Here is a 115343-nt window from a genome sequence, read left to right on the forward strand (position 1 = left end):
TTGAGCAGGCTTTTTTGGTTTTACGAAAAACAGATTCAAATTGAAGCGACAGTTATAGAGGAAGTTAATCTTCTTCAACACTTGGATTAGTGAGCTGTTCGAACTTTTCTTTTAATACGATATAACGTGACTGAGAATAACTTGAAGATGGTAGCTTATCCATTTCATCGATAATGTCCTGAGCTCGCTCTATATAGTTATCACTAATTGGACTTTTTTCATAAGCAACAAGTAATACTTGAAGTAGGTTTAACTTTAATCCCGTATGATGCGGAATAATGCGAAGCGCATTTGATAGTTCGTTAATTGCTTCTGAAAACTGGTTCTGCTTGTAATAGCTCATCCCGATTTCTATCGCCTGTTGCGCTCGAATAATGTTGTCACTAATTGGTCTTGTTAAACAAGCATCAATTTCTTTTAGTAGCTCCTCATCACTTGGATTGTCCTGAGCGAGTTGTTGAAGAATATTACTGGCTCTGTCTTCTCTATTTAGTTTAACGAGGGAGCGTGAAGATTCTAGTTTACCTTGAGTAGACATATCGTGTTGATGTACTTCTAAAAGCTTTTCAGCGGCTTCTAGGCTCACTCTAGATGGATGATGTTCTTTTATCGTTAGCCTTAGCAATGCTGTTAGTAGCTGTGAGCGAATTTTTAATTCGACATCATCAAAATCTTTTGTCATTAAACTCAATGCATTGAATACTTTGTTTGTTATCTTTCTTGCTTGGTCTATTGGCATCTCAGAAATATGCTCTAAAACAGCCTTAGCAAATAATAAAGCGTTTTCTGGATGATTGTGAATAGAATGAATAGCCAACTCATTTGTTGTCTTTAATGCACTAGCAGCTTTGGAGTACTGTTCGTTTTCAAGACATACGTTAGCGTAGAATTTTAAACGACCGACAGAGCGTGGTGAGATGATTAGACATTTTTCTAAGGTTCGCTCAGCTTTTGCATGCTCACCTTGTGCCTGGTAGGTTTTTGCTAACCAATCATACGCAGATAAATATCTGTCGTTTTCATCAATGATACGTTGGAAATACTCTTCTGCTTTCTGATACTGCTTATTTTCAATCGCTATCTTACCCAAGCCTATAATTGCCCAGGCGCAGTTAGCCTCATTTTGGTATTGTAAATAGATATCTTGAGCTTGGGCATATTGCTTTAAGTTAAAGTACTGACGGGCAAGGATACCCATACACTCGGATTCATATTGGGTATTTTTTGCTATCGCTTCTTTGACTAACTCAACAACCTTGGTTTCGTCTTCATCGTCAAGTGCACGGTATATTTTCGCCATGCTTCGCTTTTTTGCATAAGAGCGTATTAAACGTTTTTTTAGATCTTGCAGTGTATAAGGCTTTGCAATGTATTCATCAGGCTTATGCTCTAGTGCTGCTAATACCATTGCTTCAGAGACTTCTGCGGTAATTATGATGATAATGGTTTGGCGCTGGGCGATATTTTTAGTTTTTAGCTCTTCAAGAATTTGTTGGCCATTTTTTTGATTTTCGCCAAGATCATAACCGAGTAAAACGACATCGTAGTTAATATTTTCGCAAGCTGATATTGCATCCTTTGCAAATGCAGAGGTATCAACTTTTACATCACCCAGAGTATAAGCAAATTGTTTTAGCGTATCGCGAGACTGTTTAATGTTATCAACAATTAAAAAGCGCTTATTAGAAAAGTTTGGGTTTGTCATTCAGTAACATCCTGTGATGGTGCTCGTCCACACCCATACCCTTTATTTAACGGAAGAGAAGTTTAAACCTATGTATCGAAATATATAAGTTGATGATTCCAATATCAATATAGGGTCAAAATTTGTCTCGCTTGATACTCATTATTACATTTGACGAACACTTTGTTAACAGTAGATAGGTATACAAGTGCGTTACAATAGCCATTGGCATTTTATTCAAGTAATACAAGTGGTTTGATGAAAAAAATCTTACTGGTTGAAGATGATAGCATCGTATCAACAACACTAAAAAGGCGATTAGAGAGCGCTGGCTTTGAGGTCTTTCAAGCATTTAATGGGGCAATTGCCATGAGAAAGATTCTCTCTATAGCCCCAGACTGTATATTACTTGATATTGGTCTACCGGAAAAAAGTGGCTATGACGTTTGCAAAGAGATTCGTACTTTTTATGAGGGCGGGATTATTTTTCTGACTGCCCATGATGATACTAAAGTTGAGTGGATTTGCTTTGAATTAGGGGCTGATGATTTTGTCTCAAAAAAAGCACCGTTTGAAATACTACTTCAACGTATCAAGCGGTTAAATAGAGTGTTTGAAAAACCACTTGTTGAACAAGTTCTCAATGCTAATGGCATGGTATTCAGTGCAGAGTGTTTAGAGTGTCGATACAAGGGTACTACTATTCAATTAACGCAAGAAGAGTTCGAGCTGTTTTATTACCTAGCATTAAATGAAGGTAAGCCACTGTCCCGAGAAAACTTACTTCATGTACTTAAAGGGCTAAAGTATAACGGGATAGATCGTTCCATCGATATTAAAGTCGCTAGAATTAGGAAAAAAATAAAACAAGCTGGTCTATCGTCAAATATTATCAAGTCAGTGCGGACAAAAGGCTACCAATACAACTGCCCATCTACCGTTGATTAGTTCTCGAGTAATTCATATCCGTCTTGGTCAAATGTTTCAACAAACTGCTCCTTTACTGATGTTATTTCGTCAATAGACTCAATAAAATAATCTGCAAGCTCCGGATCAAAATGCTTACCTCGCTCTTCGACAATTAAGGCAATAGCATCTTCAATACTCCAGGCTTTCTTGTATGGACGTTCACTTGTTAGCGCATCGAACACATCCGCAATTGCTACAATACGCCCAATAAGCGGGATATCTTTGCCTTTTAAACCTGCAGGGTACCCTGAGCCGTCATATTTTTCGTGATGCGTCAGCGCTACGGTTTCAGCCATTTTTAATAATACAGAACCTCCGCTCGATAAAATTTCTGCGCCGATAGATGCATGGGTTTTCATAACTTGCCATTCCTGAGCATCTAATTTCCCAGGTTTTCTTAAAATACTATCAGGGATACCTATTTTACCGATGTCGTGCATGGGAGCGGCTAGTAGTAACATATCCGCATCTTTTGTCGACATACCGGCTTTTAGTGCCAAAATTCGAGAATAATGACTCATACGCTTTACATGCATGCCGGTTTCATTGTCTTTATATTCTGCAGCGCGGCCTAGACGGTAAACAATTTCGAGTTGTGAGTTTTCAAGCTTTTTAGTTCTTTCTTTGACCGTTGACTCCAATAGTCTTGTTTGGTCGTAAAGTGCAAGGTGGGTTCTGACTCTTTGCTTAACTATCGTGGTAGAGATTGGTTTTGTAATGTAATCAACAGCGCCTAACTTTAACCCTTTTGCTTCATCTTGGATTTCATTCATTGCGGTAACGAAGATTATTGGAATATCACAAGTGCTAAAGTCTTTTTTCAATTCCTTACAGACGTCATAACCGCTCATTCCTGGCATCATGATATCCAATAAAATCATGTCTGGTTGTTTTCTCTTAGCGATTTCAATAGCAGATTTACCATTGATGGCAGCAAGGATTTTATAGTCCTCTTTTAGTACACCCCTTAATAGGTCTATATTCTCTGTATTGTCATCAACGACAAGTATGGTTCCGTGTGTTAATCCCGTAGTCAAGGTGAGCTCCAATTTAGAATCAAGTGCTTCTGATGACTAATGTTTCTTTAACAACAACGATCAATTTTAAACACTCATTCTCAAAATCATTTCATATACTTAACGTAATATCACCGTTAAATTTATATGTCGTTTACAATTTCAATATAAGCACAATTGAAATAGAACACAAAATACGCCCGTTGATTAAAACGATTTATTGATAATACTCATTTAGGCTACGCATGAAAAAGGTAAAGAAAACTGCGTTAATTGTTGATTCTACTGATAATATTCGGTCTGCCATGGCTAGAATGCTGGCTGAGATGGATTTTTCTGTGGTCTATCAAGCGGTTAGTGTAAAAGAAGCAACCAGAATATTAACTGAGCGGCATGTTGATCTGATTATATCCGACTGGGTTTTACCAGATGAAGGTGGTAAAACGCTGTTACTCCAGATTCGTAATAATCCTGAGACAAAATTTATCCCCTTTGTTGTTTGCTCTTCGGTCGCAGATCAGCTCACTGTGATTGACGCTATAAAAGCGGGGGTATCTGAGTATTTAGCTAAGCCGTTTAGCTTTAAAATGTTTAAAGGTCGGGTAGAAAGAGCATTTAGCAAGCCATTAAACGAGCGATTTGGCGATCGCTTAGATTTATTGGCCAAAAAAGCGGAAGAGGAAAGAGTAGAAAAATCAGAAAGTATTGCAAATGCTCCTGTGATGTCTGCTACAACTCAACATAGCGTGCTTATCGTCGATGATGAGGTAAATAACATTGAAGTGGCTAATCAGTGTGTTAGGCAATTTGCTAAAGTAAAGTTTGCGCTAAATGGTCAACGGGCTATTGAGATATGCAAGAAGTCGCCACCTGACCTAATATTATTAGATATTATGATGCCTGAAATGGATGGGTATCAGACTTTAGAGACGCTCAAAGGTGATCCGGTATTGGCTGATATTCCAGTGATATTTGTGACCGCAAAAGCTCAACCAAGTGACGTAGCGAGAGGCTTAGCGCTCGGGGCAGCAGACTATGTGACCAAGCCTATCAATTTTCCCGTTTTGGAAATGCGAATTAAAAATCAGCTGAAAGTAATAGACAATATACGTTTGCGGGATAATAGCTTAAATCGAATTATTTATGAGTTAGAGCAACGTGAGAATATTGAACGAATTTTGCTAAACTATGTTCACCACCCATTAGCAAAAATGGGTGAATCTATTGATCGGATTCGTCATCGTTCGCTAACTAGCACTCAATTAGCGACTGAAGCAGAAGCACTACAGTACTCGAAAGCTTCAATGGAAAGAGTCTTTTTGACATTAAGTACATCGATGCGATTAGAAGATAAAAACTTTATACCCGATTTAACCGTCGTTAATCTCCATGATATTGTCAGCAGTACCATCCAAAGTTTGCAACGCGACCAATTAAATCGCTCCTTACAGGTGGACAACTTTGTCAGCCATAGCACCGAGGTTAAAGGTGAAGAAATACTATTAACTACCATGTTTACTGCCTTGCATTTGAATGCGATTGAAGCAGCGCCACGCGGATCTAAAGTCTCTTTTTTTGAATCAACGTCAAATCCACGTTTTGTTGAAGTTACAATATATAATCCTGGCGCTGTACCAGTCGAAATTAGAGAGCAATTCTTTGACAAATATGTCTCCAAGGGTAAAGTCAATGGTGTTGGCTTAGGCACGTATACTGCAAAATTAGTGTGCCAAACGTTAGGTGGGGATATTGCGTTGGAAGCCAATGACAAAGAGACTCGTGTTATTATCAAATTGCCAAAGGCTTAACGTTCTCAAGCGGAGGTTAGAGGTTATTGCGAACTCGATAAGCTATCAACCGTTTGCGATACATTTTCTGCACCGGCATAGATTTCTTCCATAAGCGACGAAACCTCTGCAATTTTTACAACACCATCCATAGCTACTTCCGAAACTTGCTTCATACTGTTTGTCACAGAGTCCGTCAGGTTTTTATTTTCGGTGACTACGGTCGCTATTTCGCTGGTAGATTGCGCAGTTCTTGAGGCTAGTTGTCGAACTTCATCTGCAACAACTGCAAAGCCTCTGCCTTGCTCTCCGGCTCGAGCTGCTTCAATTGCAGCATTGAGTGCAAGCAAATTGGTTTGGTCTGCAATATCCTTGATTGTTGATACAATGGCTTCAATACTTTGCGATTTTAGATTGAGGTCGCCAAGCTCTTGAGAGGTCGTTTTTACTTGCTCAGATATGTTGGTGGACACTTCTACCGCTTCGTCTAAATTTGTTGTTCCTTTTTTGGCTATTTGAGCTGTTTCAACAGACGTACTATAGGCAACCTCAGCAGCTTCTGTGATGGCCTTATTGCGTTCCACTTGTTCAGTGATATTGGTAGCAAATTTGATCACCTTTACCACCTTACCTTTAACGTCAAAAATTGGGTTGTAAGTAGCCTCCAGCCAGATTGTATTGCCATGTTTATCGACACGAGCAAACTGACCAGACTTAAATTCACCGCGCGCAAGAGAAGGCCAAAAATCCTGATTATCTTTTAGAAAATCATTGTCACAGAACATTTTATGATTGTTGCCAATGATTTGATCTATCTGGTAGCCAACCGTGTCGAGAAAGTTTTTATTTGCTTTAATAATCGTACCATCAGGCAGAAATTCAATGATAGCTTGAGACCGGTCAAGTGCTGATAACACACTATTTGTGTATTCATTTTCCGTCACTGTTTTGGTGACATCTCCCGCGATTTTTTTGATGCCGGTAATTTTTCCATCGCAGACAATAGGAAAATAGGTTGCTTCAAGCCATATCAATTCACCCTGGCTATTTTTGCGTTCGAAGGTTCCTGAGACAAATTCCCCAGCGCGTAATTGATCCCAAAACTCTTTATAATCTGACGAATTCGCATACTCTGGAAAACACATGGTTGAATGATGCTTGCCAAGCACTTGTTGCTCGGTATAACCGACGATATCGAGAAACTTCTGAGATACAGAGGTAACATTTCCTGACAAATCAAAAGCTATTGTTGGCAAATATTTGTCTGTCGCAATATTAACGCTTTTTAACAAGGCCAATTGCTCAGCTAGGTTTTCTTCCGGTTGCTTATTAAAAAAATCAAACATGTCTATGTCTCTATAAATACGTCGTTATATGATTTTAGTCGAACTTTTCAAATATGACTGAGATTCGGAGCTGATGTTACATGTTTTTTGATGAGCTAAGTTCTGAGCATGAATGATCCTTGATTGGTGGTCGATGATGTTGTTAATTAAATGTTACAAAATAATTATTACTTTATTAGACAAGCTCAAGAGCACTTATGGACATTGGTGGTTGATTCCAATAGATTGCTGTAATCGACAATAAAAACAACCTAATGGAAAGCCAATGAATTTTAAAATAGCTACATTGTCTTCCGCTTTTGTGCTGGCATTTTCTGTCAGTGGCTGCGGACAGCAATCAGACTCTCAACCAACCGCTTCAAAACCTGCGCAAGAAAGCGCGACCAAAACAGCATCAATTGTTTACCCGGATACTAAGAAAGGAACCGTGGTTGATGAGTACTTTGGCGTTAAAGTTGCTGATCCATATCGCTGGTTAGAAGACGATATGAGTGAAGAAACTGCAGAGTGGATGAAAGCACAGAACAAGACAACTTATAGTTATTTAGACCAAATTCCTTATCGTGATGCGATTAAAACTCGCCTTTCAACATTACTTGACTATGAAAAAGTAGGTATGCCTTTTATCGAAGGCGACTACACCTATTTTTATAAGAATGATGGTCTACAAAATCAATACGTTTTGTATCGCCAAAAAGACGGTGGTGAAGCTGAAGTTTTCTTAGATCCGAATACATTCAGCGAAGATGGCACTGTGTCGTTAGCAAGCATTGAATTTTCAAAAGATGGCTCGTTAGCGGTTTACTTGATTTCTGAAGGTGGTAGTGATTGGCGTAAAGCTCGTGTCATGGACACCAAGACACTTGAAATCATCGAAGAAGAACTAGTCGACATCAAATTTAGTGGTTTGTCTTGGGTAGGCAATGAAGGCTTTTATTACTCAAGTTACGATAAACCAAAAGGCAGTGAGCTATCGGCAAAGACTGACCAACACAAACTTTACTACCACAAATTAGGTACAAAGCAGTCAGAAGACCAGTTGGTTTTTGGTGGCACAGACGCTCAGAAACATCGCTATGTTAGTGGTGGTGTAACAGATGATAACCGTTACTTGTTTATCTATGCATCGGTTTCTACCTCTGGCAACCGATTATTTATGAAAGATTTGCAATCACCGGGTAGTGAGTTAGTAACAATTTTATCTGAGCCAAATTCTGATACTTATGTATTAGATAATGATGGTGAAAATTTATTATTAGTGACCAACTTAAATGCACCGAATAAACGTGTCGTTAAAGCGACTGTTTCAAACCCAACACCTGAAGCTTGGGTAGATGTTATTCCTGAAACAGAAAACGTGTTATCGGTTTCTACTGGTGGCGGCTACATGTTCGCGAAGTACATGAAAGATGCTACATCGCTTATCCAACAATATAAGCTAGATGGTAGTAAAGTTCGTGATATCGAATTACCAGAGGTTGGCACCGCAGGTGGCTTTGGTGGCAACGATGATCAAAAAGATATCTACTTTTCATTTAGTAACCAAAAAACACCAAGCACAATATTTAAGTTCAATGTCGATTCTGGCGAGTCTTCTGTTCACAGTAAGTCAAAAGTAAAGTTTGATAGTGATAAGTTTGAATCAAAGCAAGTGTTTTACACATCTAAAGACGGCACAAAGGTACCGATGATCATTACCCACAAGAAGGGTATTGAGCTGGACGGAAGTAACCCGACGATTTTGTATGGTTACGGTGGCTTTAATGTGAGTTTACAACCACGCTTTAGCTCAACACGTGCTGCTTGGTTAGAACTAGGTGGTGTATATGCGGTTGCTAACCTTCGTGGTGGTGGCGAGTACGGTAAGAAATGGCATGACGCAGGTACTAAACAGCAGAAACAAAATGTTTTTGATGACTTTATTGCGGCTGCCGAATATCTAATTGATCAAAAAATCACATCATCAGATAAATTGGCGGTAATGGGTGGCTCGAATGGTGGTTTGTTAGTTGGTGCAGTAATGACCCAGCGACCTGACTTATTCCAAGTGGCATTGCCTGCTGTGGGTGTATTAGACATGCTACGTTACCACACCTTTACATCAGGCGCTGGTTGGGCATATGACTATGGTAAATCAGATGATAGCAAAGAGATGTTTGAGTACTTACTTGGTTATTCTCCGCTGCATAATGTTAAAGAAGGTACATCTTACCCTGCAACATTAGTTACAACGGGTGACCATGATGACCGAGTAGTGCCTGCACACTCATTTAAGTTTGCAGCAGAACTACAAGCGAAGCACAAAGGTGAAACGCCTGTAATGATTCGCATTGAAACTGATGCAGGTCATGGTGCGGGAACACCGATCAGCAAAACTATTGATCAATATGCAGACATATACGGTTTCACGCTTTATAACATGGGTGTAAAAACCTTAAAGTAAAAACTTAGTGAAAACAAAGTGATAATTGAAAAGCGGCCTGCAAACATGCAGGCCGCTTTGTTTTTATACGATTACTTTGTGATAAACACGCGTTAGTTTGATAGTATTACATGGCAATTTTATGTAAGTTTTTATTGTTATGTATTCGCCAAATATCAAATCATCACGTCATTTTTGCGTTCAGCTTATTACGCTGGTTTGTTTGTTTTCTTTTTTTCTAGTGCCTTTCGATAAAGCCATATCAGCAGAAGTAAACCTAGAGATAGTCAAGGACGATGCCGTTGGTCAATACGTCGAATACTTTCAGGAATCTGATCGTCGATTAAGTATCGATCAGGCAATCATGCGGTTTAATGATAAACAAGGTTACCAAAGCAATAACGACTCAGTATCGTTGGGGATTGGGGTAGCACCTGTTTGGTTGAAGTTTCGTGTTGTAAATCCGTCAGAAGAAAAATTATATCGGTTGTCCGTTGAAACTCCTTGGTTAGATATTATAGATACATGGTTGGTTGAAAATGGTCGTGTAATTAAGCGCGTGACCGGTGGCGACGCAATGCCATTTGACCAACGTCCAATGCCATATCGTTTCTATGCATTTGAATATAACTTTAGCCAAGGGACGTATGATATATACATGCGTGTAGAATCCCTGGGACCTATGGCGATTCCTATTCGATTAAGTGAAAAGGAACGCGCGATTAGTCGAGATATTGCTTCAGGCTATCAGTACGGTTTCTTATACGGCATTATGTTAGCCTTGGGCTTATATAATTTCGTCCTATTTTTATTTATCAAACAAAAAGAATATGGTTTGTATGGCGTTTATTTGATTGGCTTTGTTATCAACAGCTTGTCCTATACGGGCCAATTACATGCGGTATTCACACCTGATTTCGGGCCATATTTTCAAGATTGGACGGATATCTTTTTGATGATTACCTACAGCATCGCGGGTCTTCATTTTGCTAGATATTTATTGAACACAAAATCCTATGCGCCTGGTTTGGATAAATTTGTTGTAAGAACGACGGTGATCATTCCAACTGGCATGGTGATTGGATTTTTCTTAAATGAGTTGGTGTTCTCAATAACACTAGCTTTTATTCTCAATTGTGGGTTTGTCACTTTATTTATTGCAATGGGATGGCGCGCATTCAAAGAACAGATTCCATTTGCCGTGATTTTTCTATTGTCGTCTGTCGTCGCTGCTTTGTGTATTACGATTTCTACACTCGCGGTGGCTGGGATTCTGGTGCCATATAATGATTATACGTTTAAAGCAATTGAAGTAGGGATGGCATTCGAAGCTATCGTATTAGCGGTGATTTTAGCGCGACAATTTAGAATGGCTAAATTAGACAAAGTGATCGCTGAACAACACGCACGAAGTGACACACTGACAAACTTAAACAACCGCTTTGGCTTTAAAGAAATTAGTACGCCTATTTGGCATAAACTGATAAGAACAGAGCGTGATGCGGCTTTAGTGATTATTGATATAGATGATTTTAAGCAAGTGAATGACACTTATGGTCATTATGGTGGCGATATTGTTATTAAAGAAGTTGCCAACTGTATTCAAGCAGTCGCGCGTAAAGATGACATTGCTGCCCGTTGGGGGGGAGAAGAATTTATTCTTTTTCTACCAGAAACATCGCAGAGCCAAGCAAGTATTCAAGCAGAGCGATTAAGGCAGGCTATTGAGAATAAGTCCATTGCAGTGAATAAAATTAAACCTTTTAAGTTGACTGCAAGTATCGGCGTTGCGGGCACAGAGCTTGGTTATTATGACAATCAGCCGCTGCGTCAAATCGATCTTGAATATATGATCAATAAAGCGGATAAGGCACTTTATCAGGCTAAAACTACAGGCAAAAACAAAGTGTGTTTAGCTGAGATTGCCGAAGGCAATTGATCATCTCGCAAAAATATTTACGTTTATTTCGTCTTTTTTAAATCTCGTTCGTCTTATAGGTGAAATTTGGAAAGTGGCTAGGCATTAGCGCTTTCGTTTTACTATTAAGTGAGATTTAAACATGATTAAAGTTGTTAGTTTTGAGATTTGCCCCTTTGTACAGCGTGTCACTGGCGCGCTGGCGGCGAAAAACATCCCATATGAAATTGAATACATCAATTTAAAAAATAAACCACAATGGTTCCTAGATATTTCACCAAACGGACAAGTACCTATTTTAATAACAGAGTCAGGTAAGACGTTATTTGAATCTGACGCAATTATTGAATATATCGAAGATGAGTATGGCGCAATAGAACCAGACGTTTCTAATGAACAACGTGCGTTAGATAAAGCTTGGAGTTACCTTGGTGCAAAGCATTATTTGGCGCAATGTAGTGCGATGAGCAGCAAAGACCAATCAACGTTTGAACAACGAACAAGCAAGCTTATGAAGGCTTTTGCTAAGGTCGAAGCGGTATTGAATCAAGACAATCTCTTTTTTAAATCGAATGAACTCAGTAATGTTGATATTGCTTGGTTACCGCTTTTGCATAGAGCTGCAATTGTCGAGCGATATACAGGTTTTGACTTTCTTAGTGGCTTTCCAAAAGTCAAATGGTGGCAGAAGGCGATAATGAATCTAGGTATAGTTGAAAAAACGGTATCAAGCGATTTTGAGAAACGCTTTAAAGACTTCTATTTAACTAATACTTACTTAGCTGATGGGAACAATGTTGATCAAGTCGACGGGTGTGGCACGACAAATTGTTGCGGCTAATAGAGATAAAAAAAGCTACCTTATTGGTAGCTTTTTTCGTTGTATGATTACTTTTTCTTGCGACGCATGATTAACCCAAGTGCGCCCAAGGCAAATAATGCTCTGGTGTCTGGCTCTGGCACTGATGCAGTTGGCAACGATTGGCTAGAAAGCACTGATACTTCTTGTGTTGCATGGTTTGTTAATCTGATCGTACTTAAACCATCACAACAATTTTCAGCGAAAAACAAATCAATTGAGTGATTACCTTGGCTGAATTCAAAGTTATCTAAACTAAAAACATCACCGTGTTGCCAGTTTCTTGTCCACCATAAGTCATCGGTTCTGCTAACAGCAAGTGCGCCATCAACGTAAAGATCTGCACCAAAACCTGCATCTAAACCAAAATCGAACGTCCAGAAACCTTGCTCAGCAATGTAAAACTCGACATTTAGATGTCCGATTGTATTACGTCCAATATCAACTAGGTTGAAAGCATCTAGCTCTCGTGTTGTTACTTGATTGCTATTTGCTTGCCATGAAGACTTTAAGTCGTCGGCTAATACAGCACCATTTAGGCTTTTTGTTTCAAACGTAATTAAGCCAGCGTGAGAAAGTTGCGAAAAGGCCAAACATGTCAATGCGATTGCTGTAGAAAATAATTTAGTCATACATCACCTCGAAAACCGTTACGTTGTCACTTAAGTTAACGCTATGCTAATCGAGGGTAAGGTTGAAAAATATGGCTAAAAGGTCCAATCGTAATTTTTTGATGTTTTACTGAGTTATGTAGAGATACATTTAAATTTGAAACAATTTATCCCCCGCGTTACTTGTTTTTAAATTAGGTGAATACATTTAAAAACTAAGACAATCAAATACAAAATCAGTGACGCACTATTAATAAAAAAATAAATTAAATAGGCTCTTATTTAGTTTATTCCTGATTAATGCTGTATGGCACATAAACTTAAATCAAACCTTTTACTATCAAGTAGATAGTTCGTTTTTGATACTATTTATTTCAATTGTTTTTTATCATTTATCCGCTTTGATTAATGAATAAGTACCTTGATGAAAAGGAAAGCATTGCAGCTTTTTTTAAAGAAGGCCTCTTCAATTATTAAAATATTTCACTGCGGAAGTTGACCGGAACCTTGCTCAATACTGAATTGACGTTAATAAACGTTTGTTAAATTCAAATACTTTGATGACTAAAAGGTCTTTTTTCATCGAATTTTATTGCGTAGGTGCTTGCCCAATTAAAGATATTCCGACACTTCATTTTGTGCAAAGGTGATTCTTCCTTCATTTTATAAACTTTATAAAAATACAGCACCGATGGATATTGTTGACTCCGAATCAGCTTTAGAATCTATTTTAGGTTTAATAAATCCTATAAATATTGGGGACTTGTCATGACCTGAATAATTATTCTTATTCCTCGAATTGAATAATGAATATTAAATGACATATCAAAGAGCTATTAATCCAATTTTTAATTGTCGTTTAAGTAAAATTATAAATTTTATAATAATTGCTATCGTCACTGACTATGTAACACTTCCGTTATTGATAAAAAAGGGAGGCGAATATGAATAGTCATATTAATGGAATGACTGATGAAGATAAGCTTTTATTTTTGAGTTTAGTTACAGAGTTTTTAGATGGCTATACTGAGAATTTTTCTAACTTTGATAATGAAGAAAATATTTTTATTGTAGAACTCGCTTTTGAATTAATCGAAGCAACATTAGATTCATACAGAGACGAAAATATTCCATTGTTAAGTAATTATTTAGCGTATTTGAAGCAACTCGTAGAGTATTTTTCAAAGACATTCGATTCATACCAAAAAGAAAAAGTTCTGGATAAATTAAATGCTTGAAAACTTGATGAATGTTGGACTACCCATGACTAAAAAATTATTACTGAGCCAGTGGTACTGTAATTGTAAATACTCCACGTTAATAAGAGAGTATACGGTTAAGGTCACGGATGATCTTTTTTTTAGGAGAGTAAATCAACTTGAATTAATCCTGAAAGCTACTGGAAAGACGTTATGAACATGGGAAAATACTCAATAAAAGGCAAGGTTCAGCCTTGTGTTTCTTATTGTTTTAAATGTAATCAACAGAATTTCTTAATCGGCAATCAACAGGTAACACTTTTACCTGATTCCTATACCGTCATAGTTGATGAGGAAAAAATTAAGCTCTCTCATAGAGCATTTCGAGTCTTATGCGCACTTCTTAGGCATAAAGGTGAGTCAGTAAGTTTTTGTTACCTTTTCCGTTATGCATGGCCAGATTCCATAGTAGTGAAAAATAATCTTATGGTGGTTATATCTGAACTTAGAACGAGCTTCAGACATACTGAGGTAAAAATTGAAAATGTTAGGGGGTTTGGTTATCACCTCTGTGTTCCTAAGAACCAACTTGAAACCTCAAAACTTAGGAGCTTGGAATGCAAAATCTAAGTAAATTTTACTTTAATACTGCCGTTTGGGGAGTAGTGCTTGTGTCTCCTCGATTAGAGAAAATAGTTTTAACGGCAGCAAGCAGTTCTAACGCAGAAGTTTTGTGTTCAATACATGATGGAAAATCATTTATTTGCCCTCATTCATTTTTTGATACCTTAACAAAGTCTGAACATATTCAAATATTCAAAGAAATCTTAAACTGTATTTCAGGTCAACCCAGGGCGCAAAATATGACATTCAGTATAAATGCCCCTATGTATATTATTCAAAGCCCAGGTGTGTTGATTCCATTATTAATGCGCTATAAAGAGCAAAAGATAGCTCTTGAGTTATCAGAAAAGGATGTTAGGCGATTTGGCGCGTTAGAGTACGGAGTGTTGGAAGTGATAGCTAAAATGGAAAATGTTAGTTTGTGGTTAGATGACTTCGGCAATAATCAATCTAATTTTGATGTAATTCTGTCGAAAAATATATTAATCAATGCTGTTAAGGTGTCAAAAGAAACTTTTTGGGGGCTCTTTAAATCAGACAAAAATTTCTTACGAAGCCTTTTAGTCTTTTTAAGTAAAGAACATAAAGTAATTGTTGAGGGAATTGAAACTAAAGAACATTCAGATTTTTTATTAAAAATCAAGGGAGTAGGGGCGCAAGGTTATTTCTTTAATCGAAATGTGGAGGAAGTCTCTGGTGAATCACATTGCTATACAAGAGGTTGTGAGAGAGTTTGAAGCAGCGATGAAATATACTTCCTACGATATCTCAAATATTAACTTCAAAACATTAGAGTTAGCTGCAACAGACAAGCTTTCCGATAATACAGTCTATGTTGAAATTTGTTTGGAGCTAATGCAAATCATAAATCATGAGATTGGGCTAAAAAATACAAATCAAAATAGAAAGAATGAATTCCTTTCACAAGAAGAGAAGTATTTTTTAGGCCAGATCTATGATTAAATCAAAAACAATTGCTTAAAGTGTTAAGCTATAACCCTCTTTTCTGTGGTTCTCTATAGTTATCGAAGTCCCGATTAATAAAATACGCAAATCATAGATAGCAACATTAAGGTTGTTCCTTACGATTGTTGATTCTGGCCAAGTGTACTTTATCAAGTAATCTTGCGGTAATACCGTATTGTTTTGTCGCGCTAAAGCACAAAATAATCTAATTCCTTGAGAACTAAACTTTTTTTGCTCGCCTTTGATAATAAATGTTCCAAATTCATTGCCTTTGGATACGTTTGATTTCGTGAGTTTATCAAAAGGAAACAGTTGGCAGTTACGACATCGACTATTACAGAGTGGTAAAAAGCTTTTGCGAAGTCTAACCTCATTTTGCCATTTAGTAATTTTAAAGGTATTTAAGCTACTCATAAATTACTCCAGCGAAAGAACTGGTTTCAAGTAAATTTATGCGATCATATCCTTCAGCTGATGTTGGAGTTACTTGATACGTATCCTTTTCAATTTTAGCTAAGACTTGTACTATCTCGTTATTTTGGGTTCTTATGCGGGTACCGACAGGGTACTCTCCAACCATTTCAATAAATCTTCCAACTAAGCGCGGGTCTAACATAGAACCTGAAACTCTTGCCAACTCAGTTATCGCAGAATATGAATTCAGCGCGTTTTTATAGCCTCTGTTGCGAGTTATAGCCTCATACGTACAAACAAGTGTGAGCATTCTTGAATATAAATTGATATCTCGGCCAGATAGCCCAGCAGGATAACCACTTCCATTGTAGTATTCATGATGAGATTTTATTACTTGTGCTACTACTGGAGAAAAATCTTGGTTTTCACGTACTAGCGTCTCACCTAATGTCGAATGCTTTGTAATATGCACTCTTTCAGTTGCTGTAAATTTTACTGCCTTGTCGAAAGCTACTGGAATTTTTAGCATTCCGATATCATGCAATACTGCGGCACAGCCTAGATTTAACAGCTTGCTTTTCTTGATACCCAAATACTTACAAAAAGTTAAGTATATTACTAAAACTCGAAGAGATTTATGAGCTAAATTTGGTGAATTGGATTGAATGGTGTTTAAATATTCATAAGTTGCAGAATTACTTAAAACCTGAATTGTAAGAAAATTGACTATTTTCTTAATTTTTTGAGCGCATATATATGAGTTTTCCTGAAAGTCATTAAGAGCATTGTTCAATAATTTATATGAGGTAGATAAGGCTGTTTTACATTGTTCCTGATTATCGCAAGGTGATTTGATATTCTTATTTGTAAGAGCCAAGTTGTAGGAGTTGTTTATATAAACGTAATTACAGAATTTGCTCAACTGAGCTAATTGCTTTTTAGATTCTATTACAAAATTATGTTTTACGAAGGGGGTTTCAAGCCATTTTCTGTCTAGCTTAACTACTTCCATACCAATTTCTAGGTGGTGAACTGCCAGTTTTTTCATGAGTATCATCTTTAAAAGATTTGTTATCGACAAATTAAAATCGATACAGTGTATAATTTAAATTTGATACCTTCCCATTGGTATAGTCGAAAATCCTTTTCTGAAGTTAGTCTAACTTAAGTGAAAAATAAGTTCAATATTTTTGTAAATAATGTGTTAATTCACTATTGGTGGATTTAAGTGTGTTCGCTAGCCATTAAAATAATAAAAATAAATTATTAACAATTTAACACCGCTGTTTTGTCATGCAAAACCAATAAGCTACGGAGTATTAACAATAATACATTAACAAGCTTGCCCACAAGCTACACCAGAGCTCCAAGCAAACTGAAAGTTATAACCACCCAGCCAGCCCGTGACATCAATGACTTCACCGATAAAGAATAAGTCTGGTACTTTTCTCGACTCAAATGTTTTGCTGGAAAGCTCATCTGTATCTACGCCGCCTAACGTCACTTCAGCCGTTCGGTACCCTTCTGTACCATTGGGCTTAATTTGCCATTGATGGAAGTATTGGCTCAAGTAAGTCACTTCGTCATTACTAATTTGATTGATGACTTTGTCACTGATCTCTTTGTTTGTAATCATGGCTTCGATGAGGCGTTTAGGCATGATTGTCGCTAATAAGTTTTTCAGTGACTTTTGAGGGCTTGTTTCACGCCACTGTTTTACTAAATCCTGTATTGGCGAGTCCGGCAGTAAATCAATCGACACCGCTTGGCCAGCGCGCCAAAATGACGAAATTTGCAAAATTGCTGGGCCAGATAATCCGCGATGGGTGAAGAGGATATTTTCTCTAAACTTTGTCCCGTCTTGTGCCGTAACGACCGTGGGCAGGCTAATACCAGAAAGTCCGTCAAAACGCTGCTTATCATGATCATGTAGTGTAAATGGTACGAGAGCCGCCATGGTTGGTAAGACGTTTAGGCCAAACTGTTCGGCAACTTTATAGCCTATTGGGGTTGCACCAAGCTTAGGCATGGTTAAACCTCCACTGGCAACCACTACGGAGCCACATTGATATTGATTATCTGTTGTTTTTACAACAAAGCCCTGATCGTTTTTATCGATCGATAACACTTCATTGCGTAACTGCACGTTAACACCTGCCCACTCACATTCGGTCATCAAAATATCGACAATATCTTGCGCGCCATTATCACAGAATAATTGACCAAGTGTTTTATGGTGAAAGGGCATTGCATGTCGTTCAACAAGCTCAATGAAATCTTGAGCAGTGTAGCGACTTAGTGCTGATTTAACAAAATGAGGATTCTGGCAAAGATAATTTTCTGGGCTGGCATTCTCGTTGGTAAAATTACATCGGCCGCCACCTGAGATTAGAATTTTTCTTCCAGGTTTCTTACCCATGTCGACAACGGTTACAGATTTACCTCGATATCCCGCAGTTGCGGCACACATTAATCCTGCTGCGCCTGCGCCTATAACTAATACATCTGTTTGTTGCACGATATTTCCTCTCTCATTTTGATGGCGTGCATTATAGAGCGAATTAACCGTTTGAGCCAGAAAGCAGGCGTCGTCATTCGTCAATACATCGTCAAGAAATGCAAAGAAAGTGTAAAGACGGAAACTAATGCTCAGCAAAAGGCTCTATTTGCTCGACTGTACCGCGGATACGTCACTAACAATAAATGATTAACTTACCTAGTTGGGAGTAGTACGTGTTCAAATTAAATAGAAATTCCTGTTTTACGGCAGGAAAGATGGCGATAACTTTTGCTTTATCAAGCTTAGTCTATGCATGTGGTTCTAGTAGTAGTGATGATGGTGTTGGTTATGTGAAGTTTTACAATGCCTCCAGTAATTCTCCAGACATTATCTTTACCGTAGATGAAAACCTAGAGACAAGTGAAACTGATGAGGTGGAAATTACCTATAATGCACTTGGCTATGGCGAGGTACTCAGTTATGCGCAATATAGTGCGAGTGACTATTTTTATGAATTAGCGTGGCAAGATGGCGATAGCTCAGAGCGCTCGGAACTCGAGGTTATTGAACAAGGAGACTTGTTCGTTGAAAAAGAGCAAATGCACTTTGTCGTGATTGATGGTGATATTCAGTCACCTTCGATAAATGTTTATCAATATCCAATTATTGATGATGAAGACGACGATACCTACGATTTATTTAATCTACGCGTGTTAAATACTCAGGGTGTTGCCGTTGATGTTTACTATTCAAAACCTGATGAAACATTTAATGAAGCAATTTTGTTTGATACTGCTAGTTATCAAGCGCTTGTAGAGAATCAAAAGTTAGAGCAGGGTAGCTACGTTATTTATTTAACAGAAAGTGGCATGACGGATGTGGTATTTGAATCTGAAGAAATAGCGTTTTCATACTCAGCGCAATACCTGCTGGCAATCCGAGAAAACCCGAGTAGCAGCCTGTCACCATTTATTGTTGATCGCATCTCAAATTCGTCGAGTACAGCCCTTGCTGATGTCAATGCTGAAGCACAGCTTTCAATATATAACGCGGTGACACCCAATACTGACTTATTGCCTGACTATAATGGTGCAATTGATATCTACCTAGACGATACAGAGTCAGAGCCATTAATAGAATCGCTTAATTATGGCAATACAAGTGTGGCCAAGACGATCGAAAATGGTGACTTTAGCTTAGGTGTTAAAGCCAGTGATGTTGATCTATTCTTAATGAAAAACCATTTGATTTCATTACCTGAAAATAGTGTGAAAACGGTATTTCTGTTTAGCGACGAAGAGTATGTTGATGATGATAATGACGGGGATGTTGACGAAGATGGAGATGGTCAGGTTGATGAAATTGAATTAAATATTCATAGCCTCGCCGTTGAACATAGTTTGCTCTCGGGGCTTTATAGCCAACAGATTACGATGATAAACCTCGTTGATGATCAACTTTATAGCGCAGTGACAGCTTATTTTGTTCGTGCCAACGAAACTATTTCTAATGCAGAAAATAAAATATCTGCTGGTTTTGCTGATACGAGTAGCGTGACGTTAAACAACAACACCTATCAAGTGTATATAGTGGCAAGAGAAAGTAGTAGCGAAGTTATATTATCGGATTTTGAACTAACGTTAGATGAGTCTTCCACCAATCTGTTTTTGGTTATTGAGCAAAACGATAACGCGCCGACGGGCTTTAAGGCGACATTGTTACCACAAACATCAAGCGAAGAATAAGAACAGTAACGTAAAGTAAATAAAAAAGGCTTCTAATAAGAAGCCTTTTTTTGGATGCTGGTACTGAGTTAAGCTCCAGCGTCAGTCATAATGCTTGGTGAGCCTGTCTTGGCTAGTTCTGCTAAGTCTTTATCGATAAAGAACAATGCCTGACCGTTATCACCTACAAGCTCAAGTTTGTCTAGGATACCTTTAAACAGCTTCTCTTCTTCATGTTGCTCAGCAACATACCATTGTAGGAAGTTAAAGGTTGAATAATCTTGGCTTTGGAAAGCTGCATGCGCTAAAGCATTGATACGCTCTGTTACTAAACATTCGTGCTTGTAAGTTTCTTCGAATACTTCACCTAACGAAGAAAACTGATGAGCTGGCGCTTCAATCGTACCAATGATTGGTAGTGCACCTGTTTCACTCACGTATGTGAACAAACGGTTCATATGGTCCATTTCTTCAATTGCGTGCTTTCTCATGAATTCAGCAGCACCTTCAAAGCCTTGATCTTCACACCACGCACTCATTTGCAAATATAGGTTTGAAGAGAAAAATTCTAAGTTAATTTGTTCGTTAAGTTTTTCAACCATTTCCGGCTTTAACATGATGCTCTCGCTTTTCTAAGAAATATAAACGGAATTCTGCCAATAATTACGATCAATCACAACCAAAAGATCACAAAAAAAGGCAATAAAAACATTGGTTTATAATGATAATTATTGTTATTTACAGTCTTTTTATAAATCGTTTAACACGACTTCAGCTTTACTTACTTCAAATTCTTTAGGGTTTTCAATGAATAAGCTTGTAATGACGCCATTATCGATGATCATCGCATAACGCTTTGAGCGCAATCCACCAAAGCCAGCGGTATCCATTTCCAACCCAAGTGCTTTAGTGTAGCTACCATCACCATCGGCAAGCATCATTATCTGTTCAGCATTTTGTGCTTCGCCCCATGCAGCCATAACAAAGGCGTCGTTAACTGAGAGACAAATAATTTGATCTACGCCTTTTTCAAATAGTTCATCAGCTTTAACAACGTAACCTGGTAAATGAGCTGCAGAACAGGTAGGAGTGAATGCCCCGGGTACGGCAAATAATACCGTCTTACGATTAGCAAATAACTCGGGCGTATTATGAGTTTCCATGTTGCCATCCACCAGTTGTTGTAAATGGCCGATTGGCATTTTGTCGTTTAATTTGATCATCATTACTCTTTATTTCATTTTTATCGGCTTGCACAAAAAGCCTTTATCATGTGCACATCGAGCGCAATCCTTGCAAACAAACCTTGGTTTTTCAAGTAAATGAATTAACTCATGAATGTTTTTTTCGATATCTTTTTTCTTCCATTTACAAAGTGATTTAGCCATGCGAGACCTCCACAATGGCTTCTTGGTATACGTTAATCTACAGGAAAAGTGACCAGAATCACTGTAAATTAATTGCAAGAAGGTAGAGATAAATAATGAGTTAATTGTAGTTGAAAAGACGCTGACCTGCACTAGGCCAGTGCAGATCTGCATTCACTGTGTTAACTAGATATTGAGGGTTTTGCTGATATCTTTAACCTGTTGAGCGACATCATCTGAAATGGTTTGAGCGCGTGACTTAGATTGGTTCACTTCTTGGCTAACTTGCTCCATGGCGGCTTCAAATCGAGTAAACTGAGATCGCTGCTCGTTAATATGAGAAAGTGAATCTTGGGAAACTTGCGCTGAAGTAATGGCTTGCTCAACAACAACTTCAGCATTGTTTTTCAAGGACAATGCAATGTCTTTTTGCTTGCTAGATGCTTGCTCAATGTCGAAGATAGTTGATGTTAAATCTTGGCTTGCTTGATTGAGTTGTTCCAATCGTTCACTGACTTGTTTTAGCGACTCTTGAGTCTTGCCCGCTAACTGTCTGACTTCGTCTGCCACGACAGAGAATCCTCTACCATGCTCACCAGCTCTGGCTGCTTCAATCGCTGCATTTAATGCAAGTAAGTTGGTTTGATCTGCAATAGAGCTGATTACATCAACGATAACACCAACTGAATCTACCGACTGTGTTAAAGAGCTTATCGCATGTTTACCTGACGTTGCGGCAACATTAGTGGCGTCACTTGCGGTCAATACTTCAGTCGCCATTTGTTGACTTTCATCCATTGCTTTTTGTGTCGCTTGAGCATTTTCTACAACTTGATGAGATAGGGTGTTCACTACATCGGTTACGCGTGATAATTCACCCATGATGTGATCGACGGCAGTAAGTTGTTCTGAGGTTGAGCTTGATGACGTTAGGATTTGATATGCTTGGCTTTCCATCGTTTGCATTGCGTTTGCAACCAATGAGAGCTGCTCCGCTTTTTGCTTATCTTCATCGGCAAGCTTATTTACCATTTGGTTGAAACTTGATGATATCTCGCCTAACTCTGTTTTCACTGATATCCCTGTGATGTTATCGACTCTGCCTTCTTGTACAAGTGATACAAACGCATCACGAAGTTTTCGTAATGGGTTTAGAACAACAGAGCGCATTAACCAGTAATTTGCCGCTAAGAATGAAGTTAGAAAGACAAGCATAACAATTACAATAATCTGTAATTGTTGATTGATTTGCTCTTGCTCAGCAATGATCACCGATTCACTCGCTTTGATTGTTGCTTCTAAACCAGCCACATCAGCCTGCAATACACTCAACCCTTGTTCACGTTGGTTAATTTGCGAAACGGTATTGCGAATATCGGTTTGATAGCGATTGAGGATAGAATTGAGTTCATCAATGGCTTCCTGGCTTAGCTCTGTGCTGTCTTCATCGTCATCAAGTAACAAGTCGTCTTCATCATTTTCTGATTGTTCAAATATCTCTAGTGATGGATAGCTCCCTAATTGACGTAACAATTGGGCAATACTAGAAATCTCCCGATTTATTGCTTGTTGGTTTGGTTGTTGGCTTATAAACAGCTTTTCACGTTGCAGAGAAAGTTGCGTAAGGGCGTGATGTACGTTCTGAACCGTCGATAGGTATTGAATTCGGGTTTGTTCGTTAATTTCGGTACTTGTGAGGGCATACTCAGCCAGAATCTGGTTACTTGCCAACATGCCTTGCTCACTGTTTCTGAGCAAGACCATAGGATCACCACTTTGCTTACCCATTGCACGATATTTTAAATTCAAATCTTCCTTCAATTGAGCGGCTTGTTGGTTCAATTGCGAAGAAAAACTATCGATATTTAATTCACCTGCGAGTAACTGGATACGAGATAAATAAGTCTCTGCTTCAGTCAGCAAGCTTGCATCGCCTGTACTCAAGTAGTTGGCGATCGTGCGATAAAAATCTACTTCGGTGGTGGTCTTTACCGCTTGATAGGTTTCTACTTTGAGTTTACTGCTCGATAGCGTTGATGCGACATGATACATAGCGACGAAAAATAGCAGGGTAAAAATGCTAATCGCTATAACGGATAGCCGAGAAAAAGATGAGACGCGCAATGCAGGAAACTCCATGTTCTGAATGTAGATATTTTCCTGCAGTTTTATGTCATTTTTGTTTCGTTAATATTACAAATTTATTACATTGTTCAATAAGATCAGCAATTAACCTTTGGGTATTGCTTGTTTGACATAAACATCAAATCGATTCTTCTTCATTTTGATACTCATGCTAGGCTTCTTTCCTGCAATAAAGTCAGCGTAATTCGGGCGTTTCACAACGACACGATACTTGGCTAACGCATACGCGGGTTCAAAAAGATCGTCGGCGTCTAAGTCTTCACCAACAAGTGTTTGGAACACTCGCATCTCTTTTTTAACTGCGGCTGACTTTTCACGATGAGGATACATTGGATCTAAATAAACGACATCATGTTCCCCGCACGCAGTCATTGCGTCGATAGAGGAGCCATGTCGAAGCACCATATTTTTCGTAATGGGAGCGATTTCAGTTGATAAGTTTGCTCTTGATAAGCCATTTTCCAACAGTGCAGCAACAGCCGGTACACGCTCATTGAGCGTGACATTGCAACCTAAACTAGCCAAAACAAACGCGTCTCGACCTAGTCCCGCAGTGGCATCCAAAACACTTGGTGTGAAGCCATGTTTTAGGCCAACAGCTTTAGCGATGTCTTGACCTCGGCCGCCACCAAACTTTCTTCTGTGCGCACTGGCGCCCTCGACAAAATCAACAACAATACCACCTAATTTGGGCTCGTCGAGCTTTTTAAGTGATAGTACTTGTTGGTCAACTTGCAGTAAAAAATCTATATCATCACGTTGCTTGATTGCTGCAACATCACCGATATATTCAAATTGCCATTGTTGAGCAATTTTCTTGGCGAGGTCGACATCAACTTTATCGCAGTAACCTAGGACTATTTTAGGCATTAATTACTCAACCTGTACGCTGTTATCGCCAGTTGCCAGTGCAACTAATCTACTTAACTGTTGATAGCTCAAACCACTTTCTTCATGCCATCTATTAAAGCATTGCTGAATCGCTTTATGGCTAGATTTGGTATTAATGCCACCGTCTATCACCTCATGAGCTCTCATATATGCTTCAATATCTCTGGAGATGATAAATGTATCTTTTCCTAAAGTACGTAATGCATATGCTCCGGTGTTCCCACCCAGGCGAGCACCTTCTTTTTTTAAAAATGCCCAAAGACCAACAGTGTCATTGCTTGGCCATTCTTGAATAAACTTTGCAAATGAATGGCCATTTTGTTGCTCATTGAAAATCATTTGAGCATTTGCTTTGATTGTTTTTACTTTATTGAAATTCCTAATAATCCTTGGATCACTTGCTTTACGTTCAAGCATTTCCTCTGGCATCATGAGTATCTTTTCTATGTCAAAATTGAAGAATATTTCTTCAAAATCTGGCCATTTGTTTTCAACGACGCGCCAGACAAACCCTGATTGAAAGACCTTTTTGGTAAAGTGGGCTAAAAATCGGTCGTCACCTTGTTTGCTAAGTAATTGCTCATTAGGAGCATCACCAATGAGTAAAGTGACGTTTTCAATGCCACCTTTACGTTTTGATGCTCGCGTGAGTAACTGCTCAAAAGATTCTGCTGCCATATAACTATTCAATCCCGCTGTGGCGCAATAGCGCATCAATTTGTGGTGCTCGACCACGGAATGCGGCGAACAATTCGGCAGGCTCCTGTGAGCCACCTTTCTCTAGGATATTCGATAAGAAAGATTGACCCGTTTGTTGATTGAATATGCCATCTTCCTCAAATTTTGAAAAAGCGTCTGCTGATAAAACTTCTGCCCACTTATAGCTGTAATAACCTGCGGCATAGCCACCGCCGAAAATATGACCAAAACTATGCTGGAATCGATTAAACTCAGGTGTCTTGATTACCGCAACTTGCTTACGTACTTCGTTCAACACTGCTTGAATCTCATCGCCTTTTTCAGGCGAATAGTTAGCGTGCATGGTGAAATCAAACAAACTAAACTCGAGCTGCCTCAACATTTGCATAGCAGACTGGAAGTTTTTGGCGGCAAGCATTTTATCAAGTAAATCTTGTGGTAACGGCTCATTCGTCTCATAGTGACCAGAAATAAATGCGAGAGCCTCTGGTTGCCAACACCAGTTTTCTAAAAACTGACTTGGTAGCTCAACAGCATCCCAAGGAACACCATTAATGCCTGATACACCGCTATCACCAATTTGCGTAAGCATGTGGTGGATTCCGTGTCCAAACTCGTGAAACAGCGTAACCACCTCATCGTGAGTAAACAATGCCGGCTTATCACCTACTGGACGGTTAAAGTTACAGGTTAAGTAAGCAACCGGTAATTGGATAGTGCCATCAGTAAGCTCACGACGACAAATACATTCATCCATCCAGGCTCCACCGCGCTTTTTCTCTCTAGCGTATAAATCTAGATAAAAGCTTCCTCGAAGCGCGCCAGTATCATCGAAAATATCGAAAAACTTCACATCTTGGTGCCAAGTATCAACATTATCTCGTGGCTCAATTGTGATGTTGAACAGTTTATTTACTACGGTAAATAGACCGTTAACCGCGCGCTCCTCAGGAAAGTAAGGGCGCAATTGTTCGTCAGAAATGGCATATCTATCTTGCTTAAGCTTTTCACTGTAATAAGGTAAGTCCCACGCTTGTAGGTTATCTTTGCCAAATTTGTTTTTTGCAAAAGTAATGATCTCGTCGTAATCGGCTTGGCCTTGGGCTTTTGATTTATCCGCTAGGTTGTTTAGAAAGTCGAATACTTCTTGCGTTGAAGTTGCCATCTTTGTCGCCAATGATTTTTCAGCGAAGTTACTAAAGTCCAACAACGTAGCTAATTCATGGCGCAAAGATAATATTTCAGTCATTACTTGTGAGTTGTCATACTCACCGCCATTTGGGCCTTGATCTGATGCTCTCGTAGCAAAAGCACGGTACATTTGTTCACGTAAAGCGTCATTGTCTGCGTACATCATTACTGGCAAATAACTAGGAAAGTCGAGTGTGAACAACCAACCTTGTTTATCTTTGCTGCTGGCTAATTCTTTCGCTGCATCTTTTGCACTTTGAGGTAAGCCTGAAAGCTCATCTTCGTTGGTAATATTAATTGAAAAGGCTTGTGTTGCATCGAGCAAGTTATTACTGAACGTCGAGCCAAGTTCTGATAATCGGCTGACGATCTCTCCGTAACGTTTTTGCTTTTCTTCACTCAGTGCAATACCGGATAATTTGAAGTCACGAAGTGCGTCATTAATGACTTTCTGTTTTGGTTGACTAAGCTGTTTGAATTCCTCGCTATTCGCAATATATTCGTACGCCTTATATAAACCTGTATGTTGTCCCACATAAGTTGAATATTCAGATAAAAGAGGCAAGCACGATTCATAGGCTTCTCTTAACTCATCACTACTTTTTACTGAATTTAGGTGGCCAATAGGAGACCAGAGTCGGCTCAGTTGATCGTCTGCCTCATCGATTGGTACGACTAAGTTTTGCCACGTGTAGTGACTTTGATCTGCTAATGCAGTCTCAATCGTATTTTTGCAGTGCTCAATGGCTTGTTGCACATCTTGCTTAATAGTATCTGGTGAGATTTGAGAAAAACGAGGTAATAAATCGGTAGTAAGTGATACGTTAGACATAATGACATTCTTGTTATCTGAGTTATCATTATATGTAGTGATTTGATTACAGAAATTCAAGTCTTGTGATTATTCGTAGTGAATAATTGATCGCTCAAAAACTGGGCTTGATTTGCCTTTTGTGTATAATGACCCAATGGTTGTAACGTTTTGTTACAACTGGGTTAACGGTGTTCATGCAGTGTAAAAACGGTATGAAATATGGTTAAGGTGATAGGTTATCAGTGACACTCTTTTGTAGGTTTTTAGCGTTCAGTTTGTTGTTTGTGATGGGGAGTGCTTTTGCATCTGGTCATCATAAAGTTGTGCATTTAGATCTTGATTCTGGCTTACGTCAAGGCACTGTTGACAAAGTTTTTCAAGATAACCGTGGTTTCGTCTGGGTGCTTAACGAAAATGGCGTCGATATTTATGACGGTTACCGCTTTAGGCCATTAAATGGGCCAGATAATTATTTCGCTGATAGTTTTGCTGTCGATGTTACCCAAGATACGAACGGAAATATTTGGTTGGCTTTCTTGGAGAAAGGCCTTCTATTTTACGATCCGATAACAAATAATTATCAGCAAATAGACATCTCCGATAATGGACAGCAGGCGCAAATAGTTGCGATAGCTCCTACCAAGACAAATCAGCTAATAGTCTTAACAACGAATTCGTTGTTTGCAGTTAATATTGATAACAAGCAAGTGACTACATTAACTACGTTTGAAAAATATATTCAAGACGATAGGGCAATGTATAGCCTTGCTATCCAAGACAAAAAAGTCTTTATAGGGACGCGAGAAGGCCTATTTTTCTTTGACTTGTCGACACTTTCCGTGACACGGCTACCTAGGGTATTAGGTCACATCGATCAAAGTGACCCTTCCGTAGAGCAAGCAAATAAAATCTTTAGTTTAGTCATTAATGAAAAAACCTTGTATTTGGGTACGTTTCGTGGCGTTTATTCAGCCAACATTGACACGCTGGTAACGTCAAACAACAAAGAAAATTACCATTATCGTCAAATAGACGAAGCGGCTTCAGTGTGGAAGTTGCAATATGAAGATAACGTCTTGTATATCGCAGACGAAAGGGGATTGTATACATACGATACGACGACAAAGCAGTATAAACTCTTTGCTTCTGCAAACACCTTATCAGATAAAGTGAGCGACGAGCGGCTGATCCATGTTTTTGTCGATCACCAAAAAAGGTTGTGGCTCAGCACGAGTTCGCGTGGTTTGCTCGTTGTTAATCGAGGCAATAAAGCCATCCAGAATACTTACCATGAGAAGAACGCAATAACGGGGCTCCCTAGCTCAGATGTATGGTCCTTTGCACAATCACCTAAATACCCAGATGAAGTTTGGATTGCTACTAGCTACGGTGTTGCGCGCAAGAACCTGAATACTGGCGTGTATCAGCATTACTTTCAGGATCTGTCGAACAACTTTCAATATGATGAAAATTATATTTTTGATTTAAATTTTGTTACGCCGGATGACTTGCTCGTTGTCAGTGGACAAAAAAGTTATATTTTAAACATATCAACAGGTTATAGAAATCAAATTCAACCAGATACCGCTGTTGGTGAGCTATTAAATAGTGATTATTTTGTTTTGCATTTTCAAAATGATGGCTTTGCATGGTTAGCCAAATTAGAAAAGTTATATCTCATTGACTTTAAAGCGTTGAAGGTGGTCCGTCAGTATGATTTTGCTGATCAGGGAATAAAAAACACACTCCAAGGCGTGCTTCAAAAGCTTGATGAAAGCAATTATTTGTTGAGCAGTGGTCAGGCGCTTTATAACTTTAATAAGAGCAGCGGAGAGATAAAAAAAGTTTATGATAATCCTTATGCTCAAGCCAATGAGTGGCAGCCCTTTTTAAAGTCTTTTATTGATAGTGCTGGGCAAATTTGGCTGTCGGTGACGAGTAATGGCATTATTGTACTAGATCGTGATACCTACGAAGTGGTTTCTGTCTTCAATAATAAGACCCATGGCATCGACAATAATGTTTATGGACTTATACCCGATGAAGACGGTGATATTTGGTTTAGCAGTCATAATGGTGTTTATGTTGTCGATGTCGAAACTAAAGTTCTTCGTCATTTCGATGATTTTGATGGTTTAGTTGGCAACGAATTCAATTTAGGTGCGGCACTTAAATTGGACAATGGTCATATTGCCTTTGGCTCGACTGCTGGTGTAAGTATCATAGAGCCAAGTTTACTTAAGACTGATGCGATTAATCGTAACGCCTTTACGATTCAAATATCTAACTTTAATGTTTTATCATCAGATATTGTTTTTCCTTTGTATTCTGAAAACCAGTCTGTCATTGACCTAAATTATGATGATATTGGTATCAGCGTATCTTTTACTGACTTCGACTATTTAAATATTGGTGAACAGAAGTTTTTGTATGAATTATCTGGACCAGAACCGGTTGTCTTTCCTCCAACTAATGATAATTTCATTGTATTTCCGCGTTTGGCTTCTGGATCACATACGCTAAAAGTGCAGTCGATTTCACCTGACACAGGTGCTCCATCTGAGCCTTATTATGTAAAATTTCATGTTTCATACGCGCCATGGAAATCACCCGTAGCCTATTTGATTTATAGTGTTGTTATATTAGCCACATTATCCACGGTTATTTATCGCCGTCGTGTGAGGCAATTAGCGTTAATTGAAGCACACGAAGAAGTAAAATATCGAGAAAACCGCTTACAACTAGCCCTCAAAGGAAGTAACAGCGACGTTTGGGATTGGCAAGCAGCCGAAGATTTACTGTTTTCAAACCGCATTAATCAAGAACTTGGCTACAAATACGCGGAAAGTGCCTATCAATTATCTCAGCATATCGATTTGATCCATCCGGAAGATAAAGGGGAGTTTATAAGTGCTTGGCAAAAATTCTTGCAGCGTGCTGATTTAAATGAAAACTTTTCATGTACTTATCGGTTGAAGTCTGAATCTGGTCACTGGTTTTGGTTTAAAGATTTAGGCAAAATTGTGGCGTTAGATATCAATGGAAAACCAAGCCGAGTCACAGGTTCCTATACCAACATAACTGAAACGCGTGCGGAAGAAGAGCGCGCCCAATACTATGGCGCAGCATTTGCTCAAACAAAAGACTGGGTAGTTATTATTAATCACAACCTGACTAAAATAATGGCTAACAAAGCCATTCGGGATGTTTTTGGTTGGCATGCAGAAGATCTACCGATTGAAACCTTCGCAAAAACCTTACCTCGAACAAAGCGACATTTTTATATCGAATTAATTCGTGGTCTAAACCCGGGGGAGAGCTGGCGTGGAGATGAGTTAGTTACACTCGATAACGGTAAAGAATACCATGTGTTAATCAATATCACCGTGGGCGAATCGCACCTCGATAAGCAACAACATTATGTTTGCTTGATTACTGATATTACGGCTCAAAAAAATGCAGAACAAGAGCTAAGGTACATGGCGAACTACGATCATTTAACGGGCCTGCCAAATAGAACGCTTTTGCTTGATCGAATTGAACATGCAATGACCATGGTGCAACGCGATAAATCGGAAATGGCATTGCTGTTTATCGATTTAGACAAATTTAAACAAGTAAACGATAGCTTAGGTCATGATTATGGCGACATGTTACTTAAAGTTGTCACGGAGCGACTAAAAAATGCGTTGAGAACGGAAGATACCATTGCTCGTTTAGGTGGCGATGAGTTCGTTGTTTTGATTGAAAATTACGATAAAGCTGAAGATGTCGCTCGGATAGCACAGGGTGTAATCGAAAGTTTGGCCCAACCCGTTACACTCATTGAACATATCGTGACAATAGGTGCCAGTATAGGCATTGCAATTTATCCAGAAAATGCTGAAGACTCTGCTGAGTTATTACGCAGTGCTGATATCGCTATGTATCATGCGAAGCAAAATGGCAGAAATCATTTTCAATTTTTTACCGAGCAAATGAATGCGCAAGTTGCAGAGCGAGTAAGGCAAGAGGCCAATTTGAAACTAGCCGTTCAAGAGAACAAATTTGTTAATCATTATCAGCCTATTATTGATGCCGAAACAGGTAAGACTGTTGGCGTAGAGATATTACTTCGTTGGCCAACGCCTGAAGGGATGATTCCTCCTGTTGAGTTTATTCCTATGGCGGAAGAGCTAGGTTTGATTGGTGAAATGACATGGAAATCATTAAAGGTTGCATTAAAAGATCTCAGGGGTTGGCGAGCACATAATAAATCAATGTATCTATCGTTAAATGTATCGGCTACTCATTTTCATAATCAGTCTTTGATCTTGTATGTTAATGATCTTTTAACAAAATTTGATTTGCCACCGGAAGCGTTGAAAATTGAAGTAACTGAATCAGCCTTGATAAAAGAGCCTGAAAAAGCAACGCAAACCATGTTGGAACTCAATAAACTTGGCGTTGAATTGGCGCTTGATGACTTTGGTACCGGTTACTCGTCATTAGCCTACTTAAAACAACTACCACTTAATATTATCAAAGTAGATCGTAGCTTTATTTCAGGCATTGGCTGTGAGGAAACCGACCAGGCAATTGTTGATGCGACACTTGTTTTAGCAAGTAGCTTGAATATGCGTTGTGTTGCTGAAGGTGTTGAAACCCAAGCACAATTAGACTACTTGCGTGAGAAAGGGTGTCGATATATCCAAGGTTACTTCTTTAGCAAACCTGTACCTGCGATCGAGATAGATTCAAGAGTGGTTAGTGAGAATTTTGTAGCGACAACTTAACAAAAATTAATCGCTTATCTTTCCTTGTTGCCTTGTTTTTCTCACTTTTATACCCAACTATTAGCCAAAGGCACTCATTAAATAAGGTTTCTTTATGTCTAATCATTTCGACTATATCGCCATTGGTGGCGGTAGTGGTGGCATTGCTTCAGCTAATCGTGCTGCAATGTACGGTAAGAAAGTTGCAATTGTAGAAGCAAAAGCGGTAGGCGGAACATGTGTTAATGTTGGCTGTGTACCCAAAAAAGCGATGTGGTATGCAGGGCAAATAGCTGACGCAATTAAATATGGCCATGACTATGGTTTTGACCTAACGAAACAAGGTTACAACTGGGAAAGAATGGTCGCCAATAGAGAAGCCTACATTGAGCGAATCCATGCTGCATATCAACGAGGTTTTGATTCTAACCAAGTGACCCTGATCAATGGTTTTGCTCGATTTAAAAATGCCAACACTATTGATGTCGACGGCGTCGAATATACTGCCGATAAATTCTTAATCGCAACGGGTGGAAGACCTTCAATTCCAACGATTGAAGGCGCAGAGTTTGGTATAGACTCCGATGGTTTTTTTGCACTCACCAAACAACCTGAAAGTGTTGCTGTTATTGGTGCTGGCTATATTGCTGTTGAACTTGCAGGCGTGTTCTGCGCACTAGGAACAAAGACAGAGTTAGTTGTTCGTAAGGAAAAACCTTTGCGTGGTTTTGATCCAATGTTAAGCGACACACTTGTAGAACAAATGGCTAAGCATGGGCCTACATTACATACCCACAGTATACCGAGCAAAATTGAAAAGTTAGCTGACGGCAAGCTGGTTGTGCATTTTGACAACGGCAAGCAATTAGATCCGGTTGATCAAGTTGTTTGGGCGATTGGTCGTGAGCCTGCAACGGATAACCTTAACCTTGAAACTACTGGTGTAGCACTTGATGAAAAAGGATTTATACCAACTGACAAATACCAAAATACAAATGTCGAACATATCTTTGCCGTAGGTGATAATACGGGGAGAATTCAATTAACACCAACAGCGGTTGCCGCTGGTCGTCGACTTTCTGAGCGCTTGTTCAATAACAAGCCATATGAGCACCTAGATTACAGTAATGTCGCTACAGTAGTGTTTAGTCATCCTGTTATTGGTACGGTAGGTTTGACAGAACCTGAAGCGATTGAGCAATATGGCGAGTCACAAGTAAAGGTCTACACATCACAATTTACCGCGCTTTATCAGGCGATTACCGAAGACTTTCGTGATCCAACGCGAATGAAGCTTATTTGTGTCGGTAAAGAAGAGAAAATTGTTGGTATACACTCTATTGGTTTTGGTAGCGATGAGTTGCTCCAAGGCTTTGCTGTTGCATTAAAAATGGGTGCAACTAAAGCTGACTTTGATAATACCGTTGCTATTCACCCAACTTCAGCGGAAGAATTTGTCACAATGCGCTAGTAGGGCAAACCATTAAAAAGCGGTAGGTAAAGCAGCTTATTCCCTTGTCAAAAGTAAGCTTTTTTCTACCGTTTTTTTCGTAATTCATCTAATCCCACGTCTTTCCTAGCTTATGTTTTTTTGTTCTTTGAATCTTTCATATTATTTTAAAAAAGTTTTAACATTAAGCTGGTATTCCCCTTTAATTCTGTTAATCTTTTTAACTCTTTTTGCACACCTGATGCAAAAATGAACATAATAAAAATGGATAAAAAATTTTTTATTCACAAAACAATAAAAATAAAAAATGTGTATAAAAAAGGAACTTTGCCTTACCTTTTTTAAATAAAATCAATCACATAGTACATAGCACGACATCAAACTTTACAATTTGAATGTCGCGTTTCTCGTGTCTTTCTCACAGACTTATCCACAGGCTGGCTAAGTTATTTCCACTGACACCGATATCGGTGGAGAGTAGGCGCGGTTTGTGGCATGCTTACCGCATTATTTTTGTCACCAAATACAAACACATGAATCAGACAAACTTATCCCCAACGATTTTAGTTGATGGCTCTTCATATTTATTCCGTGCGTACCATGTTCCATACCTCCAAGCACTTTCCACTAAAGATGGTCAGCCTACTGGAGCGATTACCGGTGTGCTTAATATGATTCGCAGTTTGCAAAAAGAATATCCGCATGCAAATGTTGTCGTTGTTTTTGATGCAAAAGGTAAAACCTTCAGAAACGACATGTATCCAGAATACAAAGCCAATCGACCTCCTATGCCTGAAGACTTGCGCAGCCAGATTGCTCCATTACATGAGATTATCGAAGCGATGGGATTACCAATGCTGGTGATAGAAGGAGTAGAGGCTGATGATGTTATTGGTACGCTTGCACACCAAGCTGATCAACTAGGTATGGAAACGATTATCTCAACAGGTGATAAAGACATGGCGCAGCTAGTTACGCCGCATGTTCGTTTGATTAATACGATGACTAATACTGAGCTCGATGAGCAAGGTGTTATTGAAAAGTTTGGTGTAAGAGCTGATCAGATCATTGATTACCTTGCGTTAATGGGTGACAAGGTTGATAACATACCTGGCGTAGAAAAGTGTGGCCCTAAAACCGCTGTCAAATGGCTTACAGAATACAAAACACTAGAAGGCGTGATGGAAAATGCCGATAAGATTAAAGGTAAAATCGGTGAAAACCTAAGAAGTGCACTTGAACAATTGCCACTTTCTTTTGAGCTTGCAACCATTAAATTGGATGTAGAGTTAGATCAGACCGTTGAGCAGATTCTGCCAAAAGAAGCGAATGTTGAAAAGCTAACAGAACTTTATACAAAATTTGAGTTGCGTCGTTTATTAGCTGAGCTCACTGCAGGTGAAAAAGCACAAGATGCGGTAAACGCAACTGCTGAAGAAGAATCAGATGAGCCGCCTGTTCAAGATATTGAAGCTCAATACGATATTATTCTAACGCAGTCTTCGTTTGATTCATGGTTAGAAAAAATCAAAACTGCAGAAGTCTTTGCATTTGACACAGAAACGACATCGATTGATTACATGGCGGCGGAGCTTGTTGGCATGTCGTTTAGCGTTGAGCCAGGCAAAGCAGCATACTTACCGCTTGCACATGATTATATTGATGCGCCAACGCAGTTAAACTTCGATGAGGTTATCGCTAGTTTAAAACCAATTTTGGAAAATGATGCGATTAAAAAGGTAGGACAAAACCTTAAATACGATGCAAATGTGTTAAGTCACTATGATATTCAGTTGGCTGGCGTTGCTTTTGACACAATGCTTGAGTCATATTGCTTAAATAGTGTTGCAACACGTCATAATATGGATGCACTTGCACAAAAATATTTAGGCTATCAAACCGTTAAGTTTGAAGATATTGCCGGAAAAGGTGCAAAACAGCTGACGTTTAATCAAATCGACATAGAAAAAGCAGGCCATTATGCCGCTGAGGATGCCGATATTACACTTAGGCTGCATCAAGCGATATTCCCTAAACTTGCCAAATCGGAGAAACAGCTTTCGGTATTTAACGATATTGAACTACCCCTAATGCCTGTTCTGACATCGATGGAACAAACCGGTGTATTAATCGATCCAGATTTGTTGCATGAACAAAGTGATGTCATTGGTAGCCGACTGGCTGAATTAGAAGTTGAAGCACATAACATCGCAGGTAAGGCGTTCAACTTAAGTTCGCCGAAACAACTACAAGAAATTTTATTCGACGAGTTGCAAATACCTGTGATCAAGAAAACACCAAAAGGTGCGCCTTCAACCGCTGAAGAGGTATTGCAAGAGCTAGCATTGGATTACCCTTTGCCAAAACTCATCTTGGAACATCGTGGTTTGAGTAAGTTAAAGTCAACATATACTGATAAGTTGCCTTTGATGATCAGTGATAAAACAGGACGTGTGCATACGTCTTATCATCAAGCCGTTGCCGCAACTGGTCGTTTATCTTCAACGGATCCGAACTTACAAAATATTCCTATTCGCAGTGCAGAAGGTCGTAAAATTAGACAGGCATTTATTGCGCCCGATCAGCACAAAATTGTTGCAATTGATTACTCGCAAATTGAATTGCGTATCATGGCTCATCTATCGCAAGATGAGGGCTTGGTTAATGCCTTTAGTCAAGGTAGAGATATACACCAAGCAACTGCTGCTGAGATTTTTGATGTCTCGCTAGAGCAAGTTACTTCTGATCAACGTCGCAGTGCTAAAGCCATTAACTTCGGTTTGATTTATGGCATGTCAGCATTTGGTTTATCTAAACAATTAGGTATTGGTCGAAAACAAGCTCAAGATTACATGGACTTGTACTTTAAACGCTACCCTGGTGTGTTGACGTATATGGAAGACACACGTGAAAAAGCGAGTGAACAAGGGTTTGTTGAAACATTATATGGTCGCCGTTTATATCTGCCAGATATTAAAGCGCGTAACCAAGCACGAAAAAAAGCGGCAGAGAGAGCGGCAATCAATGCACCAATGCAGGGTACAGCGGCTGATATCATTAAAAAAGCGATGATTGCGGTACAAGCTTGGTTGCTGTCGCAAAATGACGAGCGCATAAAGATGACAATGCAGGTCCACGATGAACTTATTTTTGAAATCCATCAAGACATATTAGATGAGACGGTTGAAAAGCTCGTAGATATTATGAATAACGCGGTGAGTTTATCAGTACCTCTTATTGCCGAAGCAGGCGTAGGAGATAACTGGGATCAAGCGCACTAAATCATAACATTTACAATAATTGTCGCTTCCTTTACTCTATAGATATCAGAGACATAGCAAGGAAGCGACAATGTTAAAACCTCTCTTATTCATTCTAATTTTTATCTCATTTAACTCTTACTCAAAAGTGTCACAATGGCTTGATTTTACATTAGAAAACGGTCATATCGTGATTCCAATCACCGTAGCAGGCGTTGAAACGACAGCGATCTTAGATACAGGTGCCCAAATTAACGGAATCAATACAGCATTTTTACGCAAAAATAAGCTGGATTTGGTCAAAGGACAGAAGATTCTTGTTAAAGGTGTGGCTAGTGTCGAGAGACGGCAGTCATATGACAAGGTATCAGCTAACTTATTTGGTGCAAATGTTAACTTTGATGATGTTGTTGAATCTTTTCTTGGCCACCATAGCCGTGGAATGATCATTGGTGCTGGTTTTTTTGCATCTTTTATCGTCCAAATCGATTATCCAAACCAAAAAATGCGCCTAATTTCTAGAGGTTCAGTCGACCTACAAAAGATGAAAAATATCGATTTTCAAGCGCAAAAGGGCTCTGGCAGACCTTTAGTTAAGGTGAAGGTTGGAGAACAAACGCTGTGGGGGCTTCTTGATACCGGAAGTACTGCTGGCTTATTGGTAACGCGCACCGCAGCCTCAAGAATAGGGCTACTTTCAAAGGTTGATGGTTCAACAATTATTTCTGGAGTCAATAGTGCAGCGATAACTGAAAGTGCGACAGCGACAGGGCTAGAGTTTGGTCCTTATACTTTAGATAACGTACCTGTCATTTTTCCTGAAGACGGTGAAACACTTAACCTAGAGAGTCAGCACCGACAGTTAGGTACTCGAATGCGAGGGCGTAAAGCTGAAGCGATTATTGGTTATGATATCTTCAAACACTTTTTACTGACCATTGATTACAAAGGCGGGCATATGCATGTTGGGTTGCCTGAAAATAATTAGCTCATATGAATTAGAATGATTAATAAAACCACAATTTTAGTGGCTTTATTTCATTATGTGGTCAAGAAATAGCTGAAATTGCAATTTTTTTTGAAAAAATAACACATAAATGAAAATAAATTACAAAAAGTGCTTTACAAAGATAGAGTAGGTACTCTATAATTCAAATCGTTCCTCAACGCGAACACTTGTTGTAATAATTGTATATTCTAGCTTTCCTCATAGCTAATAAGCCGATGATAACTTCATCGGCTTTTTTTTATTCTGAAAATCTTGTTGTAAAATTACATTTTTCTCCGCCGAAAATTAATTAACCCCTTTTTCTTTTACCCGTCGTTTTATCATCAAGCCAATTGGATGGCGACGTGATCACACCTTAAACATATTAATTTGAAGAGGTGACTATGAAAAAACTGATGGTAATTATGTTATCTAGTAGCGCTATAACGCTAGGGTTATTCGCATTGATGGCTTCTATGGTTGCAAGCGACGAAGCGCCCGTTATTGATCCGGTTGAACACACTCCTGTAACGGTGAACCAAACGCCGCCGCAGAGTACAAAGAATGATATTGAACGGGTAAAAATTGAACCACCAAAGGTTATGCCGAAGCCTGAAATGGAACGTGAGGTTATCAATGAAGCTGAACCACTTACTCCTGACATAGGGTATGTTTCACCAGAACTAAAGTTGACTAATCATTTGAAATCAATCGACTTTACTGGTCCGGCTGACAATGGTGCTCGACCGATTTTTAGAGTTAATCCAAGTTACCCCGTTGATGCGAGTAGAAATGGGATAGAAGGTTGGGTTGTGTTAGGGTTTGATATCAACGAGATTGGTGCTGTTGTGAATATTCGCATTATTGACGCAGAACCCAAGCGAATTTTTAATAAAGCTGCGAAGCAAGCATTACGCAAATGGAAATATAAAGCCAAAACCGTGAACGGACAACAAGTCGTACAACAAAATTTGTCAGTACAACTTGATTTTAAAATGGAAAAACAGAGTACCTAAGATTGCAGTTAACGCTACCGTCAAAAGTAAAGGGGTGGTTGAATATTCAATTAACCCCTGAAGAGCTTCTAAAAGCTTACCATCAAAATGATGATAGAGCGGCATTGGCTCGCCTTGTCGAGCTATACAATCGCGATTTATACCATTATTTGATGAGCTTGTCTGATCGAGAGCTAGCCAAAGATGTTTTACAAATAACCTGGCTTAAGGTGATGAAAACCAGCGAGTTAAAAGAGTATCACTTGATTAAATCTTGGCTATTTCGTATAGCAAGAAATGCATTACTTGATGAGTTTAAACGGTCTAACAAGTTCGACATTGAAAATGAGCTTGAGCAAGCGATTATCACACCATCATTGACGCAAGTCATAGAACAAGAAGACCAATTAAGGCTGTTTGACCAAGCGTTGAACCAGCTGAACTTTTACCAAAAAGAGGCGATTATTTTCCAACAAGAGGGGTTTAGTGTCGCCGAGATTGCCCAGTTGACTGATGAGAGTTTTGAAACCGTGAAAAGCCGATTAAGGTATGGAAAAAGTAAATTAAAGCAATTACTTGGAGAAAACTTATGACCGATCACAAGTTTGACCAAGCGTTGAAGAAGCTCTACCAAGCGCGCAAACGCCAGCTTGGCGTACCACAGACCATAGTTGAAGAGACCCCTTCGCCTAAAGAAAGCGTTAAGGCGAAAAATTGGCTCAAACCTTTGACCTTATTGCTTGGTGGTTCTGTGGTATCAGTAGCAACGTTTGCTGTTATGGTGAAGTTGGTGAAACAACCTGATGTACCTAAAACACCAGTGCTTTCTCCATCGGTCGCGATTGTCGAAATCACACCTGCTATTGAAGCGCCTGTGACAGAAGAGTTGCTAGAAATTCCTGAGCTACCAGATCAACCTACAGTGGTTAACAGGCCTAAAAGTGAGAACGTATCTTCAGATGATATTGAGTCAAATATAACAACGCCAGAGAATGTAAATTTAGCCTTAAATATAAATTTCAATCCTCCTCGATTTTCGAGACCAAGCCATGACTACCAACCCACGTTGAAAGTCTTACCAACGATTAAAAAGCAAACCTTTAAAAAAGGTGAAATCAAGCTAAGGTTCGATATTGGTGGCGATGGCCAGGTGATGAATGTAGAAACTGTCTCTAATTCAACGAATGCGACGATGTTAAGAGAAACTAAAAAAGCACTAAGACAATGGCGCTACGAAACATCGAATTCTCGTGTCACGGGTATGGAAATTCTATTCGAATTTAATCACAATTAAGTACGAACAAATGTGATGAATACTCAATGAAGTTAATACAAAAGGACTATAGCCAACAAGGTAACTGGATTGGCACAAATGAAAAAGCGCAATTACTTCCATTAATTGCCGAAAGCTTTTGCGATGTTGATGCGAAGGTATACTTTGATAAGTACTTTAGTGATACAAATGCTTTTGATCGGAAATTGAGACTTTATTTCGCGCATGAAAAGGTTGTCGGTTATTGTTTATTGACGCTGCACAAACAGCATGGCGTAATTCTTGTGCGAGCCTCCGCGGCGTTTTTTCCAGAATATCGTCAAGGTGGCAATACGTTTGACTTTAGTTTGTCGCAGGTTGCGAAATTAAAACTTAGACACCCTTTCACGTCAATTTATTATGCGGATACCATGCTCAGTCCTGCGATGTATAGAGCAATGGCGAAGCATGTTGCAATTGTTTATCCATCAAACGATATGCCAACTGAAACAGAATCTTTATTCAAGCAATTTAATCCTCAAGGGTTATTTAGCGCTTATGCGCAGCGTACTTGCTTAGTAGATGCTGGCCGAAAAACTAATTATTCCGAGACAGAAATAGCACAGTTTAAAAATAATAATAAAAAAGAAATTGCGTACTATTGCCATGCCAACCCAGACTTTGACAAAGGAATTGCGCTTTTCGTGATTATGCCAATAACCTGCTGGCAATTTATTGCAACCGCTATAAAGCGTTTTAAATCTTGATGTGATGACAAACAAAAAAGGTCAGCGTAATGCTGACCTTTTTTATTAACTAATGAAGGCTACAAGCGATAAATATTATCGGCACTGTCTCTATCAATTAGTTTTACAAATGGATCAACACCAACGAATTTAGGCTTTTGATCGACAACGAGTGTAATGATATTTTCACCCGTTTTAAGTTCATGCTTCTCAAGATATTGAACCGTGTTTTCTGCTGATAGATCTTCAGGGTCTTCGCTAAATAAACCAATATCAATCATATCAACAAAGTCTTCTGGCGTTTCCATACCTTGACCATCGGCACGCAGTAAACCGGCATCAATCGTAATATTGACTTCAAATTTACCATCATCAAGTTCTGTTACTTGTACGTCTTTAGTCTTTAAGTCGTACAAAGTAATGTGCTCGAATAACCCAGAAACAAATGCCTGCTCACGCTCCGTTGCTCCTTGGTTAATGTACGCCATTAAATCAAGCGTCGTTGGGTAAGGTGTACTTTGGAACTTAAACTCTTTTAAGAATGCTGATAGTGCATTGTTCAAGCGCTCTTCACCTAAACGGTCTCTAATCGACATCATAACAACAGAGCCTTTGTTGTAATGGATGTATTGTTGACCTTCGCTGCGCATGAATGGCATTTCTTCAATATCTTCGCGAGAACGACCACGTAAGTAGCGATCTAGCTCGTATTTTAAGAATTTACGTAGCTTTTCAGAACCATATTTCTTCTCTAACACCATTAAAGCGGCATACTGAGATAAGCTTTCCGAAATAATTGCGCTACCTTGTACATTGGCTGCGCCAACTTGATGTCCCCACCACTGGTGAGCAACTTCGTGGGCCGTTACATAGTAAACAGTATCAACATTCTCAGGGTCTCGAAGGTCAGTAATAAAGCCTATATTCTCTGAGTAAGGCACGGTATTTGCGAAACTTTGCGCAAAAGAGCGGTAGCCTGGAAACTCAATAATTCGCATTTGCTGGTGTTGGTATGGACCAAATGCTTGTGAGAAATAGTCAATTGAATCTTGCACTGACTCGATCATGCGATCAACGTTCATGTGATGATCTGGGTGATAGTAAATCTCGATATCAATACCTTTATACTCAGTTTTCTTTGCGGCTAAGTTAGCTGACATAATCGAGTAAAAGTTTTTGATTGGTGCATTCATCTTATAGTGATAAATACGACGACCATCGACAACTTCTTCGCTTTGCAGGTAGCCAGGTGCAATTGCAAACTGATCTTCTGACGTTGAAATCGTCGCTTCAAAATCAATAAAGCCAACGCCTTTACCGAAGAAGCTTTCATTGTAGTACTGGCTTTCTTCTAGTTTATGCGCACGTTGTAGTTTTTCTAGATCGCGTTTCTTACGCTCATGTTTATCTCTGATTTGCCAATCTTCTCGATAACCAAAAGCAGGGAATAGCGCGAAGTTATTGATAAAAGTACCATTCTCAACAAGTGAGTAGTCTTCACCACCATCACTAAAGCCTTCATGATCTCGAGTGACTGTTAGTGTACCTGAGCGCGTTTCGCCTGGTTGTAATGCTTCGTCGAATTCAAACCAAGCTGTACGGAAGCGCTTTTCATAACCATGACTTTTGCCACCATCAATTGCGACTTCCCATGCAGTTGAATGAGATGGTTTGCTGATTAAGAATTTCTTAATTGGCTCGTTCGACTTGTTTTCAACCGTGATTTCCGCAACGGCTTCTATACGACGCTCGGAAGGGTATATGTCTACTTTTGCATGAGTTTTTGTAATGGTTGGAATTTGATCTTCTTTAAATTCCCCATAAGTTTTCTCGTAGTCACCTTGAGCATCTAAACGGTCGTCTTGAATAACATATTCATTCAGTACACGCGTATTGTAGTGAATATAGCTACCGGCACCGATAAAGATAATCAGGCCAACAACTGTCGCAAGCTTACCTGATGCGCCCATGTAATATGGCATTAACTTAAGGCGTGATTTTAGTGGTTGTGATGGGCCACGGTGCCATAAGCCATAGGTCATTGCACTTAGCGCAATACATAAGCCACCCCAATATAGCATGTACCAGTTGTGGGCAGTCATGAAGTGGCCGTAAGTGTTAATATCCGAATAAGGAACGTTAGGTGCCGCACCAAATTGGAACATACGGTGGCTAAAGCCAAAGTTGCTCAATACTAATGATGAAATAATAAATAGGACGAATAACAACATGCCCACGTATTTATTTGGGCTAATCACCTGTAAGAAGAAGGCAAGCACCACAGACATCACAAGTGGCACTAAGCTGATATAGCCTAAGCGAACCGCATACTGACCTAACTCAAAGTTAAAGTAGCCCAAAACCATTTGATTGATCATTGTAACTACGGCGCCAATAACGTACAGAATTGCCATCACTAATGTCAGTGCAATCAATTTCGATAACCAGAAGGTAATATTGTTTACAGGAAGCGCGTCAATCATATCGCCCATACCTGAATTACGCTCACGCCAAACAACTTCAGCACTGTAGTACGTGATTATGATCAGCATTAATAAACCCGTTGCGTTAAAGATTAGGCTTACCATTGCTTGTGTAACAGGCCAGTTTGGCGTGCCGAATACGCCATCAGGATCTACAAGTGGACCGATTAAAGAAAAGACAGTTAACACACTTAAAATTAAGAAAGGTGCGCTAAAGACAACTTGTCGAATTTCAAATTTAATACGTAGCCACAAATGAGCCGTGGTATTTATGCCTTGGTTTTTGTAGTCAATTTGATTGGTAAGAAATTGCTGCCAATTCTCGTCCTTGGTTTTCTTATCTTTTTGCGGTTTGTTAGATAAGGTTACTTTGCGAGTGAAACCACCAAATGCGGCTAGAATCACCACACCTACAACAAGCCATAAAATACGGTTTTGTAATAAGATACCCGTAAGCTCTACTTCTGTATTGTTCTTATCGAACATCGTCCAGTAGCGCGTTACCTCACCAAATGTGCGCCAGCCAAACGGGTCGAGTAGGGCAACGGCAGTTCGGTAAGCAGGGTCTGATAATAAGCTACCTGCAACACTGTATAAGATGAATAATGCGACAGCCACCAAGTATGCGCCCATCATAGACTTAAACTTGTTAGCGAAGGCATAGAACATACAAGACATGACTAACAATGTTGGAATTGCTAGGTAAAAATATGCATTGAAATAGTAAGACAGGTTTGTTGGACCGAGTCGTTCTTCGTCAACCCAACCGGTTACGCCACCAATTAAGCAACCAAGTAAAATGCCTAACGGTACAAACGCGAATACGGTTGCAACCGTCGCAAAAGAGCCCATAAAGCGACCTAATTGATAGCTTACTGGGTTAATTGGCTTACTATATAAAATTTCCGACATGCCCGATGTTTCATTTCGCGTTGCGGTGCTCGCAACAAAGTTCACCACTAAGAACATCGAAAACAACAACATGATGCAGATGGTTTGTGTGATTGAGAACGGGCCGTTATAAAGCACGTTACCACCACCGCCAATTTGAACACTATCACTGACCGTTGCAAAAAAGGTGAGCAAAAAGAATATAGTACTCGTTACAATAAACGAGGGCTGGCGCACTAAATATCGCCATTCAAAGAGAAACATTTTTGAAAACATTTATAACCCCTTATGCAGCATTTCTGTGTGAATGCAACGTTGAGAAATAAACGTCTTCTAAGTTCGCTGGCGTTGTATCAAACCCTTCTGGCGCACTATCAGCTAATACATGAACAATTGTTTGACCGGCAAATAATCGTTTTGAAATGACCGTCATATTTTGTTCTATTTCTAATGCCTCTTGTTGGCTAACTGTTTTACGCCAAATCTGTCCATTTAACTGATTTGTCAATTCGATTGGGTTGCCTTCTAACAATATTTGGCCCGACGCTAATACGGCCATGTTAGGACAAAGTTCCGATACATCTTCAACAATATGTGTCGATAAAATAATGACTTTTTCTTGGCCTAAACTGACCAGTAAGTTATGGAAGCGGTTTCTTTCCTCTGGATCTAGACCAGCGGTTGGTTCATCAACAACAAGTAAATCAGGGTCACCTAAAAGCGCTTGAGCTATACCAAAACGCTGGCGCATACCACCTGAAAAGCCACTAACTGCTTTCGTTCTATGTTGATACAAATTGGTGTGTGCTAATAAACCATCAACGGCTTCTTTACGTTGCGCTTTATTATCTAAGCCCTTTAAAATCGCCATATGGTCGAGTAAGTCGTATGCTGAAATGCGAGGGTAAACACCAAAGTCTTGTGGTAAGTAACCTAAACGCTTGCGCATGTCTTGTGGGTTAGCGAAAACGTCGATACCGTCGAAGGTAATCGAACCAGCATCAGCATCTTGTAGCGTTGAAATCGTGCGCATTAATGAAGACTTTCCTGCGCCGTTTGGTCCCAATAAGCCATACATGCCCTTTGGGATTTCTAAGTTGACGTTGTTAAGTGCTTTAACGCCATTATCGTAAGTTTTGGATAATCCCTCGATTTTAAGCATTATTATTATTCCTTTGTTATTTCTTTAATTGTTGTTAATGAGTTGTTAATTTATGCCATGTAACACCTTGTTTTACAAGTGACATAGCTCCGATGACTTGAAGTATTCGAAGTTGTCTTTGACACGAGGTACAATAGTTCTCGTACATTTTATTGATTGGATATTAACTTTTGTTTCGTTTTTTCTATATTTCCCATCTGTTAGTTTTTTTGAGCGCCGTTATTTTCGGGGGATCTACGAGCTATGCTCAGCCGATAGAATCTTTCAATTTAGCCTTCACCAAAGATGTGGCAAAAATATTAAGGGAACAAAGTATTCCAGGTGCGGCTTATGTGATTGTCCAAAACGGTGAGATCAAAGCGCTTGAAACATTTGGTCATACAGAAAAAAACGGTAAACAAGAAATTACGCCCACGACAGTTTTTCGTTTAGCGTCTGTTTCAAAACCTTTTGCAGCAACCGTTACAGCTCAATTAGCACTGGAAGGAAAGGTCAATTTACAAGCGCCTGTCACACAATTCATTCCAGATTTTGCTTTGAAAAACACTGACCAAGCGCAGCACATTAAAGTGCATCATTTATTAAGCCATTCTAGTGGTTTACTGCCGAATACGTACGATAATTTGTTACATGAAAACTGGAGTATGAATAAAATAGTTAAGCGATTCGATCGCTTATCACCGATTTGTAAGCCTGCAAAATGTTACGGCTATCAAAATATTTTATATGGCTTTTTACAAGATGTTGTTGAAAGTAGTCAGCCGCAGTCATACGCGACTGTTTTAGATCAAAGAATTTTCTCTCCGCTCAAGATGGATCAAGCCAGTGTTGGCTATCAAGCATTCCTAACAGAGAATAATAGTGCTCAGCCTCATATTTTAATGAGTCGAAAACCTGTTGGTCGAAAAGGCGCTGACGGTAAACGACGTATGAAGTACTCATGGAAGCGCGTTAAGGTTAATAGTGACTTTTATAAAGTGCCTGCTGCCGCGGGTGTTAATGCAAGTATTACAGATATGGCAAAGTGGTTAAGTGCGAATATGGGCTATAACCCAACAGTACTCTCGCCTGAGTTACTTGATCGAGTCACGACCCCATTTATTCGAACCAAAAAAGACTTAAAACGCCGATATTGGAGAGAGTTTCTAACCGACGCTCATTATGGTTATGGCTGGCGTATATATTCCATCGAAAATCACGATTTGATCTACCACGGCGGATGGGTTCAAGGCTTTAGAGCTGATATTGGTTATATGCCGGATTTAGATATTGGCTTCGCGATTTTAATGAATGCTGAGTCCAATGCGATCAGTAAAATTTCTGCTAGCTTTTGGCAGAGTATTGTGGATAAAGCAAGACAAACAAAACAACGAGCTTCAAGTACAGCAGCGCCGTAAATAAGTAGGTAAAAATGGTTTTAAACTGGTTTAAGCTAATCGGTAAATTACTCATTGCATTTGTTGTGATTATTTTATTGATTGTAGCGATTTCATTGGCTTATGTAAGCTGGGCGCCTATCTTTGGTGGGACGCCAGATGCGCAAAGTCAAAATAAAATAAACCGCTCTGCTAATTTCAATGGTGATATCTTTGTTAATTTAGTCCCGACTCAAGTTGCCACGCCAAATGACGCCTCGCAAACCCTATGGGCGACATTGCTTGATTTATTGATCCCTCCACCAGATAAAAACCCCCGCAAGCCACTACCAGCAGAACAATTGGTTAGCCTGAACAATGGCGACTATGTGTGGTTAGGCCATTCAAGTGTGGTGTTCAAGCAAGATGAATTGACTATTATGACTGATCCTGTGTTGCATCGAGCTTCACCTGTTTTTTTTGGTGGCAAGCCCTTTGCGCAAGAGGTGCCAATTGTAGCGAGTGATTTACCTAACCTTGATATTGTTTTAATTTCACATGATCACTATGACCATCTAGATAATGAAACACTTTTAGAGATAGACGATAAAGTCGGTCAGTATCTCGTACCACTGGGTGTAAAAGCGCACCTTCAGCGTTGGGGCATCGCTGATAATAAAATAGTTGAACTTGACTGGTATGAGTCGAAGGCGTTTGGTCCGTTAACTGTTGTGTTGACACCATCGCGGCATTTTAGTGGTAGAGGTTTAACCGATCGATTCAAAACGCTTTGGGGGTCATGGGTCGTCAAGAGCTCAGTTCAAACGATATATTTTAGTGGCGACGGTGGTTATTCTCCTGAGTTCGCTAAAATAGGTCAGCAATTTGGTCCATTTGATATCGCATTTTTAGAAGATGGTGCATATAACCAAGATTGGGCGCAAATTCATATGTTCCCTGAGCAGGCTGTGCAAGCTGCAATAGATTTAAATGCTGGGCTAGTGTTGCCGATTCACTGGGGCAAATATGACTTAGCGAGGCATCGTTGGACAGAGCCTGTAGAACGCATTAAAAAGGCCGCTCGCGAAGCAAATGTTGAGGTGACTACGCCTGTTATTGGCCAAGTCTTTCGCGTCGATGATTATCCTAAGAAATCTTGGTGGCTGGGTTATAAATAGTAGCCACCAAGATCTTAATCTAACCATCGCCTAAGACGAATCAATTAATCGAATTTACTCTCATAATTAATAGGTGGTGGCGTCCAACCGCGCTCATCACTATTATGTTTATCCATTCTATCTTTCGTCATCGCATGTTTTATTACATCTTCTAACTCGATGAATAACGTTCGATAGTCGGTGCTATACCTGTCTCCCTCATCTCTTTGTTGCCAGCTTTGATAGAGCTTTTCTGAGGCCATATCTTCTGTTTTACAAAACGTTGATTTCTTTTGTTCAACACTAAATGGATGAAAGCCTAATTCAGTTAATGCGACTCCACCCATGCTTAATGCGGAGAAGTATGTTTCGTTAATCGTGACATCAGCACCTGCTTGCTTTAACTCATAGCCGTGGCCTTTATCAAAGGCACGCGCTAATATTTTTACGTTAGGGTGGCTGTGTTTAACATGATGTACAAGCGTCACAGCTTCATCTTTGTTATCGATCGCGACGACAATCATACTTGCGTCATCAATGCCCGCTGTATGGAGTAATTCTGGCCTTGTAGCGTCTCCAAAAAACGTTTTTATTTGGATCTGACGCATATTTTCAACTTGGGTGGCTTCATGATCTAAGACGACGGTTTTAACACCATTGGCAACGAGTAATCGATTGATGATTTGCCCAAAACGTCCTGCACCGGCAATGATAACTTTGCCTTGTTCATCAATTTCATCATAGTTTTTCTCATTACTGCTCGCCTGGTACTTGGGTAATATGATTTTTTCAAAAACAATGAACAATACTGGAGTTGAGCACATTGATAGCGCAACAACGAGCTGTAGGATGCCAACAATATCGGCTGGAATAACGTTATTTTGGAAGCCAAAGCTTAATAAAACAAAACCGAATTCACCTGCTTGAGCCAAGCTTAATGAAAACAACCATCGGTCACTATTTTGTATCTTAAAGGTCATCGCTAGACCCCATAAAACAGATGCTTTGATGAACATGACCATTACAGTCAGTGCTAAAATAAGGCCTAGATTATCGGCCAGAACGCCAAAATTGATACCGGCACCAACGGTGATGAAAAATAACCCAAGTAATAATCCTTTGAATGGCTCTATATTAGATTCTAATTCATGTCTAAATTCGCTGTTCGCAAGTACAACGCCGCCCAAGAAAGTTCCAAGTGCTGGCGACAGACCAACTAGGCTCATCGAGGCAGCAATACCAACAACAAGTAACAACGCGGTAGCAACAAAGACTTCGCGTAATCCAGAGCTAGCAACATAGTGAAATAATGGTCGTGAGACAAAATGGCCAAGTAATATGACACCCCCAATTGCACCAATTATCACCATTGCATAAGCCCAAGAAGGCAACCCTGCAACCAAACTGAGCTCTTCATGATGGTCAGCACTTGCTTGCAATGCAGCACTTGCCTCGGCTAACTCAGGTAACGCTAGCATTGGAATGAATGCGAGCATCGGAATCACAGCAATATCTTGCATGAGGAGGACAGAAAAGGCATTTTTACCGCCCTCCGTTTTAGTTAAGCCTTTTTCATTAAAGGTTTGCAGCACAATTGCAGTCGACGATAATGAAAAAATCAAACCGATCGCCAACGCAACCGTCCAAGGTTGGCCAAACATTAACGCAATTATCGTGATAACCAATGTTGAAATTGATACTTGTAATCCGCCAAGTCCTAGTAGTTTATTGCGCATTTGCCATAACATTTTCGGCTCTAGCTCTAGGCCGACTAGAAACAACATCATGACTACACCAAACTCAGCAAAATGCTGAATTGTTACAGTTTCTTGGCCAACTAAACCTGTAATTGGGCCAATAATAATTCCGGCAATTAGATAACCTAACACTGAGCCTAAACCCAATTTTTTTGCCAGCGGCACAATCACGACGGCAGCGGCTAAATAAATACACGCTTGGATGAAGTAATAAGTCATTTTGCTGGCTCCTGTGTTGGAGTGATCAGATCATTGATTGTTGTTAAGTCACTAATATTGCTTAGATCTAGCTCGGTTCGGCTTAATTTTTCAAGTAAGCAGCGCCACTGGTTGAGATGATTATCTAACACGTCAGCAACTTTGTATGAACGTGAACTAAATAACGTGAAAGGAGGTAAGTACTTCATTCCGGTTAACGTTGCCGTTTGTTCAAGCGGCTGCAGTAGCTCTCGTACCGTAAAATGATTATATCCTTGAGCACGGTACGCTTCTTCTTTACCACCTGCGGTTAACGCGCAAATAAAGGTTTTCCCGTGTAAAGCGTTTCCCTCGCTGCCATATGCAAAGCCATATTCTAGAACAAGATCTTGCCACTCTTTGAGCAACGACGGTGTTGAATACCAGTAAAAAGGAAATTGAAAAACAATGATGTCATGCTCGCGCAATCGTTTTTGTTCGGTATCAATATCAATATTAAACCTTGGGTATTCCGCATATAAATCAACTGCAGTAACAAAGTCGAGTGACTTTGCTAACTCAAACATAGGCTGGTTGACTTGAGAGCGGTTCATTGACGGGTGGGCAAAGAGTAATAGAATTTTTTTATTATCGTTTGAATTCATCGTGGGTGCTCATTGTGCTAACTCTTATTCAGTTTAGTAACTCTATGAATTAGTGTTAATTAATTTTTCGTTAAAACATAATTAGTTTGTTATTAATACATATTGCATTAAGATGAATCAAACAGCTGTTTGAAGTGAGCAAAATGGAATTAGGAACGCATTTTCAACATTGGTCGGCATCGGGAGAACCACTTCATTTTTACGGAGCTAATGGTTTTCCGACTGGCTGTTATCAAGAGTTATTGAGTTCACTCGCCCGAAATTATGCGGTTTCGACATTATTTAATAGGGCGACATGGCCACATGTCAGTGTCCCCAAAAAGCTACATTGGCAAATTTATGCCGACGACCTTATTCACTTTATAGAAACTAAGATAAAGCAACCTGTGATCGGGGTTGGTCATTCGATGGGCGCTACTGCAACAGTATTTGCCGCAGTGAAACGACCAGACTTATTCTCAAAACTTGTTCTTATCGAGCCGGCAATGACCTCTCCATTTTTGGCAAACGTCTTGAAAGTAGCGCCTTTTAAATTGAAGAAACGAATTCAACCTATCAAGTTTACCGTAGGTAAACCGTCATACTGGGAAAGTAAGCAGGCGTTTTACGACGATTGTCGACGTCGTCATGTATTTAAGCGTATTAATGATCATAACTTAGCCCTGTTGGCAGAGCATAGCTTGGTTGATGATGAAGAAAATGCGTATCGTTTGGCGTTTCCTAAAATTTGGGAAGCCAAAAATTATGCAACGGCACCAAGTTTATACAAGCAGTTGGGGCAGCTTGCCATGCCAACGACAGCAATTCGGGGTAAGCCATCGTTATATTTTTCTCAAAAAAGCTGGCAAACATGGCAAAGCGTTAGCCCTACCAGTCATTTTTTAGAAGACAAAAATTATGGTCACTTGATGCCGCTGGAGTCGCCCACAGATTGTCTCGCGTTAATTGAACAAGGCATTGATCAAATGAGTTTGATAAAATAGTGCTATCAATGTCTTACTGATAACATTTAAATGAACCGGAAAAAGAAAGTTAAGCAAACACTAAAAGCTAAAATAAAAAAGCAGAATGCCAAACTGCATAAAAGCAATAAGCCTAGGTATATCTCAAAAGCAGAGCGAGAAAAGATGGCACAGCAAGCCGAGCAGCAAAATGCCGAAGATCAGACGTAATGCACCATCATGAAAAAGTGACAACTGGCGCCACCTAGTACGAAAACATGCCAGATAGCATGGTTAAATGGGATCTTTTTTTGTACATAGAAGTAGACGCCTGACGCATATACAGCGCCACCAACAGCGAGTAAAATCGTTCCACCTAACGATAATGCTTGATACAAGTGATGAATCACAAAGAGTGAAATAAAGCCCATCCCTAAATAGGTGATTAATGAAACCACCTTGTATTGAGTGCCAAACTTGATTTTGAACCAAATACCAATAATCGCGAGGCTCCATATTAGGCCAAGCATACTGTAACCTAACGTACCTTGAAGCGTGACCGCCATTAATGGTGTGTAAGTGCCTGCGATTAGCAAGTAAATTGCACAATGGTCTAAGGTTTTAAGCACCTTCTTCGTTTTACTATGGGCAATCGCATGGTAGAGCGTTGAGGCTAAAAACAAAATGACAAGGCTAGCACCGTAAATAGCGAAGCTCGCAATCCGAGACACATCACCCTCTAAGGTTGCCCAAAATACAAGTAAAGTTAATCCTGCTACGCTCAGCAGTGCACCAATACCATGACTTACGGCATTCGCTATTTCTTCCGCGACTGAGTATGGCGCGTGCTCATTTTCCGGCAATTGAGTTGATGGTGATTGCATAGTTAAACCCTTTGGCGTACACGTGTACGCTGAATATATTATCATCCACCGTTTAATAATTAAAGTTGTCTGACCAGTATTTCGTCGATTTCGGCGAGAGTTATAACGCTTGTAAACGATCGTTGTGCACTTTACGTATCACCATGAAACAGTGAATTAGTGACAAAACGTAGTTGTCATCTTGACGGGTTTTTAACTAAATTTAACAGATAAGACATTGTTAACGAGGTGAAAAATGCGCGAAAGTAAGGCATGTATGCATGGCTATTATCGTATCAGTTGCCAAAACAATATACTGTTCGCCACGCTAAAAGGCGCGTGGAATGAAGATACCGCCCATGCATATTGCCAAGACTTTAAACTCGAAGCAGAAGCCTTAACGAATAACAATTGGGGGCATTTAGTTTATTTGGCGGATTGGGAAATGGGTGTCCCGGGTGTCGACAAAATATTGGAGCCTTTGTTGTTCTGGTGCATTGAAAATAAGCTGACTCATGCAGCACATGTTATGGGGGCATCAAGAATCACTAAGAAGTACGCAGCTAAAATCGTTCAAGAACGAGACCCGGTATTTACGAAAGGTGTTTTTCACGACGAGGCTGAAGCCGTTAGTTGGCTTGCAAGCATGGGTTATTCGCCAAAGTAGACGATTGTTGTTTGGATTTCGTATAACGATTAAATGTTTATGAAGGGCCAACGATGGACACATTGACAATCAATAATGACAAAAATTTGTATAGCGTCGACCATTTACCGTTAATTACTGTGTATGACGACAATTGGTTTTTACGCAATGATTATGACGTTTTATCGCCCGGACAACGCAATTATCTTGCGAGCTTTTTCAAACAAAATAACTTTGTGACAAAGACGGGAAAAACCATGTCGGATGGTCGATACACCGTGCATTTTCCTCGTCCTCAATCGAATCTCGCGATTTCTGCTTACGATGCAAAGTTTATTGAATCGCCACAACGCGATATTTACTGTTTAACGCCGACTCAATTTGCTGAAGCACTCTTTTACTTCGGTATCAATGAAACAGGTGAAGAGAATATTGTTGATAATGTGAAAGCGCTAATTGAAAAGTGTCCTTATAATATCGAGTGGCTTAGGGATATTAGTTACCGAACCCCGATAGAGCAGGTCACGATTGAAACGTTCAATGAACTCATGGCATACCAAAAGCAAATCATTGAAAACAAATTCAAGAAAAAGAAAGCGTTAAAATAAAATTCACTGAATTCGTATGCAGTGACTTTTAGGGTTGAGTAGAAACAGTCTAGAGTGGATGTAGATTCAAAGGACTGCTCTATGACAACTGATAATAATTATATTCAACACCTTCACGCGTTCCGCGGTTTCGCTATTTTAAATGTCGTTGGTGCCCATGCATGGTCTTTCATGATTTTCTGGACTGGCGGACTTAACAATGACGCTATCCCCTGGTTATTTTGGTTAACCGAAACTATTTTCCACGGCTCAACCTTATACTTTGCGATAATTTCTGGAGTGTTATTTAGTCTGGTACTTAAACAGAAGAGTTGGCGCAGTTTTTATCGTAGCAAATTGATGTACGTTATTGCGCCATACTTGGTCATGTCGCTCTTTCTAACGGCATACTATTGGCAATACATTTCGCAACAGGCATCCATCGACAATTCGTTAGTCGGTTTTATGAAGGTAGCGGCAAACAGCGTGATATTTGGCAAAGCAGATATACATTTTTGGTATATTCCAGTGCTTGCTGTATTGTTTTTGCTAACACCGTTATTGAAGCACCTCACGACGAGCCACAAGTTCATTGTTTGGGGCCTACTATTGGCACCGCTCGTGATTTCCCGAAGTCCATTTCCGGATTTTTTAAAAGTTCAGTCCTTTGTGTATTTTGCTTGTGCTTACTTTCTTGGCATGGTGGTTGGCCAATATTACGAAGACGTCAAAGCATTCGTTTCACGTTATTGGGCTTGGTTGGTTTGGGCCATGATAGTTTGCTCTTGCGCGTTATACGCGTTGTACCATCATAATTACCAAGTCTCAGGCATGTTCTCTATTCGGCAATCACTGGTTTATGTTCAAAAGGTCATTATTGCGCTTTTGATGCTCTATTGGTTGTCAAAAATAGAGATGAAATTACCTCAATGGCTTAACTCGCTGGGTAGCTATGCGTTTGCGATATTTTTCATGCATGTTGTTTTTATGGGATTTGTTATCCAATTTGCCCGCTCAAGTGTTGAAGTTAATCGGACCGTTGCCACGATCGCTTTGTACGGTAGTTTGAGTTTTCTCGTCGCTATTATAGGTAGCATTGCTGTCGCATGGACAATGAAGAAACTCTTTAAAAAACGTTCAAGAATATTGATTGGTGCTTGAACGTGAAATGCCAGTTCTACGCTTTTAAGGTATGTTTGATGTCTTACTTTATTTGCTTATAAAAGCACTAAGTAGATGTAATTTATATAAAATCTAATTATGCTAGACAATGTTATTGAGTGATTGGCCACCAAAAGAAACTACACTTTTATACAGTTTTCCACAATCCAATACGCCTTTGTCAGATTGAGGTCATTATCATTCAATGACAATTAATTACATTTACTGGAAGGAAACGTGAATATTTTTAAGCGCTTTAAAAAAACCGCTCAAGTGCTAAGTCTTGTTGGTTTTTTAGTACCTGCTCTAGCATTGGCCGAAGAGGGCAATGTGCGAGATGGTGCATATTTGGATATTGGTATAGCGTGGGGACATCAGTCAGACCCGTTTATTTATGATGATGAGGACGATTCTGGCCTTGATTTGCTAATCAATGGTCGATACCAAAAGTACGGTCTATTTGTTGAGTTCCCTCACGGTACATCTAAACAACAGGCCACCATTCTATCTTTGGGTTACAACTTTCTAAATACTGAACATTGGTCATATGATTTGCAATTGGCCATGAACCATAGGGACCTAGACCATCAATTACCCGTTACCAACCGAGTGAGTCGACGGGTTAGTCACTCTAAGCTGGGTCTACGCGCATTAGGGGATTATGACAATACACATATCAAATTGATTGTTGCAGGCGCGAGTGGCGACCAAGATGGTGGCTTGTATGCTTCTGCTTGGTTTAGTCAAGAATACCTTTATTATAATTGGAACTTCTATGGCAGCTTAGGGATTGAGTATCGTAATGAAGATGTTGTTAATTATTTCTATGGAATTAACGAAGTAGAGGGCTTACCTTATTATCGAGGTGAAGCTGGGCTTGAATATACTGGCCAATTAGGCACAAGTTATCCGATCAATGAAGATTGGGTATTTGAAGCGTTTGTCCGTACAACACTTTTGCCATCGGGCATTAGTGACAGTCCATTAGTCGATGGAAATACCGTTATTGATGCAGCGTTGGTGGTGAAGTATGTTTTCTAAAATCACCAATATTTTGAGTTTGTTTGTAAAAGTGGTCGGATTGTTTAGCCTCTCAAGTGTTTTTTTAGTTGCCCATGCGCAGCAACAAGAGTCGATAGCTGAGCTTATTATCAAACCGACAAAATGTGTTTCTTTAAAGCAAGATCAAGTCTGTTTTGTTAATGTCGATATTACATGGCGAGCGCCAGAAACTGGTGATTACTGTGTTTCCTCTTCGCAGCAAACTGAGCCGCTCCAGTGTTGGTCGTCAACCCAAAAAGGTCAGTTATCACAAGAGGTTGAAATGTCGAAAGACGTCATCTTTAAGCTAACCAATGATGCTGGAGACAAAGTGATTGTAACAACTGTGTTGCCGCTTGCTTGGGTTTATAAAAAGGAAAAATTCTCGCACTCTTCATGGCGAATTTTCTAGTACCAGAGTAGACATTATCACTATAAAAGCGCACTGATATTTCAAATCAGTGCGCTTTTTTTTTGGCTCATTGCTTTGAAAAAACATGTGTTACAAAAAGCTACATTTTTGAATATTTTTATACGCAATTGAAAATCCTAATTTTTTATCATCTTCGTTGTTGGATAAAATAAATTAATAAGGATTTCTTCATGTCTAAATCAAGGTACAAAACAGGATTATTTACAACCCTTGCATGTCTTTCTCTAGTCGTTGGCTGCAGTGGTGGCAGCGACAAAAGTAGTGCGCCGGTTGTGGTACAACCGATACCAGTAGAAACACCATTCGATTATCAAGCAACAATAGATAACGCAATATCTGAAACGATACCGGGCATTGCGTTATTCGTTGAAAAAGAGGGCCTTACGTTCTTGGGCACAGCAGGAGTGACAAATACCGATACGTTAGAGCCAATGCAAAGTTATCATGTCATGCCAACGGGTAGTGCAGGAAAAAAACTTACGGCATTGTTGGCAGTGCTGTTGGAGCAAGAAGGTTTATTGAATTTAGATGACCGAATCAATACGTTTTTGGACATAGAAATCCTCGAACAAATAGAAAATAGTGACTCGATGACAATAAGACAGTTGCTAAATCATACGGCTGGTGTTTTTGATTACCTTGATGATGCGAATGACAACGCTTTTTATAATGCGGTGTTAAGCTCTGATCCAATGACGTTGAAATTAGATCGATATGCCTTGTCATTTGCGTTAAATAAGCCAGCCTATTCTTTACCAGGTGACGCTTTTAACTACTCAAATACTGGTTATCTTTTGGTCGGATTAATTATTGATAAAGTGCTTGGTGAGCACCACTCTGTCGCTGTTCGACATCGTATTTTTGATCAACTGGGCATGAATGAAAGCTTTTATGGTGGCATTGAAAAAGAACGTGGAGAAATAATTTCTGGTTACTTTAAAGATGAAACGGTAGGTGTATTAGATACTAAGCCCTTTTTCGAATACATTGGGGTAGCTGATGCTCCCTTGAGAGCGAATGTTGAGGACTTAGCGCTACTTTTAAAGAACTTAGTTGCGGAGGATTCAGTATTTTCTGACGATGTACAAGCACGCTTTTTTGATGAAAACTCGGTGGTACAAGTTGATGCCACAACGGAATATGGTTTAGGTATTTTCAAAGAAAATGTTAATGGTAAGACGATTTATCATCACGGTGGGGTTGAGCCAGGTTATACAACAGCGAATATTTTTATTAAAGATTCTCAAACCAGTATAACTGCCTTCTTTAATTGTGGTTTAACGGCTGAATGTGAAGCGCAAACTGATAAAGTCATACAAATTATTCTGGAAAATGAGTTAAAGTAGGACGTTAGCAAAAATAAAAATAAAAGCCATGGAAGCAAGTACTCAAAATTGCACTCACATCTTAATTGTTGAAGATGACGTCAGCCTAGCAGAATGGATAAAAGAATATCTTGAACTGAAACATTATCAGGTGAGTGTTCTTGGTCGCGGAGATTTAGCGGTTCCATTTATTATCGAGCATAATCCTGATTTGGTTATTCTCGACGGAATGCTGCCTGGGCTAGACGGCATTGATGTGCTTAAAGCGGTTCGTCCGAGTTACACCAATACGATTATCATGGTGACGGCACGGGATGAAGAGCTTGATGAAGTCCTTGGTTTAGAAATGGGTGCAGATGATTACCTGACCAAGCCACTTAGAGCCAATGTTCTTTCAACTAAGATCCGAAAATATTTGGATCGTCAAAGTGCATTGCGCCCTAAGTTGACCGAGCCAATGGAGCTGAAGGGTGATGTAAACAACATTCGCTACGGTAATTTATCGGTTGATAAGCAAGCTCGTTCAGTAGAGCTTGACAATGAATTTCTTGATATTTCGACAAATGAGTTTGATCTCCTGTGGTTGCTCGTTGAAAGGGCTGGGGATACTGTGACGCGTGATGAATTGACGCAATCATTGCGAGGCTTTGATTATGATGGTTTCGACCGTACTGTTGATTTAATTGTGTCTAAATTGCGTAAAAAGTTAAAAGATAACCCAAGTCAGCCTTACCGCATTAAAACGGTGTGGGGCAAAGGCTATTTACTGGTAAAAAGTGCTTGGTAGTTCATGCGTAATTTATTGATATCTCTCGCTGGTGTCGCCCTATTGGCAACAATAAGCCTAGGTTGGCTTTTTGACACCATTTATGAACAATATCAAGGTGATAGTAGACCTGTTTCAAGCGTTGAACTTGCAGAAAGCATAGGTCAGAACTTGTCCGTTGCAATTAACGATGCGCCAAACGGTGAAATGATACTTCAACATTGGCCTAGTGATAGTCAATATCGTTTGTCGATCGCATCCATGTCTGATGCTGCATTGCCTCAAGCGCTTGTAAAACAATTAACGCAAGGCGAGGTAATCATTCTGGAAACAGAAAGTATGCAGCTGTTTCATTATTTCCTCGAAGATAAAAATCAAGTACTGATTGTTGAGTCGCCTCGACTGAGTCAGCTCAATGAATATACGTTAGAGCAATATTTACTTACGTTGTCATTCTATGTGCTTCTGATTGTTCTTTTCCTGATGTGGGCCTACCCCTTACTCCAGCAACTTTCGCGTTTACGAAGAGCGGCAAAAGCATTTGGAAATGGACAGCTTGATACTTTAATAACCAGTAAATCAACCTCTTACATTCGCGATATTGAAATTGAGTTTAATCAAATGGCAAAGCGTATCAATAGTTTGATGGACGACGTTAAGCTGTTAAGTACTGCTGTCTCTCACGATTTAAGGACGCCACTGGCAAGAATTCGATTTGGTATTGATACGTTGACCGAAGTGGAAGATGAGCAACAACGAGCGCGTCTTCAGCACAAGCTAGGCAAAGATGTTGATGAAATGACGTCTTTAGTTGAGGCACTACTCAATTTTGCGAGGCTTGAGCAGCAAACATTAGCCCTTGATAAAACAAAAATCGCACTGGTTGATGTGATTAATGAATGCATAGACAACAAACATCATGACGGTGTGCAGATAACCTTTGAATGTAAGGCCCCAGCAACGGTGCTTGCTGATCAACATTATCTGAAAATGGCACTAAATAATGTCATTCAAAATGCTATCAACTACGGTAATGGATTGGTTTCAATACAGTTAACCACCCAAGATAATTCAGCGGTTATTACAGTATGTGATGATGGCAATGGTATTCCTGTCGATATACGCAATCAAATTACTAAACCTTTCATTCGCGGCGCTAATTCTACTGCTGAACATAAAGGCCATGGTGTTGGCCTTGCGATTGTTAAACGCGTAATCGACTGGCATGACGGATCGCTATGTATCAGCAATTCAACTAAGCTTTCGGGCGCGGAATTGACGTTAGTCATCCCTATAACCAAGTAATCGAAAATGAAAATATTTTGTTAGAGTCGCGCCATGCTGAGTTCGTTTCAACTCATTGATTTTTAGGTAGACTTTATTGTCCCAACTATTGTCCAGATTATTTACAAAGCATCGAGTACTTATGCCTGAAATCAATCTAATTTATTGTATTTTATATCCTTTTATTTGTTGGCATATTAATTTTTTTACCCGAATAAATGATGTTATTAATTTTTTAAGGTAATAGGACTTTCACATGGGTTTAATGAAACTATTTTCTAAAGCAGCGGCTTTAGCGACGCTTTTACTTTCTTTAAATGCTAATGCAGATTTAATTACGGTTGAATTTCAAATTACGAATTACAACAGTGAAGTAGGTACTTTTACTGGTGTTGATATCGACAATAATGCTTTATTAACGTTTGATGAATTGACTGATTTTGACTGGAGCTCAATTGCTTTTGGTCATTTTTTAACTAATGTTTCTGACTTAACTGACTTTGGTGATTTTAACCTATTAACGAATACGTGGATTCCAAATGGTACAAGTTGGGTAAATTCAGCTGACAATGCATATTTTACTAGGAACAACAGAAGTAGCTCTGTTAACTCTTCTTGGGGGCCTGACATTAACATTTTATCCACTACAGTGGTACCGAGTGGTAATTCAGTTTCTGTTCCTGAGCCTTCAGCACTGGCTATTTTGGTATCCGCCTATTCCCACTAAGTAATGCATTTCTGATAGTTTTTGGCGATCTACACGTGCGTTAAATATGAAATTTCAAACAAATGTTTAATTTTTTAGAGTAATCACTTTACAAAGGTAAAGTAATTACTCTATAATGCATTTGTTCCTTGCGAACACCTGTTGTAATAATTTGTATATTTTCTAGCTTTCCCCATAGCTAATCCGCCGATGATTTTATCATCGGCTTTTTTCTTTCTAGTCTTAAATATTTTCTGGGGTAGTCATTTAACGGTCATTTTTCTTGTTTTTTGGTCGATCTCTGCAGAAATAATCTTACTTAAGAAATATTTTTCTTGTTTATCCGCTCTATACTTTAGATGCTCGCAAGTTTGTATTGAATGGAAATTCTTTTTGTCGTGTGTCATTTTGTTTTGAAGTACAGCATGGTTTGAAGTAAATATGAGTGTTAAAACTAAATTAATAGGGCAGCTAGCAGGATCAGTAGCTACGTTAGTTTTTTGCCTTACAGCTACTGCGAATGAATTCACTGTTACGGTTGTCGACTCTGATCAACAGCCCGTGAGTGATATTGTTGTTTATTTAACGCCTAGCTCCGGTGTAGAAGAATTAGCACCTAATACTGAGCCGTTAATTATTGATCAAAAAGATAAGAAGTTTTCACCTTACATCACTGTATTGCAAAAAGGGCAGGCGCTCAATTTCGTGAATAAAGATGATATTACTCACCACATTTATTCTGTATCTGGTGAGAACCGCTTTGAGTTTAAAATTAAAGAGGGCGAGACTAAGACCACGCACGAATTAATGTCGACTGAAGAGGTGGCAATGGGGTGTAATATTCACGACTGGATGAGTGGTTACGCTTTAGTCGTTGAAACGCCCGTCTTTGGAAAAACAGATGAACAAGGAAAGCTAACGGTAACACTGCCTGTTAAAGACAGTTATCATGTTACTGTATGGCATCCTCAGCTAGATGTTGAGGCTAATCGAGTCTCTACGTTGTTAGAGTTAACTGCTGATAATATGAGCCATGTCATTAAGTTACCTAAAAAATTGTTACCCATTCCCGAGCAAGTAGGGCAAGATGAGTTTGATTTTCTCGAAGGTTATTAATCTCATATGAAGTTTTTAAGAGTGCGCAGCTTACAAAGTAAGATTCTTATTTTATTTATTTTCTTACTGTTTGTTGTGCAATCCGTTTCATTCTTTTCAACATATCGAGCAAGTAAAAAGCTTGATACAACTCAGCTCAACCATAGTATTAGTAAGGCTACGGATGTCTTCCAAGGTCAGATAGATTCTCGTCGCTATTATCTTTCTGCCTTCGCCAAAACCGTCGCTAAAGACTATGGTCTGAAATCTGTGTGGCAAGAAGGTCAGCGCAGTGTCTTAGTTGCTCTTAATAACCACCGAACGCGCATTGATAGTGACTTAGCTATGACTATCGACAAGGATGGTAATGTATTTGCTCAGCTTGTGACGTATCAAACTGACGACGGTAAAACGAAAGTTAAAGTAGGTGACTTACAAGGTAAGTCATTTCCAAATAAGAAAGAGCTGGTTGAAAAAGACGACTCTCAAATTATTTTATTGGGTGATCAACTATATCAGCTGAGTTTAGCTCCAGTTAAGAGCGGTGCAAGAACCATCGGCTGGATAGGGTTTGGTTATTTAATCGATCAACACCTAGCACAAGAGATGGCGATATTAACGGACATCAATATTGCATTTTTTGTGAAAAAAGGTGGTGAGTTTACGGTGATGTCTAGCTCAATTGCAGCGCAATACCCACCGTCTAGTGATTTATTCACCGGCCTCATAAAGAAAACAGAACAAAATTACATTTATCAGGAGTCGTTGATTGGCCCTGTGGGTGATAGTCAATTATTCGCGCTGTTATTCAGATCTAAAGCCGATGTACTTGAAACGGTTGGTGTTCAATGGCCAAGGTTGGTGTTACTCAGTGCGCTAACGCTTGCTTTATCTATTTTAGGCGCGCTAGCGATAGCTAAAGGTGTCACAAACCCCATTCGCCAACTTATTCAACAAGTAAAAGGTGTTACTGCTGGTAACTATGATGCCAGTGTCACTGTCGACGGTAGTGTTGAATTACAAAAGTTATCTGACGAGTTTAATCAAATGACTAAAGCTATTGTGTCTCGTGAAGAAACCATTAGTTTTCAGGCGTTTCATGATGACTTAACTCATTTACCTAACCGCAATGCGTTAATTAATGCGTTAACAAAGCGAGAAGAAGAACACCAAGATTATTTAGTGATTCAATTGTGCTATCTCGACGCGGAACAGATCACGGATACCTTAGGTTACAAAATTGGTGATGAAGTTGTAATGCAAGTTGCCAATAGAATATTAAAGAGTAATTTATCGTTAACGTGTTTCCATTTGGGTCGAGAAAACTTTGTTTTGCTCGCCGATGCGCAAGAAGTTGCTCCGTTGCTAGAAAACTTGATGAAGGAGCTCAATATACAATGTCAGTTTGACAATATTAGCTTGAACCTTCAGTTTGTTGCTGGTGTTGCTTTGGCAAATTTACATCGAGGTCAAAATCCGACTGAGTTATTGCAAAAAAGTAACGTCGCACTTCAGTACGCGAAAAATCACAAGCGGGTTTATCAGATCTATGAACCTCAATTTGATATAAACGCTCACGAGCGCTTATTCCTGACAAATAGCTTAAAGCACGCCATCGAGAATGATGAGCTGGTACTTTATTATCAACCCAAGCTAAACCTGAAAGATATGGTGATCTCTCATGTTGAGGCACTGGTGCGCTGGCAACATCCTGAACGAGGATTAATTCCACCTGATTCTTTTATCAGTATTGCGGAAAAAACTGGCCAAATGCCAGCATTAACGCGTTGGGTTACAAAAACCGCGGTTAATCAATATTTAACGTGGCAAAAGCAAGGCATTGATATTAACATTGCGATAAATATCTCAGCGGTGAATATTTTAGATCACGATTACCCAGATTACGTAATTGCGCTCAAGCAACAACACGCATTGTCCGATCAGGCGATTACGCTAGAAGTAACCGAAGATGCCGTTGTTGAAGAGCCAGAACAAGCGACAAAAGTATTGAACTACCTCCGCAGTCATGGCTTTAAATTATCAATAGATGATTATGGTACGGGCTATTCTTCGCTCGGTCAGCTCAAGCAATTACCTGTACAAGAGCTAAAAGTCGATCGTTCATTTGTGCAAAATGTTGCAACGAATGAAAGCGATCAAATCATTGTACGGTCAACTTTAGAGCTAGCGCATAATCTCGGTCTATCTGTTGTCGCTGAAGGTATTGAAGACGAAACTGCGTTAACATGGCTTAAGAGCCTAAATTGTGAGTTCGCACAGGGATATTTTATTAGCAAGCCTTTGCCTGCTGATGTTTTTACTAAATGGATGGATAGCTCACCGTATAAAATCAACATAATCGAGGGATAAATGCTCAAGCTTTTCATAGGGATAGTGTTAACTCTTTGTATATTCAACAGTCAAAGTGCAGAAATGTCACTCAAAGGTATTGTTGACTTAAGAGCTGTGCACGTGACTAGTGATGCTAATGCAGATAGTTATTTAGCTGGCGATTATGGAAAGTTTCGATTTAATACCGGTAGCGAATTGGCACTGGGTCAACTCGGTTTGCAGTATAAAGTCGATTGGCAAAATAATTGGTCAGCAACGGTAGTTGGCAATGGCTTTGCCGATCAAAACGATACCGCGGTTGGCATTACAGAAGCATACCTGCAATACAAAGGACTGCCAAACGCGAACGGCTGGCGTATCAGTGGTAAAGCCGGGGTATATTACCCGCACATTAGTATCGAAAATATTGCCACGGCGTGGTCAACACCTTATACAATTACCTCGAGCACCATCAACAACTGGCTGGGTGAAGAAATTCGAAACTCAGGATTTGGCCTCAGCGTAGAGAAGCTTGGTAAACAATCGCGTTCACCTCATAGCTTTATCGTTGATCTCGACCTCTTTCAAAACAATGATAGTGCTGGTGCAATGTTAACCTGGCATGGTTGGACCGTTGGCAGTCGTCAAACGCTATTACATGAGCGACTTGTTGTACAACAATTTCCCGCACGAGAAGGTATGCTTGCTGACCAAGCAGCACACTCTGACCCTTTTATAGAACTTGATCACCGCTGGGGGTTCAACGTTTCAGGGCAATGGCGTTACAAGAATACACTACGTGTCCAAGCGGGTTATTATGATAACCAAGCAAAAAAAGGCATTGTAGAAAAAGGGCAGTACACTTGGACGACGGCGTTTAGCCATGCGAGTTTTAAGTATAAATTTGCTAAAACCTGGGAGTTGATGGGCCAGTTTATGCAGGGGAACACCTTGATGAATTCGCCACAGTTAACTGAGGTTGTGAATAATGACTTCAACAGTCAATATCTGATGTTAAGAAAGTTCTGGGGTAAACATCACATTGCACTGCGAGCTGAATATTTTAACGTCGATGACCTCGACCAAACGATTGGTGATAACAACAATGAATCGGGTCATGCTTATGCCTTAGCTTATCGTTACAGACTATCAAAGCAGAGCTTTGTGCTCGGCGAATACACGCATGTTGATAGCTCTCGTTGGTCGAGACGCTACCAAAATCAACCAATAGAGTTAACAGAACGTCAATATCAACTTTCTTACCGTCACTATTTCTAATCTAAGTGACAGGTTACTGTTCTAATCACTTTAATTCTTGAAGGTAATTTTCTACAATTCGAACACTTCAGTTTTGTTGTTGAATCGTATGAAACAATACCTCGATATTTTTGTTCAATTCTTTACTTTGGGTCTCATTAGTTTTGGCGGCCCAGCGGCACATATTGGTTACTTTAATCAAAAGTTTGTGCAGAAGCTTGGTTGGTTATCACATCAAGAGTACGGTCAATTAGTCGCATTGAGTCAGTTTCTTCCTGGTCCGGGTTCTAGCCAGGTTGGTTTTGCGCTTGGTTACAAGAAAGCGGGAATTATCGGGGCTTTCACGGCATTTATAGCATTTACCTTACCGTCCGTCGTGTTGATGCTGCTATTAGCAAGCTTGAGTCAAATTTGGGTAGATAATGTCTTTTTCTTCGGTGTTGTTCATGGGTTAAAGTTGTTAGCCGTTGTTGTGGTTGCAGATGCCGTACTAACCATGTTCAACAGTTTTTGTACGTGCCATAAAACGAAATCAGTAGCCGTAATCTCGACACTATTTTTACTGGTCATGTCAGGGATTGCACCGCAAATGTTGGTGATTGCTGGCGCTGCCGTGTGGGGAGCAAAATATTTATCGCATCAAGCACTCATAAATGCTGATAACGATACTGCAACGTTTAAGTTAAGTTGGCTACCATTTTTCTTGTTTGTCTTGTTATTTGTTGGTTTACCTTTGTTAGCGTCTTCTGCCGATATTGCTCAGTTAACCGCAGATTTTTTCTATGCAGGAAGTTTAGTTTTTGGTGGTGGTCACGTTGTGTTGCCTTTACTGCAGGAATTGTTATCAGATAGCATTTCAACGGACACCTTTTTAACGGGTTATGCTGCTGCTCAAGCTGTACCTGGCCCAATGTTCACCTTAGCAACATTTCTTGGCTTTCATTTAACGCCTACGACGCCGCTTTTAGGTGCACTTGTAGCTACATTAGCGGTATTTCTGCCTGGTTTTCTATTGATGTTAGCGTTTCTAAAGCACTGGAATAGTATCGCGCAAATACCTAAGCTCTCTGGAGCGATACAAGGTGTCAATGCAGCCGTGGTAGGCTTGTTGTTTAGTGCCTTGTATCAGCCGTTATTCACCTCGGCGGTGTTAAACGCACATGATATGGCGGTGGTTATTTTAGGCTATTTTTTGTTGAAGCAAGTTAGGGTCCCCATTGTTTACTTAGTGCTGGGCTTTGCTATCGCGGGTGCGTTAATGACATGGCTTTAAAATATTGAGCAATAAAAAAGGCAACATACGTTGCCTTTTTTATTATTAGCGAGTTTTATTCAGTATCAGCGCCGTTGTCATCAGCAGGTTCGTCAAGTGTCGCAAACCAGTTACTGATAACTTGGGTTGCTTGGTCAACACCTGTGCGTTTCAGTGAAGAAAACGCATAGACTTTAACGTCTCCACCTAGTTGTTTGAGCTTTTTCTTGACGTTAAGTACCTCGGCACTGGCTTTGCCTTGCGAAAGCTTGTCGGCCTTCGTTAATAGTGCAAGTACAGGTAATTCACTATCAACAGCCCACTCAATTAACTGGTGGTCGAGGTCTTTAAGAGGATGTCGAATATCCATCAAGACAACAAGGCCTTGCAGGCTTTCACGCTTTTCTAAATATTCACCTAAGGCCTTTTGCCATTTCTTCTTCATTTCTAGAGGAACTTTAGCAAATCCGTAACCCGGCAAATCGACAAGGCGCTTACCTTCTTCAATTTCAAAAACATTAATGAGTTGCGTGCGCCCCGGTGTTTTACTGGTACGCGCTAAGCTTTTTTGGCGAGTCAGTGTATTTAAGGCGCTAGACTTACCCGCATTTGAGCGGCCAGCGAACGCCACTTCAATGCCATCATCATTTGGTAGTTTGCGAATATCTGGTGCACTTATGGTGAAATGTGCTTTATTTAAATTAATCGTGTGATCAGACAAAGTCGATTCCTCGTAAAAGAATTGTCGATATTATATCTAATTTTTGATCCGACCGACAAATAACCTGAAATTATGTAGGTTTTTTTACTCCTTGTTATTACACGTTGACAATATTCGTGTAAAATATGCCTAATTTTTACAGTTATACGAAGGTTAATTGATATTAACCACCTATAAAAAAAAGAGAGTGATCAATGAAAAAAGTAATCTTTTCTCTAGTGTTGGGTGTTGGGATGTTAGCTTCTGCAAATGCATCAGCTGGCGACGCTCAAGCTGGTAAAGCTAAGGCAGCTACGTGTGCAGCATGTCACGGTGCTAATGGTATTGGTACAGCAGATATGTACCCTAACTTAGCTGGTCAGCACGCTGACTATATTGTTAAGCAATTAAAAGCCTTCAAAGATGGCTCTCGTAAAGATCCTTTAATGTCGCCAATGGCTGCACCACTATCTGACGCAGATATGGCAGACTTAGGTGCGTATTTCGCGTCTATGAATGCTTCTGGTGAAACAGCTGCAGCAGATGCAGGCGCTTCAGCGACAGCCGTAGCCGCAGCACCTGCCGCACCAAAGATTGTTCCTGACGCTGCAGCGGGCAAGCATTTATATGAAATGGGCGATGAAGCTCGTGGTATTACTGCATGTATCGGCTGTCACGGTAAAGATGGTGATTCATTAGTATTGATCAACCCGAACTTATCTAATCAGCACCCAGAGTACATTGAAAAGCAATTGAATCACTTTAAAGATGGTTCACGCGATAACGCATCAATGAACCAAGTTTCTATGAACTTATCTGAGCAAGATATCGCTGATTTAGGTGCGTACTTTAAAGACCCAGAAGTAAAAGCAGTGGCTAAAGCAAGTGGCTCTAAATCTGTACCTGTTATTGTTTCAGGTGACGTAGACAAAGGTAAAGCTTTATCAGGTACATGTGTGGCATGTCATGGTACTGACGGTAACGCATTAATTGCAATGTATCCAAAAATTGCTGGTCAACATGAAGAGTACATTACTAACCAGTTAATGGACTTCAAATCAGGCGAACGTGCAGACCCAGTAATGGCAGGTATGGTTGCAGCATTATCTGAAGAAGATATGAAGAACTTAGCGTCTTACTTCGCGTCACAAAAAATGACTGAAGGTTCAGGCACTGATAATGATAAAGGCCGCAAATTATACCTAAGCGGTGACGCTTCACGTGGTATTACAGCATGTACAGCATGTCACGGCTTCGACGGTTCAGGTATGGCGAAAGCTGGTTTCCCAAGTGTTGCTAATCAGCACGTTGATTACTTAAAAGCTCAGCTTACGAAGTTCCGCAGTCAAGATCGTGCAAACGATAGCAACAAGATGATGCGTAACATTGCGGTACGCTTAAAAGACGAAGATATTGAAGCATTAGCACAATACATGTCGTCTTTATAATTGACCATCTCATAAAAAAAGCAGCTTAGGCTGCTTTTTTTGTCTTTGACGTTTGATTTTTTAAATTTGCTTAATTTATTATTAAGTTATCTCATTCAACATAAAGTGATTCGCTATGAGCCATGAATATATTGCTTGCCCTCGTTGTGATGCACTTTATCCAGCAATGCAACTAGCAAATAAACAAATAGCCATTTGTAGTCGTTGTGGTTGCAAGTTAACTGAAACCAAAACTGATTCAATTAATCGCACGCTAGCAATTGCCTTAACAGGCATCATCATGTTTATTCCTGGTATTTCGTTGCCAATGGTCGGCGCGACGTTAGTTGGCCAATATGCCGAAGTATCACTGATCGATTGTCTTGTCATGTTATTGCAAAAAGGCTTCTTTATTGTTGCATTAGGGATGTTTTTATTTACGATGGCGATTCCTGCCATTCGATTGGTAACGATTTTTTATATTTGCTTAGCAATCAAGCGAAAACGAGTGACACAAAAACATCTTCAGTTTTTCCGTTCGTATCATTTTCTAGATAGTTGGGCGATGCTCCATGTTTTTTTTCTGGGAATCAGTGTCGCGCTCTATAAGTTGGCAGAATACGCGGAAATCTCGCTAAATATCGGTATAGCGATGTTTGCAGGGTTATTACTTTGTTCGATATTGACACATATTACGCTTGATCATCATAGTGTTTGGCAACAGTTAGAGTACGCGCCAAATGCATAAAACAGCAATACGAAAAGGGTTAGCGCGTTGCCCCCGTTGTAATAAATTGCAGCCAGCTACCGACAATTACATGCGATGTAGTCGCTGCCACGCATTTTTTTATCAGCGCCATCCGCGCAGCTTGCAATACACGTTGGCATGGACCATTTCCGCCCTGATCATGTTTGTGCCAGCAAACTTTTTTCCAATCATGATCTATTATGAGCTAGGGGTAGCCGACCCCATGACGATATTAGCGGGCATTGATTCACTGATTGATAGCGGTATGTTTCCAATCGCTTTTATTGTGTTTACCGCGAGTTTTTTTGTGCCATTAGCAAAGCTTTGTGGTTTAATCTTTTTAGTACTTGCGACATATCAAAAAATAACATTTTCACCGGTTTATTCTGGGAAAATCTATCGGGTTGTTGACTCACTAGGTCCATGGTCAATGCTTGATGTTTTTGTTGTTGCATTGTCTGGAGCTCTGGTTAAGTTCGGTATTTTTACGAATGTCCAACCGGCGTCTGGAGCAACTTATTTTACGTTAATGGTAGTATTTAGCATGTTTGCTGCCCATAGCTTTGACCCTCGTTTACTTTGGGATAAAAAGAATAATGACTGACCAAAATCCAACTGTAGTTAATCGAAGCGGAATATCGGCAATTTGGCTTGTGCCATTTATTGCTTTTATTTTCGTCGGTTGGTTAATTATCAAATCAGCTGCCAATCAAGGCGTTTTCATCACGATAGAGTTTGAAAGCGCTAATGGTATTGAAGTTGGTAAAACAGAGGTACGTTATCGTGGTCTAACAGCGGGTAAAGTGACCAACATTACGGTATCTGAGAGCTTAAAGAGCGTTATTGTTGAAGTTGAGATGATTGGCTCAACAGCCGAAGCACTTACGGATAATACACAGTTTTGGTTTGTTACTGCTGATGTCTCATTACAAGGCGTTAAGGGCTTAGATACGCTGATTTCAGGTAGCTATATTAACATGAAGCCGGATTTAACTGGTCGTGGAAAGCCTAAGCGACAATTTACTGGTTTAACAGAGCAGCCGCCTTTAGATATGAATACGCCTGGCCTACATATTAAATTAACTGCGAACACATTAGGCTCTATTGAGAAAAACTCTCCGGTTAGCTTTAAGCAATTGAATGTTGGTTATGTTTCAGGTTATCGCTATCTACAGCAATCAAACCAAGTAGAAATTGATGTGTTTATTGAGCCTGAATTTACACAACTCGTTAATGCGTCTTCACGATTTTGGAATGCTAGTGGCGTTGATGTCACGGGCTCATTAAGTGAAGGTCTTAAAGTGAGAACACAATCACTTGCTTCTATTATTGCCGGTGGTATCGCGTTTGATCATGACTCGCAAAGTGATGACATGACGGCAGTTTCAAGCGGGCATAGGTTTGTTTTACATCGAGATTTTGATACCGCCAAACTAGGTTATGAAGTTGAACTGACGTTTGCTTGGGATTCTGGTATTGAGCAGGGTGCGTCAATTGTTTATCACGGTATGACCATCGGGCGCGTAGATGAGATCACAAAGATTGATTCAGACAAGCACATGCTGTCGGCAAAAGCGAAGATTAACCCTCGCTTATCACCTTACTTGACGACTAACACGCAATTTTATGTTGTTAGCCCGAGTGTCGATTTAGGCGGCGTAACAAATTTAAGTACGTTGTTAAAAGGCGCGCATTTGAGCGTGGTGTTGTCGGAAGAGGGTGAAAAAGCAACGGGCTTTGAAGTCTTAAACAATAAGCCACCACTGTCCTACCAAGAGCCAGGTGTGCATTTAACGCTAAAAGCTTCGGAACTAAAATCGGTAACTGTTGGTTCTGGTATTTTTTATAAAGAGCAGAAAGTTGGTAACGTTCAATCACTAGTACCTCGTGGCCCAGACGCCTTTGACATTGCCATTTTTATTGAACCAGCGTTTGCTCAATATGTTTCACCGGATAGCCGCTTTTGGCATGCCAGTGGCGTGAAAATTTCCGCAGGCTTGCGTGGTGTTTCAGTAGAAACTCCTGCTATTCAAGCGCTATTAAAAGGCGGTATTGCTTTTGATACGGGGATTGAGAATATTGACAGTGTGCCGAAAAACGGCAGTGAGTTTAGATTATTTGATAGTCAAACTGTCGCTAAACAGCGCGTTGACCTGACGCTTGCGTATGCACCTAATATGACGGCAGTTAGTGAAAAAATGCGAGTGATTTATCAAGATATTGAAATAGGCTCAGTGCATAACACGACAACTGATGGCAAAGTTTCTTTCGCTCAGGTCGGTTTATTGCCTGAATATGAATTCTTGCTGACTGAAAAAGCGCAGTTCTTCATTGTTCAGCCAGAAATTTCTTTATCAGGGATTACCGATACCAACGCTTTATTTGGCGGGGCATACATTAGTTTGTATGCAAGTGATGGCAAGGCAAAAAATCAATTTGTCTTGAGCCAAAACCCACCTAAAAAACCATTGCATGCGAAGGGCCTACAGCTTGTCCTTAAAGCTGAGCATGGCGGTGGTATAAATCGTTACAGTAAAGTGAGTTACCGCGGTATTACTGTCGGTCAGATTGATCATATTGAATTGAGCGACGAGCCTAATTTAGTCGATGTTCATGTCACTATTGATGATGAGTTCCAACAACTTATTTCACCATTTACCCGATTCTACAATGCAGGCGGTGTGAGTGTTCAAGGTAATCTTGGACAATTTAGTGTGAAAACGGAAACCCTAGATAGCGTCATCAAAGGAGGAATTAGCTTCTACAACCCTGAAGTGACGGTAAACACTTCTTTGAAAGTAGAAGAGGGCTCCGATTATCAGTTGTATGTTGACCATCAACAAGCGACATCAGCAGGTATGCCTGTGTCAATTTATTTCAAAGACTATGCCGATATCAAAGCTGGTATGCAAATTACGCATCGAGGTCAACAAGTTGGACAGATTAGTAAACTTGTTTTTGAAAATGAAGGCTTAGGTGTGACAGCCGTTGGTTTCTTGAATGATCTAGGTAAAGGGTTAGCATTAGAAGGGAGCCAATTTTGGTTGGATAGACCACAAGTAGGTTTGGTGGGTAACAAAAATGTCAGTGCATTGATTACTGGGGGGAGCATAGCAATGCTACCTGGGCGAGGAAAAGCTACCCATGAGTTTGTTGCTAAGTCTTACGAGCCAGCGATGAAATCTCTGCCATACGGGCTAAATGTCACGTTAAAATCTGCTTATCTCGGTTCTGTGAGAGTAGGTAACCCAGTGCTTTATCGTCAGGTAAAAGTTGGCGAAGTGATCGGTATAGGGCTTTCACCATCTGCAGATAGTGTATTGATTTATTTAAATATTCCAGAACGTTTTGCGCCACTTGTCCAGTCAAATAGTCAATTTTGGAATGCGAGCGGAATTAAATTTGATGGTGGATTATTTAGTGGAGTGTCGGTTGAAACAAGTTCAATTGAAACGCTAATTGCTGGCGGAATCGCTTTCGCAACACCACCAGAAAATGAAGATCTAAATAATGTCGCGGATACAATATTCACACTGCACAGTGAAGTTGATGACGATTGGTTAGAGTGGCAACCGAAAATTCAACTATCTACCGCAAATTAAAAATTCATCATCGAGCTTTTTATTTGCTAATAGGGTTTCTAAATTATTGATGGTGGTTAGGGCAATCGTATTTAAGGCTTCACTGGTAAAGAAGCCTTGATGTCCGGTTATCATGACATTACCAAATGTTGTTAGACGCTGGAAAATATCATCTTGGATAATTTGCTCTGACAAATCTTCAAAAAAGAGTCCACTTTCTAATTCGTAAACATCAAGACCTAGATACCCTATTAACCCTTGTTTGAGCCCATTTATTGCCGCCTGAGTGTCAATTAGCGCGCCACGGCTGGTGTTGATAAGCATGACACCTTTTTTCATTTGATTTAGCGCTGACTCATCAATAATATGCTGCGTTTCTGGCAACAGCGGGCAGTGGAGGCTAATGATATCTGATTGTTTGAACAGCTCATCTAGTGCAACATATCTGGCACCTAACTCAAGCGCAATAGGGTTTTGAATTGGGTCGTGACATAAAATTTGACAACCAAACCCGTTGAGTATTCTTAAGGTCGCTATGCCGATATTACCGGTACCGATAAGCCCTACGGTTTTGTTATGAAGATTAAACCCCATCAGTCCATCTAGGGCAAAATTACCCTCACGAACGCGATTGTACGCCTTGTGAAATTTTCGACTAAGTGTAAGCATTAGGCCAACCGTGTGCTCAGCCACCGCCTCTGGAGAGTATTCCGGTACACGGCAAAGGGTAAAACCTAGTGCCTTTGCTGCTTTGATATCAACGTTGTTATAACCGGCACAACGCAAAGCAATAATGGAAATGCCAAAGCTATTAAGTTGTTCAAGAACGTGTTGGTTGGCTTCATCGTTGACAAAAATACATACGGCATCAAATCCTTGTGCCAAATGAACAGTTTCTGGAGATAACGCAGATTCAAAAAATGTAAACTCAAGGCGTGATTTTTCGGTGTGTGAGTCAGCAATAATGCGATCGTATTTTTTACTACTAAATACCGCTACCTTTTCCATTTCTCGGGGCTTCCTTAATTGTCGATTAATGCCGTCTCTACAAAACTAATCCCGCAATTTCACACAAATGAGACCTTGCTTAACGGAATGTTGCGCTTAAGTGTTCGATATCTTCAACACTTTTACTGACTGCCTTGCCATTTTCATTTACAGACATTGCAATTTCTTTATTCTGTTGTGAAATTTCGGCGATATTATTGACGCGGGCATTGATACTTGTTGCGACGCTTGCTTGCTCATCTGTCGACGATGAGACTTCTTGTGCAATCTTATTTACTTGATCTACAAGCTTAATGACCTCATCCATAGCAATGGTTGCTTTGGTTGATTCTTCATTACATGCATCAACATTGTCTTTACTTTGTTGCATGGTCTTACTCCAGTGACTAATGGTTGACTGAAGTTCTCGCACGGAAATTTGAATCTGCTCCGTTGCTGACTGTGTTCTACTTGCGAGCGTTCTAACTTCATCGGCAACAACGGCAAATCCTCGGCCCTGCTCGCCTGCACGGGCAGCTTCAATTGCAGCATTTAACGCGAGTAAGTTTGTTTGATCAGCAATACCTTCAATCTCGGCCATAATGGTCGCAATTTGATCGGCATCCGAAACAAGTGACTCAGCGACATTCGCTGCTTGATCAACTTCGTCTGCCAAACTACTAATGGTAACTTTATTGTCATTAATACTGTCTTTTGTGGTCGAGCAAATGCCTTGGACATTTCCAACATTTTCGAACACGATGTTTGAATGACTGCTAACTTCGCTAATGCTGTTACTCATTTGCTCAATCGCACAAGCAAGTTCATTGAGTTGGCTATTTTCGTCAACTAAGCCAGCCAAACTTTGCTCTGCTGAAGCTGCAAGCTGGTGTGATACATCCGCTAGATTGTGGCCAGCATCTTGAGCACGACCAAGAACGGTACGAATCTTGGCAAATGAGAGATGCTCTCTGTATGTTAACAATGCTTTTAATCCATACCCCGAGAACAACCAGCGTGATGGGCTATCAATTGTTGTCTTTAACTCCTGTGCGTATTGAGGAACGCCAATCAGCTCTTGATTGAAGATGACAAACAGGATAACCGCGAAAATCACGGGTAGTAATGAGGCGAGTACTGAGCTTGTCATGACAAAGGTTATTGCTGCAAAAATCAGTGCAGATATGGCTGTTAATCCATATTTTAAGCCGTAGTTTAGGCTATATTCATTGACACTTTTTCCTGCGTTTACTGCATCGTAGAGTGCCTGAGCATCTTTCTTTTGTTGGTCAGTAGGACGACACCTTACCGATTGATAACCAACAATATCACTGCCTTCATACAGCGGTGTTACATAGGCATCAACCCAGTAAAAATCACCGTTCTTACAGCGATTTTTCACTAAACCTCTCCATGAGTTACCACGCTTTAGTTTGGTCCATAAATCAGCAAAAGCAGCTTTGGGCATATCAGGGTGACGCAAGATGTTATGAGGTTGACCAACAAGTTCTTCGGGTTGATAACCTGCAACACGACAAAATACGTCGTTTGCATAGGTGATCGTGCCGTAAACATCAGTAGTGGAGACAAGTTGTTCATTTTGAGGAAACACTATTTCATTATTGGTTGTGTGAGTCATCGAGAGTTGCCCTTGAGGTTACGAGATTAAAAAAAGGTAAATTTACCCTTTGAGTTAATAGCGACGCAATTAAAGAATATTTCTACTTCTGCTAGCCATCATGTTTTTTGATCTAGATCAAATTGCGTGAGTCTACGTTTTGTAAATAGAGGGTTAACTTTTCTATCGCAGATTTCATTGAGCGATAAAAAGTGCGCATTCGTCTAGATTTATTTCAATTTTTAAAGCATAGCATTTAGTCTGATAATGACAAAAATATCAAAGGGAACAATATGCTGAGAATAATTCCGGCAATGCTAGTAATGATTGTGTGCTGTAGTTTTGCATATGCGCAAAACACCAGATTGTTAGTTAGCGATGATGCCAAAACAACGAATCATACGACGAAGATAAAAGGTAAAACGGTACGTTACAGCGCTACTGTTGGCACGCAGCCTGTATGGGATGCTGAAGGCAATACGACGGCAAGCTTATTTTATACGTATTATCAGCGCACTGATGTTAAGGACAATGCGAGTCGCCCATTATTAATCTCATTTAATGGTGGCCCAGGCTCAGCATCAGTTTGGATGCATATAGCTTACACTGGACCAAAAGTTCTCAATGTCGATAGTGAAGGCTACCCACTGCAGCCATATGGTGTAAAAACTAACCCGCATTCAGTGCTTGATGTTGCTGATATTGTATTCGTTAACCCTGTCAATACAGGCTTTTCAAGAGTAATCGCTGATAAGAACGGTAAAATGCCGTCAAAAGATGCTCAAAAGAAAGCATTCTTCGGTGTTAATGCGGATATAAAATATCTAGCTGAGTGGATTTCAACATTTGTTAGTCGAAACAATCGATGGCGTTCTCCTAAATATCTTATTGGTGAAAGCTATGGTACGACTCGTGTGTCTGGGTTGGCGTTAGAGTTACAAAATCGTCAATGGATGTATTTAAACGGCGTTATTTTAGTATCACCAACGGACATAGGTATAGACCGTAAAGGGCCGGTTAAGGCAGCCAATCGTTTACCTTATTTTGCTGCTACGGCTTGGTACCACCATGCATTGCCTGAATCACTACAAAATAAAGACTTGTATACATTACTCGATGAAGTCGAAACATTTACGATTAATCAATATTTGCCTGCCATTGCTAAAGGTGGCTTTATTCCGCAAGCAGAAAAGCAGTCAGTTGCTGAAAAGGTCGCATCTTATTCAGGATTAAGTGTTGAAGAGGTTTTAGGCTCTAATCTTACCGTGGATACTTCGTACTTTTGGAAGGCATTGCTTAGAGAACGTGAACAAACAGTGGGTAGATTAGATTCTCGCTATTTAGGGATTGATAAGCAAAATGTTGGCTCACGTCCCGATTACTATGCTGAACTAACCTCGTGGTTGCATAGTTTTACACCAGCCATTAATTACTATTTACGCGATGAGCTTGGTTATAAGACGGATGTAAAGTACAACATGTTTGGTCCGGTTCGACCATGGGATCGTACGAATAACAACACAGGTGAAAACCTCCGCCAAGCAATGGCACAAAATCCTTATTTAAATGTCATGATCCAAGCGGGTTACTATGACGGTGCAACTAACTATTTTGATGCTAAATATACTATGTGGCAGCTTGACCCAAGTGGCAAAATGTCTTCTCGTCTTTCGTTTAAGGGCTATGAAAGTGGACACATGATGTATTTACGTGCACCGGATTTAGATGCAGCGAATCAAGATATTCGTGAATTTATTAAAGCAAGTTTGCCAGCTAATAATGTCGCCGCTAAGTATTAACTTAATAAGGGCGTATTAACCGATAACGGCTAATGCCGCACGGAGGGCTAGACGTTATTTCCATGTTTTAATACATGGTTAATAATCTAAAAGGCGATTAACACACGTTAATCGCCTTTTTGCTTTATATAACCCGGTGGTTAATTACCTTTCTCACGCCAGTGGATCACACGGTCATTGCCTCGGTATCGACCAAAGCTCGCAGTGCCTTCTGGGTTTTCATCTAAATTCCCACTTGTTGTCCACGTATACTTCAACCAATCTGGTGCGTTATAAATGACAATAACATCGCCTTCTTGATTCGAAGCAGATAGCACTACAGTGTCATTTTTACCTGATAGGATATCACCGTTTGCACCAGCAACAGAGCTTGTACCTAAACTTGTTGCGCTAACATTGGCTAGCGTAACAACCGAACAATTGTCTTCGGTATTCGTGATAAATTGCCCGTTACGTAAATACTGTGTCTGCATGACTTGTCTTAAGTTCGCTGTTTCCGGTCCAAAACTATTATCAACTACCATGCGACCAAACCGCATTTCGATCCCTGCTGGCGAGATGTTTTGCATTGAGTTTGCACTAATGCCATCACTATCGATGATGCTATTGACGATTAGTTCAATTGACGAGGTGAACGGTTCTACCTGACTTATCGCGCTTCTTAGATAATGGAAGTTATCTGCAGTCGATAATTGATATTCGACACTACCATCGCCAGTATTGACTTGCACGATTTGCCCGTTGTTAATATTGCCAGACATCGCAAGTAAATTATTATCTGTCCCTTGGGCAGTGGTGTCGGTGGTTGGAGCGAGCACGTCGACACTGGTATCTTCAAGCTTGACGAAGTCGCCTAAATAGTTAGTCGTTACTATGCCTTGTTGGTTATATGCCGTAATTTCTAATTGCGGTGTCGTATTGTAACGAAGACTACCAATTGCACTATTTGACGCATCTTTTTGCCCGATATATGCAAACGTTTGGTCCAAATTACAGGTGCTAATAATGCTTGAGTTATGGTTATTGTGTAGTGAACCATTGAGCTCAGATACTTGCCCACCGCCATCTGTGACCGTCGCAATGGTTTGCACATAGTAGGCAGGCGTGAATCTGCCGACTGTTATAGCTTCAGCATCGATGGTTTGATTGTCGCCATAATTAGCGTCTTTGAGGTCAATATTTATCACGCCAACTTCGCTAAAGTTTGCATTTACAAAACTAGAAACGCCGTTGGTAAATCCGGTTAGGGTGACATCATTAAATGTTGGCGTTACGCTTGAACTGATTGATTGAGAATCAGCATAGGTAAAATCACCATCTATTGAGCCCACATCAGTCGGGGCTAGTCGGCCGACAGACATTTCAATGTCGACTGGTTGATAGTTGATCGTTGTATCGCCATTCGTATTGACCGCCGTAACATTAAAGTTAAATCCTACGCCCGCTGGATGATTAGCGCTTGCCGTTGCCGAAGTACCGTCGATATCACCATCGATATTTTGAGCTGATAATACGAGTGCCGAAGGCTTAACCCAAAACGGATTACTGCTGCCGGTAATCGAAATATCTCCATCGCTGTAGCTTGCGTTAATTCTTATTTGACCTGCATCGAGGTATGTTAGGGTTAAATCACCTGTGCTCGCAGCACCAAAATTCACGCCAATATCCGGTGTATAACTTGGCAGGGAAGGGACCACCGTGTTGCCGACTGTTAGCGCAAGACCTTCTGTCGTTGGAGAGGCAAGTTGTTTGGCTAGTTTGATATTAACATTGCCATTAAATAACCCTTCACAAACACCATTATTGTCTTCAACAGCTTGTACTTTTATGTTGAATGCTTGGCCTGCCGTTTGGGTATCTATTGTCAGGTCGCCAGTTGAGCTTAAAAACCTAAAACCAGCATTTTTAAACGTCATTTGGCAGCTTGTGTTGAGCCCATTGGTACACTGAGTCACATCTGTTGCAGGAATAGATTCATTGGCTAGTCCAAGTGTCAACACTTCAGCTGAAGTATGGTTAAAGTTAACCGTTGTTGAACCTGTAAATGTTGTAGACGCTTTAATTTGGCTATTACCAATTAAGTCTACACTTACGCTTTGGTCGCTTAGCTCTGTACACATATCGTTCATACAAGCTTTAATTGTTGCCGTTTCAGCTGCGCAAGTTAGACCTGTAGGGTTGTGTTCAATCTCGTAATGGTGAGGTTCAGACTTGATATCACATGGATGGAACGTGTTGATATCTTGATTGATCGCTGCACTATCTTGTACTGAGAAATACACCCTTACTTCATCTAGATCACCATTAAAGTTGCGACTTGCATTGATAGCATTACCGTCAAATTCTGCAGCAAGGAAAATGTCTTGATCAATATTACTTAATGTAACCGTGTTCGATGCACTAGCGTTTAATCCACCATTTAGATAGAGCTTTTGATCATCTGGTCCAAAGGTGATGGCGATATGTGACCATTCATCAACCACTAACGGTGTTGTTGATGTCATGATCTGTCCTGCGTAATGCCACTCAACATAACCATTGGCGTTGAGGTAAATACCTAAGCCTGTACCTTTGGTAAATAAGGCTTGAACGCCGCTAAACACATTAGTCTTTGCCCATAGCGAGACAGTTAACTCTGGTAATTGGCTGTTCTGAGCCGTATTTTGCGCGCGGCTATAGTTTGTGCCGTTATATTCTGTGTAGAAACACGTGCTTGTTTCACTCAAATTGTCGCCATCTTTAGCACGGTCCGCATTGCTAAACGTTGGGTTGTTAACTGGTGTAAGTGTGATTCCTTGTCCGGAGCTATCGAGCCAATCTTCCTCAAAATACCAAAGCGAGAGTACATCTTGGCCAATGAAAAAGTCATCAATTGAAAAATATCTCGGTCCACTTGAGCTGTGCCAATACTGTCTAAACCTAAACCTGACGCTTTCACCTTTGTATTGATTTAAAACGTAGCTGTAAAGTTCATAGTCTGTCGTTGTATCGTCATTATCAAAGCGCTTCAATACTCGCCAATTTCTCTCGCCCTGACGCTGAATTTGTAAATCAACAAACCCACTAAATGTAGAAGCATTGTATTGGAAAGTGACTTTAGGATTATTTGCCGTACTTGGAATAGGCACAAACCCACGCATCGTTGTGTAATGATTTCTATGGTAGCGCTGATCTTCGTCATCAGGGTTGGAATTCATAAACCAATCGCCCGAATACGATTGCTCTGTTACGTCATTTTGGTTTGATAAACCCCAATCACCATCGTCATTCCAGTGATCTCTACCGCTAATTGATGCCGTAGATGTCGCCATCTCAAAATCATTAAAGTATGGATAGTTGTATGTTAGGTTCTCAAAGTTCCCAATACGTACATTGTCGATGGTAAATAGTCGAGGTCCGGATGCACTGCCCCAATATTGTCTGAAACGAATAAAGACTTCGTCGCCTTTATAATTGTCTAGACTAAAGTTGGCTTGCGTATATGTACCGTGATTAAATTCATCTCTGTAAGTAAATAAGTTTCGCCAAACAGACTCATTCCTTCTTTTAATTTGTACATAAACCTGACCTGAAAAAATGTTCGCTTTATACCAGAAACTCAATGTTGGTAAGGTCGCGTTGCTTGGAATTGGCACGTACCCTGATAACGTAACGTAATGATTTCGGTCGTAGCGCTGATCTTCATAATCAGCATTGTTGTCAATGAACCAGTCACCTTCAAATGGGACATAATCGGTATCATGTTCTTGGGATATTCCCCAATCGTGCTCATCTATGAATTCTTGTTGACTTGACGGCGACTCTAAATCATTGAAATACGGATAACCCAGTGAAGGTTGGTCATTATCTCCGATTCTAAAATCGTCAACTGTAAATACTCGAGCACCGTTAGAAGAGTTCCAGAATTGACGGAATCTTATGCGAACAGCTTGTCCTTTATAATTATCGAGAGGAGCAGAGAATCTTGCGTATTTTGCATGGGTAAACTGATCCGTGAAGGTGCGCAAGGTCACCCAAGTATTTGTGCCTTCTACTTGTAATTGCGCATAGGCTTGTCCGCTGAATATATCTGCTAGATACCAAAAACTCACTTCTGGATTTTCTGCATCCGCAGGAATTGGCACAAAGCCGTTCATTTCAACATAGTGATTGCGATGATAGCGTTGATCTTCATTATCCGCGTTATTATCAAGAAAGTAGTTACCACTTCTTGGGTAATATCTATCATCATGTGCCTGTGAAATATTCCAGTCACCTTGGTGATTCCAATGATCTTGACCGTTAATTTGATCCGTTGAAATTGCTGTTTCGAAGTCGTTGACGTATGGGTAGCTGTAGGTGTCACGGGTTAGTTCATCAACGCGAAAATCATCAATAGTAAAGACACGTGGCCCATTACTGCTGTTCCAATACTGCCTAAATCGGAAACGAACGCTTTTACCTATATAACTATTAAGCGCATATTCGTGTCGTGCATATGTGCTGTGATTTAGTTGTTCAGTAAATGTTGTCAACGTTCGCCATGTGTTTGAACCTTGCTCCTGAATTTGAACATAAGTTTGACCCGAGAAGATATCTGCTTTGTAGTAAAAACTTAATGTCGGTGCTTCAGCATCACTTGGGATGGGGATAAAACCTTGCAGGTCAATGTAGTGGTTTCTGTGATAGCGTTGATCTTCGTAATTCGCATTATTGTCTATGAAGCTGCTTCCGCTGTATGGAACATAGTCGGTGTCATGTGCTTGGGATATGCCCCAGTCTGCACTATCATTCCAATGGTCGGTGCCATTGACGCCAACCGTTGATACAGGAGTTTCAAAGTCATTAAAATAAGGATATGTCAGCGTAGGAAGATTATTTTCGCCGACATAAAAGTCATCAATGGTAAAGACTCTGGCGCCATTAGTGCTATTCCAATATTGGCGGAATCTAAATCGAACATTACTACCTTTATAATTAGACAAATCTACTTCATGATTGGCGTAATCTTCGTGTGATAATTGCTCTGAAAAACGAAACAGGTGTTGCCAGGTATTACTGCCTTGAGTTTGTACTTGCAGATCAACAACGCCAGAAAAAATCGTTGGTCGGTACCAAAAACTTAAAATAGGTGCATCAGCGTCACCTGGAATAGGAATAAAGCCATTAAGGCGTGTGTAGTGATTACGATGGTAGCGTTGATCTTCATTGCTAGCGTTGTTATCTAAGAAGTAATCTCCACGGTATGGTGCATACTCAACATCATGTGTTTGCCCTATGACCCAGTCACCTTCATTCGTCCAATGATCTCGGCCATTAATACTTGGCGTAGAAATGGTCGTCTCAAAGTCGTTGCTGTACGGATATTTATATATCTCTACAGGCACAGTTCCTACATAGAAATTATCAATGCTAAAAAGTCGAGGGCCGCTACTTGAACCGTAGTATTGTCGATATCTAAACCGTACTTTTTTGTTGGCATATTGCGTTAAAGCATGTTGATAATTGGTATAGTCGTCATGATTTTCTTGTTCGTCAAATGTGTTCAGTGTTATCCAGCTATTTGAACCAAACTCTTGTATTTGAAAGAAAACCCTATCGCTTAAAAAGAGGTCAGCGCGATAATCAAAACTTGCTATGACGTTTGTCGTATCATTCGGTAGGGTAATATACCCGTCTAACGTCGCCGACTGCTGACGGTGGTAGCGTTGGTCAATGTTATTTGAGTTATTATCTAGGAAATAACTTCCGGTAGCAGGAAAATAACTGTCGTGTGCTTGGTTTATTCCCCAATCACTTTCATCATTGAATTCTAGCTGTTCTTGGGCTGTTTCAAATCCATTAATATACGGATATCCCAAGTCAGGTAGCGACAAATCACTGATCGTTAAGTCGTCAATAATAAAGAGTCTAGGGCCTGTTCCGCTATGCATGTATTGCCTAAAACGGACTTGAAAGTTATCACCAATAAAACTGTTTAAGTTGGTTTCATGAAAGGTATAACTATCGTGGAAATATTCTTCGCTAATTCGGTCTATTTGTTGCCACGTTGTGCCATCACGAGAAGCTTGGATATAAATATCACCGCTCGTTAGATCTGCCTTGTAAGCAAATCTTAATGTCGGGTTTACCGCATTTGCAGGAATTGAGATTGCTTGATTGAGCGTTGCATAGTAATTGCGGTAGTAACGTTGATCGATTTCATTCGGGTTGTTATCTAAAAACTGAGTTGGTGATTTGGCTATTCTGGCTCCCGAAGCATTGTTATTGATTGCCCATTCACCGGTAAAGGTCCACTCTGTGTTGTTACCTTCGAAGTCCGTTGTATAGGGATAGCCAATTGATGTACCACCACACAAATCACCAAAATCTGCGTTTTCAATCGCATCGTCATCATAGTCGACATTGGCTGAACCAGCCGCGGCAGTGATTGCACCAGAGATATCAGCGCCATTCCCATTTTGATTAACGACGCCAGCAACATAAATTATCGCGTTAATTTCCGTGTTGCCACCGGTAATACTTAATGAGCCTGCAATGTAAATGATGACATCTTCTGGATCGCCAGATTCATTTATTTTTACGTTGTGCCAGTTGGCTGAATTTCTCACGTATATTCGGCTGGTCACTTCTGAACCAGAAATTGGGCCTATAAAAACTTCGCTACCATTGTTTAAGTTACTTTGAGAAAAAAAGTTGTCACCGCGGGGCACTACAATACCGTCAAACATATTGTCGTTTGAAGAATTTGGTGGGATATTTTCAAAGGGCTCTGCGCCTGAGCCTATCAGATTAAATCCGTCAGGAAACACTGCATCACAGCTCGCAGCGTATAATGAATTGCAAAATAACAGCAGGATAAAACTGGTGATTAGACGTAGGCTCACTTCAAATTCCTATTTTGCATTGGCTAACCGATTAAAATATAAAGTATAAATGATATATGCGTATTAATCATATATTGTTAATTTACCTTAAACGTTGGCTAAATTATAGCCATCGTGTGATACATTTATTGAAATAACAGATGAATTTAGGCTTCAGGAGTGAGCATGAATAAACCGTTAGCGACCTATACTCTCGCATTTAGTATTTTTTGTTTGTCGGGCGCACTTATTTATTTTTCCTGGAAACTTGTTGAGGTCAAAGATGCGTTGCCAGCGCTTATTAATCAAGTTGATAAGACTGCTGTAAAAGTCTCACCAATTATTGATGAGATAGCAGAAATCAAAGCATTAGTTCCTGATGTGCTTAATGAGGTCGAGCAAGTTCGAGTTATCGTTCCTGATGTGTTGACACAAGTTGAACAAGTTCAAGCGCTTGTTCCAGTGATTGTCAGTGAAGTAGAAGCAGTTCGTCAGTCTATTCCTGCCATTACAAACGAAGTTGCGCAGGTACGCCAATTGATGCCTGACGTGTTATCGAGGGTAGATGATATTAACCAACAAGTGCCTACGATTAGCGCTACCGTCGATCGATTTTCAAGTCAACTTGCTGATACCAATCAGCAGATCCCAAAGATACTCACGGAAGTAGAAGCAACAAGAACCAGTATTCCTGAGGTATTAAGCAGAACGGAAGCAATTGTTGCGAACTTGGGGCAAGTCGGAAAAACAACAGGCGAAGAGGCTGTTTATGGTGTTTTCAGTGGCCTTTTCAAGGCACCACTTAAGGTAGTTGGCGGTATAGGTAAGGCAATAACCGAACCTTTTGAAAATAAAGCCGCGTGGGTCAATCCACAAGACAGGGAAAACATTGAGCAACTGATTGAGCAATTACTTGGGCAAGATGAGCTTGAGTCGTTTACTCAAACACACGATAAAACAAAGAATACGAGCACCATAACCTTGATCAAACGCACCGTTATAAATGCGAAACCATGCAAAGTCCTGCAGGTGGACGTAAAATCGCCACGTGGGCAACAGGTCGATCATCAGTTGACCTTTTGTCTAACAGAAAAGAATACGTGGCGATTGCATGAGTAAGAGGTTGTTAGAGATTCTGCACCAAGCTATTCCCAACGCGCACAAATAATTCTGTATTGCAATTTGCAATTCTGTTGTTGTGCATTTTGCAATTTGCACTACCTTGTCGAATATCTCAGTCGGAGTGCTAAAAATACGTTGTTAACTGTATGTAAAATATAATGATTGTGGTGTCGATATACTTTACAAGTCGACTAAGATGATATTTGTTATTTTGTTAAGTGTTTGTTTTGTATCGTTTTATAATAGTTGGCTCAAAAATTGTATGTTGTTTAGCCAGTAGTAATGCAGCGACAAATGCATGGTAGTAGAGGTATTCATAAATGCGAAATTCAATCTTAGCAATGTTAACCGGTTTAATGTGTTTGGTTCTTTCAAATCAAGCATCAGCAGATATTATTCATTACGATTTTGGTGATCAGTTACCAAATGGGTTCATGTCTGAATATTTCGATTTAGACCAAGATTCTATAGTAGCGAAAGACGCGGGTTTCGGTCATGCATCTGTATTGAGTTTAGGCACTTTATTTGTCGATAACACTAACTTTACTCAATTCGGCAATTCGCTTTTAAGCGTCGGTGCAATCGTAGATAATTCAGTATCTTTTGTGAGCTCTGACTTTTTACTTAGCCTTGTAGTAGGTGATAATTACATTGGTACTAAAGGTGTGACGAGCTGTGCAATGTGCTTTGGTTATCTTTCAATTAACTTTGATGGACAAGACATGTTTTTGAACAGCTTTACTTATGAGACTGTGTCAGGACAATCACTTGTGATTACTCCACCAGCAGCACCTGTTTTACCTGTGCCAGAGCCTGGTTCGATTGCGTTATTAGGTGCCGGTTTATTTGGTCTAGCGTTTATGCGCCGCAGACGCGCGTAGTTAATGTATTGATTGATAAAAAAACGCCTCATTTAATGAGGCGTTTTTTTATGTTCGGTTATTTCTTAGGGATGTTATTTAACACCGCTGTAAGAAGTTGCCAGTATTGGCCAACGGTGGCAATTTCAACCTTTTCATCTGGTGAATGGGGAAATTTGATCGTTGGTCCAATTGAGACCATATCCCAGTTAGGGTAGGCGGTTTTAAATAGCCCACACTCAAGTCCTGCATGAATCACCATGATTTCTGGAGTCTTATCGAAGATAGACTGATAAGTATCTCTGACAACTTGCATGATTGCCGAGCTTGTATCTGGTTTCCAACCAGGGTAAGCGCCACTAAATTCAATCTCTGCACCAGCTAACTCAAATGTTGATTGGATCATACTCTGTGCGTCATCTCTACCATCATCGTGCAAGCTTCTGATCAATACTAAGGCGTTAAATTTATTGCCTTTAGTGCGCAAGACACCCAGATTTGACGACGTTTCAACAATACCTTCAATGTCATCGCTCATTCGAATTACACCGTTTGTGCAAGCATTTAAGGCACGTAATACTGATAACTGTGAGTCCTGTGTCCAACATGTATCAAAAGTCTCTGGTGCTATTAGTGATAGTGCTAGATCTGGCTCAACAACTTTTAAACTTGCTTTGACCGTTTCTAATTGGCTTACCAAAAAGCCTTTTAGCGCATCTACCTTGCTCGCTTCGATAACAAAGCTTGCGTTTGCTTCTCGTGGGATAGCATTTCGTAAGCTACCGCCATTTAATTCAGTTAACTGAATGTTGAACTGTCGAGCGGCTTCAAGTAAGAAGCGAACAAGCAACTTATTCGCGTTGGCACGACCTGTATGAATATCAACGCCTGAATGACCGCCTTTTAAACCCGAAATTGATAAGTTGAAAGACTCGTAACCTTCAGGTACGGCCATTGTTTCAAGGGTAAAAGTAGCACTGCCATCAATACCACCGGCACAGCCCATGTAAACTTCGCCTTCTTGCTCTGAGTCTGTGTTAATTAGGATATCACCGTCTAACCAGCCAGCTTCGAGTCCAAATGCACCACTCATGCCTGCTTCTTCGTCGATAGTTACCAGTACTTCTAATGGGCCGTGTGGAACATCATTGCTCGCCAGTACAGCCATTGCAGATGCTAAACCAATTCCGTTATCTGCGCCTAAGGTTGTGTCTTTAGCAGTAACCCAGTCGCCATCGATATATGGTTGAATGGGATCCGTTAAAAAGTCATGCTCCGTTGTCGCATTTTTTTGAGGAACCATGTCCATATGCGCCTGCAAGATTACGCCACGGCGATCTTCCATGCCAGGTGTGGCAGCTTTTTTGATGAAAAGATTGCCTACTGCATCTTCTTTAACACTCAAGCCTTGTTCTTTAGCCCAAGACTGTATCCAAGCAGATATTTTTTGTTCGTGCTTTGAAGGATGTGGAATCGAACAAATATGCTCAAAGATTTGCCATAATTTATTTGGTTGAAGTTGTGATAATTGGCTCACGTAGTTTCCTCAATACTTAATGACGACATGTATTAGTTTAGTTATCAGCCGTCACTTTTGTTGTTTACTTGTCGGCTAATAAGAATAGCCATTGGTCATTAAAATCTTCACTTGGCTTCTTGCTAAAACCTGAGCGAACATATGCGCTAATTTTACCTTCACAGAAAGAGACAATGATATTGGCAAGCGCTTGTTCATTGATTGTAAAGCCTTTGCCTTCGCGTAACTTGCGCTCACGCAATACTTGCTTATATTGTGACTCAAGCTTTTCGAAAAACTGGTGAACTCTGACACGCAATCGTTCGTTTTCACCCATCAATGCATCACCTGTTAGAATTCGACACATACCTGGATTTCGCTCAGCAAAAACCAAAAGCACATGAGTAATGTGATGGCAGCGAACAAGCGCTTCTTTGTGATCTGCCATAATCAGATTAATTCGTGAAAAAATAGACTCTTCAATAAACTCTATTAATCCTTCAAACATGCGTGCTTTCGATGGGAAGTGACGATAAAGTGCCGCTTCTGAAACGCCGACTTCAGCAGCTAACTTAGCTGTAGTAATACGTTGACCCGGACTTGTTTGTAACATGAGTGCTAAACACTCAAGGATTTGTTGTTTTCGACTTGGTTTTTGTGTTGCAGGCATAATGCGACTTTTTATTATTCATGCTTAGAACGAGTGTTGATTGTAACGTGAACTTTCTAGCTTGCCAAATGAAAAGTCGCTAAGTTTGTATGTGCTTACTTACTGGTTATTGATTGCTCTGTTTGATAATTAAATCTACAAGTTGATTTGCTACTTGTGACTTACTTGCCAGTGGAATATCAAACTGCTCGGTTGCGGTAAAAACATGTAAGGCATTGTCATCACTGTTAAACCCTTGGCCTTGTTTAGACACATCATTAGCTGCAATCATATCTAAATTCTTTTTCTCGAGCTTCCCCTTGGCGTAACTCGCAACATCTTGTGTTTCTGCAGCAAAGCCAACGACAAATGGTCTATCAGCAAGTTTTGCAACGTCTGCCACTATATCTGGATTTTTTACGAGTGTTAGGGTCATTTCATCATGAGATTTTTTAATCTTTTGATCGGCGACTTGGCTGATTCGATAGTCCGCTACCGCGGCACAGGCAATAAACACATCGGCTTGCGCTGCTAATTTTGTTGCATACTGGTGCATTTCAAGCGCACTTTCTACGTTGATACGTTGAGTATTTGCGGGTGTGCCTAAATTAACAGGACCACTAATAAGCGTTACTTTTGCACCTGCATTTGCCGCTGCTTGAGCAAGTGCGAATCCCATTTTTCCTGAAGAATGGTTACTGATATAACGCACAGGATCAATAGGTTCACGTGTTGGCCCCGCAGTAATAATCCAGTGTTGTTCGTGACTAAGCGGAGTAGTTGAGTTGAAGTGAGATACACATGCTTGAATGAGTTCAGGTACGTCTAACATACGGCCAAAACCAACATCTCCACATGCTTGGTCACCTGATGCTGGACCAAAAACTGGATGGTTACGTGTGGTAAGGATCGCGAGGTTATCTTGGGTTGCTTGCGCATGCCACATTTGCTGATTCATTGCGGGCGCTATTGCTACTGGCGCGTCCGTAGCGAGGCAAAGCGTTGTTAGTAAATCGTCAGCGATGCCATGAGCCAGTTTCGCCATTATATTAGCTGTTGCAGGTGCTATTAGTACGAGATCTGCCCATTTAGCAAGTTCAATGTGGCCCATCGCCAACTCTGCTTGTGGGTCGAGCAAACTATCGGCCACCGCATTTCCTGAGACTGCTTGGAGGCTCAGCTCAGAGACGAATTCTTTTGCACCGTTTGTCAGTACTACTCGTACATCCGCGCCTTGATCTTTTAATCGGCGCACAAGTTCCGGTGTTTTATATGCGGCTATTCCACCTGTTACACCTAAAAGAATCTTCTTGTCCTGTAAAATCGCCATAACCTGCTAATCTTAATCACGAATAAAGCGATAGCTTATCATTCATCGGAAAAAAACACAGCATTTGTCTAGGAAGGATAGTTGCAATTATGGAAAGGATTACCTTATGGCCTCAACATGAGAGACCAAGAGAAAAGTTGCTTCATTTGGGCGCTCATACCTTATCGGACGCCGAATTATTAGCAATATTTTTGCGCACAGGTACAAAAGGGCAGCATGTTGTTGATATTGCGCGACATCTAATCAAAACGTTCGGCAGCATTTCGGGAATATACCAAGCATCTGAGCAAGAGTTCTGTCAAACCAATGGCTTGGGACAAGCAAAATACGTTCAATTACAAGCTTGTTTAGAAATGACTAAACGCTACCTAGCAGAGGAATTAGTAGCTGGTGAAGCATTAACGTCTAGTCAAAAGACAATTGCATATTTGTCTGCCCAACTTCGCCATGAACAACACGAATTATTTACCATGCTGGTACTTAATAATCAGCATCAAATCATTTCATTTGAAAAACTTTTTTTTGGCACGATTGACGCTGCGGCAGTTTACCCTCGAGTGGTCGTAGAAAAGACACTCAAGCAAAATGGAGCCGCTGTTATATTGTGTCACAACCACCCAAGTGGCGTTGCTAAGCCGAGTCAAGCAGATATCAAGATTACTGAAAGAATCACACAAGCACTAAGATTAATCGATGTTCAAGTGCTCGACCACATTATTATTGCAGGCGCATTAAGTTACTCATTTGCTGAGCATGGACAGTTATAAAAATTGCGATTTCTTGCACTAAATTAGAAATCGCACTAGGTTTTATAGGGAGTAGTCAGAAAATCGCTAGCATTTAGGAGTGAAAATGAGTGATGAAGAAGAATTGAATGAACGTCGCCAACATATCAGGTTGGATATGGAAGGTGAGCTTGTTCGTGTCGATTGGCTAGAGGAAGGCACTGCGTTTTCTGAAAAGTTAGTTTGTGTAGATTTCTCGCGCAAAGGAATCAAAGTTAGTTGTGAAAAAAAAATAGCGCAATACACACCCGTTGATATCACATTAATGCCAGACACTAGTCAGGAAAAAATGGTCAAAGCACGGGTCATTCGATGCAATATTGAACGCGATAGTCATTACAACATTGCCATGTTATTTCAAGACTGATGGGCACGAGAATTTAAGTAGTAAGCAAAATAAGGATTTCGAGTAATGATGATATTAGTTGGTGGTGAAAAGGGTGGTAGCGGCAAGAGTTGTTTAGCGCAAAACTTAGCTGTTTATTTTGCCAAGCACAAGCAAGCAATTGTCTTAATGGTTGACTGTGACCCTCAAAGAACGACGTCAGACTGGATTCACGCACGTAATGCTGATCCAAGTTTGCCTGCGATAAATTGTATTCAGCTGTACGGCAAAATAAGAAATGATTTGCTCAGCTTAGTTCAGCACTATGATTACGTGATTGTTGATTGTGGTGGCCAAGATAATTTAGCTTTGCGTGCATCAATGTCGGTTGCCGATCATGTTTTAATTCCTCTCCGTCCTAAACGCAGAGACTTGAAAACGGTTCCGCATATGGAAGATATGCTGAGCACGTGTAAGATGGTAAACCCTAAGCTCAATGCATCCTTTGTGATAACGCAGTGTCCTTCATTACCTAATCAGGCAAACCGGATTTTAGAGGCTAAAGATGTCTGTCGTTCATATGGTATTAATGTGTTAAATGCAGTAACGTTTAACAGAAATGTTTATGATGATAGTGAAGAGCTAGGTTCATCGGTTATTGAGGTCGATGCTGAAGGGAAAGCTGCTCAAGAGATAATTGCAATTGCTGAAGAGGTGTTAGCAATGGAGCCGGATAATTCGCATGAGTTTAACTGATTTAAAAAAGGCGAATACCAAATCAAAGCGTAAAAGACAGAAAGTATCTGTTGATGATTTTATTAATGATGCCGTTAACTATGCTAAAGGCAAACCTAAGGTAGTTAGCGCAGCAACATCTGCAAAAGTACAAAAGCATGGAACTGGTGGGCAAAAAAATTACAAACATGCGACTTTTACGCTAAATCAACAGGCAATTGATACCTTACAGTTGTTGGCTGATGAGACGCAATTAGCTAAATCCCACATTATTAGAATATTATTGGATAGCGATCCTAATAAGGAGCTTAAACAGCAACTTTTGGCCATTATGGCGGATAAAATTGATCAATAATGGAGAAATAAACTACGTAATGTTGCATATTTCGCTAAAACACGGCGTTATTTTGAACAGTTACGGTAGGTGATTTTTAGTCTAACTGTATGTTTTTATGGGTTTTATTAATATTGCTGTATGAAAATGTTATTAAAGCTAGCATTACCTGCGAACTTTCCCTATAATATGCCACCTTTTTCGGGATCCTGCGGCGACGGCCACGGGTGAAAAATAACTCGAGCTGAAATTAATTTTGGAGTGACATATGTCTAGAGTTTGTCAAGTTACTGGCAAAAAACCAGTCGTAGGGAACAACCGTTCTCACGCAAGAAACGCGACTCGTCGTCGTTTCTTACCAAACCTTCAATCTCACCGTTTTTGGGTTGAGAGCGAAAACCGTTTCGTAAAATTACGCCTTACTCCTAAAGGTATGCGTATTATCGATAAGAAAGGCATCGATGCAGTATTAGCTGATATCCGTGCTCGTGGCGAAAAGATCTAAGGAACCATCATGCGTGATAAAATTCGTTTAGTATCTTCTGCTGGTACAGGTCATTTTTATACTACTGACAAGAATAAAAAGACGATGCCAGAGAAAATGGAAATCAAAAAATTCGATCCTAAAGCACGTAAGCACGTGATCTACAAGGAAGCTAAAATCAAGTAATTGATTTTTAGTTTGAAAAACCCAGCAAATGCTGGGTTTTTTTATGTCTAAAAATCAGTATCATGCACCTTAGGGGGCAATACACCTATGATTAGATTATCTCGAGCTGGTTGGAATAACGTTATTATCTACGCGGTAATGGCCTTTATTCTCCTTATCAATGTAACGCAAAAAAATGAAGACGATGCGGTGCCAGCAAATGCAACAACAACACAATTGCTGGCTGAACATGACGTTATTTTAACGTTAACAGTAAACCAGATGGTTTCGATTGAGCGTATTGGTCAAACGTGGCGAGCGTTGCCAAATGTTCTTTCTGGGCAGGAGTTGGATCAAATGATGTCAACATGGCATACGCTTGAAGTAGAGCCGATTGAGAAACCGGAAAATTTTGATAAAGCAACGGCGGTTATTGCTTCTGCATTGCTTGCTGGAGATAGTGACCTGCATTATTTCATGTTAAACCTAACCGAATCTGGGTTGATCATTGCTAAACAAACACCTTTAGGTGAAAGTGCATGGTACACAGCGTCGCCTCAGCTTTATCATCAATTACTACCACAAGCCGTTTTAAGCGAACCACAGGTGAATTAAATGCCAGAATTACCAGAAGTCGAAGTATGTAAACTCGGCATTTCTCCCCATATTATCAATCAAAAAGTTGACGATGTTATCGTGAGGTTTTGGCAGTTGCGTTGGCCAATACCTAAAGAAGTTCTCACAATCAAGGGGGAAGTTTTACAACGTGTAGAACGTCGCAGTAAATACTTAATGTTGGTATTTGAAAGTGGCACGCTGCTTATTCATTTAGGTATGTCGGGCACTATTCGAGTAGTTAACGATGGGGTTGCGGTGGTCAAGCATGATCACTTTGATTTAGCCTTCACCAATGGCAATATTTTACGTTTGAATGATCCAAGGCGATTCGGCGCCGTGCTTTGGTTACCTGAACACAAAGATATTGATGGTGTGCTGTCAAAGCTAGGTCCTGAGCCTCTGAGCGAAGCGTTTAATGCAGACTACCTTTTTGCTTGCGCTAAAGGACGAAAAACACCGATCAAGAATTTTTTAATGAGTAATCCTGTGGTGGTAGGTGTAGGCAATATATATGCGAATGAAGCCCTGTTTCTTGCTGGCATATTGCCAACGAGTTTGGCTGGAAGTATCTCTAAACGCCGCATTACGATACTCGTTGATACGATAAAAGCGGTATTGGAGTCGGCTATTTCACAAGGTGGAACAACATTAAAAGACTTTACCCAAGCTGATGGAAAACCTGGGTATTTTGCTCAGTCGTTAAATGTATATGGCCGAGGCGGAGAACCTTGCTTAGTTTGTGAAACTGAACTTACTGAGATAAGGCAATCAAACCGTACCACGGTGTATTGTAAAAAGTGCCAGAAGAAATAAGCGTTGGGAAACTAATAGAAAAGTTTCCCTTGTAACTTCATTATCTTTTTTTACTAAGCGCGTCGATAATTGCCTGCTGAACAATGGGGTCGACAAATTGACTGACATCTCCTTTGTGAAGTGCAACCTCTTTGACTAAGCTCGAGGAGATGAAGGAGTTTTCTTCAGCAGGTGTAAGAAAAACGCTTTCCAGATCAGGACTAAGTCGACGATTCATGTTGGCAAGCTGAAATTCATATTCAAAGTCTGAGACAGCGCGAAGCCCACGAATAAGTACATTCGCTTGATGGAACTTGGCAAAATCAACGAGTAAACCACTAAAGCCCACCACAGTGACATTAGGCAAATGTTGGGTGATTTGTTCAATAAACTCAACACGTTGTTCTAATGAAAACAAAGGTTTCTTACTTGGACTTGCTGCTACCCCAACAATAACTTCATCAAATAATTTACTACCACGCGTAATTAGGTCGCTATGGCCGTTGGTTACAGGATCAAAGGTGCCCGGATAAATCGCTTTTACTGGCATTGTTAATAATATGATTAATGAAAGATTAATCTTATTGTAAATGCCAGTATCAGATTTTCATAGTGCTTTCATTAGCGACCATTATGAGTCTCATAAGCATTAGCCAAATTTCATGCCTTGTTTTTCTAACATTGCCATCATATGTTCATTGATCAAATTTAATGCTTTAAATGGGCGTACCATCACCTTAAATTCAACAATTTTCCCTTCACCATTAAATGTGATCATATCGATGCCATTGACGAAAATACCATTGATCTCTGTTGTAAACTCTAATACCACTTTTTGCCCACTTTCACGGTTTTCTTCTGCTTGTGTAATATAGGTAAACGTGTCGTTCAAAAAGGTATGGAAGGCTGCTGTTAGATACATTTGTACCATCTTCTTACCTTCAATATTTCGGTGAATTACTGGAGAGTGAAGTATTGCATCGTCTGTTAGTAAGTCAGATAAGCCTGACAGATCTCGGGACTCAACCACCTGGTGCCATTGTTCAACCATTATTTTTATTCCATTTTTGTTGATAATAATCTTATAGTAATCACCAATATCTGACACTTGTCAAGATGTGGGTAATATTATAAAAACTTTAGTAATGATAATAAGTTGCTTAAACATGCTTAGGTAATTGTATTGCTTACTAAAAGTTTCAACTTAAAGTATTTGCTCGAAAATGCTTCCGTTTTATTCATCTTTGATAGTATGATAGAAAAATTCGAGGCTGTAAGAGTTAATAAGTATTATGAAAACGCGGGATAAAATAATTCAAGCAAGTATTGATTTATTTAATGAGCACGGAGAGCGAAACGTGACGACGAATCATATCGCTGCTCACTTAGGAATCAGCCCGGGTAACCTTTATTATCATTTCAGAAATAAAGAAGACATTATTCTATCTATTTATGAAGAATATGCCCGTAAACTACTCCTTGATACGTTCCCGATTGCATCACCTGATATTGAGCCATTAGACGCCATAATCAACTATATGGATACGGTTTTCCAAGCGATGTCTCGTTTTCGTTTCTTTTATGCAAACCTACCTGTATTGCTGGATAAAAATCCAAGCCTACGAGAAAAGTATGTAGAAGTTCAGGAACTCATTAGAACACAGGTGAGCGATTTGTTAATTTCACTACGTGATGTCGACATGATCGCATTTGAAGATGATGAATTACCTGATCTTGTGAGCGTGTTACGTATTGTAAATACTTTTTGGTTAAGCTTTTATCAAACGCAGAATTTAAACCCAGAAATTGATTCTAATGTCTTTATTGAGGGCGTATTAAAGATTTTTGCGTTAATCCGACCTTACACCACACCATCAGCGCTACCAGAGTTTATTAAGGCTCGTGATTTATATCTTAAGCGCCATCAAGAAATGCTAACGGTTGCCTAAGCTTCTTGGTAACCCGCTAACAGAAGTTGCCAATCAGCTTCTTGCCAATGAAACTCGCTTAGGCGAGTTTTTTCTTTTCTGAAAGAACGTAATAAACGGTCCAGATTGGCTTGTTGCCATTTTTCTTCTGATACTCTTTGTTCACCGCGATCAAAATCAATCAACCAGACTTTATTGTGCTTATCCAGCAAGATGTTATGACAGTTGAGATCATCGTGATAGATGCCATGTCGATGGAACTGCTTAATCGTTGAACCTATGCTTTGCCATTGCTCAGTTGATAATGCGGTTTTTGTCAGAAGACCAACGACATCATTACTTTGGTCAATGCGCTGTGTAATAAGGTCAGCTTGGTACGTTAGTGTAAGCTTTCTAATACCAATTGCGATTGGGGCAGGGCATGGCAAGTTGAGTGCTTGCATAGTCAACAGTAAATCAAATTCCTTTTTGGCTCGCGTTTTCTCGATGCCGAAATACATGTATTTATCTTGGATAATTTTTCCAATTAGGCCACCACGATAGTAATGCTTCAGAACCCATTGTTGAGCGTTGTGCTCAATAAAATAGGTTGTGCCCCTGCCATGCGCTGTACCGATAATAGCGTTTTTACTTGCCCAATAATCTGGAGAGAATATTGCCATATCTGCTGTATCTAGTTGATTCGAGTCAAAAGCCACATAACTTTCAGTGGTTTCGATAACTTTTAACTGACAAGGTTTTACAATTGCATTCGGGTTCAAGATAATAGCTCTATATTTTTCATCTGCGCCTATTGTGGTTTTTCCTTTATGCTGGGTCAATCAACTGTTCCAAAAAAAATCTGTATCTTACGTTTGTCTGCTATCGGTGATGTTTGTCACGCAGTGGCCATGGTGCAATATATCCAACGTTACTCACCTGATTCTGAGATAACTTGGATTGTAGGTAAAATAGAAGCTCAGCTTTTAAAAGGAATGCCTGGTGTCCGTTTTGTTGTATTTGACAAAAAAGCAGGATTACAAGGATACAAAGATCTAAAACAAGCCCTAAATGATGAGCAATTCGATGTTCTACTTCATATGCAAGTCGCACTTCGCGCAAGTATCGCGAGTCTAATGATCAAAGCCAAAGTGAAAATAGGTTTTGATAAAGCGCGAGCTAAGGAAGGGCAATGGCTATTTACTAATCGTCGGGTTAATGCACAAAGTGAGCCTCACGTGGCTGAGGGCTTTATGGCGTTTGCTCAAGCGCTCGGCTTACCTGAAGCTAAGCCAACGTGGCATATTGATATGCTTGAGCAAGACATCAGTTGGGCTGAACAGGCCATTCGCGGTGACAAGCCAATCGCAATCCTTTGTCCGGCAGCAAGCAAAGCAGAAAGGAATTGGCACAGTAAAGGGTATGCTCAGGTTGCGGATTCGCTAATTGATCGAGGGTTTACGGTTGCTATTTGTGGTGGGCCTACAGCGCTAGAGCAGAAATTAGCGGCGGATATTGAAGAAGCAATGCAACATCATGCGATCAATTTGATAGGGAAGACATCGTTAAAACAACTGCACGCGTTATTGAAACGAGCACACATGGTCATTGCACCTGATACTGGTCCAGCTCATATGGCAGTGACGGTAGGTACGCCAGTGGTTGGTCTATATGCGCATAGCAATCCGATGCGCACAGGGCCTTATTTATCTCAGGACTTTGTTGTGAGTGCATACCAGCGCCATATTGAATCACAACAAGGCAAGTCTCTTGCGCAAATTCCATGGGGAACACGTGCAAAAGGTGAGACATTAATGAATGATATTCTGGTTGAGGATGTATTAAATAAAGTTAATGCGTTGATTGCTCATCATTACCCCGAGTTAATCTGATTTTTGCGAAATGTAAGGCGGCAAAACGACGACGAAAATCTTTTTCTGACCCCTTATTGTTGCTAGATATTTGCTTGCGCTAGATCAATAACTATTTTGCTTTCATGGGTATTATGAACTTAGAAAGTATACCAAATGAAGGGGTAAAAAAATGTCTATTGAAAAGCATGATCTACACCATGAATTCCCAGAGTTTCACGATGAAATTCACGATTTGAAAATGAATGATACTCACTTTGCTCGTTTATTTAAGGAATATCATGAAGTAAACAAAGAAGTGATTCGTATTGAGGAAGGCGTTGAAAACACGACAGATCAATATTTAGAAGAAAGAAAGCTGAAGCGTCTAAATTTAAAAGATAATTTATTCGTTATGTTAAAAAAACAACAGCAAGCTTAGTGCTCAGATTTTTTAAAGTAAGTAATAGCTATTAGCACTAAAAATAATAATAAAGACTCTTGGCCAATACTGAGTATTAAACTAAGTATTGGCTTATTTTTTTGGTCGTAACAGCTAACGCACCTTGGTTTTGATCGACTACCTTTCGAGCATTCTCGCCAAGCTCTTTTTGTTTTTGTGGAACCGTTAAAATCGTCATGACACGTTGCGCTAATTCGTCAGTATAAGCGTCAGAATCATTGCTTAGCTGAACGATACCTTCACCTCGTCGCATGGTTTCCGTCACTTCTTTAAAATTTGACATGTTAGGACCAACGATAATCGGCTTGCAATAAAATGCTGGTTCTAGTGGGTTATGGCCGCCTATTTGACTAAAACTGCCTCCCATTGTGACGACATCAGCGAGTGAAAAGGCTGCCATTAACTCCCCTAAACTATCCATCAACCAAATTTGGTGGGTTTGGCTTACGGGATTCTTCGTGCTTCGTCTTACTGTGTTAAACCTGCTTTCACATCGTTTTGCGATGTCATTAAATCGTTCTGGGTGTCGAGGAACAAGGATCAGTAAACACTCAGGAGTCGATTGTAAAACTTGTTCAAAAGCCGAAAGTACAATGTCTTCGTCACCTGGGTGGGTACTTGCCACTAACCAAATTGGTCGAGATGATTCGATATAGCTCGCCAGTTCTTTTTGTTTATCAATAATTTCAGAGGTTAATTTGATATCGTATTTTAAATTTCCAGAAACAGATGTCTTAGACGATGGTGAGCCCAGGCTGACAAAGTTTTCTTTGTTATCATGACTTTGACACAAAATATCATCAAATCGATTTAAACAAGGCGTGATAAGCCAGGTTAACTTTCGATAACTTTTCATCGACTTATTTGATAACCGAGCATTGATTAATTGTAGCTGCGTGCCACGTGAGTGTGCTTGAGCAATGATATTTGGCCAAAGCTCTGTTTCCATTACGATAAAACTCTTTGGCGAAAGCGCTTTCAAAAAAAGCAAACTAGAGATTGGATTATCAATCGGTAAATAACAGTGTTGAACGCGATCGCCAAAATGCTTAATAACTTGTTCAGAACCCGTTGGTGTAAAGGTTGTGAACGTTATTGGTACCGTCGGGTGAGTGATTAATAGCTCGGTAACCAAGGGTTTTAAGGCAAGCACTTCGCCGACACTTGATGCATGAATAATCAGACCACCTTTGAGAAACCCTTTAGGTACAATACCCAAACGCTCTAATAGGCGATTTCGATATGCTTTGTGATTAATTGAACGGATAACCAAAGCAACAACCAATAATGGTGTTAGTAGAAGTAAGAGCAAGCGATAGCAAAGTAGGGCGAAAGCGTATTTCAAAAAAAACTCGTAATGGATAAGTAGTTATATTGACAGTATAACGAAGTGAGGTATTGAGCAACAAGCGAGAAAATCTCTCGTAACTGCTCAACCATTTGCTATTATGGCGGTATTTGGAAAATATGCTTAACACCTACAGCGTTTTTGGCGGATTAAAGTCATTGCTCATTGCATGATCTTTTCTAACTTATAGCGTAAAATTCGTTAAATCACGAATGTGTACAAATTATTAACAACGAGGCGGGTATGTCATCGAATTTTTATCAGTTTTTACAAGGTCAAATCGATCAGGTAAAAGAAGAAGGTTTATATAAAGACGAACGTGTGATCACGACAGCTCAACAAGCAGCGATCGCCGTAAGTTCGGGTGAGCAAGTCATCAACTTTTGTGCTAACAACTATTTGGGGTTAGCTAATCACCCTTCACTCATCGAAGCAGCGAAAGCTGGTCTAGATGATCACGGTTTTGGGATGGCGTCGGTTCGTTTTATCTGTGGTACACAAGATATTCATAAAACATTAGAGCAGAAGCTAAGTGACTTTCTAGGCATGGAAGATACGATTTTATATTCTTCGTGTTTTGATGCTAATGCGGGTTTATTCGAAACCTTGCTGGGTCCAGAAGATGCAATCATTAGTGATGCACTCAATCATGCGTCAATTATTGACGGTGTTCGTCTGTGTAAAGCGAAACGTTTCCGATATGCAAACAATGACTTAGTAGAGCTAGAAGCCTGCCTTAAAGCAGCAGACGAAGCGGGCGCTCGTTTCAAATTGATTGCGACTGATGGTGTCTTTTCGATGGATGGTGTGATTGCCAACTTAAAAGGCATTTGTGACCTTGCTGATAAATACAATGCTCTTGTTATGGTGGATGACTCACACGCTGTTGGGTTTGTCGGTGAGCAAGGCCGCGGTAGCCATGAATATTGTGAGGTCATGGGACGTGTCGATATTATTACCGGAACATTAGGTAAAGCAATGGGCGGTGCTTCAGGTGGCTATACTTCAGCAAAAAAAGAAATCGTTGAATGGTTACGTCAACGCTCGCGTCCATATTTATTCTCTAATTCTTTGGCGCCTGCAATCGTAAGTGCTTCGATCCGCGTGTTAGATTTATTGGCGCAAGGCGATGAGCTAAGAAAAACGCTTAAAGACAATGCACAATACTTTAGAACGGAAATGGAATCAGTTGGCTTTACCTGTGCTGGTGCTGATCATGCCATCGTTCCTGTGATGTTGGGTGATGCAAAGGTGGCAAGTGAGATGGCTAATCGTCTGCTCGCCGAAGGTATCTATGTTATTGGCTTCTCTTTCCCTGTTGTGCCTAAAGGTCAAGCGCGCATCCGTACACAGATTTCAGCTGCTCACACAAAAGAGCAACTTGATAAAGCTATTGAAGCCTTTACACGTATTGGTAAAGAGATGGGTGTTATTTAACACCAGATTTAGGCGATGTTATTGAGTTAATTTCGCCTTTAATTTGATTGAATTTTGAGATTAATGACATGAAATCATTAGCTAAATTACATGCCAAAGAAGGCATTTGGATGACTGACTCTCCAAAGCCTCAAATGGGGCACAACGATTTATTAATTAAGATTAATAAAACCGCAATTTGTGGAACGGATATCCATATATATAACTGGGATGAGTGGTCACAAAAAACAATTCCTGTACCTATGGTTGTCGGTCATGAATATGCTGGCGTTGTTGTTGACATGGGGCAAGAAGTAAAAGGATTTAGCGTAGGCGATCGCGTTTCTGGTGAAGGTCATATTACCTGTGGTCATTGTCGAAATTGTCGTGCGGGTCGAACACATTTATGTCGTAACACCGTAGGTGTGGGCGTAGATCGCGAAGGCTCTTTTGCTGAGTACCTGGTTATTCCAGCGTTTAATGCGTTTAAATTACCTGATGAAATTTCAGATGAAATGGCGGCTATCTTTGACCCATTTGGTAATGCAGTACATACAGCGTTGTCATTTGATTTAGTTGGTGAAGACGTGCTAATCACAGGTGCTGGACCAATTGGTATCATGGCGGCCGCAGTCGCTAAGCACGTTGGTGCTAGACACGTTGTTATTACCGATGTAAACGAGTATAGACTTGAGCTTGCCAGAAAAATGGGTGTAACTCGTGCAGTCAATGTGAGTAAAGAAAAGTTATCTGATGTCATGGCTGAACTTGCAATGACTGAAGGCTTTGATGTCGGCTTAGAAATGTCAGGCGTGCCAATGGCTTTTACTGACATGCTTGAAAACACGAATCATGGTGGCAAGATCGCGATGCTAGGTATTCCAGGTAATGACATGGCGATTGATTGGAGTAAAGTTATCTTCAAAGGCCTAACGATTAAAGGAATCTATGGTCGAGAGATGTTTGAGACTTGGTATAAAATGGCAAGCTTAATTCAATCAGGGTTAGATTTATCACCGATTATTACTCATCATTTTGATATTGATGATTTCCAAAAAGGCTTTGATGTTATGCGTTCTGGTCAATCTGGTAAGGTTATTTTGGACTGGACTAAAAACAACTAATTAATTCGTAAAAAGTTGTTATAAAATACACAAAAAGGGAGCTATGCTCCCTTTTTTAATATAATGTTTACGTGATTTTTATTTTAAAGGTGAGCTATGTCGTCTAATTCTGTTGACGCTTTTAAACATATTACTGCTAATGAGCTAATCCAACGTATTGAGCGTGAGGACGTAATAATCGTCGATATCAGAGACCCTAATGCTTTTGCATCGGGTCGTATCATGGGGGCTGCACATTTAACGAATGATAATTTAGGTGATTTTATTCGTGAAGCTGACTTGGATGCTCCAACTGTTGTCTGCTGTTATCATGGTATTTCGAGCCAACAAGCTGCTCAATTTCTTGCTAGTCAAGATTTTAGTGATGTTTATTCATTAGATGGTGGCTTTGAAGTATGGAATACCATGTATCCTGAAAAAGTGGAGCGTTAATGCTAGAGCAGAACCTTGTGCCTCTCGTTGAGGTCTATCAACAAAATATTGCATTGATCTTTAGTGACTTTTTGAAAAGTCAGAATATGGCTTCTGACGTTAAACAAACAGATAAAGGTTATGTGATTTTGTGTGAAGAGACGTCTGTAGAGCACGCCAAAGCGTTATTCGAAGAGTTTGTTCAAAATCCTCAGCACAAGCGATATCAAAATGCTGCATGGAGCCAAGGTCAAGTTACTGAACTCGATAATTCACAGGACAATTTGTTTGTTACGTTCAAGCAGAACTTTTTAGCTCATGCGGGCCCTGTTACGTTAGTCATTTTTATCGCTTGTTGGTTAATTTATGGTTCTAGCGTTTTAGGTTTTGCGATGGATATGTTTAATAGCTTAAAGTTTTATACTAGCTTTTCAATTGAACAGGTTATGAGCCAACCACATCGCTTACTAACCCCTGCACTGTTTCACTTCTCTCTTGTTCATATCGCCTTCAATACGATGTGGTGGTGGCAACTCGGTGGGGCAATTGAAAAAGAGCAGGGAGTCAAACAACTGTTGGTGGTCTTCTTTGTTAGTGCACTTGTTTCGAACGTGAGTCAATATCTGGTGTCAGGCCCTAATTTTGGTGGTTTGTCAGGTGTAGTCTATGCGGTTGTCGGTTATGTTTGGTTTATGGGCTATTTAATGCCTAATAAAGGTTTATATCTATCGAAACCTGTTATTGGCATGTTATTAATTTGGCTGGTTTTAGGGTTTGTTGACTTGTTACCTGTCAATGTTGCAAATACTGCACATTTAACTGGGCTGATCAGTGGCTGTGCGTTAGCTCTGCTCTATTCGTTTCGACACAAAAAAAGGCAGTGATGACTGCCTTTTCTACTATATAACATCTATTAATTGTCTAACCATTGAGTAAACAGTAACTTTTTCACTAAAGGCTGCCCTGTTTCTTTGGTCAAAAGCTCTTTGACTCTATCTTCACAAAGCTTTTGTATTTCGGTGCGTCCACGAATCGATTTAATTTTTTCTTCCGGTTGCTGTCCGATCACCGTAATAATGGCATCGCGCAATAAAGGAGAATGATGCTCAACAACCTCTAGATTTGAAGTACCTTCAATCATTAATTCGACGGTGAGACGAACAAAGCCCATTTTCTTCTGTGTCGATACGTAGTTCGTCACAATATCTGGCTCGAAGCCATAGTAAGCGTACTCAGCAGCTTTTGCTGATGTGAGGCAAGATAGCAATAACAAACAAGAAATCAGTTTTTTCATAATCTAAGAAACTTTATTACTTATACATTAATAATGTGAATCATAACTCGAATTAATGCAATGGTCAGGCATTATTTCGTTTAGTGCGTTTTAAAGCTATCGGCAAAGAACGGTTATGCATTAGCCAAATTGCGCATCCATTTTTTCTGCAGTACACGCCACATAAACAAAAATGCTTTTGTTACCTCTTCGGAGTAAGTTGCTAGTGCAACCCAAAATAATGGGAGTTGCAGGACAAACGCACAATAATAAGTTAATGGAATACTCACAATCCACATGCCTATGATATCGATATATAAACATGCCTTTGTTTCACCACCTGCGCGCAGCACGCCCATGGCTGAGGTCATATTCGTGATTTTTATCCATGCACCGAGGCCAATAATGAGAAATACATCACTGGCTAAATCTAATGTAGGGGCTGGCAAATCGGCGAATGGGATAAAAACCCAGTGCTTTGCTGAGTATAGTATTGCACCTAAGAGCAATCCGACAATTGGAGCTAAAAAGATAAAGCTGCGTGCCGTAGACCAAGCTTCGTCATATTTATCGGCCCCAAGGTTTTGGCCAACCATGATTGCACAAGCACTGGCAAAACCAAAAAATAAAGAGATGTACATGCCTTCAATCGGTGAGAGTAAACTCATGACGGCAAGTTCCTTTGTGCCCATTTGCCCGTATATGAGCTGGTAAACAAAGGTACCTAAAGACCATACACCGAAGCTAAACATCATTGGCCATACAATTTTGAGTAATTTCCACCAAGGACTGCGCTTTGCAAGAAGCTTGATGTCTTCACGATGGGGGATAATAGGGTGCAGCGCGCGTATTAGGACATAAAGGAACAAAGCCAAATGAATACCGCGAGAAATCGTCGTCGCTAAGGCTGCGCCGTCAACACCTAGCGCTTCGACACCTAGGCCACCATTAATCAACCAATAGTTCAGAACAATATTGATCGCTATCGCTATAGTGCTCAATATCATAGGTAATCGAACTTGATTAATACTGCGCAATGCATTTTCTAAGACCATAATGACTGCAACAAGGCACAAACTTGGCATCGTTATCCATAAATAACTTTCACCTAATCCAATAACTTGTTGATCGCTACTGCCTATTGCAATGACATCGTCGGCTAAATAAAAGAATGCAAAGACAATGGGCAGCATGGCAATAACGCCAATTAATGAACCCATTAATACTGTTCGGCGAATTTTTTCGTGCTGTTGAGCCCCCCAGTACTGAGCGACCAAAATGCCAACACCCCAACTTAGTCCCATAATAACCACTAGGACAACGAATTGAATTCTGTTGCCTAAACCCACAGCAGCAACAGCCGCGTCACCTAAATGGCTGACCATCATAACATCGACCATACCCAACAATGTCACTAACGTGTTTTGTAATGAAATAGGCCAAGCAAGCTTAAAGCTTGCCTTAAGTGAACTGGTATTTAACCAAGACATGTGAGGGAGAGACTCCAGAAAAATTCAATTAATATCGTTAACGACGTCATAGACTCAAAATTTCAGGCTGTTATTATACGCGCTAGATAAAATTATTGTTGCCGAATATGAGTAGTTTACAACACTTATTCCCGATTAACCTAAGTGCCGATTGGCAAAACCAGGTACCTGAAGGGGTGAATACGTATGTCAAAGACTGGTTGCTAGATGAGAGTTCATTAACCGCGAGGTTAAAAGCGAATGCTCGCGAATTTCGTTTAGAAGTTTTAGGCCAGCAAATTACGTATTGTTCGGAACAAGAAGCGTGTATTTATGTGAAGGCAGGTGAACGAGTGTTAGCGCGGGAAGTCGTGTTATTTTGTGACGATGTGCCGCAAGTGTTTGCCAGAAGCCTGCTACCGTTAACGAGTTTAACGGGTGAGCAAAAAGCATTGGCTGAGTTAGGTGAGCAACCATTGGGGCAAGTTATTTTTAATTCTCCGCTATTACAACGAAAAGCGCTTCAAGTTGCTGAGTTCTCTGAGGCAAGTAACATGCATTCACTCAACGTGGCACTTAACATTGACAGTGAGCAGTCATACTGGGGTAGACGTTCTACCTTCTTGATCGATGATAAGCCTATATTAGTCGCAGAAGTTTTTTTACCTGGTGCGTTAGCGTATCAGCAGGGTTAGTGATATTTAATGAACGCTACATTTTCACAACGTTTGCAGGGCATAGTTCAGATAACACGTATGGATAAGCCAATTGGCACCTATTTGTTATTGTGGCCCACATATTGGGCGCTTTGGGTTGCATCAGAAGGCTTTCCTACCTTACATCTTTTATTTGTGTTTACACTCGGCGTTTTCTTAATGCGAAGTGCTGGCTGTGTGATTAACGATTTTGCTGATCGCAAAGTCGATGGTGAAGTAAAGCGGACAAGCCAACGTCCATTGGTGACAGGAATAATAACGCCGGAACAAGCGATTATTTTATTCGTCTGCTTGCTGTCAGCGGCATTTGGCCTAGTAACCTCCTTGTCGTTTTATACTATTCAGCTTTCGGTTGTTGCCGTCTTTTTAGCGACACTTTATCCCTTTATGAAGCGATACACGAATTTCCCTCAAGTCGTTCTTGGAGCAGCTTTTAGCTGGGGTATGATTATGGCCTTTGCTCAAGTTATGGGATACATACCGACAGGCGCATGGTTTTTATTTTTTGCCAATTTGGCTTGGACAGTCGCGTACGACACTATGTATGCCATGGTTGATCGCGATGACGACTTGCGTATTGGGGTTAAGTCTACTGCGATATTGTTTGGTGATAATGATAAGAAAATCATTGGTTTGTTACAGCTAGTCACTCTAGGTTTACTATTCAGTGCAGGCGAACTTTTTGCCCTTGGATGGCCATTTCACTTGAGCCTCATTATCTCTGCTGGATTCTTCTGCTATCAACAAATGCTCATCGTAGATAGAGATCGTGAAAAGTGCTTCAAAGCCTTTTTGAATAACCATTATGTTGGCATGATCATCTTTATCGCTTTGCTCATCGAATATTTTTAATCTCCCCACCGTTGTTTAGAATTCGTTCATCAAAAAAGCCAGCAAAAGCTGGCTTTCTATTTTATCGCGTTATGCTTTGCAGTACGTCTATACTAACCAAGTTGCTGACAACCTTTTTAAAGCCTTCAAGGCTTGGTTGTGCGATGAGCTCATTTTCATCTGAGACTTGGATATAACCGTTATCTTTCATGGCATTAATTAATGCAGTTTGTGCTTTTGGCTCAACAAATTCAGGTGCATTAATATTGTTTAACACCGACAGACGCTTAGCGATAGAAACCATATTCTGCTCTAATGTTTTCTTTTTAATTGGTGCTAGGCGAGCCGTTAATTGACTAACAATCACTAATCTTTGAACCGTCTCATCAATTACATCACTCATTAATGTTGCATGCGATTTTAAATTAACGTCATCAGTTAATGACCAGAAACCGGCTTTAGTCGACTTTGCAATATGCTTTTCAGCTAATGCGTTTAATACTTCTTCGACTTGTGTTGTTAGTGTTTCAGCATCTTGCCATAAGAAAAATTCAGCTCTTAATAATGGCCAAATTAATTGCACTTGCTGAACGATGTCATCGTGGGAAATCTTGTGGTGACTACCTAATAAACGGCAAATGAGCGACGGAAGTAGATAGGTGTGCAAAATGTTATTACGGTAATAACGCATCTCTAACGAAGCCGCTTCATTAAGTGAAAGATAAGCACCCAGGCTATCTTTATCTACGGTCACTTTATTCAAAGAAATCAATTGCGCGACTAATGTTTTGCCCGATTCCTCAGGAATCGTCACATGTTGGCTGTAAGGCGCTAAACGAGCAATCGACAAGAAGAAATCCATTTGTGCTTCTAACTCCCCTTGTGACAATGCTTGGTTGTCTGTTGCGTGGAGAATTAGACCTGCTAAGGACACCGTATTTAGCGCGGCACTTTTATTGATTTTTGTCATCAATACATCACCTAAACCATTAACCGTAGGTGTTAACCAGCTTGGTTTCTGGGGGTCAATAGGATCAATATCATCTTTCCAATCAGGCACTTTATCATTTAAATACTGATTCAAATGTATTGGTTCACCAAAGTTAACGAAACCTTTACCGTAGTTTCTCAACTTTTTAATTGCACCCAAGACACCAAGAATAGATTCGTTCTTTTTCTTACTCCCGCTGAGCTCTTTGTGGTAGGTGGCAACTTCCATTACGTGCTCATAGCCAATGTAAACAGGAACAAGCGTTAATGGGCGGTCAATACCACGTAGCAAGCTTTGGATCGTCATCGCTAGCATACCCGTTTTTGGCGAAAGTAATCGACCAGTGCGGCTTCGGCCACCTTCTGTGTAGTATTTTACCGAGTAGCCGCGTTCAAAGAGTAAACCTAAATACTCACGGAAAATTGCCGAGTACAGACGGTTACCACCGAAACTTCGACGTATAAAAAATGCACCTGCTTTTCTGAATATAGGGCCAGCTGGCCAAAAATTTAAATTAATACCGGCAGCAATTCTTGGCGTCACTAAACCTTGGTGGTAAATCACATACGTTAAGAGTAAATAATCCATATGTGAACGGTGACATGGAACATAAATAATTTCATGACCGTCCTCAGCTACTTGACGCAATGTTGATGTGTTTTCTACGTCAATTGAATTGTATAAACGATTAAACAGCCACCCAAGCATGCGTTCGCCAACACGAATCATTGACTCTCGGTAGTCGCCCGAGATCTCATACATCATATCTTTAGCTTGCTTTTTGACTTTTTCTACCGGTAGATTTTTCGCTTTTGCTTCGTCAGCAATCACTCTTTTAATCGAAGGGTTAGCAAATAGTGCGGTGAACATTTGCTCTCGATCCATCAATCGAGGCCCTGTTGCTGCAATTGTTTGGCGGTGAAAGTGAAAGCGTGCAACACGCAGAAGTTTATGTGCAGTATCTTCATCACTACCATGCTTATCAGCCATGTAGCGCAAAGATACCGGGTTAGAAAAACGGACTAAGGTGTGGCTACCAAGAAACAATACAATAAAGAACTTTCTGAGCCATGTTGGTGATTCTTGATCCGCTAAAATAGTACCGACATTGGCATTATTTTTCTCAATCGTAGGCGCTCGACCCCATGTTAAGTTGACTGGAATGAGCTGAGCTTCTTGGCTCGGATCTTCTTGGTGTTGCTTGAGTAAACTAAGCCCTTGTTCAATGGCGTTAGTTTTGCCAGCTTTTCGCCATTTTAAAAGCGGTGTCGGCTTATCAATACACAAGGTTCTGTTGAACTTTTTGCCCTTGATCTCAACATGTTCTAATGGGTCTGGTAAACCTAACTTTTTACATGCTTTTTGCAGAGATAAAAGATCGCTAGCCGATTGATGGCGGACGACATAGAAGATAGGTTTGTCGGTTTTAACACTACCAGAAGAAACAAAGTCATCAGGTACGATTTTGCATCTTACAAGGATTTTGATGGGTAACGTTAATAGTAAATAAAATAATGAACGAAGTGCTAACATGTTGTATCGATTTATATTATCCAGAACCGATATTTTAGCATTAAGAAAAAGCTTTGTCTTTTACTGTGATGTTAAGGATTATGTCAAAAGCGTGTTATCGGCTTTTTTCGCCAATAACACGCGTTAATTATTATTGTGCTTGAGTATCGGCGATATAGTTGTCAATCAGCCGCTCAAGAATCGCAAGTGGCACAGCACCGTTTTTTAATACCACGTCATGAAAATCACGTAAGTCAAATTGGTCGCCTAGTGCGTTTTGGGCTTTAGTGCGCAATTCAAGTATTTTCATCATACCCGTTTTGTATGCTGTCGCTTGTCCCGGCATTACGATATAACGTTCGATTTCCGAGATTACATCGCTTTCAGCCATACCCGTGTTAGCTAACATGTAGGCTATAGCTTCTTCACGAGTCCAACGTTTAGCATGAATACCTGTATCTACCACTAGGCGTACAGCGCGAAATAGCTCCGCTTGCAGTCGACCAACATTGTCCAATGGGTTGCTTTGGAAACCAAGCTCCCAAGCGACTTGTTCGGTATACAATGCCCAGCCTTCAGTGTAGGCAGTAAATGGTGACATCCGTCTAAATAGCGGCATGCCTTCAAGCTCCATCGCGATCGCAATTTGGAAATGGTGGCCCGGTACACCCTCATGATAAGCCAGTGTTCTCATACTATATTTGGGTGTTGCTTTTATATCGTAGAGATTGGCAAAAAACCGACCTGGACGAGAGCCGTCAATCGCAGGTTGTTGATAATAGGCGCCAGGCGATGTTTTTTCTTTAAATTCAGGAATTCGAACAACTTCCATTCCTGCTTTGGGACGTATTCTAAACGCGCTATCGATACCTGCATCAATCTCATCTATTATCGTTTGGTAGTCCTTTAATATTTGCGCTCTGCCTTCGTCAGAGTCCTCGTAGTACTGACTTTCATCTGCAGCAAGTGACTCAATAGCAGCCGTGAAGCCATTTTCTGTGTCGTAACCTTCCGCCTCAAGTATCGTCAATATTTCTGCTTGAATGCGATCAACTTCCGCCAGTCCAGTTTTATGAATTTGATCGGCGGTATAATCAGTGGTCGTGAAGAACTTTAGCGACTGACGATATGCTTCGTCACCATTTGGCAAGCGCCAAAAACCGTCGTCGGTTGTTGCTTTCGGTGCTAGAGTCGTAAAATAATCGATAAACAATTGATAAGCAGGGTGAACAAATTGGCTGATATTCTCTTTTGCTGAGGCAAGAATACGAGCATGTTCTACCTCTGAAATATCGTCGATTTGTTTCAACTTTTCATCTAACGATGAATATAAAATGTTTTCTTCAATCGGTGTTTCTACGAATGTTGTCATTTCATCTAACACGCGATCGATAACAAAACGAGGTGGAATGATGCCTTTCTCTTCTCGAATTTTCAGCCCTTCAAGGTTTTGTTCAAATTTCACTTTGACCTTTTCTAACCGTGATAGGTAGTTTTCTGCATCTTCAATATCATTGACTTGATGCTGCGCTTCCATAAAGCTTGGGTAACCGTTTTGAATGCCAAATAGCTGATTGACCGGATAGTTGTGATACCTAAACTGTTTACTATTATCAGCGAATTCTAATAAATATAGTGCGATTTCTTTTGATAAAAGCTCATCCTCGCTTAGGTCTTCATCCTTATATTCAAGAATAGTTTGATGAATTTGTTCTATTTGTGCGAATAACTCATCTCCTTTTTCTGGGCGATCGTCATCAAGCTCTGCATTGTGCCCTTTGATTCCCATGGATTCGAGAAAGCCAAGAGAAGTCAGTGTTTCTGGACTATCAAAGGCCATCTTAACCATAGTACGGTCTAAAAAGGCTCTGAACATAAATGGTTTCTTTGCATACCATTCATGGGCGATGAAACTAGCGCCCAATAAAATGACGATGAGTATTAGTTGACCAAGACGTTTTAATATTGTTTTTATCATCTTGTTTTCCTTGTGTTTATTTGCTGTATACAAAAGTAACACGAAGACTAGAAGTAGACTAGTTTCTAAACAATATATTTACGGATAGATTGAGACTTAACACGTTGTCAATTTTTGCTGAAAAAATTAACTGCTACCGAAACGCAAATTTGATGTACTTTAATTGTTAATCCGCCTAAAGTATTGACTATAATTACTTTATGGTTAAAGCACTTACTTAGCATATGGATATTTTCAAACAGTCACTTTCGTTAGCCATAATTGCCCAACTATGGCTTGGTATTAGTGTGTCTACTCATGCGCAAAACTTCGACGTTGAAGAGGTTAGCGTGATGCCATATCAACAAACGATTACCAGAACCGGTCGATTGGGCTTTAAGAAAACCGTTAACCTTTCGTTCAAAGCAAATGGCTATTTAGAGTTTTTAGCCGTGGACGAGGGGGATTACTTTGAAAAAGGTACATTGCTTGCCGCGCTTGATAACGAAGAGTTAAAGGCGGAAAAAAATAGACGTTTTGCGGAGCTGTTGCAGGCTAAACGTGAATATAAAAGAGCACAAGAGTTATTTGCTAAAGAGTTAAATACTGAACAAGAACTTGATTTAGCTAAGACGAACCTAGATACCATCAGAAATGTTTACCAAGCAGCATATTACAATTTAGAAAAGGCCAAGATTTTTGCTCCGTACAATGGCGTGGTATTGAGTCGTAATACCGATTTAGGCGAATTGCAGTCTCCTGGCGCCCCTGCGTTGCAAGTTGCAGCAGTTGAAAAGAACTGGGTCGTGAAAATAGCGTTAACCGATGCCGAGATTGCCCAAGTTCGTTTAGGACAACACGTTGAGGTTATGTTACCGAGCCTAGGCCAAGTCAGTGGTGAAATAAGCAAAATTCCTATGATCGCAAATACTGCAAATAGCCTGTTTTTGGTCGATGTTTTGTTACCAGAATTGGTTCTAAAACAAGGTGTTATTGCCGGGCAAATGGCGCAGGTCAATATCGATGTGTCGTCATCTGATTCAGTTTACCAGCTGCCCGTAGATGCTCTCGTTGCAATCGATGACAATGGTGAAGCAATTATTATCACTCAACAAAGTGGGACGGTCAGTCAAAAAAGCTTCCCAATCTATAAGCTCGATAATCAGTTTATTTATTTGAGCGCGAGTGAGAATGAACCCGACTTACAAGTCGTTGTCCGAGGCTGGCAACATCTGGATGTGGTGAAATAACAAATGAAGTTACCTTTAGTTGCATTAAAGAATGCGCAATTTACGGTGACTGTCATTGTATTGATGGTCCTATTGGGTTTGGTTTCTTACCTAACAATGCCTCGTTCGGAAGATCCTCAATTTGATATGCCAATTACCTTATTGGAAATTGTTTATCCCGGCGCATCGCCTGCAGATATTGAGACGCTTGTTGTTGACCCGATTGAAGAATCATTTTCTGAAATAGAAAATATAAAGAAAATTGAATCGCAAATTAAAAATGACGGTGCACGTATTGAAGTGACTTTCATTTATGGTGTTGATGCTGATTTATCTTATGACCGGATTAAGCAAGCGGTAGCAGAAGTCAAACCAACCCTACCTGAGGGGATCCAAGAACTTCTCGTGTTAAAAGCGACGCCAAAAAGTGTTGCTGTTATGCAACTTGCGCTGTGGAGTGAGCCGACAGACTATAAATCGATGGAGTTCTACGCGAAACAGCTAGAAAAGCGCCTTGAAGCGATTCCTTCTGTAAGAAAGTCTGATATTTGGGGGTATCCACCTCAAGTCATTGCCATCGATTTGAATTTAGAGTTGCTTCATCATTATGGCATTGGCGTAAATGATGTTAACTCTGTCCTACAGGGCAGAGCGTTAAACATTACGCCAGGTTTTGTTGATGCATCAACTCGACGATTTAACGTCAACACAAGTGGTAACTTTACCGATTTATCATCACTTGAGAATACAATCATCGTGACTAATGATGAGTACGTATTGCGACTCAAAGACATCGCTCAAATCAGTGAAGCGGATTACGAACCTTCATATCTTGCATATTACGATAAAAAACCCGTTGTCTTTGTGACGGTTGAGCAGCGAGAAAATACCAATATTTTTGACTTAACAAGAGCGATCGATGAAGAAATAGCGTCTTTTAAACAGACGATTCCCACAGACATTAAAATCAAAGCCTTATTCAAACAGGCTGACAGTGTTGAATACCGAGTAAATGGCTTTTTTGATAATTTAATTCAAGGTCTCATCCTTGTAGGCATTATGTCACTTGTTTTCTTGGGCATTAGAGAAGCGCTAGTTGTTGTCTCTGTCATACCATTGAGCTTTATGATTGCAATCGGTTGGTTAGACTTAAGTGGCTTTGGCCTACAACAAATGTCGATTGTCGGCTTGATCATTGCGCTAGGTCTTTTAGTTGATAACGCGATCGTGGTCACCGAGAGCATTCATCGAGAGATGCCTAAGCACAACCATAAACTAGATGCCGCCGCTAAAGGTGCAAGTATTGTTGGTTGGGCGATTACAAGTGGCACAATTACGACAATGTTCGCGTTTTTACCTATGTTGATGCTCAATAGCTCAACGGGAGATTTTCTGCGTTCGATGCCGGTAACGGTTGTTTTGGTACTTTTTGCCTCCTTATTACTCGCGTTAACGTTGACTCCTTTATTGGCTCGCCTTACGTTTAGTCAAAAGCCGAGCAAGGTAAAAACTTTACAGGTGTATTTAAACCGATTTGCTGAAAAAGTTTATGCGCCTATTTTGGTCGTATTAATTCGTTTTAAGTTTCTCGTATTGGCTTTAGGGCTTGTGATTTTAGTCGGTATGTTCTCCGTTTTTGGTCAGGTCGGTGTTAGCTTATTTCCAAAGGCTGAAAAACCTATGGTAATGGTTGATATTGAAATGCCAGCCAATACGGCGTTACATGCGACAAATACCGTGATGCAGAATGTCGCAGAACATATCGATAGCTATGACTTTGTCGAAAGTATCGGACTAAATGTGGGAAGCGCTAACCCACGAATTTACTATAACCAAGTACCTAAACGCGGTGTCTCAAAATATGGTCAAATCGTTGTTGTATTAAATGATTATCAAGAGCAGACGATGAGTAAGTTTGTTAGCGAGCTTAGAACAGAATTTGCTCATTGGCATCAAGCTAAGATTACCGTTAACGAATTTACGCAAGGTCCTGTCACCGACAAACCTATCACGGTACGTTTGATGGGAGAAAATCTAGCGGACCTTGAGCGAGTCGCTAATGACGTAGAAGCCTTTATGATTAAGCAAACGGGTATGATCAATGTAGATAACCCAATAGGCGAAGCCAATACTATTGTTAGTATGGGAATTGATTATGAGAAAGCAGGCTTAGCCAATGTCAACATTCAGGCGTTAGATAGTACTTTGCAAACGATTCTTTCTGGTACATTTGTTGGCACGTTTAACGATGACAACGGTGAAAGTTATCCTATTGTAGTGAGGAATCAATCCCCCGAAGTTGATAGCTTTGAGCAAGTTTATATCAGTAATATGCGCAACGAGCTACTACCGCTCAATCAAGTCGTGAATGTCAAATTGATGCAAGGCCAACCTGAATTTTTCCATTATCAAAAATTGCGAATGGCCAAAGTATCAGCAGACGCTGATGCAGGGTACTCAATCAATGAGTTAACGTTGCAAGTGGTAGACTATTTAGATAACTACAACCTACCTGTGGGTATCAGCTACAACCTTGGTGGTGAGGAAGAGTCTCGACAGGAAAACTTTGCGGGCTTATCTCAAATTTTATTAATCACAGCGATAGGTATTTTTGCGATATTGGTCTTGCAGTTCCGCTCAATCTTGCAACCTATGATTATTTTTACCTCTATTCCATTTGCGATAGCAGGTTCTGCAATAGGTTTATTTTTAACGGGCAGTTCATTTTCAATGATGGCGTTTATCGGCTTGATTAGCTTGTTTGGTATTGTCGTCAATAATGCGATTATTCTTATTGATACTGCCAACAGGAATCTGCAGACAGAAAACAATAAAGTAACAGCGATAACGCAAGCAAGTGCTACTCGTTTTACACCGATACTGCTGACAACGTTAACTACCATAGGCGGGTTATTACCGCTGACTATGTTTGGCGGAAGTCTATGGCAGCCTCTTGGTATCGTAATTATCTCAGGCCTTTGTGTGTCGGCTTTATCAAGCTTCTTCTTGGTACCGGTGTTAACGGAGCTATTTACAAAAGCTAAACGTGTGGACGAATAAATGGAGTATGTTGGATTTATTGGTTATGCCTTAGCTGGCTTAGCCTATGTAGTATTTGCGCTCTTGTTATTTGCGGCGCGCAATAACAGCTTATTAGCGGTTTGGTTAGTTGGCTGTGTATTGATTACGGCGACCGCAAATATTGTCGCAGCAGCTCAAATTGAATTTGATTTCAGTCTCATTTGGGTCATGGTCATTGATACCGTGAAAATTGCCTGTTGGGCCGTGTTAATTCTCAGTTGTAATATTGAATGTAAGTCCTTTAAAGAGCTCCTGACTAACTATTACGTGAAGCAGTATCTGCTAGTTTGGTCATGTTTGAGTGCGCTGAGCTATGTTGGTATCTATTTCGGCATATCGACGAAGTACCTTTTCTTATTATTCATCATGCTTAACCTCTGGAGTTTAGTACTTCTTGAGCAGCTATATCGCAGCTCAGC

Annotated in this window: 95 protein-coding genes and 1 pseudogene (1 of these 96 running past the window's edge); 62 read left to right on the forward strand and 34 right to left on the reverse strand. The window is 40.2% G+C overall.

The window, feature by feature from the left end:
* Nucleotides 1–64: 64 nt before the first annotated feature.
* Nucleotides 65–1705: a tetratricopeptide repeat protein gene (locus tag QQK05_RS00005; protein WP_284295278.1), complete on the reverse strand. Its 1641-nt coding sequence runs from the start codon at nucleotides 1703–1705 to the stop codon at nucleotides 65–67.
* Between the two features lie 237 nt (nucleotides 1706–1942).
* Here QQK05_RS00005 and QQK05_RS00010 point away from each other — a divergent pair, with 237 nt between their 5' ends.
* Nucleotides 1943–2632, forward strand: a complete 690-nt coding sequence (locus QQK05_RS00010; RefSeq protein ID WP_284295279.1) for a response regulator transcription factor — start codon at nucleotides 1943–1945, stop codon at nucleotides 2630–2632.
* Here the strand turns inward: QQK05_RS00010 and QQK05_RS00015 are convergent.
* Nucleotides 2629–3690, reverse strand: coding sequence for a response regulator (locus QQK05_RS00015; RefSeq protein WP_284295280.1), 1062 nt, complete (start codon nucleotides 3688–3690; stop codon nucleotides 2629–2631). The two genes, QQK05_RS00010 and QQK05_RS00015, sit on opposite strands and share 4 nt — an antisense overlap.
* A 224-nt stretch (nucleotides 3691–3914) precedes the next feature.
* Here QQK05_RS00015 and QQK05_RS00020 point away from each other — a divergent pair, with 224 nt between their 5' ends.
* The gene (locus QQK05_RS00020) at nucleotides 3915–5477 is read left to right on the forward strand and encodes an ATP-binding response regulator (RefSeq protein ID WP_284295281.1); all 1563 of its coding nucleotides are present in this window, start codon (nucleotides 3915–3917) and stop codon (nucleotides 5475–5477) included.
* Between the two features lie 23 nt (nucleotides 5478–5500).
* On the opposite strand, the gene QQK05_RS18645 is transcribed toward QQK05_RS00020, so the two are convergent.
* Both QQK05_RS18645 and QQK05_RS18650 read right to left on the reverse strand, forming a co-directional pair.
* Complete coding sequence (locus tag QQK05_RS18645) at nucleotides 5501–6040, reverse strand: methyl-accepting chemotaxis protein (protein WP_407704853.1); 540 nt, start codon at nucleotides 6038–6040, stop codon at nucleotides 5501–5503.
* A pseudogene (locus tag QQK05_RS18650) lies at nucleotides 6035–6802 on the reverse strand (PAS domain-containing protein); the annotation flags it as partial. The gene QQK05_RS18645 and the pseudogene QQK05_RS18650, both read right to left, overlap by 6 nt.
* 265 nt (nucleotides 6803–7067) lie before the next feature.
* On the opposite strand from QQK05_RS18650, the gene QQK05_RS00030 reads away from it, so the two are divergent.
* The 3 genes from QQK05_RS00030 (at nucleotide 7068) to QQK05_RS00040 (ending at nucleotide 11983) form a co-directional block, all read left to right on the forward strand.
* Nucleotides 7068–9245, forward strand: a complete 2178-nt coding sequence (locus QQK05_RS00030; RefSeq protein ID WP_284295284.1) for a prolyl oligopeptidase family serine peptidase — start codon at nucleotides 7068–7070, stop codon at nucleotides 9243–9245.
* 202 nt (nucleotides 9246–9447) lie between these two features.
* The gene (locus tag QQK05_RS00035) at nucleotides 9448–11163 is read left to right on the forward strand and encodes a diguanylate cyclase (protein WP_284295285.1); all 1716 of its coding nucleotides are present in this window, start codon (nucleotides 9448–9450) and stop codon (nucleotides 11161–11163) included.
* A 121-nt stretch (nucleotides 11164–11284) separates the two neighbouring features.
* Complete coding sequence (locus QQK05_RS00040) at nucleotides 11285–11983, forward strand: glutathione S-transferase family protein (protein WP_284295286.1); 699 nt, start codon at nucleotides 11285–11287, stop codon at nucleotides 11981–11983.
* A gap of 47 nt (nucleotides 11984–12030) precedes the next feature.
* Here the strand turns inward: QQK05_RS00040 and QQK05_RS00045 are convergent, their stop codons facing one another.
* On the reverse strand, nucleotides 12031–12633 hold the full coding sequence (locus tag QQK05_RS00045; protein WP_284295287.1) for a CCXG family PEP-CTERM protein: 603 nt from the start codon (nucleotides 12631–12633) through the stop codon (nucleotides 12031–12033).
* A 923-nt stretch (nucleotides 12634–13556) separates the two neighbouring features.
* Between QQK05_RS00045 and QQK05_RS00050 the strand changes: the two genes are divergently transcribed.
* From QQK05_RS00050 to QQK05_RS00060, 4 genes are all read left to right on the forward strand, one after another.
* Nucleotides 13557–13850: a hypothetical protein gene (locus tag QQK05_RS00050; protein ID WP_284295288.1), complete on the forward strand. Its 294-nt coding sequence runs from the start codon at nucleotides 13557–13559 to the stop codon at nucleotides 13848–13850.
* Between the two features lie 180 nt (nucleotides 13851–14030).
* Nucleotides 14031–14441 (forward strand): winged helix-turn-helix domain-containing protein, encoded by a 411-nt coding sequence (locus tag QQK05_RS18655; protein WP_407704854.1) that lies wholly within the window; start codon nucleotides 14031–14033, stop codon nucleotides 14439–14441.
* On the forward strand, nucleotides 14429–15172 hold the full coding sequence (locus tag QQK05_RS00055) for an EAL domain-containing protein (protein WP_284295289.1): 744 nt from the start codon (nucleotides 14429–14431) through the stop codon (nucleotides 15170–15172). The genes QQK05_RS18655 and QQK05_RS00055 overlap by 13 nt, the downstream gene beginning before the upstream one ends.
* Complete coding sequence (locus QQK05_RS00060) at nucleotides 15132–15398, forward strand: hypothetical protein (protein WP_284295290.1); 267 nt, start codon at nucleotides 15132–15134, stop codon at nucleotides 15396–15398. The genes QQK05_RS00055 and QQK05_RS00060 overlap by 41 nt, the downstream gene beginning before the upstream one ends.
* 15 nt (nucleotides 15399–15413) lie before the next feature.
* Here the strand turns inward: QQK05_RS00060 and QQK05_RS00065 are convergent, their stop codons facing one another.
* The 3 genes from QQK05_RS00065 to QQK05_RS00075 form a co-directional block, all read right to left on the reverse strand.
* Complete coding sequence (locus QQK05_RS00065; protein ID WP_284295291.1) at nucleotides 15414–15815, reverse strand: winged helix-turn-helix domain-containing protein; 402 nt, start codon at nucleotides 15813–15815, stop codon at nucleotides 15414–15416.
* Nucleotides 15808–16863 carry an HD-GYP domain-containing protein gene (locus tag QQK05_RS00070; RefSeq protein WP_284295292.1) on the reverse strand — a complete coding sequence of 352 codons (1056 nt, stop codon included), beginning with the start codon at nucleotides 16861–16863 and terminating at the stop codon, nucleotides 15808–15810. The genes QQK05_RS00065 and QQK05_RS00070 overlap by 8 nt, the downstream gene beginning before the upstream one ends.
* A gap of 285 nt (nucleotides 16864–17148) precedes the next feature.
* Complete coding sequence (locus tag QQK05_RS00075) at nucleotides 17149–18333, reverse strand: BaiN/RdsA family NAD(P)/FAD-dependent oxidoreductase (RefSeq protein WP_284295293.1); 1185 nt, start codon at nucleotides 18331–18333, stop codon at nucleotides 17149–17151.
* A 215-nt stretch (nucleotides 18334–18548) separates the two neighbouring features.
* On the opposite strand from QQK05_RS00075, the gene QQK05_RS00080 reads away from it, so the two are divergent.
* Nucleotides 18549–20060: a hypothetical protein gene (locus QQK05_RS00080; RefSeq protein WP_284295294.1), complete on the forward strand. Its 1512-nt coding sequence runs from the start codon at nucleotides 18549–18551 to the stop codon at nucleotides 20058–20060.
* Between the two features lie 68 nt (nucleotides 20061–20128).
* Here QQK05_RS00080 and ftnA read toward each other — a convergent pair whose 3' ends face one another.
* The 6 genes from ftnA to prlC form a co-directional block, all read right to left on the reverse strand.
* Complete coding sequence (gene ftnA / locus QQK05_RS00085) at nucleotides 20129–20656, reverse strand: non-heme ferritin (RefSeq protein ID WP_284295296.1); 528 nt, start codon at nucleotides 20654–20656, stop codon at nucleotides 20129–20131.
* Between the two features lie 132 nt (nucleotides 20657–20788).
* Complete coding sequence (locus QQK05_RS00090) at nucleotides 20789–21241, reverse strand: peroxiredoxin (RefSeq protein WP_284296407.1); 453 nt, start codon at nucleotides 21239–21241, stop codon at nucleotides 20789–20791.
* Nucleotides 21242–21592: 351 nt separating this feature from the next.
* Entirely contained in the window at nucleotides 21593–23545 is a 1953-nt protein-coding gene (locus tag QQK05_RS00095; protein WP_284295297.1) for a methyl-accepting chemotaxis protein, read from the reverse strand.
* 90 nt (nucleotides 23546–23635) lie between these two features.
* Entirely contained in the window at nucleotides 23636–24421 is a 786-nt protein-coding gene (locus QQK05_RS00100) for a class I SAM-dependent methyltransferase (RefSeq protein ID WP_284295298.1), read from the reverse strand.
* 3 nt (nucleotides 24422–24424) lie between these two features.
* Complete coding sequence (locus QQK05_RS00105) at nucleotides 24425–25120, reverse strand: DNA-3-methyladenine glycosylase I (RefSeq protein ID WP_284295299.1); 696 nt, start codon at nucleotides 25118–25120, stop codon at nucleotides 24425–24427.
* A 4-nt stretch (nucleotides 25121–25124) separates the two neighbouring features.
* Nucleotides 25125–27164, reverse strand: a complete 2040-nt coding sequence (prlC, locus tag QQK05_RS00110; protein WP_284295300.1) for an oligopeptidase A — start codon at nucleotides 27162–27164, stop codon at nucleotides 25125–25127.
* A 224-nt stretch (nucleotides 27165–27388) separates the two neighbouring features.
* Here prlC and QQK05_RS00115 point away from each other — a divergent pair, with 224 nt between their 5' ends.
* The 8 genes from QQK05_RS00115 to QQK05_RS00150 all read left to right on the forward strand — a co-directional run bounded on the left by QQK05_RS00115 (nucleotide 27389) and on the right by QQK05_RS00150 (nucleotide 40612).
* Nucleotides 27389–31921 (forward strand): EAL domain-containing protein, encoded by a 4533-nt coding sequence (locus QQK05_RS00115; protein ID WP_284295301.1) that lies wholly within the window; start codon nucleotides 27389–27391, stop codon nucleotides 31919–31921.
* Nucleotides 31922–32015: 94 nt separating this feature from the next.
* On the forward strand, nucleotides 32016–33371 hold the full coding sequence (gene gorA / locus QQK05_RS00120; RefSeq protein ID WP_284295302.1) for a glutathione-disulfide reductase: 1356 nt from the start codon (nucleotides 32016–32018) through the stop codon (nucleotides 33369–33371).
* A 512-nt stretch (nucleotides 33372–33883) separates the two neighbouring features.
* Nucleotides 33884–36631, forward strand: a complete 2748-nt coding sequence (gene polA, locus QQK05_RS00125) for a DNA polymerase I (RefSeq protein WP_284295303.1) — start codon at nucleotides 33884–33886, stop codon at nucleotides 36629–36631.
* Between the two features lie 70 nt (nucleotides 36632–36701).
* On the forward strand, nucleotides 36702–37598 hold the full coding sequence (locus QQK05_RS00130) for a pepsin/retropepsin-like aspartic protease family protein (protein ID WP_284295304.1): 897 nt from the start codon (nucleotides 36702–36704) through the stop codon (nucleotides 37596–37598).
* Nucleotides 37599–38002: 404 nt separating this feature from the next.
* Nucleotides 38003–38614 carry a TonB family protein gene (locus tag QQK05_RS00135; protein ID WP_284295306.1) on the forward strand — a complete coding sequence of 204 codons (612 nt, stop codon included), beginning with the start codon at nucleotides 38003–38005 and terminating at the stop codon, nucleotides 38612–38614.
* 38 nt (nucleotides 38615–38652) lie between these two features.
* Complete coding sequence (locus QQK05_RS00140) at nucleotides 38653–39186, forward strand: RNA polymerase sigma factor (RefSeq protein WP_284295307.1); 534 nt, start codon at nucleotides 38653–38655, stop codon at nucleotides 39184–39186.
* A complete protein-coding gene (locus tag QQK05_RS00145; RefSeq protein WP_284295308.1) occupies nucleotides 39183–39887 on the forward strand; it encodes an energy transducer TonB in 705 nt (234 codons plus the stop codon). The genes QQK05_RS00140 and QQK05_RS00145 overlap by 4 nt, the downstream gene beginning before the upstream one ends.
* 26 nt (nucleotides 39888–39913) lie before the next feature.
* Entirely contained in the window at nucleotides 39914–40612 is a 699-nt protein-coding gene (locus QQK05_RS00150; RefSeq protein WP_284295309.1) for a hypothetical protein, read from the forward strand.
* A gap of 59 nt (nucleotides 40613–40671) precedes the next feature.
* On the opposite strand, the gene QQK05_RS00155 is transcribed toward QQK05_RS00150, so the two are convergent.
* Nucleotides 40672–44241: an ABC transporter permease/M1 family aminopeptidase gene (locus QQK05_RS00155; RefSeq protein ID WP_284295310.1), complete on the reverse strand. Its 3570-nt coding sequence runs from the start codon at nucleotides 44239–44241 to the stop codon at nucleotides 40672–40674.
* Between the two features lie 10 nt (nucleotides 44242–44251).
* A complete protein-coding gene (locus tag QQK05_RS00160) occupies nucleotides 44252–45127 on the reverse strand; it encodes an ABC transporter ATP-binding protein (protein ID WP_284295311.1) in 876 nt (291 codons plus the stop codon).
* Between the two features lie 287 nt (nucleotides 45128–45414).
* Here QQK05_RS00160 and QQK05_RS00165 point away from each other — a divergent pair, with 287 nt between their 5' ends.
* Both QQK05_RS00165 and QQK05_RS00170 read left to right on the forward strand, forming a co-directional pair.
* Complete coding sequence (locus QQK05_RS00165) at nucleotides 45415–46524, forward strand: serine hydrolase domain-containing protein (protein ID WP_284295312.1); 1110 nt, start codon at nucleotides 45415–45417, stop codon at nucleotides 46522–46524.
* Between the two features lie 14 nt (nucleotides 46525–46538).
* Entirely contained in the window at nucleotides 46539–47660 is a 1122-nt protein-coding gene (locus tag QQK05_RS00170) for an MBL fold metallo-hydrolase (RefSeq protein WP_284295313.1), read from the forward strand.
* A 44-nt stretch (nucleotides 47661–47704) separates the two neighbouring features.
* Here the strand turns inward: QQK05_RS00170 and QQK05_RS00175 are convergent, their stop codons facing one another.
* Entirely contained in the window at nucleotides 47705–49615 is a 1911-nt protein-coding gene (locus QQK05_RS00175) for a cation:proton antiporter domain-containing protein (RefSeq protein WP_284295314.1), read from the reverse strand.
* Nucleotides 49612–50238 carry an NAD(P)H-dependent oxidoreductase gene (locus QQK05_RS00180; protein ID WP_284295315.1) on the reverse strand — a complete coding sequence of 209 codons (627 nt, stop codon included), beginning with the start codon at nucleotides 50236–50238 and terminating at the stop codon, nucleotides 49612–49614. Before QQK05_RS00180 ends, QQK05_RS00175 begins: the two co-directional genes overlap by 4 nt.
* Nucleotides 50239–50381: 143 nt before the next feature.
* Between QQK05_RS00180 and QQK05_RS00185 the strand changes: the two genes are divergently transcribed.
* Entirely contained in the window at nucleotides 50382–51221 is an 840-nt protein-coding gene (locus QQK05_RS00185; RefSeq protein ID WP_284295316.1) for an alpha/beta hydrolase, read from the forward strand.
* A 30-nt stretch (nucleotides 51222–51251) separates the two neighbouring features.
* On the forward strand, nucleotides 51252–51410 hold the full coding sequence (locus tag QQK05_RS00190; RefSeq protein ID WP_284295317.1) for a DUF2986 domain-containing protein: 159 nt from the start codon (nucleotides 51252–51254) through the stop codon (nucleotides 51408–51410).
* Here QQK05_RS00190 and trhA read toward each other — a convergent pair.
* Nucleotides 51401–52063 (reverse strand): PAQR family membrane homeostasis protein TrhA, encoded by a 663-nt coding sequence (gene trhA, locus QQK05_RS00195; protein ID WP_284295318.1) that lies wholly within the window; start codon nucleotides 52061–52063, stop codon nucleotides 51401–51403. The two genes, QQK05_RS00190 and trhA, sit on opposite strands and share 10 nt — an antisense overlap.
* Before the next feature lie 235 nt (nucleotides 52064–52298).
* Between trhA and QQK05_RS00200 the strand changes: the two genes are divergently transcribed.
* From QQK05_RS00200 to chrA, 13 genes are all read left to right on the forward strand, one after another.
* Nucleotides 52299–52709, forward strand: coding sequence for a hypothetical protein (locus QQK05_RS00200; protein ID WP_284295319.1), 411 nt, complete (start codon nucleotides 52299–52301; stop codon nucleotides 52707–52709).
* Nucleotides 52710–52762: 53 nt separating this feature from the next.
* On the forward strand, nucleotides 52763–53296 hold the full coding sequence (locus tag QQK05_RS00205) for a hypothetical protein (protein WP_284295320.1): 534 nt from the start codon (nucleotides 52763–52765) through the stop codon (nucleotides 53294–53296).
* Between the two features lie 81 nt (nucleotides 53297–53377).
* Entirely contained in the window at nucleotides 53378–54436 is a 1059-nt protein-coding gene (locus QQK05_RS00210) for an acyltransferase family protein (RefSeq protein WP_284295321.1), read from the forward strand.
* Nucleotides 54437–54673: 237 nt separating this feature from the next.
* The gene (locus QQK05_RS00215; protein WP_284295323.1) at nucleotides 54674–55477 is read left to right on the forward strand and encodes a MipA/OmpV family protein; all 804 of its coding nucleotides are present in this window, start codon (nucleotides 54674–54676) and stop codon (nucleotides 55475–55477) included.
* Nucleotides 55467–55889, forward strand: coding sequence for a DUF3019 domain-containing protein (locus QQK05_RS00220; RefSeq protein ID WP_284295324.1), 423 nt, complete (start codon nucleotides 55467–55469; stop codon nucleotides 55887–55889). Before QQK05_RS00215 ends, QQK05_RS00220 begins: the two co-directional genes overlap by 11 nt.
* Before the next feature lie 191 nt (nucleotides 55890–56080).
* Nucleotides 56081–57256: a serine hydrolase domain-containing protein gene (locus QQK05_RS00225; protein ID WP_284295325.1), complete on the forward strand. Its 1176-nt coding sequence runs from the start codon at nucleotides 56081–56083 to the stop codon at nucleotides 57254–57256.
* 28 nt (nucleotides 57257–57284) lie between these two features.
* A complete protein-coding gene (locus tag QQK05_RS00230; RefSeq protein ID WP_284295326.1) occupies nucleotides 57285–58022 on the forward strand; it encodes a winged helix-turn-helix domain-containing protein in 738 nt (245 codons plus the stop codon).
* A gap of 3 nt (nucleotides 58023–58025) precedes the next feature.
* Nucleotides 58026–59306, forward strand: coding sequence for an ATP-binding protein (locus QQK05_RS00235; protein ID WP_284295327.1), 1281 nt, complete (start codon nucleotides 58026–58028; stop codon nucleotides 59304–59306).
* Nucleotides 59307–59541: 235 nt separating this feature from the next.
* Entirely contained in the window at nucleotides 59542–60012 is a 471-nt protein-coding gene (locus QQK05_RS00240; protein ID WP_284295328.1) for a hypothetical protein, read from the forward strand.
* A 420-nt stretch (nucleotides 60013–60432) separates the two neighbouring features.
* Complete coding sequence (locus tag QQK05_RS00245; RefSeq protein ID WP_284295329.1) at nucleotides 60433–61107, forward strand: hypothetical protein; 675 nt, start codon at nucleotides 60433–60435, stop codon at nucleotides 61105–61107.
* Nucleotides 61108–61113: 6 nt separating this feature from the next.
* Nucleotides 61114–63456 (forward strand): bifunctional diguanylate cyclase/phosphodiesterase, encoded by a 2343-nt coding sequence (locus tag QQK05_RS00250; RefSeq protein ID WP_284295330.1) that lies wholly within the window; start codon nucleotides 61114–61116, stop codon nucleotides 63454–63456.
* A complete protein-coding gene (locus QQK05_RS00255) occupies nucleotides 63457–64695 on the forward strand; it encodes a hypothetical protein (RefSeq protein ID WP_284295331.1) in 1239 nt (412 codons plus the stop codon). It abuts the gene before it with no gap.
* Nucleotides 64696–64783: 88 nt separating this feature from the next.
* Complete coding sequence (chrA, locus tag QQK05_RS00260; protein WP_284295332.1) at nucleotides 64784–65947, forward strand: chromate efflux transporter; 1164 nt, start codon at nucleotides 64784–64786, stop codon at nucleotides 65945–65947.
* Nucleotides 65948–66002: 55 nt separating this feature from the next.
* On the opposite strand, the gene yihA is transcribed toward chrA, so the two are convergent.
* The gene (gene yihA / locus QQK05_RS00265) at nucleotides 66003–66647 is read right to left on the reverse strand and encodes a ribosome biogenesis GTP-binding protein YihA/YsxC (RefSeq protein ID WP_407704839.1); all 645 of its coding nucleotides are present in this window, start codon (nucleotides 66645–66647) and stop codon (nucleotides 66003–66005) included.
* 194 nt (nucleotides 66648–66841) lie between these two features.
* On the opposite strand from yihA, the gene QQK05_RS18710 reads away from it, so the two are divergent.
* From QQK05_RS18710 to QQK05_RS00285, 4 genes are all read left to right on the forward strand, one after another.
* The gene (locus QQK05_RS18710; protein ID WP_284295333.1) at nucleotides 66842–68074 is read left to right on the forward strand and encodes a c-type cytochrome; all 1233 of its coding nucleotides are present in this window, start codon (nucleotides 66842–66844) and stop codon (nucleotides 68072–68074) included.
* 115 nt (nucleotides 68075–68189) lie between these two features.
* Nucleotides 68190–68801 carry a paraquat-inducible protein A gene (locus QQK05_RS00275; protein ID WP_284295334.1) on the forward strand — a complete coding sequence of 204 codons (612 nt, stop codon included), beginning with the start codon at nucleotides 68190–68192 and terminating at the stop codon, nucleotides 68799–68801.
* A gap of 70 nt (nucleotides 68802–68871) precedes the next feature.
* A complete protein-coding gene (locus QQK05_RS00280; RefSeq protein WP_284295335.1) occupies nucleotides 68872–69405 on the forward strand; it encodes a paraquat-inducible protein A in 534 nt (177 codons plus the stop codon).
* A complete protein-coding gene (locus tag QQK05_RS00285; RefSeq protein WP_284295336.1) occupies nucleotides 69398–72403 on the forward strand; it encodes a PqiB family protein in 3006 nt (1001 codons plus the stop codon). The genes QQK05_RS00280 and QQK05_RS00285 overlap by 8 nt, the downstream gene beginning before the upstream one ends.
* On the opposite strand, the gene QQK05_RS00290 is transcribed toward QQK05_RS00285, so the two are convergent.
* Together QQK05_RS00290 and QQK05_RS00295 are read right to left on the reverse strand one after the other, a co-directional pair.
* The gene (locus QQK05_RS00290; protein WP_284295337.1) at nucleotides 72386–73390 is read right to left on the reverse strand and encodes a 2-hydroxyacid dehydrogenase; all 1005 of its coding nucleotides are present in this window, start codon (nucleotides 73388–73390) and stop codon (nucleotides 72386–72388) included. The two genes, QQK05_RS00285 and QQK05_RS00290, sit on opposite strands and share 18 nt — an antisense overlap.
* 79 nt (nucleotides 73391–73469) lie before the next feature.
* Nucleotides 73470–75008, reverse strand: a complete 1539-nt coding sequence (locus QQK05_RS00295; RefSeq protein WP_284295338.1) for a methyl-accepting chemotaxis protein — start codon at nucleotides 75006–75008, stop codon at nucleotides 73470–73472.
* A gap of 272 nt (nucleotides 75009–75280) precedes the next feature.
* On the opposite strand from QQK05_RS00295, the gene QQK05_RS00300 reads away from it, so the two are divergent.
* On the forward strand, nucleotides 75281–76786 hold the full coding sequence (locus QQK05_RS00300; protein ID WP_284295339.1) for a S10 family peptidase: 1506 nt from the start codon (nucleotides 75281–75283) through the stop codon (nucleotides 76784–76786).
* Between the two features lie 140 nt (nucleotides 76787–76926).
* Here QQK05_RS00300 and QQK05_RS00305 read toward each other — a convergent pair whose 3' ends face one another.
* Nucleotides 76927–83652, reverse strand: a complete 6726-nt coding sequence (locus tag QQK05_RS00305) for a LamG domain-containing protein (protein ID WP_284295340.1) — start codon at nucleotides 83650–83652, stop codon at nucleotides 76927–76929.
* A 165-nt stretch (nucleotides 83653–83817) separates the two neighbouring features.
* On the opposite strand from QQK05_RS00305, the gene QQK05_RS00310 reads away from it, so the two are divergent.
* On the forward strand, nucleotides 83818–84750 hold the full coding sequence (locus tag QQK05_RS00310; RefSeq protein ID WP_284295341.1) for a hypothetical protein: 933 nt from the start codon (nucleotides 83818–83820) through the stop codon (nucleotides 84748–84750).
* A gap of 323 nt (nucleotides 84751–85073) precedes the next feature.
* Nucleotides 85074–85634: a PEP-CTERM sorting domain-containing protein gene (locus tag QQK05_RS00315; protein WP_284295342.1), complete on the forward strand. Its 561-nt coding sequence runs from the start codon at nucleotides 85074–85076 to the stop codon at nucleotides 85632–85634.
* Between the two features lie 58 nt (nucleotides 85635–85692).
* On the opposite strand, the gene QQK05_RS00320 is transcribed toward QQK05_RS00315, so the two are convergent.
* The 3 genes from QQK05_RS00320 to coaBC form a co-directional block, all read right to left on the reverse strand.
* Entirely contained in the window at nucleotides 85693–87150 is a 1458-nt protein-coding gene (locus tag QQK05_RS00320; protein WP_284295343.1) for an aminoacyl-histidine dipeptidase, read from the reverse strand.
* Nucleotides 87151–87214: 64 nt separating this feature from the next.
* Nucleotides 87215–87799 carry a nucleoid occlusion factor SlmA gene (gene slmA / locus QQK05_RS00325; RefSeq protein ID WP_284295344.1) on the reverse strand — a complete coding sequence of 195 codons (585 nt, stop codon included), beginning with the start codon at nucleotides 87797–87799 and terminating at the stop codon, nucleotides 87215–87217.
* 106 nt (nucleotides 87800–87905) lie between these two features.
* Nucleotides 87906–89108 carry a bifunctional phosphopantothenoylcysteine decarboxylase/phosphopantothenate--cysteine ligase CoaBC gene (coaBC, locus tag QQK05_RS00330; protein WP_284295345.1) on the reverse strand — a complete coding sequence of 401 codons (1203 nt, stop codon included), beginning with the start codon at nucleotides 89106–89108 and terminating at the stop codon, nucleotides 87906–87908.
* Between the two features lie 89 nt (nucleotides 89109–89197).
* Here coaBC and radC point away from each other — a divergent pair, with 89 nt between their 5' ends.
* The 8 genes from radC to mutM all read left to right on the forward strand — a co-directional run bounded on the left by radC (nucleotide 89198) and on the right by mutM (nucleotide 93367).
* A complete protein-coding gene (gene radC / locus QQK05_RS00335; RefSeq protein WP_284295346.1) occupies nucleotides 89198–89875 on the forward strand; it encodes a RadC family protein in 678 nt (225 codons plus the stop codon).
* An 85-nt stretch (nucleotides 89876–89960) separates the two neighbouring features.
* Entirely contained in the window at nucleotides 89961–90260 is a 300-nt protein-coding gene (locus QQK05_RS00340; protein ID WP_284295347.1) for a PilZ domain-containing protein, read from the forward strand.
* A gap of 45 nt (nucleotides 90261–90305) precedes the next feature.
* Complete coding sequence (locus QQK05_RS00345; protein WP_284295348.1) at nucleotides 90306–90974, forward strand: AAA family ATPase; 669 nt, start codon at nucleotides 90306–90308, stop codon at nucleotides 90972–90974.
* Nucleotides 90961–91308, forward strand: a complete 348-nt coding sequence (locus tag QQK05_RS00350; protein ID WP_284295349.1) for a replication protein RepA — start codon at nucleotides 90961–90963, stop codon at nucleotides 91306–91308. The genes QQK05_RS00345 and QQK05_RS00350 overlap by 14 nt, the downstream gene beginning before the upstream one ends.
* Nucleotides 91309–91555: 247 nt before the next feature.
* A complete protein-coding gene (gene rpmB / locus QQK05_RS00355) occupies nucleotides 91556–91792 on the forward strand; it encodes a 50S ribosomal protein L28 (protein ID WP_189769050.1) in 237 nt (78 codons plus the stop codon).
* 9 nt (nucleotides 91793–91801) lie between these two features.
* Nucleotides 91802–91957, forward strand: coding sequence for a 50S ribosomal protein L33 (gene rpmG / locus QQK05_RS00360; protein WP_033078277.1), 156 nt, complete (start codon nucleotides 91802–91804; stop codon nucleotides 91955–91957).
* A gap of 87 nt (nucleotides 91958–92044) precedes the next feature.
* Nucleotides 92045–92551, forward strand: coding sequence for a hypothetical protein (locus QQK05_RS00365; protein ID WP_284295350.1), 507 nt, complete (start codon nucleotides 92045–92047; stop codon nucleotides 92549–92551).
* Nucleotides 92552–93367: a bifunctional DNA-formamidopyrimidine glycosylase/DNA-(apurinic or apyrimidinic site) lyase gene (gene mutM / locus QQK05_RS00370; protein ID WP_284295351.1), complete on the forward strand. Its 816-nt coding sequence runs from the start codon at nucleotides 92552–92554 to the stop codon at nucleotides 93365–93367.
* 40 nt (nucleotides 93368–93407) lie between these two features.
* Here mutM and coaD read toward each other — a convergent pair whose 3' ends face one another.
* Together coaD and QQK05_RS00380 are read right to left on the reverse strand one after the other, a co-directional pair.
* Entirely contained in the window at nucleotides 93408–93896 is a 489-nt protein-coding gene (coaD, locus tag QQK05_RS00375) for a pantetheine-phosphate adenylyltransferase (RefSeq protein WP_284295352.1), read from the reverse strand.
* A gap of 99 nt (nucleotides 93897–93995) precedes the next feature.
* Nucleotides 93996–94397 carry a nuclear transport factor 2 family protein gene (locus QQK05_RS00380; protein WP_284295353.1) on the reverse strand — a complete coding sequence of 134 codons (402 nt, stop codon included), beginning with the start codon at nucleotides 94395–94397 and terminating at the stop codon, nucleotides 93996–93998.
* Between the two features lie 241 nt (nucleotides 94398–94638).
* On the opposite strand from QQK05_RS00380, the gene QQK05_RS00385 reads away from it, so the two are divergent.
* Complete coding sequence (locus tag QQK05_RS00385; RefSeq protein ID WP_284295355.1) at nucleotides 94639–95295, forward strand: TetR/AcrR family transcriptional regulator; 657 nt, start codon at nucleotides 94639–94641, stop codon at nucleotides 95293–95295.
* On the opposite strand, the gene QQK05_RS00390 is transcribed toward QQK05_RS00385, so the two are convergent.
* Nucleotides 95292–96095, reverse strand: a complete 804-nt coding sequence (locus tag QQK05_RS00390) for a 3-deoxy-D-manno-octulosonic acid kinase (protein ID WP_284295356.1) — start codon at nucleotides 96093–96095, stop codon at nucleotides 95292–95294. The two genes, QQK05_RS00385 and QQK05_RS00390, sit on opposite strands and share 4 nt — an antisense overlap.
* Here QQK05_RS00390 and QQK05_RS00395 point away from each other — a divergent pair.
* Both QQK05_RS00395 and QQK05_RS00400 read left to right on the forward strand, forming a co-directional pair.
* Entirely contained in the window at nucleotides 96084–97145 is a 1062-nt protein-coding gene (locus tag QQK05_RS00395; protein ID WP_284295357.1) for a glycosyltransferase family 9 protein, read from the forward strand. The two genes, QQK05_RS00390 and QQK05_RS00395, sit on opposite strands and share 12 nt — an antisense overlap.
* Before the next feature lie 151 nt (nucleotides 97146–97296).
* On the forward strand, nucleotides 97297–97545 hold the full coding sequence (locus QQK05_RS00400; RefSeq protein WP_284295359.1) for a YdcH family protein: 249 nt from the start codon (nucleotides 97297–97299) through the stop codon (nucleotides 97543–97545).
* Between the two features lie 76 nt (nucleotides 97546–97621).
* On the opposite strand, the gene waaA is transcribed toward QQK05_RS00400, so the two are convergent.
* Nucleotides 97622–98911: a lipid IV(A) 3-deoxy-D-manno-octulosonic acid transferase gene (gene waaA / locus QQK05_RS00405; RefSeq protein ID WP_284295361.1), complete on the reverse strand. Its 1290-nt coding sequence runs from the start codon at nucleotides 98909–98911 to the stop codon at nucleotides 97622–97624.
* Between the two features lie 246 nt (nucleotides 98912–99157).
* On the opposite strand from waaA, the gene QQK05_RS00410 reads away from it, so the two are divergent.
* The 4 genes from QQK05_RS00410 (at nucleotide 99158) to glpG (ending at nucleotide 102749) form a co-directional block, all read left to right on the forward strand.
* Nucleotides 99158–100351, forward strand: a complete 1194-nt coding sequence (locus QQK05_RS00410) for a glycine C-acetyltransferase (RefSeq protein ID WP_284295362.1) — start codon at nucleotides 99158–99160, stop codon at nucleotides 100349–100351.
* A gap of 68 nt (nucleotides 100352–100419) precedes the next feature.
* A complete protein-coding gene (gene tdh, locus QQK05_RS00415; protein WP_284295363.1) occupies nucleotides 100420–101454 on the forward strand; it encodes an L-threonine 3-dehydrogenase in 1035 nt (344 codons plus the stop codon).
* 96 nt (nucleotides 101455–101550) lie between these two features.
* Nucleotides 101551–101886 carry a thiosulfate sulfurtransferase GlpE gene (gene glpE, locus QQK05_RS00420; protein ID WP_284295364.1) on the forward strand — a complete coding sequence of 112 codons (336 nt, stop codon included), beginning with the start codon at nucleotides 101551–101553 and terminating at the stop codon, nucleotides 101884–101886.
* On the forward strand, nucleotides 101886–102749 hold the full coding sequence (gene glpG, locus QQK05_RS00425; RefSeq protein ID WP_284295366.1) for a rhomboid family intramembrane serine protease GlpG: 864 nt from the start codon (nucleotides 101886–101888) through the stop codon (nucleotides 102747–102749). The genes glpE and glpG overlap by 1 nt, the downstream gene beginning before the upstream one ends.
* A 29-nt stretch (nucleotides 102750–102778) precedes the next feature.
* Here the strand turns inward: glpG and QQK05_RS00430 are convergent, their stop codons facing one another.
* Both QQK05_RS00430 and QQK05_RS00435 read right to left on the reverse strand, forming a co-directional pair.
* Nucleotides 102779–103159, reverse strand: a complete 381-nt coding sequence (locus tag QQK05_RS00430) for a flagellar basal body-associated protein FliL (RefSeq protein WP_284295367.1) — start codon at nucleotides 103157–103159, stop codon at nucleotides 102779–102781.
* A 113-nt stretch (nucleotides 103160–103272) separates the two neighbouring features.
* Nucleotides 103273–104628, reverse strand: a complete 1356-nt coding sequence (locus QQK05_RS00435) for an MATE family efflux transporter (protein ID WP_284295368.1) — start codon at nucleotides 104626–104628, stop codon at nucleotides 103273–103275.
* Nucleotides 104629–104735: 107 nt separating this feature from the next.
* On the opposite strand from QQK05_RS00435, the gene QQK05_RS00440 reads away from it, so the two are divergent.
* Both QQK05_RS00440 and ubiA read left to right on the forward strand, forming a co-directional pair.
* Nucleotides 104736–105302 carry a chorismate--pyruvate lyase family protein gene (locus tag QQK05_RS00440; protein ID WP_284295369.1) on the forward strand — a complete coding sequence of 189 codons (567 nt, stop codon included), beginning with the start codon at nucleotides 104736–104738 and terminating at the stop codon, nucleotides 105300–105302.
* Between the two features lie 9 nt (nucleotides 105303–105311).
* Complete coding sequence (ubiA, locus tag QQK05_RS00445) at nucleotides 105312–106175, forward strand: 4-hydroxybenzoate octaprenyltransferase (protein WP_284295370.1); 864 nt, start codon at nucleotides 105312–105314, stop codon at nucleotides 106173–106175.
* A gap of 61 nt (nucleotides 106176–106236) precedes the next feature.
* Here ubiA and plsB read toward each other — a convergent pair whose 3' ends face one another.
* Nucleotides 106237–108678 (reverse strand): glycerol-3-phosphate 1-O-acyltransferase PlsB, encoded by a 2442-nt coding sequence (gene plsB, locus QQK05_RS00450; RefSeq protein WP_284295371.1) that lies wholly within the window; start codon nucleotides 108676–108678, stop codon nucleotides 106237–106239.
* Nucleotides 108679–108808: 130 nt separating this feature from the next.
* On the reverse strand, nucleotides 108809–110635 hold the full coding sequence (locus tag QQK05_RS00455; protein ID WP_284295373.1) for a DUF885 domain-containing protein: 1827 nt from the start codon (nucleotides 110633–110635) through the stop codon (nucleotides 108809–108811).
* Nucleotides 110636–110859: 224 nt separating this feature from the next.
* Here QQK05_RS00455 and QQK05_RS00460 point away from each other — a divergent pair, with 224 nt between their 5' ends.
* The 3 genes in view from QQK05_RS00460 to prsK are tightly spaced (at most 3 nt apart) and all read left to right on the forward strand, a layout consistent with a single transcriptional unit that may run on beyond the window.
* A complete protein-coding gene (locus QQK05_RS00460; RefSeq protein ID WP_284295375.1) occupies nucleotides 110860–111864 on the forward strand; it encodes an efflux RND transporter periplasmic adaptor subunit in 1005 nt (334 codons plus the stop codon).
* Nucleotides 111865–111867: 3 nt separating this feature from the next.
* Nucleotides 111868–114903 (forward strand): efflux RND transporter permease subunit, encoded by a 3036-nt coding sequence (locus QQK05_RS00465; protein ID WP_284295376.1) that lies wholly within the window; start codon nucleotides 111868–111870, stop codon nucleotides 114901–114903.
* On the forward strand, nucleotides 114904–115343 hold the start of the coding sequence (prsK, locus tag QQK05_RS00470; protein WP_284295377.1) for an XrtA/PEP-CTERM system histidine kinase PrsK. Its footprint extends 1609 nt past the window's final position; only the first 440 of its 2049 coding nucleotides appear in the window; it begins with the start codon at nucleotides 114904–114906; the stop codon falls past the right edge of the window.

Source organism: Thalassotalea loyana (assembly GCF_030161435.1).
Taxonomy (GTDB): domain Bacteria; phylum Pseudomonadota; class Gammaproteobacteria; order Enterobacterales; family Alteromonadaceae; genus Thalassotalea_G; species Thalassotalea_G loyana.

What these genes read in the sequence shown, in the direction of transcription:
- QQK05_RS00005 (WP_284295278.1), bottom strand. Translation starts at nt 1,705, where the DNA reads ATGACAAACCCAAACTTTTCTAATAAGCGCTTTTTAATTGTTGATAAC.
- QQK05_RS00010 (WP_284295279.1), top strand. Translation starts at nt 1,943, where the DNA reads ATGAAAAAAATCTTACTGGTTGAAGATGATAGCATCGTATCAACAACA.
- QQK05_RS00020 (WP_284295281.1), top strand. Translation starts at nt 3,915, where the DNA reads ATGAAAAAGGTAAAGAAAACTGCGTTAATTGTTGATTCTACTGATAAT.
- QQK05_RS00030 (WP_284295284.1), top strand. Translation starts at nt 7,068, where the DNA reads ATGAATTTTAAAATAGCTACATTGTCTTCCGCTTTTGTGCTGGCATTT.
- QQK05_RS00040 (WP_284295286.1), top strand. Translation starts at nt 11,285, where the DNA reads ATGATTAAAGTTGTTAGTTTTGAGATTTGCCCCTTTGTACAGCGTGTC.
- QQK05_RS00045 (WP_284295287.1), bottom strand. Translation starts at nt 12,633, where the DNA reads ATGACTAAATTATTTTCTACAGCAATCGCATTGACATGTTTGGCCTTT.
- QQK05_RS00050 (WP_284295288.1), top strand. Translation starts at nt 13,557, where the DNA reads ATGAATAGTCATATTAATGGAATGACTGATGAAGATAAGCTTTTATTT.
- QQK05_RS18655 (WP_407704854.1), top strand. Translation starts at nt 14,031, where the DNA reads ATGGGAAAATACTCAATAAAAGGCAAGGTTCAGCCTTGTGTTTCTTAT.
- QQK05_RS00055 (WP_284295289.1), top strand. Translation starts at nt 14,429, where the DNA reads ATGCAAAATCTAAGTAAATTTTACTTTAATACTGCCGTTTGGGGAGTA.
- QQK05_RS00065 (WP_284295291.1), bottom strand. Translation starts at nt 15,815, where the DNA reads ATGAGTAGCTTAAATACCTTTAAAATTACTAAATGGCAAAATGAGGTT.
- QQK05_RS00070 (WP_284295292.1), bottom strand. Translation starts at nt 16,863, where the DNA reads ATGAAAAAACTGGCAGTTCACCACCTAGAAATTGGTATGGAAGTAGTT.
- ftnA (WP_284295296.1), bottom strand. Translation starts at nt 20,656, where the DNA reads ATGTTAAAGCCGGAAATGGTTGAAAAACTTAACGAACAAATTAACTTA.
- QQK05_RS00090 (WP_284296407.1), bottom strand. Translation starts at nt 21,241, where the DNA reads ATGCCAATCGGCCATTTACAACAACTGGTGGATGGCAACATGGAAACT.
- QQK05_RS00095 (WP_284295297.1), bottom strand. Translation starts at nt 23,545, where the DNA reads ATGGAGTTTCCTGCATTGCGCGTCTCATCTTTTTCTCGGCTATCCGTT.
- QQK05_RS00100 (WP_284295298.1), bottom strand. Translation starts at nt 24,421, where the DNA reads ATGCCTAAAATAGTCCTAGGTTACTGCGATAAAGTTGATGTCGACCTC.
- QQK05_RS00105 (WP_284295299.1), bottom strand. Translation starts at nt 25,120, where the DNA reads ATGGCAGCAGAATCTTTTGAGCAGTTACTCACGCGAGCATCAAAACGT.
- prlC (WP_284295300.1), bottom strand. Translation starts at nt 27,164, where the DNA reads ATGTCTAACGTATCACTTACTACCGATTTATTACCTCGTTTTTCTCAA.
- gorA (WP_284295302.1), top strand. Translation starts at nt 32,016, where the DNA reads ATGTCTAATCATTTCGACTATATCGCCATTGGTGGCGGTAGTGGTGGC.
- polA (WP_284295303.1), top strand. Translation starts at nt 33,884, where the DNA reads ATGAATCAGACAAACTTATCCCCAACGATTTTAGTTGATGGCTCTTCA.
- QQK05_RS00130 (WP_284295304.1), top strand. Translation starts at nt 36,702, where the DNA reads ATGTTAAAACCTCTCTTATTCATTCTAATTTTTATCTCATTTAACTCT.
- QQK05_RS00135 (WP_284295306.1), top strand. Translation starts at nt 38,003, where the DNA reads ATGAAAAAACTGATGGTAATTATGTTATCTAGTAGCGCTATAACGCTA.
- QQK05_RS00145 (WP_284295308.1), top strand. Translation starts at nt 39,183, where the DNA reads ATGACCGATCACAAGTTTGACCAAGCGTTGAAGAAGCTCTACCAAGCG.
- QQK05_RS00150 (WP_284295309.1), top strand. Translation starts at nt 39,914, where the DNA reads ATGAAGTTAATACAAAAGGACTATAGCCAACAAGGTAACTGGATTGGC.
- QQK05_RS00155 (WP_284295310.1), bottom strand. Translation starts at nt 44,241, where the DNA reads ATGTTTTCAAAAATGTTTCTCTTTGAATGGCGATATTTAGTGCGCCAG.
- QQK05_RS00160 (WP_284295311.1), bottom strand. Translation starts at nt 45,127, where the DNA reads ATGCTTAAAATCGAGGGATTATCCAAAACTTACGATAATGGCGTTAAA.
- QQK05_RS00170 (WP_284295313.1), top strand. Translation starts at nt 46,539, where the DNA reads ATGGTTTTAAACTGGTTTAAGCTAATCGGTAAATTACTCATTGCATTT.
- QQK05_RS00175 (WP_284295314.1), bottom strand. Translation starts at nt 49,615, where the DNA reads ATGACTTATTACTTCATCCAAGCGTGTATTTATTTAGCCGCTGCCGTC.
- QQK05_RS00180 (WP_284295315.1), bottom strand. Translation starts at nt 50,238, where the DNA reads ATGAATTCAAACGATAATAAAAAAATTCTATTACTCTTTGCCCACCCG.
- QQK05_RS00185 (WP_284295316.1), top strand. Translation starts at nt 50,382, where the DNA reads ATGGAATTAGGAACGCATTTTCAACATTGGTCGGCATCGGGAGAACCA.
- QQK05_RS00190 (WP_284295317.1), top strand. Translation starts at nt 51,252, where the DNA reads ATGAACCGGAAAAAGAAAGTTAAGCAAACACTAAAAGCTAAAATAAAA.
- trhA (WP_284295318.1), bottom strand. Translation starts at nt 52,063, where the DNA reads ATGCAATCACCATCAACTCAATTGCCGGAAAATGAGCACGCGCCATAC.
- QQK05_RS00200 (WP_284295319.1), top strand. Translation starts at nt 52,299, where the DNA reads ATGCGCGAAAGTAAGGCATGTATGCATGGCTATTATCGTATCAGTTGC.
- QQK05_RS00205 (WP_284295320.1), top strand. Translation starts at nt 52,763, where the DNA reads ATGGACACATTGACAATCAATAATGACAAAAATTTGTATAGCGTCGAC.
- QQK05_RS00210 (WP_284295321.1), top strand. Translation starts at nt 53,378, where the DNA reads ATGACAACTGATAATAATTATATTCAACACCTTCACGCGTTCCGCGGT.
- QQK05_RS00220 (WP_284295324.1), top strand. Translation starts at nt 55,467, where the DNA reads ATGTTTTCTAAAATCACCAATATTTTGAGTTTGTTTGTAAAAGTGGTC.
- QQK05_RS00225 (WP_284295325.1), top strand. Translation starts at nt 56,081, where the DNA reads ATGTCTAAATCAAGGTACAAAACAGGATTATTTACAACCCTTGCATGT.
- QQK05_RS00230 (WP_284295326.1), top strand. Translation starts at nt 57,285, where the DNA reads ATGGAAGCAAGTACTCAAAATTGCACTCACATCTTAATTGTTGAAGAT.
- QQK05_RS00235 (WP_284295327.1), top strand. Translation starts at nt 58,026, where the DNA reads ATGCGTAATTTATTGATATCTCTCGCTGGTGTCGCCCTATTGGCAACA.
- QQK05_RS00240 (WP_284295328.1), top strand. Translation starts at nt 59,542, where the DNA reads ATGGGTTTAATGAAACTATTTTCTAAAGCAGCGGCTTTAGCGACGCTT.
- QQK05_RS00245 (WP_284295329.1), top strand. Translation starts at nt 60,433, where the DNA reads ATGAGTGTTAAAACTAAATTAATAGGGCAGCTAGCAGGATCAGTAGCT.
- QQK05_RS00250 (WP_284295330.1), top strand. Translation starts at nt 61,114, where the DNA reads ATGAAGTTTTTAAGAGTGCGCAGCTTACAAAGTAAGATTCTTATTTTA.
- QQK05_RS00255 (WP_284295331.1), top strand. Translation starts at nt 63,457, where the DNA reads ATGCTCAAGCTTTTCATAGGGATAGTGTTAACTCTTTGTATATTCAAC.
- chrA (WP_284295332.1), top strand. Translation starts at nt 64,784, where the DNA reads ATGAAACAATACCTCGATATTTTTGTTCAATTCTTTACTTTGGGTCTC.
- QQK05_RS18710 (WP_284295333.1), top strand. Translation starts at nt 66,842, where the DNA reads ATGAAAAAAGTAATCTTTTCTCTAGTGTTGGGTGTTGGGATGTTAGCT.
- QQK05_RS00275 (WP_284295334.1), top strand. Translation starts at nt 68,190, where the DNA reads ATGAGCCATGAATATATTGCTTGCCCTCGTTGTGATGCACTTTATCCA.
- QQK05_RS00280 (WP_284295335.1), top strand. Translation starts at nt 68,872, where the DNA reads ATGCGATGTAGTCGCTGCCACGCATTTTTTTATCAGCGCCATCCGCGC.
- QQK05_RS00285 (WP_284295336.1), top strand. Translation starts at nt 69,398, where the DNA reads ATGACTGACCAAAATCCAACTGTAGTTAATCGAAGCGGAATATCGGCA.
- QQK05_RS00290 (WP_284295337.1), bottom strand. Translation starts at nt 73,390, where the DNA reads ATGGAAAAGGTAGCGGTATTTAGTAGTAAAAAATACGATCGCATTATT.
- QQK05_RS00295 (WP_284295338.1), bottom strand. Translation starts at nt 75,008, where the DNA reads ATGACTCACACAACCAATAATGAAATAGTGTTTCCTCAAAATGAACAA.
- QQK05_RS00300 (WP_284295339.1), top strand. Translation starts at nt 75,281, where the DNA reads ATGCTGAGAATAATTCCGGCAATGCTAGTAATGATTGTGTGCTGTAGT.
- QQK05_RS00310 (WP_284295341.1), top strand. Translation starts at nt 83,818, where the DNA reads ATGAATAAACCGTTAGCGACCTATACTCTCGCATTTAGTATTTTTTGT.
- QQK05_RS00315 (WP_284295342.1), top strand. Translation starts at nt 85,074, where the DNA reads ATGCGAAATTCAATCTTAGCAATGTTAACCGGTTTAATGTGTTTGGTT.
- slmA (WP_284295344.1), bottom strand. Translation starts at nt 87,799, where the DNA reads ATGCCTGCAACACAAAAACCAAGTCGAAAACAACAAATCCTTGAGTGT.
- coaBC (WP_284295345.1), bottom strand. Translation starts at nt 89,108, where the DNA reads ATGGCGATTTTACAGGACAAGAAGATTCTTTTAGGTGTAACAGGTGGA.
- radC (WP_284295346.1), top strand. Translation starts at nt 89,198, where the DNA reads ATGGAAAGGATTACCTTATGGCCTCAACATGAGAGACCAAGAGAAAAG.
- QQK05_RS00340 (WP_284295347.1), top strand. Translation starts at nt 89,961, where the DNA reads ATGAGTGATGAAGAAGAATTGAATGAACGTCGCCAACATATCAGGTTG.
- QQK05_RS00345 (WP_284295348.1), top strand. Translation starts at nt 90,306, where the DNA reads ATGATGATATTAGTTGGTGGTGAAAAGGGTGGTAGCGGCAAGAGTTGT.
- QQK05_RS00350 (WP_284295349.1), top strand. Translation starts at nt 90,961, where the DNA reads ATGAGTTTAACTGATTTAAAAAAGGCGAATACCAAATCAAAGCGTAAA.
- rpmB (WP_189769050.1), top strand. Translation starts at nt 91,556, where the DNA reads ATGTCTAGAGTTTGTCAAGTTACTGGCAAAAAACCAGTCGTAGGGAAC.
- rpmG (WP_033078277.1), top strand. Translation starts at nt 91,802, where the DNA reads ATGCGTGATAAAATTCGTTTAGTATCTTCTGCTGGTACAGGTCATTTT.
- QQK05_RS00365 (WP_284295350.1), top strand. Translation starts at nt 92,045, where the DNA reads ATGATTAGATTATCTCGAGCTGGTTGGAATAACGTTATTATCTACGCG.
- mutM (WP_284295351.1), top strand. Translation starts at nt 92,552, where the DNA reads ATGCCAGAATTACCAGAAGTCGAAGTATGTAAACTCGGCATTTCTCCC.
- coaD (WP_284295352.1), bottom strand. Translation starts at nt 93,896, where the DNA reads ATGCCAGTAAAAGCGATTTATCCGGGCACCTTTGATCCTGTAACCAAC.
- QQK05_RS00380 (WP_284295353.1), bottom strand. Translation starts at nt 94,397, where the DNA reads ATGGTTGAACAATGGCACCAGGTGGTTGAGTCCCGAGATCTGTCAGGC.
- QQK05_RS00385 (WP_284295355.1), top strand. Translation starts at nt 94,639, where the DNA reads ATGAAAACGCGGGATAAAATAATTCAAGCAAGTATTGATTTATTTAAT.
- QQK05_RS00395 (WP_284295357.1), top strand. Translation starts at nt 96,084, where the DNA reads ATGCTGGGTCAATCAACTGTTCCAAAAAAAATCTGTATCTTACGTTTG.
- QQK05_RS00400 (WP_284295359.1), top strand. Translation starts at nt 97,297, where the DNA reads ATGTCTATTGAAAAGCATGATCTACACCATGAATTCCCAGAGTTTCAC.
- QQK05_RS00410 (WP_284295362.1), top strand. Translation starts at nt 99,158, where the DNA reads ATGTCATCGAATTTTTATCAGTTTTTACAAGGTCAAATCGATCAGGTA.
- tdh (WP_284295363.1), top strand. Translation starts at nt 100,420, where the DNA reads ATGAAATCATTAGCTAAATTACATGCCAAAGAAGGCATTTGGATGACT.
- glpE (WP_284295364.1), top strand. Translation starts at nt 101,551, where the DNA reads ATGTCGTCTAATTCTGTTGACGCTTTTAAACATATTACTGCTAATGAG.
- glpG (WP_284295366.1), top strand. Translation starts at nt 101,886, where the DNA reads ATGCTAGAGCAGAACCTTGTGCCTCTCGTTGAGGTCTATCAACAAAAT.
- QQK05_RS00430 (WP_284295367.1), bottom strand. Translation starts at nt 103,159, where the DNA reads ATGAAAAAACTGATTTCTTGTTTGTTATTGCTATCTTGCCTCACATCA.
- QQK05_RS00435 (WP_284295368.1), bottom strand. Translation starts at nt 104,628, where the DNA reads ATGTCTTGGTTAAATACCAGTTCACTTAAGGCAAGCTTTAAGCTTGCT.
- QQK05_RS00440 (WP_284295369.1), top strand. Translation starts at nt 104,736, where the DNA reads ATGAGTAGTTTACAACACTTATTCCCGATTAACCTAAGTGCCGATTGG.
- ubiA (WP_284295370.1), top strand. Translation starts at nt 105,312, where the DNA reads ATGAACGCTACATTTTCACAACGTTTGCAGGGCATAGTTCAGATAACA.
- plsB (WP_284295371.1), bottom strand. Translation starts at nt 108,678, where the DNA reads ATGTTAGCACTTCGTTCATTATTTTATTTACTATTAACGTTACCCATC.
- QQK05_RS00455 (WP_284295373.1), bottom strand. Translation starts at nt 110,635, where the DNA reads ATGATAAAAACAATATTAAAACGTCTTGGTCAACTAATACTCATCGTC.
- QQK05_RS00460 (WP_284295375.1), top strand. Translation starts at nt 110,860, where the DNA reads ATGGATATTTTCAAACAGTCACTTTCGTTAGCCATAATTGCCCAACTA.
- QQK05_RS00465 (WP_284295376.1), top strand. Translation starts at nt 111,868, where the DNA reads ATGAAGTTACCTTTAGTTGCATTAAAGAATGCGCAATTTACGGTGACT.